Here is a 96,409-nt window from a genome sequence, read left to right on the forward strand (position 1 = left end):
CGCCGAGGCCGAGCGCGAGGCCGAGCGCGCCGCATCCGACGCGCGCGAGTCCCGCGCCGCCCGCGAGGCCCGCGCCGAGGCCGCGATCCAGGCCGAAACCGCCGCCCGCCTGCGCATCCACGAGGAACTGGAAGCCACGCCCGAGGCGCTGCTGGAATCCCTGGGCGAGGTCGAGGAAATCGCCCCCGAGGCGCTGGAGGACCAGATCGCCCGCTTGCGCCAGAGCCGCGACGCGCTGGGCGCGGTGAACCTGCGCGCCGACGAGGACAAGCGCGAGCTGGAGACCGAGCGCGACCGGCTGGCGACCGAGAAAGAGGATCTGACCGAGGCGATCCGCAAGCTGCGCCAGGGCATCGGCAGCCTGAACCGCGAGGGGCGCGAGCGGCTGCTGGCCGCCTTCGACACGGTGAACGCCAATTTCACCACGCTGTTCACGCATCTGTTCGGCGGCGGCGAGGCGCGGCTGGTGCTGGTCGAATCCGACGACCCGCTGGAGGCGGGGCTGGAGATCATGTGCCAGCCTCCGGGGAAAAAGCTCTCGACGCTCAGCCTTCTGTCGGGGGGCGAGCAGACGCTGACGGCGCTGGCGCTGATCTTTGCGGTCTTCCTGGCCAACCCCGCGCCGATCTGCGTGCTGGACGAGGTGGACGCGCCGCTGGACGACGCCAACGTCACCCGCTTCTGCGACCTGATGGACGAGATGACGCGGCGGACCGAGACCCGCTTTCTTGTGATCACGCACCATGCCGTCACCATGTCGCGCATGGACCGGCTGTTCGGCGTGACCATGGTGGAACAGGGCGTGAGCCAGCTGGTCAGCGTGGATCTGAAGCGCGCGGAGGCTCTGGTGGCCTGACGCGCAAAGCGGTAATCAGCGCGCGATTTCCGCAACGGAGAAGATGATGCGAACCCTGGTTCCTCTTGTGCTGGCGGCGCTGATCCAGGCGCCCGCGGCACAGGCGCAGGTCATGGGCGATCCCGAGGTGATTCGCCTGTTGATGACGGATTTCGGCCTGCCGGCCAAGCTGACCACCGACGGCGCCGGCGATCCGCTGATCGAAAGCCGCATCGACGGCACCAGCTTCCAGGTCTACTTCTACCAATGCGAAAAGACCTGCGGCGCGATCCAGTTCTCGGCCGGGTTCGACCTGGACGATTCGATGCCCGAGAGCATGGCGAACCGCTGGAACCGCGAGAAGCGTTTCGGCAAGGTCTGGCTGGACGAGACCGGCGATCCCTTCATCGAGATGGATATCGGGGTTGCAGGCGACGGCATCGGGCGCAAGAATTTCGACGACGCGCTGGATGCCTGGCGCATCGTGCTGAGCGATTTCCGCGACTTCATCGACTGGTAGGAGAAAAGCATGTCCATCGAGACGAAACTGGCAGAGCTGGGGATCACGCTGCCCGACGCGCCCGCGCCGGCGGCGAACTACGTGCCCTATGTGATGACGGGCAACCTGCTGTTCGTCTCGGGCCAGATCAGCCCGGCCAAGGGGCGGCTCGGCGCCGACCTGGCGGTCGAGGAAGGGGCCGAGGCGGCGCGCGGCTGCGGCCTGGCGCTGCTGGCGCAGGCGCGGGCGGCGCTGGGGTCGCTGGACCGGGTGGTGCGGGTGGTCAAGCTGACCGGCTTCGTCAACTCGACGCCCGAGTTCACCGACCAGCCCGAGGTGATCAACGGCTGCTCGAACCTGATGGTCGAGGTCTTCGGCGACAAGGGCCGCCATGCCCGCGCCGCCGTCTCGGCCCCGGCCCTGCCGCGCGGCGTCGCGGTCGAGGTCGAGGCGATCTTCGAGTTCGCCTGATGGGTCTTGACCCGGATTTCCTGCGCTTGCCCATCGCCCATCGCGGGCTGCACGGGCCGGGCGTGCCGGAAAACAGCATGGCGGCGTTTCGCGCCGCCATCGCTGCGGGCTACGGCATCGAATGCGACATCCAGCGCGCCGCGGACGGCACGGCGCTGGTGTTTCACGACGACGACCTGCCGCGGCTGACCGGGGCCGAGGGGCTGGTCAGCGCCCTGGGCATCGACGCGCTGTCCATGCTGCGCATCATGGGCACCGCCGAGCATATCCCGACGCTCTCGGAACTGCTGGCCGAGGTCGCGGGCCGGGTGCCGCTGCTGATCGAGATCAAGGACCAGAGCCTGCGCTCCTCGGCCGAGGTGGGCGCGTTGCAGGCCGAGGTGGCGCGGCTGCTTGCCGGCTATGACGGCCCGGTCGCGGTCATGTCCTTCAACCCCCATGCGGTCGCGGCCTTCCATGCCGCCGCGCCTGGGGTGACGGTGGGGCTGACCACCTGCGGCTATGAGGCCGAGGACTGGGACATGCTGGACGCCGAAACCCGCGCGCATCTGGCCGCCATCGCCGATTTCGACCGGGTGGGGGCCGGCTTCATCTCGCATGACCGCCGCGACCTGGCCAATCCGGCGGTGACGGCGCTGAAGGCGCGGGGGGTGCCGGTGCTGTGCTGGACCGTGCGCTCGGCCGCCGAAGAGGCCGAGGCGCGCCGCGTCGCCGACAACATCACATTCGAGCATTACCTGCCCGCCAAGCCCTGACAATCGCCGCGCCCGCGCCTATGTTGCCCCCATGAGCGAGCTTGCCGTTTCCGTCCTGCCTGCGATTTCCGGGATCGACGCCGCCCAATGGGACGGCTGCGGGGCGGGCGCCAACCCCTTCACCACCCATCGCTTCCTGTCGGCGCTGGAGCAATCGGGCTCGGTCGGCGAGGGGACGGGCTGGCACCCAAGCCACCTGGTCGCGCGGCTGGACGGGCAGGTCGCGGGCGTCGCGCCCTGCTATGTCAAGACCGACAGCCAGGGCGAATACATCTTTGACCACGGCTGGGCGCAGGCCTATGCGCGGGCCGGCGGGCGCTATTACCCCAAGCTGCAATGCGCCGTGCCCTTTACCCCTGTCACCGGGCCGCGGCTGATCGCGTCCAGCCCGGCGGTGCGGCGCGGGCTGCTGGCGGCCATGGCGCAATTCGCGCAGCAATCGGGCCTGTCCGGCGCCCATGTCACCTTCTGCACCGAGGCCGAGGCGAGGCTGGGCGAGGCGGCCGGCTTCCTGCCCCGCGCCAGCGAGCAGTTCCACTGGCTGAACCGGGGCTATGCCAGCTTCGACGACTTCCTGGCGCAGCTGTCCTCGCGCAAGCGCAAGGCGATCCGCAAGGAACGCGAGCGGGCGCAGGCTTTCGGCGGCAGCATCCGCAGCCTGACCGGGGACCAGATCCGGCCCGAGCATTGGGACGCCTTCTGGACCTTCTACCAGGATACCGGCGGGCGCAAATGGGGCCGGCCCTACCTGACCCGCGCCTTCTTCGACATCCTGCACCGGACAATGCGCGACGACTGCCTGCTGGTCCTGGCCCTGCGCGACGGCCGCCCCGTCGCCGGGGCGCTGAACCTGGTCGGCAGCGACGCGCTTTACGGCCGCTATTGGGGCTGCACCGAGGACCACCCGTTCCTGCATTTCGAACTGTGCTATCACCAGGCCATCGACTGGGCCATCGCCCATGGCCTGTCCCGCGTCGAGGCCGGTGCGCAGGGCGAACACAAGCTGATGCGCGGCTACATGCCCAGCCAGACCCATTCGCTGCATTGGGTCGCCGACCGCGGCTTTCACGACGCCATCGCCGATTACCTGGAACGCGAACGCGAGGCCGTGGACCAGGAAATGGCGATCCTGGCCGAGATGGGTCCGTTCCGCCGCGGCGAGGTCAGGGACGCTTGACCAGCCGGAACGCGGCCGAGGCGCCCCAGCCCGCCGCCACCGCGATCGCCAGCGACATGATGCCGTAGATGAACGGCTGCTCCAGCGCCAGGCGATAGAGCCAGCGTTCCAACCCGACCTTGCGCACCTCGATGGGCGCGCGGAAGGTGTCGATGACCCGGCCGTCGCGCAACAGGAAGATGCGGGTGCTGTAGACGCCCTCGACCAGGTTGGCGGGCAGGCGGACATCGGCGCGAAACAGCGTCTGCTCGGCCAGCCGCACGGCGCCGTCGTCCTGGCGGTAAAGGTCGGCCGCGCGCCGCAGGCGGATCAGCGCCTCGGTATAGGGCACGGCATCCTCGACCTCCATCGGCCCGGCAAAGGCGCGCATCGCCAGCGGGATCGAGATGCGGTGGCGCTGGTCCTCGGCCGTGGGCAGGATCAGGTGCAGGGGCCGCGTCGTCGCCACCACGTAGAAGCTGGGGGCCGCGCCGACGCTGACCCGGCCGGTATTGATCCAGATGCCCAGCCGGCGTTCCTTGTGGCGCACGGTCAGCGCCTGGGCCGGCCCCTCCAGCGTGACGATCACGTCCAGGGGCGCGCCCGCCGGGATCTGCGTCTCGCGCTTGATGGCGCCGTAGATGATGATCTCGGAACCGTCGAAGCTGGTGGTGATGTCCACGTCGTCCCGCGACAGCCCGGCGACGATCTGCTCGGGCGGGGGCTGCGGGGTGGCCGGCTGCGCATTCGCCGGCAGCGCCAGCAGGACCGGCGCCAGGGCGGCGAAAAGCGCGTGCCGGATCATGGCAGGATCCCCGGCGTGATCGAATAAAGCTCGTCCGGGCGCAGGAACAGGTCCAGCGCCAGCTTGCCGCAGACCCCCAGCACCAGAAGCGCCAGCAGGATGCGCAGCTGCTCGGCCCGCAGCCGGGCGCCCAGGTGGGTGCCGATCTGCGCCCCGGTCACGCCGCCGACGATCAGCAGCACCGCCAGCATCACGTCCACCGTATTCGACGAGACGGCATGCATCAGCGTGGTATAGGCCGACAGGAAGGTGATCTGGAACAGCGAGGTGCCGATGACCACCTTGGTCGGCATCCCCAGCAGGTAGATCATCGCCGGCACCATGATGAAGCCGCCGCCGACGCCCATGATCGCGCCCAGCACCCCCACGGCGGCGCCGACCAGCAGGACCGGGATCGCGCTGATGTAAAGCCCCGAGGCGCGGAACTTCATCTTCAGCGGCCATTTGTGGACCCAGCCGTGCTGGTGGCGGCGCATCGGCTTGATCGGCCCGCTGCGGCGTGCGCGGTGCAGCGCGCGCAGGCTTTCCTGCAGCATCATCGCGCCGATCAGGCCCAGGAAGACGACATAGCAAAGCTGCACCACCAGGTCGACCTGGCCCAGCCGCGACAGCATGTTGAAAAGCAGCACCCCCGCGGAGGAACCGACAAGGCCGCCCCCCAGCAAGACCCAGCCCATGCGGAAATCCACGCTCTTGCGCTTGACATGCGCCAGCACGCCGGAAAAGGACGAGGCGACGACCTGGTTGGCGCCGGTCGCCACCGCGATGGCCGGCGGAATGCCGATGAAGAACAAGAGCGGCGTGATCAGGAAGCCGCCGCCGACGCCGAACAGGCCCGACATCAGCCCGACGATGCCGCCCAGGCCGATCAGCACCAGCGCATTGACCGCCACTTCGGCGATGGGAAGATAGATCTGCATGTCCTGCCCGGCTTATTGCCTTGTCCCGATGCTGCCCCGGCAACAGCCCTGCGTCAAACGCTTCCGTGGCCCTTCCGGCGGGTTGTCGCAAGCCTGTGGCGCGGATAAAGCAGATGGGACGGGCAGATAACGGCAAGGGACGCGGGCGGCGTGGACAGCGGCCCGGCGCGGCCGCCGGACAGGGAAGACCATGCGCATTCTGATTACCAACGACGACGGCATCAACGCTCCGGGACTCGAGACGCTGGAGGCGATCGCAACCGAGGTCGCCGGTCCGGGCGGCGAGGTCTGGACCGTCGCCCCCGCCTTCGAGCAGTCGGGCGTCGCCCATTGCATCAGCTATGTCCACCCGACGCTGATTGCCGAGCTGGGCCCGCGCCGCTATGCCGCCGAGGGCACGCCGGCCGATTGCGTGCTGGCCGCCATCGCCGACGTGATGCGGGACAATCCCCCGGACCTGGTGCTGTCGGGCGTGAACCGCGGCAACAACTCGGGCGAGAACGTGATGTATTCCGGCACCGTGGGCGGCGCGATGGAGGCGGCGCTGCAGGGCCTGCCCGCCATCGCGCTGTCGCAATACATGGGCCAGCGCACCGCGGCGCTGGACGATCCGTTCCAGGCGGCCCGGATGCATGGGCCGCGGCTGATCCGGCAATTGCTGGATTACGGCGACTGGACCTCGGACCAGGATTTCCGGCTGTTCTACAACATCAACTTCCCGCCCTGCGACGCGGCCTCGGTCAAGGGCACGCGGGTCGCGCCCCAGGGCCGCCGCCAGGGCGTCCGCTTCGAGGTCGAGCCCTATCACGCCCCGAACGGGCGGCGGTTCCTGTGGGTGCTGGGCGGCTCGCAGACCGCGCAGGCCACGCCAGAGAGTGACGTGGACGCGAATATGCGCGACTATATCTCTCTGACGCCGATGCGGCCGGACCTGACCTGCCACAAGACCCTGGCCGAATTGCGCGGCGTGCTGGAGGAGGGCTGAACCTGGGCATGAGCGATGATCCCGAGACCGCCGAACGCAAGATGCGCTTCCTGTTCGCGCTGCGGCAGCGCGGGGTCACGGATCCGCGCGTTCTGGAGGCGATGGAGCGCATCGACCGCGGCGAGTTCGTGCGCGGCCATTTCGAGGATCGCGCCTATGACGACACGCCGCTGCCCATTCCCTGCGGCCAGACCATCAGCCAGCCCTCGGTCGTGGGGCTGATGACGCAGGCGCTGGAGGTCGGGCCGCGCGACAAGGTGCTGGAGATCGGCACCGGCTCGGGCTACCAGGCGGCGGTGCTGTCGCTCTTGTGCCGCCGGGTCTATACCATCGACCGCCACCGCCGGCTGGTGGCCGAGGCCGAGGCGCTGTTTCGCCACCTGGGCCTGCCCAACATCACAGCGCTGGTCGCCGACGGCTCGCGCGGGCTGCCCGAGCAGGCGCCCTTCGATCGCATCATGGTGACGGCGGCGGCCGAGGATCCGCCGGGCCCGCTCTTGGCGCAGTTGAAGATCGGCGGTATCATGGTGGTGCCGGTCGGGCAGTCGGATGCGGTCCAGACCCTGATCCGCGTGCGGCGCGGCGAAAGCGGCTTTGACTATGACGAATTGCGGCAGGTGCGCTTCGTGCCGCTGGTCGAGGGGTTGGGACAGACATGACCCCCGGCCGTCCAGAGTGAGGAACGGGCAGATGATCAAGATCAGGCAGTTGGCGATGCTCGCCGGCGCTGCGGTGGCGCTGGCGTCCTGCGGGCCGCAGGGTGGCCTGGATTTCAGCAATTTCGACCCCGACCTGCGGCGTTGGGGCCGGGGCGGGCTGGAAACCTCCGGGGCGGCGGCGCGGGCCCAGCCCCGTCCGGCGCCGGACCAGCGCGGCGTGATCTCCTATCCGGGCTACCAGGTCGCCATCGCGCGGCAGGGCGATACGGTGGCCACCATCGCCGCCCGGCTGGGGCTGAACGCGGCCGAACTGGCCAGGTACAACGCCATCGAGGCCAATACCGTGCTGAACCCCGGCGCGGTGGTCGCCCTGCCGCGCCGCGTTTCCGCCGGGGTGCCGGCGGCGGCGCCTGTCGTCTCGTCCACCGGGCAGGTCAGCGATCCCTTTGCCGGGCAGGGCGTGCGGCAGCCGAACGTGCCCCCGGCCGCGGGGGCGGCGGGGGCGGTGACGGCGCAGACCCTGCCGGCCGCCAGCCAGCCCCGCCAGCATGTCGTCGCCGCCGGCGAGACGGCCTGGTCCATCGCCCGCAAATACAATGTCTCGGTCAACGACCTGGCCCAGTGGAACGGGCTGACGCAGCAGATGACGCTGCGCACCGGCCAGCGCCTGCTGATCCCCGTCGCCGGGCAAAGCCGCCCCGCCACGGCGGTCGTCACCGCGCCCGGAACCGGAAGCCCGACGCCCCGGCCGCCATCCTCGGCCGAGCCCCTGCCGAACGAGCGCACGCAGCCCGCCGCCAGCGCAGTGAACAAGCCGGCCGGCCCCGACCTGGGCCAGACCCGCACCGCCGCCTCGGGCAGCGGCAAGTTCCGCATGCCCGCCAACGGCGCCATCATCCGCACCTACCAGAAGGGCAAGAACGACGGCATCGACATTTCCGCGGCACCCGGCAGCACGGTTGCGGCCGCCGGCAGCGGCACCGTCGCCGCCATCACCCGCGACACCGACCAGGTGCCGATCATCGTCGTGCGCCACGAAGGCAACCTGATGACCGTCTATGCCGGGCTCGAGGATGTCGCCGTGACCAAGGGCCAGTCCGTCAGCGCCGGCACCCCGCTGGGCAAGGCCCGCAGCCAGGGCGTCGTGCATTTCGAGGTGCGCAACGGCTTCGACAGCGTCGATCCCGAGAAATACCTGAACTAGGCCCGCCCCCGCGCCCTGCGGCGAGGCGCGGGGCGCATTCGTCCCTCAGGTCACGGCGGCGGGCCGGGCAAAGCGCGGGTCTTTCCAGCTTGCGCTTTTCAGCACCTCCTCCAGCACCTCGACCGCGCGCAGCACGTCGACATGGCGCAGGTAGAGCGGCGCAAAGCCGAAGCGCAGCGTCGAGGGCGCACGGAAATCGCCGATCACCCCGCGCGCGATCAGCGCCTGCATCACCGGCCAGGCGTGGTCGTGGCCGAAGGCGACCTGGCTGCCGCGGCGGGCGGGTTCGCGCGGGCTTTCCAGCGTTAGCCCCAGCCCGGCGCAGCGCGCCTCGACCAGCCGGATGAACAGATCGGTCAGGGCCAGGCTTTTCGCCCGCAAGGCGCCCATGTCCACCCCGTCCCAGATCGCCAGCGCGCCCTTGAGCGCCCGCATCGACAGGATCGGCTGGGTGCCGCATTGAAAGCGGCGGATGCCGGGGTCGCCCTCGTATCCCGTCTCGAAGGCGAAGGGCCGGGCATGGCCCCACCATCCGCTGAGCGGTTGGCGCGCCTGCCCCAGGTGCCGGTGCGCGACATAGACGAAGGCCGGCGAACCCGGCCCGCCGTTCAGGTATTTATAGGTGCAGCCGACGGCGAAATCCGCCCCCGCCGCGTCCAGTTCCACCGGCAGCGCCCCGGCCGAATGGCACAGATCCCAGACGGCGATGGCGCCGGCCGCCTGGATGCGCGCAGTCAGGGCCGCCATGTCGCGCAATTCGCCGGTCTTGTAGTTCACATGGTTGACCAGCACGGCGGCGACATCGGTATCCAGCAGATCCTCGATGGTGGCGCCGTCGACGCCCTCCAGCCGGAGCCGCGCGCCGGGCAGGGTCGAGGCGACGCCCTCGGCGATATAGAGGTCGGTCGGGAAGCTGCCGCTTTCCGCGACGATGGTGCGGCGCCCCGGCCGCAGCGCCATGGCGGCATGCAGCGCCTTGTAGATGTTGACCGAGGTGGTGTCCGCCACCACCACCTGCCCCGGCGCCGCGCCGACCAGCCGGCCGATGCGCTCGCCCAGTTCGACCGGCAGGTCGAACCAGCCGGCGCCATTCCAGCTGCGGATCAGCTGGCCGGCCCATTCGTCGCGGGCGGCGCGCAGCAGCTCTTCTTGCGCGGCGTGGGTCGGCACGCCCAGGGAATTGCCGTCCAGATAGACCTCGTCCGGGGACAGGATGAAGGCGTCGCGCAGGTGGCGCAGCGGGTCTTGCGCGTCCATCGCCTCGATCGTGGCACGGTCGGGAAGGGTCATGGCTCGTCCTTGTCGAATGGCTCCGGCGCCGGGCCGGTCGAGTTGCGGATGATCAGCTCATGCGGGCCCACGCGCTGCAATTCCTTCAGCGGCCGGCCCTCGAGCAGGCCGGCCAGGCAATCGGCCAGCGGCTCCCAGCTGTCGCGCAGCGGTGCCTTGGTCACGCTGAGCGCCGGGAAGAAGGCCGAGGCCCGCAGCGCCGGCAGGTGGTCGTCATGCGCCATGACCGAGACATCGCCGGGTATCCCCAGCCCCAGCGCCTCGAGCGCCTTGTAGACGCCCTTGGCGATATGGACATGGCTGCAGATGATCGCGGTCGGGGGCCGGTCGCCCTGGCGGAACATCTCGACGGTCGAGACCAGCCCCAGCGCCTCGGTCATCTCGCCGTGCCGGGTCAGCGCCGGGTCGAAGGCGATGCCGGCCTGCTCCAGCGCCCGGCGATAGCCGCGCAGCCGGGCCGAGGCGAAGCTCAGCCCCGGCCGGCCGTTGATCAGCGCGATGCGGCGATGGCCAAGCCCGGTCAGGTGGCTGGCCATCTGGTGCAGGATGCCTTCGTTCTCGATGTCGAAATAGGCGTGGTCGGGCGCCGGGCCGATGCGGCCATGCACCACGAAGGGGATGTCGTTGTCGCGCAGGAAGGCCGCGCGCGGGTCGTCGTCCGAGGGGCTGAACAGCACGAAACCGTCCAGAACCCCGTTGCCGATCAGGCGCTTGTAGACCTCGATGACCGGCTCTTGCGGGCGGGTGACATGCAGCACGAATTGCATGCCGCGCCCCGAGAATTGCGCCGAAAGCCCGGCGACGCCCTCCATGAACAGCCCGTCCTCGGCCAGGTTGGTCGATTGCGGCACCACCAGCGCCACCATGCCCGAACGCCCGGTCACCAGCTTGCGCGCCGAGATATTGGCCTGATAGTTCAGCGACCGCGCCACGGCCTTGACCCGTTTGCGCGTCGTCTCGTTCACATCGGAATGGTCGTTCAGCGCCCGGCTGGTCTGCGTGATCGACAGCCCGGCGGCCCGCGCGACATCCTTCAGCGTGGCCAATTCTCAGCTCCTCCTTGGGCCGCCTGCTTGCCCCGGAAATGTCTAGAGCATCCGCCCCGACCGGTCCATAGCCGCGATCCTGGCATGGCGCGCGGCAAGGCAAGGCCCTCGCCGGATCGGCCGCGCCTTGGGTCCAGCCCGGCGCGGCGCAGCCGGGCTGGCCGGCCCCATATCGTAGCGCATATCGCGAAAGGCGCGGCCCGGCGGAACCGGCCGCCAGGAATGCGGCGTTCTTCCGACCCAAAGGCCCCTGGGGCCTAGGACTTCGTCATGCCGCAAGCGCGTCGCATGGGGGCGCGGCGGTTCCGCCCGCCGCAGCCATGCGTGTCAATAACAGCCGATCTTGGCGATCCGGCCGTTCTCGCCGATCTCGAAATTCATCCGGTCGGCGCGGTAATCCATCGTCACCGCATCGCGCGGGCCGATGATGCGGGTGCCGGCGGGCAGGATCATCCTGTCCAGCACCGCGCGCGGCTGGCCGACCAGGCCCCGGAACGGCGCCGCGTTGCAGCTGTCGGCCTGCGGCGCCGGCGGCTGCGCCGGGGGCGGGGCCTCGGCACAGGCTGCCAGCGCGCAAAGCGGCACCAGCAGCAGGAAACGCCCGATCCTCCGCATCGTCAGCCGCAATCGATATTGTAGATATTGCCTGCCGCATCCAGCCGGAAGACGATGCGCAGCGGATCGTATTCCTGCGGCTCGATGCCGCGATATTCGACGACGCGATAATCGCGGGTCACGCCCAGGGTCGGGATGATGCTGCCGGGCTGGCCCAGGGCCGAGACATAGTTCTTGGCATGGCAGGCGTCGGGTTCGCGCGATTCCAGCCCGCTGACACCGGCCACCGGCACGGGCGGCAGCGGCGCGACGGCCGGAACCGGCTCGGGCGCCGGCGCATAGGCCGGGGCGCAGGCGGCCAGGGGGGCAAGGGCAAGAAGCGCGATCAGGGCTCGGGTCATCGGGCAATCATCCAGTAAGGGAATTTCTGGCGCGGCAGCATAAGGGCGCGGCGTCGGAATGAGAAGCGGCGCCTTGACGATTGCGGCGCGGCGTTGCCGCGAAACCGCGGGTGCGGCGGCCTATTCGGCCGCCTCGGCCAGTGCGTTCCGGCCGTTGCCGTAGCAGGACAGGAACATGGCCACCGCGCTGCGGTTCACCTTGCGCAGAAGCTCCTTGTCCACCGATTGCGGTCCCAGGAACAGGGCGCGGTCGTGGATCGTGACCCCGGCCAGCTCGATAAGCTGGTCGGCGGCCAGTTCCAGGTCGGGAATGCGCAATTCGCCGCGTTCGATGCAGCGCTCCAGATAGCCGATCAGCTGCTGGCGCAGCAGCGCCGGCCCCGACTCGTAATATTCCTGCGCGAGCGAGGGGAAGCGCTCGGCCTCGCCCACGCTGACCCGGAAGATCCGCAGCCCGAATTCCGAGATCATATGCGCCGAGATGATCTGGACGATGAAGGGCAGCACCTGCTCGACCGGCAGCTCGACCTCGATCAGGGCGCTGGCATCGGCCGCCTCGCGGGCAAGCTCGTTGCGGAAAACCTCCATGAACATGACGCGCTTGTCGGGAAAATAGCTGTAGAGCGTCGCCTTGGACACTGCTGCCTCGCGGGCGATGTCATCGACACTCGCCCCCTCGAAGCCGTCGCGCAGAAAAATGGTCCGGGCGCCCTCCAGCACCTGCAAGAATTTGCGACCACGCGTTACCGGAAGAGCCTTAGGCATCCGCTAGAACCCCCTCATTACTCCTTAACCTGCCCTGCGTGTCCCGCAGAACGGAACTCAGACACCGTAACGCCGACGCAAATCGAGCCTTCCCGTTCCATAAGGGCAAACCGGATTCGTTGCAAAGGTTCTGCGCGGTGAAGTACAATATGTCTAAAAGTTGTTTCCTGATTGGCCCAGCATCTCCGTTGGATCAATAGCGAATCGTCTTTGCCGGGGCGGCCTTGTGACGCGGATGGCAAAAACCTGAAGAAGCGGCGCATTTTGCCGACCCGCATCGCCCCGCGCCGGCCGGATGGGAAGGCCGCGGGCGCGAAAAAAATTCGCAGGCGCCACGCCCGCTTGGCATGATTCGCCTGCGCGGGGCTCCTGGATCGGCCACGGTCGCCGCCCCGGCCAGGCCGGCCGTCGGGCAGGGCAGGACGCCTGACCGGCCGGGAATGGGCCGACCGGCGCGCGCTTGCCTGCGGCGGTGCCGGCCTGTCGGTCCGGGCAGGCATCTGCCCTCCAGCTTGCCGGGCTAGCGGCGTTTTGTCGCAGGCCCGCGCCGTCATCCGCCGCCCCGCCGCGCCCTGTCGCGCCGCGCCTGCGCAACCAGATCCTTACGCAGCGCCTGCACGGCCTCGCCGCGGCCGAATTCGCGCGCGGCCGCCTGCCGGGCCAGCTCATAGCCGGGCAGGATCCGGGCCAGTTCTTCCTCGGCGGCCAGCAGCGCCCGGCTGCGTTCCCCGGCCAGCGCGTTGGTCAGCCGCGCCTCGGCCACGGAAAACGGCTGGTCCGCGCGATAGATCGCCTGAAGCTCGGTCTCCAGCTGGCCGATCCGATGGCGCGTCGCCTCGACATGGGCGCGAAAGGCGGCCAGGCGGCGCATCTCCATATCCGCCTTGAGCCGGGCGATCCGTTCCAGCCCGGCCAGCGCGTCGCGGTCCTGTCTCATGCTTCCTCCCTGCGGCGGGGGGCGCCGCCCCAGCCCTCGCGTGCCTTCTTGCGCATGGCCTCGGCAAAGCGGATCGCGGCGGCGACCGGGGCGAAATGCTCGGGCCTGATCTCGTGCCCGATCTCGACCGTGGCATGCAGCGCGCGGGCGCAGGGCGGATCCGACCAGATCGGCACCTGGTGTTCCTGCGCGCGCTCGCGGATGCGGCGGGCGACCTCGTCCACCCCTTTCGCCAGGCAGACCGGCGCCCGGCCGCTGCCGCGCTTCCATTCCAGCGCCACGGCGAAATGCGTCGGGTTGACGATGATCACATCGGCCTTTTCGACATCGGCCAGCATGGTGCTGAGCACGATGTCCACGCCCTTTTGCCGCCGCGCGGCCTTCAGGTGGGGGTCGCCCTCGTTCTCCTTGTGCTCGTCCTGCATCTCCTGGCGGGACATGCGGTGCCGCTTGAGGTATTCCCGGCGCTTCCAGATCAGGTCGATGACGGCGAAGACCGCGCCGATCCCCAGCGCCAGCAGCACCGCCCGGCGCAGGATCAGGCCCAGCCCCTCGACCCATTGCAGATCCTGCATGGCGCCCGAGGCCATCAGCCAGGACAGGAGCGAGGCGTAAAGGAACCAGCCGCCCACCCCGACCAGCAGCGCCTTTCCCAGCGAGATGGCAAAGGCGACCAGCCCGCTCTTGCCGAATTTCTGCGCGGCGTTCTTGACCGGGTTGATGCGCTTGAAATCGGGCAGCAGCTTCTTGGGCGTCAGCACGACCGAGTGCTGCGCCACCATGCCCAGCAGGATCGGCAAGGCGATGATCGCCACGCCGGCCAGGGTCGCCAGCCCCGCCTGTCCCGCAAGGGCGCGGGCCAGGTCGGTGACGGCGCGGCCCTCGCCGTCGGGCCAGGGCTCGCCGCCAAGCGCGCGCGCGGCCATGCCGATCCATGCCGGCGCGGCCCAGGCGCTGGCAAACAGCGCCGCGAACCAGAAGCCCAGATACATCAGCGCCGATTGCAGTTCGGCCGAGCGGGGGACGTCGCCTTCCTGCCGCGCCTTGCGCAGCTTGCTTTCCGAGGCGTCGAATTGCTTGTCGTCGCTGCTTTCCTGGCTCATCGCAGCAGCGTTCCCATCTTGCCGAGGACCGCATCGGCCCAGACCGACAGGATCGAGGGCGCCAGCACGACCAGCGCCAGCAAGGCCAGCAGGATCGCGCCGGGGGCGACGATGAAGACGACCGGCAGCGTGGGCATGACCTTGCTGATCATGCCCGACAGCACCTGGAACAGGAACCCGCCCAGGATGAAGGGCGCCGCCAGCAGCATGGCCAGGACGAAGCCCTGCCCGACAAGCGCGACGGCGCTGGACAGCACCTCGGAGACCTGCGGCCAGTCGCCCAAGGGCCGCAGCACCAGGCTTTCGCGCAACAGGTCGAAGGCGAGGATCGGAAAGCCCAGGGCCATCAGCAGGGCGAGGCCCGCCAGGTGCATCAGGTTGCCGATCGGATGCGGGGAATATTCGTTGGCGGCGCCGATCAGCTGCGACAGCGATGCGGTCGCGGCCATGGCCGTCGCCGCGATGTCCAGCGCCACCGCGAAGAGCCGCACCAGCCCGCCCAGCACCAGCCCGGTCAGGATCTCGGCCCCGGCCAGGGCGGCCAGGTGCAGCAGGCTGCCGATGTCCCCAAGGGACTGCGCGCCTTCCGCCAGCAGGGGCGTGACCGCCATGGCCAGCGCGGCGCGCACCCGCACCGGCAGGGCGCGTTCGGAAAAGACCGGCAGCATCGCGAAACAGGCCTGCACCCGGCAATAGGTCAGCATCAGCGTGGCCAGCATGGCCGCCAGGCGCGGATCGGCCAGGAATTGCGTCATGGCGCCACCGTGCCGCGCAGCCGGATCTGCGCGGCGGGGTCGATCTCGTCCAGCCCCAGCACCGGCGTCGCGATCCCGGCCGAGGACAGCATCATCCGCACCAGGCGCCTGCGGTGATCGGGCACCGCAAGCACCACCTCCAGTCCGGGGGACAGGCCGGCCAGGGTGGCCTGGACGGCCTCGGCCAGGCGTTTCTGGATCTGCGGGACGGCACTGGCCCCGGCCCTGGCGCCTTCGGCCTCGCCGCGGGCGATCTCGGCCTCCCATTGCGGATGCAGCTGCAGCAACCCCAGATAGCCGTCCTGATCCAGGAACTGTTCGGTGATCTGGCCGCGCAGGCGCTTGCGCACCTGTTCATAGACGGCCTCGGGCGAGGCGGCATTGCGCGATTCGTGAACCGCGTCGGTGATGAGAACCAGGTTGCGGATCGAGATGCGTTCCTCCAGCAGGCCGCGCAGCACGGCCAGCAGCATCTCGGGCGACACCTTGTCGGGCACCATGCTGTCGAAGAAGCGCTGGTTGACCTGGGCGCGATGCTCGTCCGAAATGCCGCACAGCTCGCGGATCATGCGCTGCATCGAGGACAGGGTCAGAAGCGCGGGCAGGTTGGTCTTGACCACCTCCATCAGATGCGTGGACAGAACCTCCATCGGGGTGACGACGGTGGCGCCGGCGATCGCCGCCTCGTCCTGCCATTCCGGGGCGATCCAGCGCGCGGCGCTGTCGTAGACGGGCTCGCGCACGCTTTCGCCCGCAAGCCCCTCGAGCGTGGATTCCGCACCCAAGGCCAGCACGCCCTGCGGCCGCAGGACGCCCTTGCCCCGCACCACGCCGTGCAGCCGGATGACATATTCGCCGTCCTGGAAGCCGGTGCCGTCGGTGATGCGGACATCGGGCAGGATCAGCCCGTAGGCGCGGGCGATATGCAGCCGCAGGTTGGTGATGCGCTGGCCCAGCCCGCGCGCCGGGTCCAGCGCGCTGACGATCAGCCCCGCACCGATCTCGACGCAGATCTCGTCGGTGTCCAGCACGTCGCCGATGCGGGTCGGTGCGGGCGCTGCGTTCCGGGGCTCGTCCGGCGCGGCCCTGGGGGCCGCCCTGTCCTGGCGGGCGCGGATGAACCAGGCCGTCGTGCCCAGCACCGCCGCCAGGCCGAAGAACACCAGCGTCGGCATGCCGGGCACCATGCCGATGACCAGCATCCCGACCGCGCTGATGAAGGGCATCTGCCAGTTGCTGAGGAATTGCTGCGACAGAAGGTCCGCCGTCGTCTCGGTCGCGCCGCCGCGCGACAGCAGCAGCGCCGCCGCCATCGAGGTGATCAGCGCCGGGATCTGGCTGACCAGCCCGTCGCCGATGGTCAGCTTGGAATAGGTGCTCATCGCCTCGCCCAGGGGCATGCCGTGCAAAAGCACGCCCGCGGCCAAGCCGACGAACAGGTTGATCAGCGTGATGACCAGGCCGGCGATGGCGTCGCCCTTGACGAATTTCGACGCGCCGTCGAGCGAGCCGAAGAAGCTGATCTCGCGCTGTTCGCGGGCGCGGCGGCGCTTGGCCTCGTCATGGTCGATGGCGCCCGAGTTCAGGTCGCCGTCGATGGCCAGCTGCTTGCCGGGCAGCGAATCCAGCGCGAAGCGGGCCGAGACCTCGGCCATGCGCCCCGACCCCTTGGTGATGACCATGAAGTTCACCACCGTGATCACGGCAAACACCGTCAGCCCGACCAGGAGCGAGCCGCCGGCGACGAATTCCGCAAAGGCCTGGATGACATGGCCCGCCGCGGCGGTGCCGTTCTGGCCATCGGTCAGGATCAGCCGCGTCGACGAGATGTTCAGCGACAGCCGGATCAGCAGCGAGACCAGCAGCAGGACCGGGAAAGCCTGGAAATCGGTGGGCTTTTCCACCAGCGAGGCCATCACCAGGATCAGCGTCGCGCTGGCGATGGACAGTGCGATCCCCAGGTCCAGCAGCCGCGCCGGCATGGGGATGACCATGGACAGCACGATCAGCAGCAGAACCCCGGTGATGATCAGCGGCCGCGCCGCCCAGCCGGTTGCGGATGTCTCGGCAAGGCTCATTCCTGGGCTCCCTGGGGGCTGGGGGGTCTGGCGGGTTCAAGCAGGCGCTCGATGCTCCAGGCCGGGCCGGCCAGCATGCCCGAGCGCCTGAGAAAGATCAGGACTTCGATCCGGTCCGCGGGCGAAAGCCGCATCAGCCTGTCGCCCATGTCGGCCGGCAGCGGCTCGCCGTAAAGCAGCCGGTCGGTCGCCTCGCGGATCAGGCCGTCGCGGGTCGGCGCCCCGTCCGGGCCGGGTCCGGCGGCAAGCGCCGCGGACAGGATCAGCACCGTGATCACGATGCCCTCTTCAGCTCGCGCAGCGCGTTCTCGACATCGCCGAACGAGGGGCGGACATGTTCGGGCGCGGATTGCCGGCCCACCTCGACGCAAAGGTTGGTCGCATGCTGGTGCAGCCCGGCGATCAGCACCGACTTGATCACGTCGTAGAAGGCCTGGTCCTGCCTAGTCACCGCCCCAAGCCGCTGGGCGAAGGGCGCGACGAGCCCATAGGCCAGGAACACGCCCAAGAAGGTGCCGACCAGGGCGCCGCCGATCATCTTGCCCAGCACCTCGGGCGGCTGGTCGATCGAGCTCATGGTCTTGATCACGCCCAGCACGGCGGCGACGATTCCCAGCGCCGGCAGGGCGTCGGCCATGTTCTGCAGCGCATGCGGCGCATGCATGGCTTCCTCGTTCATCAGCCCGATGCGCTGCGAAAGCATCTCCTCGACCTGATAGGGGTCGTCGTAGTTCAGGCTGGCCGAGCGCAGGGTGTCGGCGATCAGCGTCACCACATGCTCGTCGGCCAGGATCCGCGGATAGGCCTGGAAGATCGGCGAGGAGCCGGGGTTCTCGATATGCTCTTCCAGCTCGACCGGGCTGGCGCGGGCGATCCGCAGCAGCTGGAACAGCAGGCACAGCACGTCCTGCACGTCGGATTCGTGCCAGCGCGGCCCCTTGAGCGAGCGGCCGATGCCGCCCAGCGCCTGCTTGATCACCACCGTCTCGTTGGACAGCAGGAACGAGCCGATCGCCGCCCCGCCGATCATCATCATCTCGAAGGGCAGCGAATGCAGGATGACCCCCAGCTTTCCGCCGGCCAGGAGGTAGCCGCCGAAGACCATCGCGAAGGTCACGACAATGCCGATCATGCCGAACATCTGTTCACCTACTTCCCGGGGGCCCGAAGGGCGCCCATGTATGAGGTCAGGACCGCAGCATGGCCCGGCTCGACCGAGGCCATGATCCGTGCGCCGGTTTCCGGCTGGACGCGGGCAAGGATCTGCGCGGCGAAATCCGGCGGCAGGTTCGACAGGACCATGGCCGCCTGTTCCGGCTTCATCTGGTCGTAGACCGCGATCAGCCGTGCGATGTCCTCGGTCTGCGCCTGGCTTTGGCCCCGGTTGTTCTGGGCGATATGCTGCTTGAGCTTGCGCAGTTCGATAAGCCGCTCGGTCAGCCGCCTTTCGGCCGAGGCGATCTCGGCCTTGCGACGCTCGATGTCCTGCATGTAGCGGTCGATGCGCAAGGCGCGTTCGCGCAGCGTCTCGGCCAGGGCCACCGCTTCGGGGACATCGGTGCAGCCGGCCATCAGCTCGGACGGCACGGCATGGGCCGACAGGCGCGACAGCCCGTCCATCAGCATCGCCGCCTGGCCGGCCGCGGCCAGGATCATCACGCCGCCCAGGATCGACAGGACCGGCTTACGCATCGGCCACCGCCCCCTCGCGCCGCCGGCGGCGTTGCAGCCGGTTCGGCCGCTGCGGGCCGGGCTCGGCGAATTTCTGCTGGAGCATCCAGAAGGCGCGTTCCTGCTTGGCGCGCTCGATCTCGTCGGCAAGGGCCTGGGTGGCGGCGGTGGCCTCGGCCTTGGCCAGCAGGATGGATTTCTCCAGCCGGCCGATCTCGCTGGTCATGACGGCGATGGCGCCGCCCAGGCCGGTCTCCAGGTCGTTCAGCTTGCGCAGCCGGCGGGCCAGCATGAAGCAGAATCCCGACAGCCCGATGGTGAAGGTGATCAGAACGACCTGTAAAAGCTGCGCAATCGTCATTGGATCCTGAACTCCGTGATGAGGACATCGGTGAACGCCTCCTTGCCCAGGACGAAGACGGCACGCGTCGCCAGCTCGTCGCGGACGATGTCCAATATTCCGCGCTTTTCGAAAGCCGCGGGGTCTATGTCGGTGAGAAAGCCGTTGAAGCTGTCCAGCAGGCGCGGGATCAGGTGCTCGACCTCGGCGCGGCGGTTCTGGTCGGTCTCGATCTTGACCGTCATCACCAGGGTCCGCGCCCGCGGCCCGGCCAGCGTCAGCACGATCTGGGGAATGTCGACGAAAGCCACGGCCGGCGCGGCCACGGGCTGCACCTTTTCCTGCCTGGGCGCCAGAAGCGACATGGGCGACCAGAAGCCAAGCCAGGTCGAGGCGAAGCCCGCCCCGCCCAGGACAAGGGCCAGCCCCAGCGGCAGCAGGATGCGCTTAATCCCCCCGCCGGTTTTTTCTTCCGCGTTGATGTCGGCGACATCGGTCATGGTGATTCTCCGTCCGTCCGGGGACTGGATATCACCAGCGGGCTAACCAATTCTTAATCGCCCCCGTGCCATGAAGGTCGCGACAAGGATCACGGCGATTCGAAGGGGACGGTTTTGCTGAAGCTGCAGGACTACTGGCGCGAAAGAAGCGCAAGACAAAGGGCCGTGCTGGCGGCTGCCTTCCTGTTCACCTTTGCCGCCATTGCCGGGCTTTCCTGGCTGGCCAGCCGGCCCGGCATGGCGCTGCTGTATTCGGGGCTGGATTCGCAGCAATCCGGCGCCGTCATGACCGCGGTCGAGAAATCCGGCGTTCCCTATCAGATCCGGGGCGATTCGATCTGGGTCGCGGAAAGCCGGCGCGACGAATTGCGCATGATGCTGGCCGGCGAGGGGCTGCCCTCGGCCGGGGGCAAGGGCTATGAAATCCTGGACGGCATGTCGGGCTTCGGCACCACCTCGCAGATGTTCGACGCCGCCTATTGGCGCGCCAAGGAGGGCGAGCTGGCCCGCACCATCCTGGCCCTGCCGAACGTCAAGGCGGCGCGCGTGCACCTGGCGGTCCCGCAGGGCCGCGGCTATCGGCGCGAAGCCGAGGCGACCGCCTCGGTCACGCTGACGACCGACGGCACGCCGATCAACCGCAGCCAGGCCAAGGCGCTGAAGTTCCTGGTTTCCTCGGGCGTGCCGGGCATGTCGGCGGACCGGGTGGCGGTGATCGACGGCGAACGCGGCGTCATTTCCTCGGGCGAGGATTTCGCCGGCGAGGATCGCGAGGCCGAGATGAAGCGCAATGTCGAGCGCATCCTGGCCGCGCATGTCGGCCATGGCAACGCCATCGTCGAGCTGCACCTGGACGTGGTCAACGAATCCGAACTGCTGACCGAGCAGCGCTTCGACCCGCAGGAACGCGCCCTGATCTCGCAGGAAAGCGAGGAAAGCGCCGACGAAAGCAGCAATGCGCAGCAGGGCGCGGTCACGGCTGCCTCGAACCTGCCCGAGGGCCAGGAGAATGCCGGCGACCAAAGCCGCTCGTCGCGGTCGGAAACCCGCCAGCGCTCGAATTTCGAGGTCAGCAAGGTCACGCGCGAGGTGACGCGCCAGCCCGGCGCCACGCGGCGCCTGACCGTCGCCGTGCTGGTGAACGGCGTCGCCCGGACCGAGGCCAATGGCGAAACCGCATTGGTGCCGCGCGAAGAGGCCGAGCTTCAGGCGATTCGCGAACTCGTCGCCTCGGCCGTGGGCTTCGACGAGGGGCGGGGCGACGCGATCACCGTGAAATCGCTGGCCTTCGCCTCGCTGTCCGAGGCGGGCACCCTGGCCAGCACCGGCGGTTTCCTGTCCAGGCTGGACCTGAACGGGCTGATCCGCCTCGCGCTGGTCGGCTTTTTCGCGCTGGCGCTGGCGGCCTTCCTGCTGCGCCCGCTGCTTCGCTCGAGGCCCGCGGGCAATCCGGCGCCGGCCCTGCTGGACCGCTCGGAGCCGCCGGCGGCGCTGGCGGCCGCCAGGGCCGAGGGCGACCCCCTGCCGGCCCAGGCCAGCATCGTCCCCGAGATCGACTTCACGCCCATGGGGGCAGAGGATGGCGATCCGGTCGGGCGGCTCAAGGAACTGATGAAATCGCGCAAGGACGAAAGCCTGCAGATCCTGTCGGGCTGGATCGAGAAACGTGAGGATGCGCTATGAGACCTGCCGCGCTTCGGCTTGATTCGTTTTCCTCGGGCGCTGCGGATGCCGGGCAGCTGGCCGCCGCGATCGAGCGCGAGGAAGCCTTTCAATGCGGCTATGAAAAGGGCCTGGCCGAGGGACGAGAGGCCAGCCTGGATGCGCTGACCCAGGCGCTGGCCGAGTTTCGCCGCGACATGCAGATCGGCCAGGAAAAAGAGGCCGCGTTGCGCGCCGATCTCCGCAAGGCGCTGGCGCCGGTGCTGCACGCGCTGGTGGACCTGCTTGGCCCGCGCTCGCAAAGGGAGCGTCTGCGGCTTGCCCTGGCCGAGGAGGTGGCGCGCATCGTCGAGCATGCGCCGGACCGCGCGCTGGTGGTCCGTTGCCCGCAAGACCTGCACCCGGACCTGGCCGATTGCCTGGCCCGCGCGCAATTTCCCCAGGTTCGGATCGAGAACCTGCCGCCGGGCCGGGAGATGGTCGAGCTGGTTGCCGGTCAGGGCACGATCCTCTTTGACCCTGCCGCGGCCGGGGCCGAGCTGAAGGCCATCATCGACGACATCAAGACCGAGGACTGATCATGGACGATCTTGCCAGCCTTATCGCCACCGACCAGATCCAGGTGGAAATCACCATCCGGCTGGGCGGCACGCAACTGACCGTCGCCGAGCTATCGCGCCTGCGGCCGGACGACGTGCTGACCCTGGACCAGGACATGTCGGACGGCGTCGAGATCTGCGTCGGCGACAAGGTCATCGCGCGGGGGGAACTGGTCTCGGGCGATGAAACCGGCAACCGGCTTTGCGTCCGCATCCTTGGCCCGGCCAGCGCATCGTGATCCGGCTTGCCCTTGTCCTTGTTGCTGCGTTGCTGCCGCCGCAAGTTGCGGCGGCGCAGGATCTGCCGCTGATCGACGCGGCGGGCCTCGATGCGGTGGTCGGCGGCATCGGCCGGCATTCGATCACCCTTCTGGCGGTGATGACGGCGCTGTCGCTGGCGCCGGGGATCGCCATCATGGTGACCTGCTTTCCCTTTATCGTGACCGTGCTGTCGATCCTGCGCCAGTCGCTGGGATTGCAGCAATCGCCGCCGAACATGCTGATCGTCAGCCTGGCCATGTTCCTGACCTGGTTCGTGATGAGCCCGGTGCTGACCGAGGCCTGGGAGGTTGCGGGCGCCCCCCTGCGCGATGGCGCGATCAGCGTCGAACAGGCGTTCCAGCGCGGCATCGTGCCCTTCCGCGGCTTCATGGAGCATCGCACCGACCCCGAGATGCTGGCCACCCTGGCCGAGATCGCCCCCGATCCCCAGGCATCGCCCGACCGGCTGTCGGTGCTGATCCCCGCCTTCATGCTGAGCGAGATCCAGCGGGCGTTCGAGATCGGCTTCCTGGTCGCGCTGCCCTTTCTCATCATCGACCTTGTGGTTTCGGCCGTGCTGATGTCGATGGGCATGATGATGGTGCCGCCCGTCGTGGTGGCCCTGCCCTTCAAGCTGGCCTTCTTTGTCGTCGTGGACGGCTGGGGCATGATTGCGGCCGCGCTGGTGCGCAGCTATCAATAACAAACCGTTCGCCGGACGTTCCGGGCCAGCCTGGGGCCGGCGCATCCGCAAGGTCATGTCGTTCCGATATTTTCAGGAGCAGCGAATTTGAACATCCGACCGGAAACGGACAGCAGGCCAGGTGGGGGCAGGGCGATGCCCCGCCTGCTTGCGCTGATCCTGGCGCTTTTCGCGGCGGCGCCGGCCATGGCCCAGGCCCCCCTGCGGGTCGAGTTCGTGCAGGTCGAGAAGGCCGAACTGACCTTTGACGCCGCCCTGACCGGAACCGTCCATGCCAAGGACAGCGTCGATGTCGGCTTCCGGCTGGGCGGCCGCGTGATCGAGGTGCTGGTGCGCGAAGGCGATCGCGTCACCCAAGGCCAGCCGCTGGCCCGGACCGATCCGGTGCAGCAGGAACAGGCGTTGCGCGTGGCGCAGGCGGCGGTCGCCTCGGCCGAGGCGGCTGAGGCCCAGGCCCGCCAGGCGCTGCAGCGCGCCGATGCGATGCTGAAGCGCGGCGTCGGCACGCGCGCCGCGCTTGACGCGGCAAGCCAGGCCCTGTCGGCGGCCAGCGGCGGGCTCGCGCAGGCGCGCTCCGCCCTGGGCCAGGCGCAGCGCGCGCTGGAGGATACGGTGATCCGCGCCCCCGGCGACGCCATCGTCACCGCGCGCCGGGCCGAGCCGGGACAGATCGTCGGGGCGGCGCAGGCGGTGATCTCGCTGGCTTCGGCCACCGGGCGCGAGGCGGTGTTCCAAAGCCCGGACACGCCGCTGCTGCGCGGTGCGATCGGCGCGCCGGTGACGCTGACTGGGATCGATTTTCCCGACCTGCACATGACCGCGCAGGTGACGGAGATCGCGCCGCTGGTCGATCCCGCCACCGGCTCGGTCACGGTGCGGGCCGAGATCGAGAACGCCCCGCCGACCGCCAGCCTGCTGGGCGCGGCGGTGCGGGGCGCGGTGCATTTCCCCGCAGGCAGCGGCATCGCCGTGCCCTGGACGGCGCTGACCTCGGTGGAGGGCGAGCCGGCGGTCTGGCTGGTGGGGGATGACAATCGCGTCTCTCTGGCGCCGGCTCGGATCGAGCGTTTCGCCAACGGCACGGTGATCCTGGGCGCCGGGGTGGAACCGGGGCAGACCGTGGTCGGGGCCGGGTCGCAGATGCTGTATCCCGGCCGCGTGGTCGCGGATGCAGCGGTAGAGGGGGAATGATGCGCAAGGCCCTTATGTCCGCGCTGTTGGTCCTGGTCGCGCTTGCCGGCGTCGCGGCCGCTTTCTCGTGGCCCTGGCAGAAATCCGGCGAGGTGACCGCCCCGGCCCCGCGCCCGGTGGCCAGCATCCTGGTCAGCGACGCCCAGGCGGCCGGCCATTCCATCCCCGGCGTGATCGCCGCGCGGATCGAGGTCGCCCTGGGCTTCCAGACCCTTGGCCGCGTGACCGCGCGCAATGTCGATGTCGGCGATGTCGTCCGCCAGGGCGACGTACTGGCCACGCTCAATCCCGACGACCTGCAGGGCGATGTCCGCGCCGCCCAGGCCGCGGTCGAGGCGGCGCAGGTGGAACTGCGCACCGCCCAGGCCACGGCCGAACGCACGCGGTCGCTGGCCAGCCGCAACGTCGCCTCGACCGCGCAGCTGGAACAGGCCGAACGCGCGCTGGCCGCGGCGCAGGCCGCCGAGCAGCAGGCGCAATCCGAACTGATCCAGGCCCGCGACGCCGAGGGCTTCGCCGAGATGCGCGCCCCTTTCGCCGGGGTGATCAGCGCGGTTTTCGTGAATGCCGGAGCCGTGGTCAGCGCCGGCGAGCCGGTGCTGCGGCTGTCCACCCAGGACGGCATCGAAGCGGTGATCGACCTGCCGGACATCGTGCTGTCGCGCGTGGGACAGGGCGATCCCTATGAGGTCTGGACGGAAAACGACCCCGGACGCATCGTGCCGGCGACGGTCTCGCAGATCGAGCCGGTGGCGGATGCCGCGACCCGGACCCGACGCATCCACCTGGCGCTTGGCGAGGATGCCGATTTCCGCCTGGGCGCGCTGGTGCGGGCCCGTCCCGCCGGCGCCGCCGCCGCGCGGCTGGTCCTGCCCCAGGCCGCCATCCTTGAACGCGACGGCGCCCAGCATGTCTGGGTGGTCAGCCGCGACGGCGACCAGGGCACCGTCGCTCTGCGCCGGATCGAGACCCTGGGGCCGCCGATCGGCGGGCGCGTCACCGTCGCCTCGGGCCTGGCCCAAGGCGAGGAGGTGGTGATCCGCGGCATCCATTCCCTGGCCGAGGGCCAATCCGTGGGACAAGGCGTGACACCATGACCAGAGGCGGCTTCAACCTGTCCGACTGGGCGCTGCATCACCGTTCGCTGGTGTGGTTCCTGCTGATCGTCTCGATGGTGGCGGGCACGCTCGGTTATCTGCGCCTGGGCCGCGAGGAGGATCCGAACTTCACCATCAAGATCATGGTGATCAGCGCCTCGCTGCCCGGCGCGACCATCGAGGACACGCTGGAACAGGTCACCACCCGGATCGAGACCAAGCTCGAGGAACTCGACGAGCTGAAGTTCACCCGCTCGGTCACCATGCCGGGGCAGTCGGTGGTCTACCTGGAGCTGGACCCGACGATCCGCGGCCCGCAGGTGCCCGAGGTCTGGAAGCGCGTGCGCAGCATGATGTCGGACATCCGCCCGGAATTTCCGCAGGAGTTCCAGGGATTCCAGTTCAACGACGATTTCGGCGACGTCTTCGGCAATATCTATGCCTTCACCTCGGACGGCTTTACCCAGCGCGAGCTGCGCGACCGGGTCGAGGACATCCGCAAGCAGGTCCAGGCCCTGCCCATGGCGGGTAAGACCCTGCTGCTGGGCGTGCGCAAGGAACGGATCTTCCTGGAGTTTTCCTCGGCCCGGCTGGCGGCGATGGGGCTGAACCACAACCAGGTGGTGCAGACGCTGGCGCTGCAAAACGCCATCTCGCCCTCGGGCATCGTGCAGGCCGGCCCCGAGCAGGTGCTGGTGCGCGTCGGCGGCCAGTTCGACGACGCGGCCGCGATCGCGGCGGTGAACCTGCGGGTCGGCGACCGCTTCTTCAACATCGGCGACGTGGCCACTGTGCAGCGCGGCTACGAAGACCCGCCGAGCGCGCTGTTTCGCTATAACGGCAAGGAGGCGGTCGGCCTTCAGATCGGCATGCGCGAGGGCGGCAATATCCTGGAATTCGGCGAGCAGGTCGATGCGCTGATGGCCGAGGTGGCCCGCGGCCTGCCCATCGGCATCGAGATGGCCAAGTTCGCCGACCAGCCGCATGTGGTGAACGAGGCCGTGGGCCATTTCGTCCAGGCCCTGGCCGAGGCGGTGGCCATCGTGCTGCTGGTCAGCTTCGTCAGCCTGGGCCTGCGCGCCGGGCTGGTGGTGACGCTGACCATTCCCCTGGTGCTGGCGATCACCTTCATCGTGCTGGACATCTATGGCATCACGCTGCAGCGCATCTCGCTTGGCGCGCTGATCATCGCGCTGGGGCTTCTGGTCGACGACGCGATGATCGCCATCGAGACGATGATCTCGCGGCTCGAGGTGGGCGACAGCCTGGAACGCGCCGCCAGCCATGCCTGGAGCTCCATCGCCTTCCCGATGCTGACCGGCACGCTGGTCACGGTGGCGGGCTTCATCCCCATCGGGCTGAACAGCTCGGCGGCGGGCGAGTTCACCTTTTCGCTGTTCGTGGTGATCGCCGTCTCGCTGATCGTCAGCTGGATCGTCGCGGTGCTGTTCGCGCCGCTGCTGGGCGTCACCATGCTGCCCGCGACCATGGCGCATAAGTCCGAGCGGCCGACCTGGCTGCGCCGGCAGTTCCACGGCCTGCTCCTGTGGGGCATGCGCCACCAATGGCTGACCATCGCCATCACGCTGGCCGTGTTCGCGGTTTCGGTCGTGGGCATGCGCTTCGTCGAGCAGCAGTTCTTTCCGACCTCGGACCGGACCGAGATCATCGTGGACGTGACCGAGCGCGCCAATGCCTCGATCGCCAAGACCGACGCCGATATGGCCCGGATCGAGGCGATGCTGGCCGAGGAACCGGACGCGCAGTTCTGGACCACCTATGTCGGCCGGGGCGCGCCGCGCTTCATCCTGTCGATGGACGTGCCCACGCCCGGTCCCTACATGGGCCAGATCGTGATCCAGACCCCGGACCTGGCGGCGCGCGACCGGCTCAAGGCGCGGCTGGCCGAATTCGCCGGGCGCGAACTGGTCGGCACCGACATCTATGTCAAGAACCTCGAGATCGGGCCGCCGGTGGGCAAGCCGGTGCAATACCGCGTCTCGTCGCCCGACCCGGAACAGGCGCGCGACGCGGCGCGCGAACTGGCCGCGGTGCTGGCGACCGAGCCGCGGCTGCGCGACATCGCGCTGGACTGGAACGAACCCGCCCGCGTGGTGCGGCTGCAGGTGAACCAGGACCAGGCCCGCCGGCTGGGCCTGACCAACGAGGACATCTCGGGCGCGCTTTCGGGCACCTTCAACGGCCGGACGATCACCCAGCTGCGCGACGGCATCTTCCTGATCGACGTCGTGGCCCGCGGCTCGCAGGCGGATCGCGAATCGCTGGAATCGATCCAGAACCTGCAACTGGCGACGCCGACCGGGATGCCGATCCCGCTCGCCTCGCTGGCCAAGCTGGAATACGATACCGAGCAGCCGCTGATCATGCAGCGCGACGGATTGCCGACGGTGACGGTCAAGGCCGCCATCGCCAGCAAGGACCAGCCCGCCACGCTGGTCGAGGCGCTGGCCGAAAAGGTCGCACGCTTCCAGGCCGGCCTGCCGCCCGGCGTCAAGGTCGTCGTCGGCGGCACGGTCGAGACCTCGGCCGAAAGCCAGCAGCCCATCGCCGCGGTGGTGCCGATCATGCTGCTGATCATGGCGACGCTGGTCATGGTGCAGATGCAGGGCTTCCGGCTGTCGCTGATCGTCTTTGCCGCGGCTCCGCTGGGGCTGATCGGCGTGGTCGCGGCACTGTTGCCCTTTGGCGTGCCGATGGGCTTCGTCGCCATCCTGGGCATCCTGGCGCTGATCGGCATCCTGATCCGCAACTCGGTCATCCTGGTGCATGAGATCCAGGAGCTGATCGCCAAGGGGCACGCGAAATGGGACGCGGTCTTCGAGGCATCGGACAGCCGCGCCCGCCCGATCCTGCTGACGGCGGCGGCGGCCAGCCTGGCGCTGATCCCGATCTCGCGGCAGGTGTTCTGGGGGCCGATGGCCTTCGCGATGATGGGCGGCATCATCGCCGGCACGCTGGTCACGCTGATCTTCGTCCCGGCGCTTTACTGTGCCGTCTTCCGGGTCCGACCGCCCGAGGGCGACCCGATGCCCGACCCCGAGGACCGCGCCCGCGCCGCCGCGCAAGAATAAGGCGCGGTGCGGGCGGGAAGGGTTCCGCTGGCGCGATGCGGATTGTCGTCCCCGGCGGTGCCTGGACGTGAGGCCGGCGACAGCAGCCCATCTTCGCCCTGTGGTGTAGGGCGGGCGGATGCGCGGATGCCGCGCCGGGGCCGGATTGCGGAGGCCGGGTCAGAACCCGGCCGCGACGTGTGCCGCCGGGAAGGACGGTCGCCCATCGCCCGGATGTCGCGACAATGTCCCTGCCGGAATCCACCGGGCCAAGAGAAGCGGGAAGAGGTTCCCGCAGCCATGGCGGGATCCTGGCTTTGACCCTGCGACAACGGAACGTGGCTGCCGCTGCCCGCCTTGCTGTGCCGCCACGAAGGCCATCCGGCCGACGGGCCGAAGATCACGACCGCGGCGAAACCGCCTGGGCATTCGCGCCAACGGGAACGACTCCGCCCGGTCCTCGCCTTCGGCAGGCGGCGCCTAGTGGCTGACAAGACATCGGCCCCGCTCAGCCCTCGGGGTCGGCGGCGATCTCGGCGGCGAAGGCGGTGCCGAACCGCTCGAGCCGCGCCTCGTCCAGATAGCGCGACAGCTCGCGCGGCCGGTCCTCGGCGATGCGGCGCAGGGCGGAGTTGCTGACGGAGAGCGGCTTTTCGGTGCCGTCCTCGCCGCGCGCCAGCCGGGACTGCGCCTCGGCCAGCCGGTCGAACAGGTCGCCCGAGGCACGGCCAGCCAGCGCCCGGCGCGCGGGATGCATCGGCGCGACCTCGCCGGCGATGACGCGCAGGAATTCCTCGCCATAGCTTTCCAGCTTTTTCGCGCCGACGCCGTTCACCCGCGCCATCTCGTCCAGCGTCCGGGGCCGGGTCTGCGCCATCTCGATCAGCGTGCGGTCGGGGAAGATGACATAGGCCGGCACCCGCGCCGCCTCGGCCAGCGCGCGGCGCTTGGCCTTGAGCGCGGACAGCAGCGGCGCGTCCTCTTCGTCGACCGAGGCGCGGACCACCACGGCGGGGCGCGCGCGGGCCATGGCGTCGCGGCGCAGGGTGATGCGCGTCTCGCCGCGCAGCACGGGATGGGCGGCGGCGGTGATGGCAAGGCCGCCATGGCGCTCCGGGTCGGGGCGGATCAGGTCGTGGCCCAGCATCTGCCGGATCACCGCCTGCCATTGCGGCTTGGCCATGTCGCGCCCGACGCCAAAGGTCGGCAGCCGGTCATGGCCCCGGCTGCGGATGCGGTCGGTCATGGTGCCGGTCAGCACGTCGATGACATGGCCCGCGCCATAGGTCTGGCCGGTGCGCAGGATGGCCGACAGCACCTTCTGCGCCGCCTCGGTGGCGTCGAAGCATTCGGGCGGGTTGTCGCATATGTCGCAATTGCCGCAGGGCCCGGCCTCTTCGCCGAAATAGCGCAGCAGGGCGACGCGGCGGCAGCCCGTCGCCTCGGCCAGGCCCAAGAGCGCGTTCAGCCGGGCGTGGTCGGCGGCCTTGCGTTCGGGCGGGGCCAGCCCCTCGTCGATCTGGCCGCGGCGCAGGCGGATGTCGTCGGGACCGTAAAGCGTCAGCGTCTCGGCCGGGGCGCCGTCGCGGCCGCCGCGGCCGATTTCCTGGTAATAGGCCTCGATCGACTTCGGCAGGTCGGCATGGGCGACCCAGCGGATGTCGGGCTTGTCGATGCCCATGCCGAAGGCCACGGTCGCCACCACGATCAGCCCGTCCTCGCGCTGGAAGCGCATCTCGACCTCGCGGCGCTGGTCGGGCTCCATGCCGCCGTGATAGGCGACGGCGGCAAGGCCGGCCTCGTTCAGCGCGCCGGCCAGCGTCTCGGTCTTGGCGCGGGTGCCGCAATAGACGATGCCCGACTGGCCGCGGCGGGCGGCGGCGAAATCCAGGATCTGCCGGCGCGGCCCGTCCTTGGGCTGGAAGGCCAGGTGGATGTTCGGCCGGTCGAAGCCGCGCAGGAAGATCTGCGGCTGCGCGCCGTCGAACAGGCGCTTGACGATCTCGTCGCGCGTTTCCGCATCTGCGGTGGCGGTGAAGGCGGCCAGCGGCACGGACAGCGCCCGGCGCAACTCGCCCACGCGCAGGTAGTCGGGGCGGAAGTCATGGCCCCACTGGCTGACGCAATGCGCCTCGTCCACGGCGATGGCCTGCACGCCCGCGCGGCGCAGCATCGGGATGGTCGCGCCCGAGGCCAGCCGCTCGGGCGCCATGTAGAGCAGCCGCAGCTCGCGCGCGTTCAGCGCGCGCAGAACCTCGCTGTTTTCCTCGTCCGAATTGCCGCTGGTCAGGGCGGCGGCGGCGACGCCCGCCTCGGTCAGCGCCCGCACCTGGTCGCGCATCAGGGCGATCAGCGGCGAGATCACCACCGTCAGCCCGTCCCGCATCAGCGCCGGCAGCTGGTAGCACAGCGACTTGCCCCCGCCGGTCGGCATGATCGCCAGCACGTCGCGGCCCGCGGCCACGGCATCGACGATCTCTTCCTGCCCCGGCCGGAAGGCATCGAAGCCGAAGACCTGCCGCAGAAGGGGCGCGGCCGACATCAGAAGCCGTAGAACCAGGCCGCGTTATTGGCAAGCGCGCGCTGCAGGATGATGATGCCGATGAAGACCACCAGCGGCGCCAGGTCCAGCCCGCCGGTATTGGGCAGGATCGAGCGGACGGGGCCGTAGATCGGCTCCAGCAGGCGGTTGAGCCCGCTCCAGATCTGCCAGATCAGCGGCTGGCGCAGGTTCAGCACCTGGAAGTTGATCAGCCATGACATGATGATATGGGCGATCATCACGAACCAGACCACGTCGAGTATCAGCATCAAGGCTTCGTAGAGCGTGCCCATTCCATCCCCTTCCGGCTGTTCCCCGGACAGGTAAGGCAGGCATCCGCATTGCGCAAGCAGCAAGCATCGCCGCCGCAGCGTTCCGATTGACGCGCCGCCGGTCCAAGGCTAGCCCCGCAGCCGTCCCAAAGGGAGGCCGCCCATGTATCCCATGCTCCGCTTTGCCAAGGAGATGCTCAAGTTCCGCAGCAGTCCCCGGATCGGGGTGTTGGAGGCGCATGTCTCGACCCATCGCTGCTGGCCCTGGGATCTGGACCCCTGGATCGAGCTGAACAACGGCCGCACCCTGACGCTTTACGACCTGGGGCGCCTGCCGATGGCGGTCAGGACCGGGATCATCGACACCCTGCGGCAGAACCGCTGGGGCATCACCGTCGCCGGCAATACCGTGCGCTATCGCCGCCGGATCAGGGCCTTCGACCGCTTCACCATGGTCTCGCGCACGCTGGGCTGGGACGCGCGCTTCCTTTACATGGAGCAAAGCATGTGGCGGCGGGGCGAGTGCTGCAACCACATGCTGCTGCGCGGGGCGATCACCTCGGACCAGGGCATCGTCGCCCCGGCGCGGCTGATGCAGGCGGCCGGGCGCGACCCGGAAAGCCCGGAACTGCCGGGCTGGGTGCAGGCCTGGATCGCGGCGGATGCCGGGCGGCCCTGGCCGCCGGTGCTGCCGCCCATCCTGCCGGACGAGCGCAATCCAGACTTGCCAGCCTGAACCGGCTGGGGCCTTATGCGCGCGGGCTGCGGGACGGGCGGCAGCACCGGCGGGCAAGAGGGGCGCGGCATGGAACGCAAACGCATCTGGGGCTGGTGGTTCTTCGACTGGGCCAGCCAGCCCTTTGCGACGCTGCTGCTGACCTTCATCTTCCCGGTCTATTACGCCGAGGTCGCCCGCCAGCACTATGCCGCGCAGGGCATGACCCCCGAGGCGGCGGGGGCGGCGGCGCAGTCGCTCTGGGGCTACGGGCTGAGCATTTGCGGCGTCATCATCGCGCTCCTGGCGCCGGTGCTGGGCGCCATCGCCGACACCAGCGGGCGCCGGCTGGTCTGGGTCTGGATCTTTTCCGCCTTCTACATGGCGGGCTCCTGGGGGTTGTGGTTCCTGATGCCGGACCAGCCGAACCTGCACCTGGCCATCGTCTGCTTCGGCATCGGGCTGATCGGCATGGAGTTCGCCACCATCTTCACCAATGCCCTGCTGCCGGGGCTGGCGCCGCATGGCGAGATCGGCCGCATCTCGGGCTCGGGCTTCGCCTTCGGCTACCTGGGGGGCGTGATCGCGCTGGCGATGGTGCTGCTGCTTTTGGCCGAGAATGCGCAGACCGGGCGCACCATGCTGGGCATCGCGCCGGTCCTGGGGCTTGATCCGGCGCTGCGCGAGGGCACGCGGGCTGTGGGGCCCTTTACCGCGCTGTGGTATCTGGTCTTCATGATCCCCTTTGCGCTTTGGGTGCCCGAGACGCGGGGGCCGCGCCGCCCGCTGCGGCTGGGCGCGTCCATGGCAGAGTTGGGCCGGCTGCTGGCCAGCCTGCGGCACCGGCATTCGCTGGCGGCCTGGCTGGTGTCGTCCATGTTCTCGCGCGATGCGCTGAACGCGCTTTACGCCTTCGGCGGGGTCTATGCCGGCACGGTGCTGGGCTGGCCGGTGTTCCTGGCCGGGGTCTTCGGCGTGGTCAGCGCCATCTCGGCCGCCGTCATCAGCTGGATCGGCGGCCGCGCCGACCGGCGCTGGGGGCCCAAGCCGGTGATCGTCGCCTGCACGCTGGTCCTGATCGCGGTCTGCATCCTGATCACCGGCATGAGCCGCCAGCAGATCCTGGGCCTGCCGCTGGCCGAGGGCTCGCGCCTGCCCGATGTGCTGTTCTTCCTTTGCGGTGCGCTGATCGGCGGCGCGGGTGGCGCGCTGCAATCGGCCAGCCGCACCATGATGGTGCGCCACACCACGCCCCAGCGCGCCACCGAGGCCTTCGGCCTTTACGCGCTGTCGGGCAAGGCGACGGCTTTCCTGGCACCCTTGCTGATCGCCACGATGACGGATGTGACCGGAAGCCAACGGCTCGGCATCTCTCCGCTCATCGTGATGTTCCTTCTGGCGCTGGTTCTGCTAGGTTGGGTCAAAGCAAAAGGAGAGGCCGCGCAGTGATCCGCAAATTCCTGACCGCCGCCGTGCTGGCGCTGACCGGGCTTGGCCTGGTCCAGCCCGCCGGGGCCGACCCGCTGGCCCGCAACGTCTTCGGCGCCGTCCCCGGCCCGACCGGGGGCGCCCCGGTCTCGATCGGGTTCTATTCCAAGGGCTGCGTCTCGGGCGCCATGCAATTGCCGGAATCCGGCCCGACCTGGCAGGCCATGCGCCTGTCCCGGAACCGCAACTGGGGCCATCCCGAACTGGTCAGCTTCCTGATCGGCCTGTCGCAGGCCGCGCGTCAGGTCGGCTGGCAGGGGCTTTACATCGGCGACATGGGCCAGCCGCGCGGCGGGCCGATGACCTCGGGCCATGCCAGCCACCAGTCGGGGCTTGATGCCGACATCTGGATGCTGCCGCCGCAAAGCCTGCGCCTCAGCGCCGCGCAGCGCGAGAAGATCTCGTCGCAATCGGTGGTGAACAAGGCCGGCACCGCGCCCTCGGGCCTGTGGAGCGGCGGTCACATGGCGATCATGCGCGCCGCCGCCCGCGACCCGCGGGTCGAGCGCATCTTCGTCGATCCGGTCGCCAAGCTGGCGATGTGCCAGTCCGAGACCGGCGACCGCAGCTATCTGCGCAAGATCCGGCCGCTGGGTGGCCACGACTATCATTTCCACGTCCGCCTGGCCTGCCCGGCGGGCTCGGTCTGCCAGCAGCAGGACGTGCCGCCGCCCGGCGACGGCTGCGCCGAGGCCGCGGAATGGATCAAGAACCGCATCGACCCCAGCCGGATCAAGCCGGTGCCGCCCGATCCGAACTATCGCCATCCCCGCAGCTTCCGGCTAAGCGAGATGCCCCGTCAATGCCAGGTCGTCGCCACCGCCCGCTAAGGCGCGGCGGCACGGCCGGCGGCGCGGCAGGGCGGCCCCGCCGCCTGCCGGGCCTTGCGCTGGCGCTGCTGCTTGTCTCGGCCTCATCGGCCTGCGCGGCCGATCCCTCGCCTCCGCCCATGCCGAAGGTGGAATATGTCGCGACCTATGTCTGGCGGATGGAGGACGAGACATTCGGCGGCTTCTCGGGCATCGAGATCAGCGCCGACGGCAGCCGCTTCACCGCGTTGTCCGACCGCGCCACCATCCGCTGGGGCAGCGTCCAGCGCGATGCGCAGGGCCGCATCCGCGGGCTGGAGCTGGCCGGCCGCGCCCATCTGCGCGACAGCGCCGGCAAGCCGCTGAAACCCGGCTGGCAGGGCGACAGCGAGGGGCTGGCCATCGCCCCCGACGGCACGATCTGGATCAGCTTCGAGGGGCTGACCCGCGTCGCCCGCCACGACACGCCCGACAGCCCGGCCAAGCCCCTGCCCCGGCCGCCCGAGTTCAAGGCGATGCAGCGCAACTCCTCGCTGGAGGCGCTGGCGATCCTGCCCGACGGCACGCTGCTGACCCTGCCCGAGCGGTCGGGGGCGCTGACCCGGCCCTTTCCGGTCTGGCGCTGGCGGGAGGGCAAGTGGGACCAGCCCTTCGCGATCCCGCGCTCGGGCGACTGGCTGGCGGTCGGCGCCGACATCGGCCCGGACGGACGCTTCTACCTGCTGGAGCGCGACTTCAAGGGCCTCCTGGGCTTCCGCACCCGCGTCAGGCGCTTCGACCTGTCGGAAAGCGGCGTCTCGAACGAACGGGTGCTGCTGGAATCGCGGCCGCTGCAATATGACAATCTCGAGGGGATCTCGGTCTGGCATGACGGGCAGGGCATCCGCATCACCATGATCTCGGACGATAATTTCGGCTGGCTGCAACGCACCGAACTGGTCGAGTACCGGGTGGCGGAATGAGCCTTTCCGCCAGCATCGCCGCGCTGGACCGCGCCGTCGACAGCGCGCTGGCCGAGCGGCGAATCGTCGGCTGCGTGGTCCTGTTGGCCCAGGGCGGCCGGCTGGTCCATGCCCGCGCCGCCGGCCTGGCCGACCGCGAGGCCGGCCGGCCCATGCGGCAGGCGACCTGGCTGCGCTATGCCTCGGTCTCGAAGCCCTTCACCACCGTCGCGGCGCTGCGGCTGATGCAGGCGGGCCGGCTGTCGCCCGAGGACCGGGTGACGCGCTGGCTGCCGGATTTCGCCCCCGCCCTGCCCGACGGAACCCGCCCCGCGATTACCGTGGACCAGCTGATGTCGCATCTGGCGGGGCTGGACTACGGCTTCAACCAGCCGCCGGACGGCCCCTATGCCTGCGCCGGGGTCTCGGACGGGATCGGCGACAGCGGCATCTCGCTGGCCGAGAACCTGCGCCGCATCGCCTCGGTGCCGCTGGACCGGCCGCCGGGCACGCGCTGGCGCTATTCGCTGGCGACCGATGTGTTGGGCGCGGTGATCGAGGCCGCGGTCGACATGCCGCTGCCCGAGGCCATGGCCCGGCTGGTGACGGACCCCCTGGGCATCGAGGCCGGCTTCCAGGCCCCGGACGCCGTGGACTTGGCCGCGAACTACGCCGATGCCCGCCCCGAGCCGCAACGGATGTGCGGCCCGACCCGTGTCCGCAATCCGCTGCAACCCGAGCAAAGCTATGCCTACCTGCCCGAGCGCATCCGCGACCCCTCGGCCTATCCCTCGGGCGGCGGCGGCATGGCAGGGACGGCCGAGGCGGCGCTGGCGCTGCTGGAAACCCTGTGCGACGGCCCTTTCCTGGCCGAGAACCTGCGCGCCGAGGCCCGGCGCAACCGCATCCGCCAGCGCCATCCGCTGCGCGGTGCCGGATGGGGCCATGCCTGGGCGGGCGCGGTCGTCACCGACGCGGATGCGGCCGGCATCGGCTTGCCGCAGGGCAGCCTCGGCTGGGGCGGCATCTACGGCCACAGCTGGATCGTCGATCCCGCGCGCGGCCGCAGCCTGGTCGCGCTGACCAATACCGCGGTCGAGGGGATGAACGGCGCCTTTGCGGTGGAAATCGCCGCCGCGGCCGCGCTATAGACCAGCAAGCCCGTTGACAGAAGGGCCCGGCGGGCTTATGCGGCCTTGCCCCGACGGGGCCGAGTCTCCGCGACCTTGCCAAAACGGAAAACCAGACATGTCCCGTATCCTTCCCGGCGTCATCGCCATGGCCGCCGTCGTGGTGGCCTCGAACATCCTGGTCCAGCATCTGCTGGGCTCCTGGCTGACCTGGGGGGCGTTGACCTATCCGGTCGCCTTCCTCGTGACCGACATCATGAACCGGGTCTATGGCCCGGCCGCCGCGCGCAAGGTGGTCTATGCCGGCTTCGTGACCGGCGTGCTGTGCTCGGTCGTGGCCGCGGGGCTGGACAAGACCACGCTGCGCATCGCCATAGCCTCGGGCGCGGCCTTCCTTTCGGCGCAGCTGATGGACATCTCGGTCTTCAACCAGTTGCGAAAATACAACTGGTGGCTACCACCCCTGGCGGCCAGCGTCGCCGGTTCGATCCTCGACACTGCCGTTTTCTTCAGCATCGCCTTTGCCTCGCAGCTGACGCCGATCTTCCCGGCGGACGATGTTTCCTGGGCAAATGAACTGGTTCCGCTGCTGGGCCAGGGGCCCGTCCAGCCGCTGTGGGTTTCGCTGGCAGTGGCCGATTGCGGGGTGAAGCTTGCGCAGGCAGTCCTGGCGCTCGTGCCCTTCCGCATCGTCGTCGGAAATTTGATCCAGCGCCGCGCGCAAATTCATTGACTGTTAAAGGTTCTGTGGCAGGCTGGACCCCATAAGGCAACTTATTGAAAGGAGGTGGTCCAGTGTCGAGAGTGATATTGGAGAGAGGTGTCGGGACAGTCAGGGGGGCCGTGGCCTGAGGGCAGCCCCAAGGGTCGTAAACCCTGGCTGGGACGGTGGGCACCAACCCTAACCGGACCATCTCCGTGGATCTCGCGGGCCGTTCTCCAGGGGGGCGGCCCGTTCCATTTTCCGCTGCTTCGGCATTCGCGCATGCAGGGCATGCTTGGCGAAGCGTGAAAGGCAGTTCGGGTATTTATGGAACGAAGAAGCCGGGCCTGCGCTTCTTCGTTCCCCAAATACTCATGCGACAGTGCAGCCGAAGACCCGGCCCAGCTGAGGGCCGGGTCGTCAACGCAGGCTCAGAGACGTTCGATGGCCAGCGCGATGCCCTGGCCGCCGCCGATGCACATGGTGATCAGCCCCTTGCTGCCGCCGGTGCGCATCAGTTCATACATCGCCTTCACGGTGATGATGGCGCCGGTCGCGCCGACCGGGTGGCCCAGGGCGATGGCGCCGCCGTTCGGGTTCACCCTGGCGGGGTCGAGGCCGAGGCCCTTGTTCACCGCCAGCGCCTGGGCGGCAAAGGCCTCGTTCGATTCGATCACGTCGAAATCGCCGGCCTTCAGGCCGGTGCGCTTCAGCAGCGCCTCGACGGCCGGGACCGGGCCGATGCCCATGACCTCGGGGCGCACGCCGGCCACGGCATGGCCGAGGATGCGGAACAGCGGCTTGGCGCCCACCGCTTGCGCCGCTTCGGCCCGCGCCAGCACCAGCGCCCCCGCGCCGTCGTTGATGCCCGAGGCATTGCCGGCCGTTACCGTGCCGTCCTTCTGGAACACCGCCTTCAGCCCGGCCAGTTTCTCCAGGTCGGTCGCCTTCGGATGCTCGTCGGTGTCGAAGGCGACCACGCCCTTGCGGGTCTTGATCTCGATGGGGACGATCTGCTCCCTGAAGCGGCCCTCGGCGATGGCGGCGGCGGCGCGTTTCTGGCTTTCCAGCGCGAATTCGTCCTGCGCCTGGCGCGAGATGTCATGTTCGCGCGCGACGTTTTCCGCCGTCACCCCCATATGGCCGGTGCCCATCGGGCAGGTCAGCGCGCCGACCATCATGTCCAGCATCTGCACGTCGCCCATCTTGGCGCCGAAGCGCGCGGCGGGCACGGCATAGGGCGCGCGGCTCATCGATTCCGCGCCGCCCGCCACGGCGAAATCGGCGTCGCCCAGCATCAGCGCCTGCGTGGCCGAGACGATGGCCTGCGCCCCCGAGCCGCAGAGCCGGTTCACGTTCATCGCCGGCGTGCTGTCGGGCACCCCGGCCTCCAGCATCGCCACGCGCGACAGGTACATGTCGCGCGGCTCGGTGTTCAGCACATGGCCGAAGACCACGGTGCCGATGCGCTCGGGGCCGATGCCGGCGCGCTCGATCGCGGCGCGGGTCGCGGTCGCGGCCAGCTGGATCGGCGGCACGCCGGCCAGGCTGCCGCCGAAGGTGCCGATGGCGGTGCGCGCCCCGGACAGGATGACGATTTCATTGTCGGACATGATTCCCCCCGATTGCCGTTGGCATGATGTTACTGCTAGAGCCGCGATAGCACATCGAAAAGACCCGCCCCCTTGCGACCTTGCGGAAAGACGGCAGAATATGGCCATGACCCAGGATCCCCGCATCAGCCTGCGCCTGCATTTCGAATCCGGCCTGACCTTTGGCCGCGGCAAGGCCGACCTGCTGCAGGCCATCGACGACGAGGGCTCGATCTCGGCCGCCGGGCGGCGCATGGGGATGAGCTATCGCCGCGCCTGGTCGCTGGTCGAAGAGATGAATGCGCATTTTGCCGCACCCCTGGTGGACAGCAGCCGGGGCGGCGCCCATGGCGGCGGCGCCCAGCTGACCGAGCGCGGCCGGCAGGTGCTGGCCGACTACCGCGCGCTGGAGGTGCTGCTGCGTGACCAGGGCGCCGCAGAACTGGGGCGGCTGCGTGCGGGGCAGCGATCTGCTTCGGCGTAAATAACGGTTGCCAGCACGGGCAATGGCTGGTTATGTCCATCCAGACACAACGAATGGACCCGCCCGATGCGCCTGTCTTTCCTTGCCGCCGCCCTGATCGCGCTTGCGCCTGCCGCCCAGGCCGACGAGATCACCATCTTCGCTGCCGCCAGCCTCAAGGACGCGCTGGACGAGATCGCCGCCACCTGGCAGGAAAGCCATGGCGATACGGTGGTGATCTCCTATGCCGGCAGCTCGCAGCTTGCCAAGCAGATCCAGGAGGGCGCGCCGGCGGACCTGTTCATCTCGGCCTCGAGTTCGTGGATGGATGCGGTGCAGGAGTCGGGCGACATCGACCCGGCGACGCGCCGCGACCTGCTGGGCAATACGCTGGTGCTGGTCGGCACCGGCAAGCCGGCCGAGGCGCCCGTGACCGAACTGCCCAGCCTGCTGGGCGACGGCAAGCTGGCCATGGCGATGGTCGATTCCGTCCCCGCCGGGCAATATGGCAAGGAGGCGCTGACCTCGCTGGGCCTGTGGGATCAGGTCGAGGGCCAGGTGGCCCAAGCCGACAATGTCCGCGCCGCGCTGAAGCTGGTCGCCACCGGCGAGGCGCCGCTGGGCATCGTCTATGGCAGCGATGCCGTGGCCGAGCCGGGCGTGGGCGTGGTCGCGACCTTCCCGGTCGACAGCCATGAAAAGATCACCTATCCCGCCGCGGTGACGACGGGGGCCGATACGCCGCAGGCGGCGGCCTTTCTTGACAGCCTGTCGCAGGAACCGGCAAGGTCGGTCTTTGAATCGCAAGGCTTTACCGTCACGCAATGATCCCGACCGATTGGCTTGGCCCCCAGGAGTGGCAGGCCGTGCGGCTGTCCCTGCGGGTCGCCGCCGTCGCCACGCTGGCCGGCCTGCCGCCGGCCGTCGCCGTCGCCTGGCTACTGGCCCGGCGGCGCTTTCCGGGGCATGGGCTGCTGAGCGGCATCGTCCACCTGCCGCTGATCCTGCCGCCGGTCGTCACCGGCTACCTGCTGCTGGTCACGTTCGGCACGCAGGGGCCGGTGGGCAGCCTGCTGAAACCGCTGGGCATCGTCTTTGCCTTTCGCTGGACCGGCGCGGCGCTGGCCTGCGGCATCATGAGCTTTCCGCTGATGGTGCGCGCCATTCGCCTGGGATTCGAGGCGGTGGACCCCAAGCTTGAACAGGCGGCCGCCACGCTGGGCGCGCCGCGGGCCTGGATCTTCGTGACCGTGACGCTGCCGCTGATCCTGCCCGCGATCCTGGCCGGCGCCACGCTGGGCTTTGCCAAGGCGATGGGCGAGTTCGGCGCCACCATCACCTTCGTCTCGAACATTCCCGGCCAGACGCAGACGCTGCCCTCGGCCATCTATGCGCTGTTGCAGGTGCCCTCGGGCGATGCAGCGGCGCTGCGGCTGGTGCTGGTCTCGGTGGTGATCGCCATGGGGGCGGTGCTGGTGTCGGAATGGCTGGCCTGGCGCATGACCGCGCGCATGAATGGGCGCGCCGAGGGGCGGGCCTGATGCTGGAGGTCGCCTTTCGCCACGATTTTCCTGGGCTTGCGCTTGATGTCGCCTTCCAGGCACCGGGCGGGGTGACGGCGCTGTTCGGCCCCTCGGGCTGCGGCAAGAGCACGGCGATCAACGCCATCGCGGGACTGTTGCGCCCCGATCAGGGCCGCATCGCACTGGACGGGCGGGTGCTGTTCGACGGCAAGACCAACCTTTCGCCGCAGGCCCGGCGCATCGGCTGCGTGTTCCAGGACGCGCGGCTGTTCCCGCATATGACGGTGGCGGCGAACCTGCGCTACCCCTCGCGCTGGCGGCGCGGGGCGGCGCGGGACTTCGACCGCATCACCGGGATGCTGGCGCTGGAGCCCCTGCTGCATCGCCGCCCCGGCACGCTGTCGGGCGGCGAGCGCCAGCGCGTGGCCATCGGCCGCGCGCTGTTGTCGGACCCGGCGCTGCTGGTCATGGACGAGCCGCTGGCGGCGCTGGACGAGGCGCGCAAGGCCGAGATCATGCCCTGGCTGGAACGCCTGCGCGACGAGATCCGGCTGCCGATCCTCTATGTCAGCCATTCGGTGCCCGAGGTGCTGCGATTGGCGACGACGGTGGTGCTGATGCGGCAGGGGCGGGTGGTCCATTCCGGCCCGCTGGCCGCGATCCTGGCCGATCCCGAACTGGCCCCGCAGCTGGGCGCGCGCGAGGCGGGGGCGCTGATCCGCGCCACGGTCGAGGCGCGCGAACCCGACGGCATGGTCCGGGTCGCCACCGCCGGCGGGCCGATGCTGCTGCCCGGACTGGACCTGGCGCCGGGGCAGGCGCTGCGGCTGCGCATCCTGGCGCATGAGGTGATCCTGGCGCGCGAGGCGCCGCGGGGCCTGTCGGCGCTCAATCTGCTGCCGGTCACTGTGACCTGCGTCGAGGGCGGGCTGGTGCAACTGGCGCTGGGGCAGGGCGCGCAGCATGAGCGGATGCTTGCGCAGGTCACGCCGCGCTCGGTCAAGGCGCTGGAATTGCAGCCGGGAACCGCCTGCCACGCCATCGTGAAATCGGTTTCGGTCCTGCCCAGCTAGGACGGTCGAGCCTTTGTCATTTGCGCCTCGCCCCGGATTGCGCTTATCCTGCCCGCAAAAAACATGAGGGCAGTATGAACAGGTTTCTCAAGCTCGCCATCGTCGGGCTGGTGGCCTCTTGCGGAGGGGGCGGGAACTACAAGGCGCCGCGCAATCTGGAAAGCGCCTGCGCCATCGCGGCCGAACGGCCCGCCTACATGCGTGCGATGAAGGCGACCGAGCGGCGCTGGGGGGTGCCGGTGCATGTGCAGATGGCGACGATCCACCAGGAATCGAAATTCATCGGCAATGCCCGCACGCCGCATCAATATGCGCTGGGCATCATTCCGATCGGCCGGCAAAGCTCGGCCTATGGCTACAGCCAGGCGCTGGACAGCACCTGGGACGATTACCGCAAGCAGACCGGCAACCGCCGCGCCCGGCGCGACAATATCCGCGACGCCACCGATTTCATGGGCTGGTACATGAACGATTCGGCGCGGGTGCTGGGCATTTCCAAATGGGACGCCGCCTCGCAATACCTGGCCTATCACGAGGGCCGCTCGGGCTTTGCCAGGGGCTCGCACCACTCGAAGCCCTGGCTGATGGGCGTCGCCGGCAAGGTCCAGGCCCGGTCCGAGGCCTATCGCAGCCAGCTTGCCTCCTGCCGCTGACCCGGTTCGCCCGCCTATTGGCGGCGGGCGATCTCGTTCTGGATGGCGAAGGTCGAGGCGGGAAAGCTCATCCCGGTCTGCATGTCGCCCAGGATCACCGTGGTCCGCTTGCCGGTGTCGTCGGTCACCACCCATTGCCGCAGCTGGGTCGGATTGGCGGTAAAGACCATCTGGATATTGCCGTATTCGGGATGCTGCGGATCCTGCGCGGTGACGACGGTGGTGTTCTTCTTCTCGGCATAGCCGGTGACCATGCGCGCCCGGCTCAGGTCGATGTTGGGCGCCAGGATCAGCGACAGCGGCGTCTTGGACAGCGGGTATTGCTGCGGCGCACCGCGCGTCTTGCCGTCGAACACGGCGACGTTGCCGGCCGAGGCCATGACCAGCGTGCGGTCGCCCTTGTATTCGAAGCGCACCCGCTGCGGGCGCTGGATATAGACCACCCCGGTCGAGATCGAGCCGTCGGCATTCACCTGGGTGAAATCCGCCTTGGCGGTCTTGAGGCTGTTGAGATAGCGCGAGATCTCGTTCAGCGGGATCTTCTCGGCCAGGGCGGGAAAGGCCAGGGCCAGGCACAGGACGGGCGCAAGGGCGAGCGACTTCAGTTTCATGAGCGGAATGATACCGATTCTCCAATGACTTGCACATCACGTTCGCTGGATGCGCGGCGCCTCAACGCTGACGAAGGCGTGAGCGTTCCCTAAAGCCGCCGCCCGGTCAGCAGGCGCGGCATCGGCTCGAGGCTCAGCCCCGCCGCCTGGCGCATGAAGCCGCGCCGCAGGGGCGGGATGGCATCGACCAGGCCCATGCCGATCTCGCGTGCGGTGCGCAGCAGCGGATTGGCATTGGAAAACAGCGCGTTCACCCCGTCCATGCCAAGCGCCAGCGCCGTCGCATCGGGCCGGCGCCAGTCCTGATAGCGCGCCAGCACCAGATCGGCGCCGATGTCCTCGCCGCGGCGGCGGGCGGCGACCAGCACTTCGGCCAGCACCGCCACGTCGCGCAGGCCCAGGTTCAGCCCCTGCCCGGCGATGGGATGCACGCCATGCGCCGCATCGCCGACCAGCGCCCCCCGCGGGGCGATGTAGCGCTCGGCCAGGGTCAGGTTCAGCGGATAGGAAAAGCGCGGCCCGGCCAGCCGGATCTCGCCCAGGAAATCGCCGAAGCGCGGGCGCAGCACCGCCAGGAATTCGTCATCCGGCAGTTCCATGATCGCGCGGGCACTGGCCTCGGCCTCGGACCAGACGATCGAGCTGCGATTGCCCGGCAGCGGCAGGATCGCCAGCGGCCCGGTGGGCATGAAATACTGGTGCGCGGTGCCTTCGTGCGGCAGTTCGTGATCGACCGCCGCGACCAGTGCGATCTGGCCATAGTCATGGCCGATGCGCCGGATGCCGGCCCGCGCCGCCACGCCCGATTGCCGCCCGTCGGCGCCGACCAGCAGCCGGGCGCTGATGCTGCGGCCGTCCGACAGGGTGGCGCGGATCGCCGCGCCCTCGGCCTCTTGCCCGGTGACGGACAGGCCGGGCAGATGCGTGACCCGCCCCTGCATCGCGGCCAGAAGCGCGCGGTAAAGGAAGCGGTCCTCGAGCATGTAGCCCAGCCGGCCTTCCTCGAGCTCGGCGCCGTCGAAATGCAGGCCGAAGGGGCCAGCGCCTTCGCCCGGCGCGCCCTGTGTCGCCTCGACCTTGCGGATTTCCTGCGCGTTCGGCGCCAGCTCGGGCCACAGCCCCAGCGCGGCCAGCAGCCGCTGCGAGGCCAGCGCCAGCGCATAGGCGCGGCCGTCGAAGGCGGCGCCGGCGCGGGCATCGGCGGGGCGGGCGTCGGCCACCGCCACCGACAGGCCGGCATCGGCCAGGGCCAGGGCAAGGGCCGGGCCGTTCAGCCCGCCGCCCGCGATCAGGATGTCGAAATCGGTCCTCATGGGACGCAATATGACCGTCGGCCGGGCAATGTCCATGCGTCATGGCGGCCGCCAAGCGCATTGCGGGCCAGCCCGCGCCGGGATAGCCTGTGCATTATTTGGTATCTGGATTTGATCGGTCGGGGGAAGGGCATGGATTGGCTCAGGGCATCTGCGGCGGAACAGGGAAGGGCGATCCTGGCCGGGCTCATCAGCCCGGTCGAGCAGGCCGAGGCCTATCTGGACGCCGCGGCCCGCCATCCCTATGGCGACCGCATCTATGCCCGGCCGACCCCCGAGCGCGCGCGGGCCGAGGCCATTGCCGCCCATGACCGCGCCCGCGCCGGGCTGCGCCGCGGCTTGCTGGACGGGGTGGCGATCAGCTGGAAGGACAATATCGACAGCGCCGGCATCGCGACCGAGGCCGGCTCGCGCCTGCTGGAGGGCCGCGTGCCCCGGCAGGATGCCGCGATCCTGGCCGGGGCGACGCTGGACGGGCTGGTCTGCCTGGGCAAGACGCATATGACCGAGCTGGCCTTTTCCGGCCTGGGCGTGAACCCGCGCACGGCGACGCCGCCCAACAGCATCGACCAGGAACTGGCGCCGGGCGGCTCCAGCTCGGGCGCGGCGGTTTCGGTGGCGCTGGGGCTGGCGGCGGCTGCGGTGGGGTCGGACACCGGCGGCTCGATCCGGGTGCCGGCGGCCTGGAACGGGCTGGTGGGCTTCAAGCCGACCACGGGCGCAGTCAGCGGCGCCGGCATCGTGCCGCTGTGCCGCCGCTTCGACGTGGCCGGCCCCATCGCCCGCACGGTCGAGGATTGCGCCGAGCTTTTCGCCGTGCTGCGTGGCGAGCCCGCCCCCGACCTGGCCGATGCCAGCCCGCGCGGGCTGCGGCTGATGGTGCTGGACGGCGTGCCCTTCGACGAGGCGCGGCATGAGCCGGTCGCCGGCTTCGAGGATGCGGTGAACCGCCTGGCCCGCGCCGGCGCCCGCATTACCCATGCCGCGCCGCCCTGCGTGGCCGAGGCGATGGTGCTGGCGCCGCTGCTGTTCGCGCCCGAGGCCTATGGCATCTGGCGCGAGCAGATCGAGGCCGCGCCCGAGCTGATGCACCCGCCGATCCTGGAGCGCTTTCGCGGCGGCCAGTTCGTGCTGGCGGCCGATTACGTCGCCGCCTGGGAGGAGTTGGGCCGGCTGCGCGCCGATTGGGCGCGGCTGGTCGCCGGTTTCGACGCGGTGATCCTGCCCACGGCGCCGATCCTGCCGCCGCCGGTGGACCGGCTGCTGGCCGAGGAAGAGTTCTTTGCCCGCGAAAACCTGCTGACGCTGCGCAATACCCGCATCGCCAACCTGCTGGACCTGCCGGCGGTCAGCCTGCCGACCGGCCATCCGGCCTGCGGCATCACGCTGATGGGCCGCGCCGGCCAGGACCGCGCGCTGCTGGTGGCGGCCGCCGCGGCCGAGGCGGCGCTGCGCTGAGGCGTGGATTTTCCGGGAAAATCCGGCACGGACGGGCGCAATCTGGCGGTGAAACTCTGGACGCATGGGGGGATTGCCGGTAGTCTTGCGGCAAAACGGGGCGCAACGACCCCGACTGAGAGGCAGTCATGGCAATTCCCGAGCGGTTCTCGAACCTGCCGGATTACGCGTTTCCGCGCCTGCGGACGCTGCTTGCGGGCATCGACCCCGGCGGCGATCCCCTGATCCTGACCATTGGCGAGCCGCGCCATGCGCTGCCGGATTTCGTCGGCCCGGTCATGGCCGAAAGCATCGCCGATTTCGGCAAATACCCCTCGAACGAGGGCACGGCCGAGCTGCTGGCCGCGATCTCGGGCTGGCTTGCCCGCCGGCACGGGCTGGATGTCGCGCCCGAGCGGATCATGGCGCTGAACGGCACGCGCGAGGGGCTGTTCAATGCCGCCCTGGCGCTGGCGCCGGAACGCAAGAACGGCCAGCGGCCGGCGATCCTGGTGCCGAACCCGTTCTACCAGGTCTATGCCGTGGCCGCCGCCGCCGTGGGCGCCGAGCCGGTCTTCGTCCCCGCCACGGCAGAAACCGGCCACCTGCCGCGCTTTGCCGGCCTGCCGGCCGCGGTGCTGGACCGCGCCACCGTGGCATATCTGTGTTCGCCCGCCAATCCGCAGGGCAGCATTGCGTCCGAGGATTATCTCGAGGAACTGATCGCGCTGGCCGACCGGCACGATTTCCTGGTTTTTGCCGACGAGTGCTATTCCGAGATCTGGCGCGACGCGCCGCCGCCCGGCGCGCTGGCGGTGGCCACGCGCATGGGGCTGGCCGACCGGGTGGTGATGTTCAACTCGCTGTCGAAACGCTCGAACCTGCCGGGGCTGCGCTCGGGCTTTGCCGCCGGCGGACCCCAGCAGATCGCGCAGATGCGGCGGCTGCGCAGCTATGCCGGCGCGCCGCTGCCCCTGCCGGTGCAGCGCGTCAGCGCCATGGCCTGGGGCGAGGAGGACCATGTCGAGGCCAGCCGCGCGCTTTACCAGCAGAAATACCGCATCGCCGACCGGGTGCTGGGCAATGTGCCGGGCTACCAGCCGGTGCAGGGCGGCTTTTTCCTGTGGCTGCCGGTGCCCGAAAGCGTCGGCGACGGCGAGGATGCGGCGAAAAAGCTGTGGGCCGAGGCGGGCATCCAGGTGCTGCCCGGCGCCTATCTGGCCCGCGACACCGAGGCCGGCAATCCGGGCCGGAATTTCATCCGCGTAGCGCTGGTCGCGCCGGCGGAGCAGACCGAGGCGGCGCTGAACCGCCTGAAGAATTGTTTGTATCAAGGGGGTTGACGCATGGCGAGCTGGCAGGCGAAACACCGCGATCCGCTGTTTGACCAAAGCACGCAGGCGGCGCTGGAGCGGCGCGGCAAGGAACTGCTGGGCGCGGGGCTGGTCATCCTGGGCGTGCTGATCGCGATGATGCTGGTCAGCTATTCCCCCGACGATCCCAGCTTCATGTCGGCGACCGACCAGCCGGCGCAGAACTACCTGGGCCGCTTCGGCGCCTATGTCGCCTCGGCGCTGTTCATGATCACCGGCTACGGCACCTGGATCCTGGTGGTCGGCGCCGTGGTCTGGGGCCTGCGGCTGATGCTGCACCGGGGCGAGGAACGGCTGATGCGCGGCATCTTCCTGCCCATCGCCATGGTGCTGGTCTCGATCTATGCCACCTCGATGGCGCCGCCGCCGGACTGGACGCAAAGCTTCGGCCTGGGCGGGCATCTGGGCGACATGCTGATGGGCGGCATGCTGTCGGCCATGCCGATGAAGGCTTCGGTCGCGATCAAGCTGCTGGCGCTGCTGACCGCCGTCGGCACCGTCGCCTTCCTGGCCTTCGTGCTGGGCTTCGACCGCAAGGAGTTGACGACCATCGGCACCTTCCTGCGCGAGGGGCTGGCCACCGCCCGCGTCCTGGCGCTGCAGGCGATGGATCGCGGGGCGCGTCTGTCCTCGGGCGCGGCGCGCGGGCTCAAGACCCGCGCCGATGCCCGGCGCGAGCGCGCGGGCCACGCCGGTTCCGCCGCCCTGCCGCAAGCGCCCCGCGGCGGCCTGCCGGGCCTGCGTCCCGCGCCGGCCCCCCTGGCCGATGATCGCGACTTCGCGCCCGAGCCCGAGCTGATCGACCCCGAGACGCATTATGCCGAGGATGACGAGCCGCCCTCGAACGCCGCGGTCAGCGCCCGCATCACCGATGCGATCCGCAGCCGTTCCGAAGGCGCCCGTTCGGAAGGCGCCCGTTCGGAAGGCAAGGGGCTGCTGTCGGCGGTGACGGCGCGGCTGACCGGCGCCCGCGCCGCGCCCGCCCGGCACGAGCTGCCGCTGCGCGCCGGCGAGGACGAGGACGACGAGGATTTCGCCGAACCCGTCACCGCCGCGCCCTTCGGCGCCGAGACGCCCCGCGTGGTGGTGCCGCCCAAGAAGCCCGCCCCCTCGCGCCAGGCGCAATCCGAGGCGCAGCCGGCGCTGCGCTTCGACGATGCCGCCAGCCATTACGAGCATCCGCCGCTGTCGCTTCTGACCGCGCCGACCACAGTCGAGCGCCACCAGCTGTCGCAAGAGGCGCTGATGGAGAACGCCCGCATGCTGGAGGCGGTGCTGGACGATTACGGCGTCAAGGGCCAGATCACCGAGGTCCGCCCCGGCCCCGTGGTCACGCTTTACGAGCTGGAGCCCGCGCCGGGGCTGAAGGCCAGCCGGGTGATCGGGCTGGCCGACGACATCGCGCGGTCGATGTCGGCGCTGTCGGCGCGGGTCTCGACCGTGCCCGGCCGCTCGGTCATCGGCATCGAGCTGCCCAATGCCCGGCGCGAAAAGGTGGTCCTGCGCGAGATCCTGGCCTCCAAGGCTTACGGCGACGGCACCCAGCCGCTGCCCTTGGCGCTGGGCAAGGACATCGGCGGCGGGCCGGTGGTGGCCAACCTGGCCAAGATGCCACACCTGCTGATCGCCGGGACCACCGGCTCGGGCAAGTCGGTGGCGATCAACACCATGATCCTGTCGCTGCTCTACAAGCTCACGCCCGAGGAATGCCGGCTCATCATGATCGACCCCAAGATGCTGGAACTGTCGGTCTATGACGGCATCCCGCACCTGCTGTCCCCGGTCGTCACCGACCCCAAGAAGGCGGTCGTGGCGCTGAAATGGGTCGTGGGCGAGATGGAGGAACGCTATCGCCGCATGTCCAAGATGGGCGTGCGCAACATCGAGGGCTATAACGGCCGCGTCCGCGAGGCGCTGGACAAGGGCGAGATGTTCAAGCGCACCGTCCAGACCGGCTTCGACGAGGATACCGGCGAGCCGGTCTTCGAGACCGAGGAATTCCAGCCCGAGACCTTCCCCTATATCGTCGTCATCGTCGACGAGATGGCCGACCTGATGATGGTGGCCGGGAAAGAGATCGAGGCCTGCATCCAGCGCCTGGCGCAGATGGCGCGGGCATCCGGCATCCACCTGATCATGGCGACGCAGCGCCCCTCGGTCGATGTCATCACCGGCACGATCAAGGCGAACTTCCCGACCCGGATCAGCTTCCAGGTCACGTCCAAGATCGACAGCCGCACCATCCTGGGCGAGCAGGGCGCCGAGCAATTGCTGGGCCAGGGCGACATGCTCTACATGGCCGGCGGCTCGCGCATCACCCGCGTCCACGGGCCTTTCGTTTCCGACGAGGAGGTCGAGGAGGTGGTGAACCACCTGAAATCCTTTGGCCCGCCCAGCTACATGTCCGGCGTGGTCGAGGGCCCGGACGAGGAGCGCGCCGACAGCATCGACCAGGTGCTGGGCCTGTCCTCGGGCGAGGGCGGCGATGCCGAGCTTTACGACATGGCCGTCGCCATCGTGGCCAAGGACCGCAAATGCTCGACCTCCTACATCCAGCGCAAGCTGGCCATCGGCTACAACAAGGCCGCGCGGCTGGTCGAGCAGATGGAGGAACAGGGCGTCGTCACCCCGGCGAACCATGTCGGCAAGCGCGAGGTTCTGGTGCCCGAGGTATAGCCGGGCCGCGCATCGGGATCGGGATCGGGGCCGGGCCGTCGCGCCCGGCCTTTTTCATGCGCCGGCCTAGCCCGCCAGCCGGCCCAGGTGCAGCGCCAGCGCGTCGCGTGCGGCGGGGCGGATGACCGAGCCGTGGTTTTCATCGGGATGCGGGCGGTGGACCAGGTCGAGCCCTGGAAGGCCCGACAGCGGGGCCAGGATCGGCGGCACCGCCGCCCCCGAATTGGCGACCAGCAGCGGCACTGCCGGGTCCAGCCGCCCGCCCGCCGCCAGGATGCCGCCGCGAAAGGCGCGGGCCTCGCGCAGCGGCTCGCCGGCGTTCCACCAGGTCGAGGGGTCGGCGGCGGCATAGCGGGCGAACAGGCGCGGCCGGGTGAACAGCGCGTTCAGCACGAAGAGCCCGCCCAGCGAATGGCCGAACAGCGTCAGGTTGTCCGTATCCAGCGGCAGGCGCCGGCCGAGTTCGGGCAGAAGCTGCGCCGCGATCATCTCGAGCAGGGCGTCCTGCCCGCCGGTCGGGCGGTCGCCGGGACCGCGCTGCCCCTGCCTCGCCGGGACCGCCTGCTTGCCGGGCGAGGTCAGGTCGAACCAGCGGCGGGTGGGGTCGAAGCGGGTCTCGACCGGATAGCCGATGCCGACCAGCGCCACCGGCGCCTCGGGCGCCAGTTCCTCGCGCAGATGCCACAGGATCGGGAAGGTCGCATTGCCGTCCAGCGCCAGGATGGCGGAATAGCCGCCCGGCGGCGCCGCGACCGAGGGCAGGCCCAGGAAGATGCGCCAGGGCGTTTCGGCCGGGCCAAGGTCGAAATGGCTGGCGCGCGGATCGGCGATCTTCTCGGCCGGTTCCAGGCCGCGCTGCCGGCGTTCCTGCGCCCACGCCATGCTGCCGGCCATTGCGACCAGCGATGCCGCAAGGATGCTGCGCCGGGAAAGGGGGATCTGCATCGTCGCCTCCGGTCGGTCGGGGGGCTGGCGGGAAGCGGCTTGCCCTTGCCCGCACGGCCTAGCCGCCGCAGGCCGGACGTGCAAGCCCGGCGGCGCAGGCCCTGGATCAGCCCTCGTGCCCCATGATCGGCCGGGCCTGGGCCGCGCGGTCGGCGCCCGAGCCTTCGTCCACCGTCACCACCACCGACAGGCCCGGCTCCAGGTATTCCGCCATCTCTTGCCCAGGGTCGATCGCGATGCGCACCGGCAGGCGCTGCGCGACCTTGGTGAAGTTGCCGGTGGCGTTCGAGGCGGACAGCAGGCTGAACTCGGAGGCGGTGGCGGGCGAGAACGCCTCGACCCGGCCGGTGAAGGCGCGGTGGCGCATGGCGTCCACGGTGAACGTGGCGCGGTCGCCGATGCGGATGCCGTGCAGCTCGGTCTCGCGGAAATTGGCGATGACCCAGACTTCGGGGCCGACATGGCTGACCAGCGCCGTGCCCGCCGTGACATATTGGCCCAGCCGCACCCCGACCTGGCCCAGCCGCCCGTCCGAGGGCGCGCGGATCACCGTATTGTCCAGGTCGATCCGCGCCAGCTCCACCGCCGCGCGGGCCGAGGCGATCTCGGCGCGCTTGGCGGCCAGCCCGACCTCGGCGCCGGCGACGTTCTCGCGCGCCACCGCGATGGCGCTTTCGGCCTGGGTGACGGCCGCCTCGGCCTGGCGCAGCGACAGTTCGGACTGGTCGGCCGAGCTTTGTGCCGTCACGCCGCGCGATTGCAAGGCCTGCGCGCGGTCCCAGGTCGAGGCCGCCGTGTCCCGCGCCGCCTGCGCCGCGGAAAGCGCCGCCTGGGCCGATTGCAGGCTGGCCTGGGCGGAATGGACGCTTTGTTCCTGGATCTTCAGCGCCGCCTCGGCGCCTTCCAGCATGGCCTGGGCCTGGGCCAGCCTTTGGCGGTATTGCCGGTCGTCGATGCGGGCGATGACCTGGCCGCGGGCCACGGGCTGGAAGTCCTGCACCTCGACCGCCGCGACATAGCCCGACAGCTGCGGCGCGACGGTGGTCAGCTGGCCGCGGATATAGGCGTTCTCGGTCTGCGGATGCGCCGGGCGAAACGGCGGCAGGTGCCAGGCGTAAAGCACGATCAGCAGGCCGGCCAGGCCGGCGGCAAGCGCGATCAGGGTCGGGATCAGGTGGTTTCTGGTCATGTCTCGGGCTCGGGCTCGGGATGGGTCTGGGCATCGGCGGCAGGCGGCTTGCCCCGCGCCACCAGCCAGTCGCGGAACAGGTGCAGCAGCAGCGCGCAAAGCGCCGCCGCCGCCAGCAGGAAGGTCAGGAAATAGGCGTCGTTATAGGCCATGACATAGGCCTGGGCGCTGGCGTCCTGCGCGATCTGCGCCACCGCCTGCGCCTGGCGTTGCGCGGCATCGGCGATCTGCGGCGCCAGGGCCATGCTGCGCTGCGCGATCTCGGCCGCGGTCTGCGGATCGGTGGCGGTCAGCTCTTCGCGCAGCACTTGCAGGTGCAGGGCCTGGCGGTGGTTGATCAGGGTCGAGAACAGGCCCGAGCCCATGGCGCCGCCCAGCGATTGCGTGGACAGAAAGACGATGACGAAGGACAGGATGTAGTTCGGCCCGCGCGCCAAGGCCGAAAGCAGCCCGCGCATCATCGCCGGCGCCAGGAAGAACGAGCCGGCAAAGGCGATCATCGCCTGGCTCAGCATCATCTGCGCCGGCCGGGTGTCCATGGTGGCATGGCTGTCCATGAAGGCGCCGGCGGCGATCAGCACCAGCGCGATGATGTGGAACAGCGGCACACGCTCGGGCTTCATGAAGGGGATCAGCGCCAGCCCGCCCAGCACCGAGGCCACCGAGATCATCGCGAACAGCGGCACCAGCTGGTCCTGCGTCACGCCCAGCACCTGGAACATGCGCGGCGCGCCCGCGCTTTGCTCGGACAGCACCAGCCGAAAGATCAGCAGCGTCGCCGTCAGGTGCAGCATGGCGGGGCTGGCCAGCCAGCGGATGTCCAGCAGCGGCGCCTTGCGGTGCAGCTCGATCACCACGGCCAGGGTCAGCGCCACGATGGACAGCGCCAGCACCCAGCCCAGCCAGGCCACGTCGGTCCACCAATGGATCGAGCCCATGATGAAGCCGACCGTCAGCCCGCCGAAGCCGGTGGCGATCAGCAGCCAGCTGACCAGGTCCATGGCGGCGATCACCTTGACCCGCGGCGCCGAGGTCAGCGGCAGGGCATAGACCAGCCCCAGCGACACCGCCGCCAGCCCCAGGGCCATGTAATGCAGCCCGTCCCAGCCGTGGTCCCCCATCAGCGCGGGCGAGATCACCCGCGCCAGCATCGGCCCGGTCGCGACCATGGCCAGCACCATGGGCAGGCCCAGCCGCATCTTCCACTGGGGCGGCAGCGGCTCCAGCATATACATGAAGGCCAAGGTGGACAGCGGCGCCGAGGCCATGCCGGCCACGAATTGCACCGCCACCGCCGAGCGCAGGTCCGAGATGGCAAGGGCCGCCAGCGAAACCGCCAGATAGACCAGGATCGCCACCTCGGCAAAGCGGCGCAGGCCGAACTGGGTGCGGATCTTGATCAGCAACAGCGGCATCGAGGCCCGCGGGATCATGAAGGCCGCCATCAGCCAGGTCGCCTGGGTGGTGGTCGCGCCCAGGTCTCCGGCGATCTGCGGGATGTTGGTGCTGACGAAGCCCTGCGCCAGGCCCTGGGTCAGGCCGATGACGACCGAGGCGCCGATATAGCCCAGCGTGGCCGGCCAGGACATCGGCACGAAGGGGGGCGGCGCGCCCGCCGCGGCCGGGGCTGCGGGCGCAGGCGCCGCGGGGGCGGCCTGGGATCGGCTCATGCCTGCCGCAGCCTTTCGGCATTCCGCGCCATTTGCGCCAGCGTCCGGCGCGTCACCGCCAGATCCTCGGGCGCGATGCCCTGGGCCAGCGTGGCATCGACCTCGGCGCGAAAGCCCAGCACCGGCTCGATCCGCGCCGCCTCGGTCAGGTAGACGGCGTATTTGCGGCCGTCCTCGGGGATCGGGCGGCGCTCGGCCAGGCCCTGGTCCTCCAGCGCGTCCAGCAGGCGCTTCAGCGTGGGCGTCTCGATGCCCAGCATTGCGGCCAGCTGGGCCTGGCTTGCGCCCTCGTTGCGGCCGATGGTGGTCAGCAGCCGGGCGCGGGCAAAGGTCAGCCCGTATTGCTCGACGCGCTGCTCAAAGGCGGCGCGCAGGGTCCGGGTCAGTTCGATGAGCGATTCCACAAGCGTGAAGGGACGGTCTGGCATGGGTTTTCCCGCTGCTCCGCAAATTTCATTAGCAAGCTAATGAATCCGTCGCGGTTATGCAAGGGGGCGGCCCCGCCGCCGCCCCGCGCCGCCATGGTGGCGGGCGGGGCGGAGGGGGTCAGTAATCGCGTTCATAGAACAGGCCGACGGTGCTTTCGCCCTCGCTGTCCACGGACCCGCGCGCGGTCAGGGTCGGGGAGATGTCGAGGTTCAGGTTCAGCTTGGTCTTGCCGTCGCCGCCGACCTGCACGTCGGTATAGAGGTTCTCGGACAGGTATTTCCCCGCCCGGACCGAGACGTTGCCGTCGTCGTCCGTCGCCAGGTCCAGGTCATCGAGCCCGGTCGAGGCGCGCAGCCGCCCGACGATCCCCTCGCCGCCGCGCCCGGCCAGCGTCGCCACCGCGCTGGCCAGCTGCGCGGCCTGAAGCGCGCTGATATTGTCCAGCCCGCGGCCGAACAGCAGGTGCGACAGCACCTCTTCCTGCGGCATCTCGGGCGAGGATTCAAAGGTGATCTCGGGATCCTGCGCCTCGCCGTCGATGATGATGCGGGCGGTGATGTCGTCCTGCACCGTCTCGGCCACCAGCCGGATCACCGGGATCATGCTGCCCTGCAATTCGATCAGCCCCTCGGTCATGTCGAACCGCTTGCCCAGCAGGTCGACCCGGCCGCGGATCAGCTCCAGCTGGCCGATGGGGATGGGCTGGCGGGCATTGCCGGTCAGGCGCAGCTCGCCGCCCAGTTCCGCATCGACGCCGCGGCCGCGGATGAAGACCTGGGACGGGGCCGAGACCAGCAGGTCGAAGCGCGCCGGGTTGGCCGGCGGCGTCGCCGGCGGCGCGGCCATGCCGGCCTGGCGCGAGGCCTCGCTGGGATATTCCAGCAGCCCGGCCTTGGCGCGGGTCTGGCGCTGCGGCGGGCGTTCCGAACGGTGGATGATGTCCGGGATCGCCTTGGCGCCGCCCAGCCCGGTCGAGGGGATGCGCAGTTCCGTATGGCCCACGTCGATGCGGCCCGAGACCAGCGGCCCCTGTCCCACCGTGCCCGCGACATTGATCGCGCCGTTCACCAGCGTCTCGTAAAGGTTCGGGTCGCGCAGCACCACGTTGGACAGCTGCACGTCCAGGTTCATCTGCCGGTCGCCGACCAGGTTGACCGGGCCGCTGACGGTGATGAGGCCGCCGGCCTCGACCGCGCCGCGCAGGTCGACCGCGATGCGGCCGGCGTTGAAATCGGCATTGGCGTTCAGGCTGCCCACGGCCAGGCCGAAGCGTGGCTCGGCCAGCCGGCCGTTGGTCAGCGCCACCCGGCCGGACAGCGATTCCAGCCCCGGCCGCCCGTTCAGGCGCAAATCGAAGCTCAGCGGCCCCTCGACCGAGCGGGTGCGCAGGAAGGGGTTGGCGGCGGCGGCATTGCTGCTGCCGCTGACCGCGATGTCGGCGGTGGACAGGTCCGTCGCCGCCGAGCCCGTCACCCGCGCCTGGGTATTGCCCGGCCCCGAGGCGGTCAGGTTCACGTCATAGGCGCTGCCGGTGTTGCGGATGGTGCCGGCGACCGTCGCCGGGCCGGGAAAGCCCGGCACCACCAGGGCCAGGTCGTTCAGCCGGGCGTCGAGGTTCAGCCCCTCGGTCGGGCTGCCGTCGCCGGTGATGCTGAACTGGCCGTTGCCGGCGCGCAGCCGGCTGACGGTCAGGCTGCCGTCCGGGCGCTGCGCGGCGGCCAGGTCGAAGCTGGTCTCGCCCGCCAGCACCGCATCGGCCTGCGGGTTGCCGACGCCCAGCCCGCGGGCCGAGCCGTTGGCGGTGATCTGACGCCCGCCGCCCTGCTGGTCCACGACATGGCCCGAGGCGCTGACCGCGCCGCGGAAGCCGCGGCCCAGGAAGCGCAGGTCGTCGGCGCGCAAGCTCGCGGTCAAGTCGGTGGCGCCCTGGCCCACCCGGCCCTCGGCGCCCAGGTTCAGGCGCGGGTTCTCGACGGTCGCGGTCTCGATGGTGAACACGCCGTCGCGCTCGATCCCGTGCAGCGCCAGCCGGGTCTCGCCCACCAGCGCGCCGTCGACCTGCGCCTGGCCAAAGGACAGGTCGGTGCCGGTGCCGGTCACGTCCAGCCGCCGCGCGCCCGAGCCGTCGTCCTTGAAGCTGCCCTGCGCATTCAGCGCGCCGCGCCAGCCGCGGCCGAAGCTGGCCAGCGAGCGGATCTCGGCCCGGCCCTCCATGTCGGTGCCGCTGGGGGCGATGCGGCCTTGCGCCGTGGCCAGCATCTGCTGGTTGGTCAGCTCGAAATCATGCACGGTGATCTCGTCGCCGCGCTGCTCGGCCGAAAGCCGCAGGTCGGTCACGCCGGTCAGCGCCCCGTCCACGTCCTGCTGGCCCAGGCGCAGGTCGGTGCCGCGCCCGGTCAGCTCGATCCGGCGGGTGCCGTCCTGCTCCACCGCCGTCGCCTCGGCGGTCAGCCCGCCCGAGAGGCCGCGCCCCAGAACCGCCAGGTCGGGCATGGACAGGTTCAGCCGGGCATCCATCGCGCCTTCGGCGAAGCTGCCCCGGCCTTCGGCATCGATCTGCGGGTTGGTCAGGCGGAGGGTCTGCACCTCGAAGCCGCCCTGCGCCTCGGCGGCCTCGACCAGCAGGTCGGTTTCGCCCTTTAGCGCGCCGTCCAGCTCGGCGATGCCGGTGACAAGATCCTGCGCCTTGCCGGTCAGGGTCACGCGGCGCGCCCCCGCCGCGCCGGTGGCGCGAAGCTCGCTGCGGACCGAGCCCGACATGCCGGGGTCGGCGACCGACAGGTCCGGCATCTCGATGGTCGCGGTCAGGGTGCTGGAATAGCTGTCCAGCCGCCCCTGCGCCTCGGCCGTCAGGTTCCGCGCGTTCACCACCAGCTTGCGCAGGTTGATGCCCGAGGTGTCGCGCCGGGCGCTGAGTTCGATGCGCGACTGGCCCGCCAGCATGCGGTCGGCATGGTCCTGGCCGATGCGGATGTCGTTGCCCAGAACCTCTGCCTCGACGTCGAAGCCCTTTCCCAGCAGCGCGTAGCGGCCCTTGATATGGGCATCGGCGGTGCCGCCCAGCTCGCGCCCGGCCAGCGTCGAGAAGCGCGCGACATTGCGGTGCTGCGCGGTGATGTCGCCCGACAGCGTGATCCCGGTCCGCAGGCCGGAGACGGTGGTCTCGCCCTTGAAGCCGAAATCCTCGCCGTTGATGTTCATGCCCCAGAGCCGCAGCGCATTGCCGGGGGTGAAGGCAAAGTTCAGCCCGCCGTTCAGCACCCGGCCCAGGGCCTGCGCCAGGCCCGGATCGGTCGGCGCCAGGTCGTCCATGCCAAAGGCGATCCAGCCGCGCACCTCTTCCAGCGCCTGCTCGGCGGTCAGGGTGATGCGGCCGCGCCCGTCCAGCCGCAGCTCGGACAGGGCGATGTCGTCGCGGACGATGTCGCCCACCACGCCCTTCAGCACCCAGCCCGAGCCCTGCGCGGCGTCATAGTCCAGCCGCAAGCTGCCCGAGCGCACCGTGGTCGGCCGGTCGGCCCAGGGCAGCAGCACCGGCAGCTGCGCAGCCCCCGCATCCTGCCCCAGCAGCAGCGTCAGATGCGCGCTTTCCGGCGCGCCGCGGCTGGTGGTGGCCAGGTTGCCGTCCAGCCGCAGCGCCTCGGTCGCCAGCCGCAGCGAGGGGACGACCAGCCGGCCGTCCTGCCCGCGCCAGCCCTCGGCCAGAAGCTGCGACTGCGTGCCGAAGAAGGCGCGGTGCTGCGGCGGCACCAGCGCGGCCACGTCGCCGCCCAGCTCGGCGCGGAAGGCGGTGCCGGGGGCGCCGTCGCGCTCGGCCGCATCGACCGAGACGGTGCCGGTCACGCGCGGCTGGCCGTCGGTCGCCAGCTGGATATTGGCGGCGAAGTCCGACATGGGCCCCTCGCCGGTGATCTCGGCCCGCACGGCGGGGCGGTCGTGCAGCTTGACCGCATTCGCAAACAGCCCGTTGCGGTCCTCGTCCAGCCGCAGGTCCAGGCGCAGCACGCGGGTTTCGTTGGAAAAGCCCGTATCCAGCACGAATTCGCCGCGCGGCCCGTCCACGCGGTTGATGGTCAGCCTGGTCTCGCCCTCGCCGCCCGACAGGTTCATCGAGCCGTCGATCGAGATCACCGCCTCCTGTCCGATCACCGGCTGGCCCAGTTCCACCCGGTCGACGGCGATGCGGGCGATGTTCACCCCCACCGGCAGCTGCGGCAGGGAAAACTCCCGCGCCTCGGCCTGCGGCGCACTCTCGCCGGTGCCGGGCAGGCGCGGCAGGATGATGCGCTCGGCCGAAAGCTCGTTGATCTCGACCCGCCGCGCCAGCAGGGCCGAGCGGGTCCATTGCATGGCGCCGTTCTCCAGCGTGATCCAGACGCCGTCGTCGTCGGCGATGGTCATGCGGTCGAAGGTCGCGCGCGAGGACAGCGCGCCGCGGAAGCCCTCGATCACCACCTGCCGACCGGCGCCGGACAGCTTTTCCTCCAGGAAGCGGGTGATGAAGCCGCGGTCGTCCTCGACCTCCTGCGAGATCTCGGCGGCGCTGTCCTGCGCCAGCGCGGCCAGCGGGACGGCCAGCGCAAGGCCGAGGGCGACAACAAGACGATAAGCCAGATCACGCATCAGAACGCCTGCCCCAGACCGATATAGACCTGCACCCCGCCGTCGTCGCCATCGCCGCCGCCGACCGGAGCGGCGATGTCGAAGCGCAGCGGCCCGACCGGGGTGCGATAGCGGATGCCCGCGCCGGCCCCGGCCTGCCAGCCGCTGGCGCCGGACCAGCCGCTGTCCTCCCAGACCCGGCCGGCATCGGCGAACAGCGCCAGCCCGATGCGCTCGCGGACCTGGATGCGGGTCTCGGCGGTCAGGGTGACGATGGACATGCCGCCGGTGCGCACCGTGCCGCCGCTGTCGTCGGGGATCACCTCGACGCCCAGCGATTCATAGGAATGGCCGCGCACCGTGCCGCCGCCGCCGGACCAGAACAGGTAGTCGCGCGGGGTTTCCTGGATCTCGGGGCCGACCACGGTGCCCAGCCGCGCCCGGCCGGCCAGGGTGAAGCGGTCGTCGGTGCCGAAGCTGTAATAGACCCGTCCCTCGGCCAGCACCTGCGCGCCCGAGCCGGTTTCGTCCTGCAGGCCGACGAAGGGGGTGACGCCGCCCGACAGCCAATAGCCGCGCTTGGCGTCGGTCGGCTCGTCGCGCTTGTCCCAGATCACGCTGGTGGGCAGGGCGAACAGGCGGAAGTCGGTGCGGCCGCTGTCGTCGTCCACGCGCAGCGCCCGGTATTGCAGGGCGATGTCGGCCGTCAACTCGTCGCTGGGGATCCAGGTGAAGCCCAGGCCGAAGGTGCCAGACTTGAGGTCGTAATCCTCTTCCTGCAGGCTTTCGACCTTGGCCAGCACATAGCCGGTGGTGTCGGCGGTGATGGTGGCGGGCCGGTCGATGCGCAGCCCCAGGCTGTAGTCGCGCCCGGTATCGCCGCCGATGTCCGAGACGCTGGCGTCGACGCGCAGCCGCTCGCCGCCGCGGAACAGGTTGCGGTTGATCCAGTAGCCGGTCAGCGACAGCCCGTCGGTGTTGGAATATTCGAAGCCCGCACCCAGCCGGCGCAGCTTTTGTTCCGTGACCAGCAGGTCCACGTCCAGCGTGTTGCCGGGGCCGATCCCGTCCGCCTCGGTCAGGGTGATGGCCGAAAACACGCCCGAGCGGCGCAGGCGCTTCCTGACATCCTCGAGCTTCTCGGGGTCGAAGCGCTCGCCCTCGGGGAAGCCGGCGATCTTGCGCAGGCGGCGCGGGTCCATGCGCTGGTGGCCGCGGATGGTCAACTGGCCAAAGCGCAGCTCGGGGCCGGGCGCCAGGCGGATGCGGCTGTCCACCAGGTTGCTGGCGTGGTCGGCGACGATCTCGGTCTCGGCCACCTCGGCCTTGGCGTGGCCCACGTCGCGCCAGCCCGCCACGCCGGCGGTGGCGGCGTTCTTCATGTCGCCGGTTCGGGCGATCTCGCCGCGGCGATAGTCGCGCGGCAGCTCGGTCCCCGGCGCCACCGGCGCGATCTCGGCCCGGCTGTAGCGAAAGCGCGGGCCGGGCTGGACCGAGACCACCACCCGGCGCACCACCTGGGGCGCGTCCAGCGGGGCGATGCCGGCGGCCTCGACCCCGTCCAGGGTGATGTCGATGATGCCCGAGTAATAGCCCTGGTCGTAAAGCACCCCCAGGATGCGGGCGTAATCGCCGCGCGCGGCGGCCAGCATGTCCTGCCCCGTCACCCGCCCCTCGTCCTGGGCGCTGACCAGAAGCGAGGTCTGCCGGATCGCCGGCAGCAGGGCGTCGTCGCCGCCAGTCACCTGGAAATCCAGGTCGACGGGGGAATTGCCGTTGCCGTCCCCCCGGCCGAACCAGCCCGAAAACGGCGAGGACGACGGCGAAGACGAGGGCGAGCCCGAGGACTGCGCCCAGACCATGCCCGCGCCGGTTGCAAGCACGATTGCGGCAGCCGTTCCTGCCTTGATCCAGCTTTTCATTGCCTGTTTGCCCTGCTTCTGGCGGTTTTCCCGCAAGCATTGCAGGGCGCGTCAACAAAATCCAGCGCAGCTGCCCCTTTTGGGGCGATTTTCAGCGGATTGCGGCCAGACAGCCATGCAGCGCGGCCATGTCGTCGCGGATCACGCCGACCGGAACCGCCTGCGGAATCCGCGCCATCAGCGGGTCGGACAGGAAGGCGCGCTCGAATATTTCGAACCGATCGGTGCAGGAACGCGCGACGCTGCCGGCCAGGAACATCCCGTCCATCGGCATGAAACGAAAGGCAAGTTCGCGGCAGAGCAGTCCGAACAGGCGGGCATAAAGCGCCAGCGTCTTCTCGGCCTCGCCATCGCCCTGGGCCGCGGCGGCGACCACGGCCTCGGCCCGGCCCTGCGGCGCGCCCGTGCGCAGGGCGTGCAGCCGGGCAAGGCCGCGGCCGGCGAACAGTTCCTCGACCGAATCAATCGCCCTTGCGGCCGCACCCAGCGCCTCGGCCAGCGGTTCGGCCACGGAAAGCGGCAGGCGGGTGTGGCCCTCTTCGGCCTCGAGGCAGGCGATGCCGCCGCCCGGCAGCACCTTGACCGCGCAGACGTTGAAGCCGGTGCCGGCATTCACCACCAGCCGCTGCCCGTTCGACAGCGTGCCCTGCGGCGCAGCGCGCAGGAAGCCCGCGGCCTCGCCGTCCAGCGCCGGCGTGGCATAGCCCAGGGCGATCAGGTCGTTGATCAGCCGGGCGCGCGGCGCGCCGGACAGTGCGCAGAGCCGCGCCGTGGAAAAGCTCCAGTCGCGATTGGTCAGCCGCGCCTCGTCGCCCCAGACCGGGCCGGCGACGGCGACGCAGACTGCCTCGATCTGCGGGCTGCCCTGCTGGCCCAGGAAGGCCGTCACCACCTCGTCGAAGCTGGCATGCTCGTCGCCGCGAAACCGGGTGATGGTGTCGGCCGCAAGCGCGCCACCGCGTGCCAGCGCCATCCGCGCATTGGTCCCGCCCACATCCGCCAACAGGATCGCCATGCCTTCCCCCTTCTGCCGCGCAGCCCCTTGTCCGGGCCCTTCTAAGCCATCCCGCGCAGGGCTGCTAGCGCCAACATTCCGGCCGGGGCCGGCTTTGCCGCAAAGCCGCGGCGCGGGGCGCCTTGGGTTTGCAGCCAGGCGCGGGGAATGCTAAGGCCGCGCCAACCGAAAAAGGCGCGAGGGCCCCATGACCGATTACATCATCCGCGACATCGCCCTGGCCGAATATGGCCGCAAGGAACTGGACATCGCCGAGACCGAGATGCCCGGCCTGATGGCCCTGCGCGCCGAATATGGCGAGGCGAAGCCCCTGAAGGGCGCCCGCATCGCCGGCAGCCTGCACATGACCGTCCAGACTGCCGTGCTGATCGAGACGCTGGTGGCGCTGGGGGCCGAGGTGCGCTGGGCGTCGTGCAACATCTTCTCGACCCAGGACCACGCGGCGGCGGCCATCGCCAAGGCCGGCATCCCGGTCTTTGCCGTCAAGGGCGAGACGCTGCCGGAATACTGGTCCTATACCGACCAGATCTTCCAGTTCGCCGAAGGCACGGCGAACATGATCCTGGACGATGGCGGCGACGCGACCATGTATGTGCTGCTGGGCGCGCGGGTCGAGGCGGGCGAGACCGGGCTGATCGACGTGCCGGCCAGCGAAGAGGAAGAGGCGCTGTTCGCCCAGATCCGCAAGCGGCTGGCCGCCAGCCCCGGCTGGTTCACCCGCCAGCGCGACGCGATCCGCGGCGTCAGCGAGGAAACCACAACCGGCGTGCATCGGCTTTACGACCTGCACCGCAAGGGGCTCTTGCCCTTCCCGGCGATCAACGTGAACGACAGCGTCACCAAGTCGAAATTCGACAACAAGTATGGCTGCAAGGAATCGCTGGTCGACGGCATCCGCCGCGCCACCGACGTGATGATGGCCGGCAAGGTCGCCGTGGTCTGCGGCTATGGCGACGTGGGCAAGGGCTCGGCCGCCAGCCTGCGCGGCGCCGGCGCCCGCGTGAAAGTGACCGAGGTCGATCCGATCTGCGCGCTGCAGGCCGCGATGGACGGGTTCGAGGTGGTGCTGCTGGAGGACGTTGTCGCCAGCGCCGACATCTTCATCACCACCACCGGCAACAAGGACGTGATCCGCATCGAGCACATGCGCGAGATGAAGGACATGGCCATCGTCGGCAACATCGGCCATTTCGACAACGAGATCCAGGTCGCCGCGCTGAAAAACCACAAATGGACCAATATCAAGGACCAGGTAGACATGATCGAGATGCCCTCGGGCAATCGCATCATCCTGCTGTCCGAGGGGCGGCTCTTGAACCTGGGCAACGCCACCGGCCATCCCAGCTTCGTCATGTCGGCCAGCTTCACCAACCAGGTGCTGGCGCAGATCGAGCTGTGGGCCAAGGAGGGGGAATACCGGCCGGGCGTCTATATCCTGCCCAAGGCGCTGGACGAAAAGGTCGCCCGGCTGCATCTGGACAAGATCGGCGTCAAGCTGACCACCCTGTCGCAAGAGCAGGCCGCCTATATCGGCGTGACCCCCGAGGGTCCGTTCAAGTCCGAACATTACCGCTATTGAACGCGCGGGCGCGGTCCCGCCGGGGCCGCGCCGCATATCGTGGAGGAGGGGGCGCCAGATGTCCGACGATTGCCTGTTCTGCCGCATCGCGCGCGGCGAATTGCCCGCGCACCGGGTCCATGAGGACGAGCATATCCTGGCTTTCCTGGACCTGCATCCCATCCGTCCCGGCCATTGCCTGGTCATCCCCAAGCGGCATTATCCCTGGTTCGAGGATCTGCCCGAGGATCTAGCCACCCGCATCACCGGCTGCGCGCAGCGCCTGGCCCGGCAGATGAAGGCGCTTTACGCGGTCGAGCGGGTGGCGCTGTTCTATACCGGCATCCATGTCGCCCACGCCCATGCGCATGTCGTGCCGATGCACCATGTGCATGACGTGTCCTCGCAGGCCTATCTGAAGGACGGCATCGGCAGCTTCGCGGCCCCGCCGCAGCTGCCGGCCGACGAGGGCGCCCGCATCGCCCAGGCGCTGGCCCCGGCCTTCGACGGCTGAACGCGCGGTTTTGGTTGATATTTATTAGGCCGGCGCTAGGCTTTCCCCTGGGATGGACCAATCCGAAGGGGGACAGCGCATGAGCAAGCGCGACGATCTGATCGCCAAATACGCCGCCGACATGCAGGACAAGCTGGGCGTCGCGCCCGACATGGACCTGCTGGCCAAGGTGGTCATCGGCTGCGGGCCTTCGATCTACAACGCCGACGGGGAAACCGTGGCCGGATCGGACAAGGCCGAGCTGGAGCGCATCAGGACCAACTACCTGGTGAAAAAGCTGGGCCTGCCCGACGGCCCCGAGCTTTCCGCCGCCATCGACGAGGTGATCGCGAAATACGGCAGCTCCAACCGCAACAAGTATCGCGCGGTGGTCTATTACATGCTCTGCACGCATTTCGGCAAACAGGCGGCCTATGCCTGACGGCGGTGACGCAACGTCACGAAAGGTCGCGGCCGGGCGCTGAACCCCGGCCGGGCGCGGTCAATCCAGCATCCGCTTGATCGCTGCGACATGGGCGGCGTCGGCGGCGCAGGCATCGGCGGCCAGCGCCGCGGCCTCGTCCAGCAGCGCCTCGGGCGCGACCAGCCGGTCGACCAAGCCCCAGGCCAGCGCCTCGGCGGCCGGGATCTTCTGGCCGGCCATCAGGATCATCTTGGCCCGCGACGGCCCGACCAGCGCGCGCAGGCGCAAGGGGTCGCTGGGCTGGGGCAGGAAGCCCAGGCGCATGACCGGATAGAAGATCTTCGCCCCCGGCACCGCCAGCCGCAGGTCGCAGGCCAGCACCATGCCCAGGGCGCCGCCCGCCGCGGTGCCGTTCAGCGCGGCGATGGTCAGGCAGGGCATCGAGGCGACGCGGGACGACAGCCGCTCCCATTGCGGGGACAGGGCCAGCCCGGCGCGGGCCTCGTCCAGGTCGGCCCCGGCGGAAAACACCGGGCCCTCGCCGGTCAGGATCACGGCGCGCAGCGCGGGCTCGGCGGCCAGGGCGTCGAAAGCGGCGGTCAGCTCGGCCAGCATGGCGCCGGTCAGCGAATTGGCCTTGGCCGGGCGCGCGATGGTGATGCGGCCGATCCCGCCGACGATTTCCCTGGTGATCATCATTCCCTCCTTGGACCCGCGCGCTGGCTGTGGCAAAAGCCGGATCGGTGTTTCTTATGCAATTCTCGCCGAAAAGGTGTTATGAAATGAACCTGCGACTGACAAGCTCGGCCCTGGCGCTGGCCGCGATGGCTGCCCCGGCGCTTGCCGATGTGACTTCGGAACAGGTGTGGCAGTCCTGGGTCGATTATTACCAATCGCTCGGCTACAGCGTGACCGAGGGCAATCGCGACAAGGCCGACGACACGCTGACGCTCAGCGATGTCGTCATCAACGGGGGCATGCCCGAAAGCCAGGTCGACTTCAGCGTTGCCCGGATCACGCTGAGCGAAAGCGGCGACGGCACGGTCAGGACCGTCTTTGCCGACCAGATGACCGGCGAGGCGCATGGCACCGATCCCGACGGGCAAAGCTATAGCGTGCCCTTTACCCTGGATATTCCCGGCAACGTCATCGTCACCTCGGGCGCGCCCGAGGACATGACGCATGAATTCGATTATCCGACGATGGATTTCGCCCTGACCACGATCAAGAGCGGCGACAAGGAAACCCCGCTGCCGATCAAGGTGGGCGTGGCGGATTCGACCGGCACCTTCCATATCGTCGCCGGATCGCCGGCGAAATACGACTATGCGATGAAGTCGGGCCGGATCACCTTCAGCGGCGACGTGACCTCGGAAGAGGACGACAAGGTCAAGTTCGAGGGCAGCATCGACGGCGCCGAGACCTCGGGCGAGATGGCGGTGCCCGACGGCACGAAGATCGAAGAGGACATGAACGCCGCGCTGAAGGCCGGGCTTGCCATGGACGGCGTGCTGAAGGCCGGCGCCATGGCCGTCAGCTTCGACTTTGCCGGCACCGACGAGGACGGCCAGGAGACCAGCGGCGCAGGCAAATACGACGGCAAGGGCTTCGAGCTGAGCTTCGGCCTGTCGCAGGACGGCATGACCTACCAGGCGGGCTCGGATGCCGGCAGCTTCGAGCTGACCAGCAGCGACATGCCCTTCCCGATCAACTACGCCATCGAAAGCGGCAGCTTCGACATGCAGATGCCGGTGATGCAGTCGGAGCAGGCGCAGCCCTTCAAGTTCGCCTATTCGCTGGCCGGGCTGACGCTGGGCGATGCGATCTGGAACCTGTTCGACGCACAGGGCCAGCTGCCGCGCGACCCGGCCTCGCTGGACATCGACGTGACCGGGCAGATGAAGGTGACAAAGGACATCTTCGACCCGGCCAGCATGGCGCCCGCCTCGGACGAGGCCGAAGCCGAGGCCGACGGGACCGCGGACGGTGCCGAGGGCATGGAGGCGGCGGAGGCCGACCCGCAGCCCTTCGAGCCGGTCGAGGTCGCGATCAACCAGTTCGCGCTGAACGCGCTTGGCGCCAAGGTGAATGCCGAGGGCGCGCTGAAAGCCCCGGAAAGCGGCGACATGACCACCCCGGTGGGCGAGGTCCATGCCCGCTACGAGGGCGTGAACGGGCTGATCGACAAGCTGGGCGCCATGGGCCTGATCCCCGAGGACCAGATCATGGGCGTGCGGATGATGATGGCCATGTTCGCCAAGCCGGTCGCCGAGGGCGAGGACAAGCTGGAAACCAGGCTCGAGTTCAAGGAAGACGGCTCGATCTTTGCCAACGGCCAGCAGATCAAGTAACCCCTCCGGGGCGCGGCGCCCGGCGCCCTGACGGATCGCATCGCGGGGGCCGGGCGTTGGTGCCACGGCCCCCGTGTCCCATTCCAAGGTGAACCGCATGTCCGAATACCATCGACTCGAGGCTTTGGCGCAGCAGCTTCTGGCGGCGGCACGCAAGGCGGGTGCCGACCAGGCCGATGCCGTGGCGCTGGAGGCGGCCGCCGTCTCGGTCGATGTGCGCGCCGGGCACCTGGAACATGCCGAGCGCGCCGAGGGGGTCGAGATCGGGCTGCGCGTGCTGGTCGGCGGGCGGCAGGCCTGCGTCTCGGCCTCGGACCGCTCGGCCCGGACCATCGAGGAAATGGCCGCCCGCGCCGTCGCCATGGCGCGCGAGGCGCCGGTCGACGACACGCTCGGCCTGGCCGAGCCCGAGCAGCTGGCCCGCGACACCGACAGCGCCCGGCTGGATCTTTACGACCACGATGCCGAGCCCACGCCCGAGCATTTGCAGGATCTGGCCCTGCGCGCCGAGGCGGCGGCGCTGGCGGTCGAGGGCGTCTCGACGATCGAATCCGCCGGCGCCAGCCATTCGCAGCGCCACATGTGGCTGGCGGCGAGCAACGGTTTCTCGGCCGGCTACGGGCGCAGCGGCCACAGCCTGTCCGCCGTCGCCATCACCGGCGAGGGGCTGGGGATGGAGCGCGACTGGGCCGGCGAAAGCCGCGTCCACGCCACCGACCTGCCCGCGCCCGAAGAGATCGGCCGGCTTGCCGGAGAGCGCACCGTCGCCCGGCGCGGCGCGCGCAAGCCGCCCACCGGCGCCTTCCCGATCCTCTATGACGAGCGCGTCGCCTCGGGGCTGATCGGCCATCTGGTCGCGGCGGTGAACGGCGCCTCGGTGGCGCGCGGCGCCAGCTGGCTGCGCGATGCGCTGGGGGAACGGGTGCTGCCCAGGGGGTTCGACCTGCGCGAGGATCCGCACCGGCCGCGCTATGGCTCCTCGCGCCTGTTCGACGGCGAGGGGCTGGCGACCGCGCCGCGGCTGATCGTGGCCGACGGCGTCTTGCAGGGCTGGACGCTGGACCTGGCCACGGCGCGCAAGCTGGGCATGGACTCGACCGCCAATGCCATGCGCGGCGCGGGCAGCCCGCCCTCGCCCGGCGTGACCAACCTGGAGCTGACCGCGGGCGACAAAACGCGGGACGAGCTGATCCGCGAGATGGGGCGCGGGCTGGTCGTGACCTCGATGCTGGGCGCCTCGATCAACAGCACCACCGGGGATTATTCGCGCGGCGCCGGCGGCTTCTGGGTCGAGAACGGCGAGATCGCCTATGCCGTCAACGAATGCACCATCGCCGGCAACCTGCGCGACATGCTGCTGCGCCTGACCGCCGCCTGCGACCTGCCCGACTGGCGGGCGATGCGCGTGCCCAGCCTGTTGGTCGAAGGGATGACCGTTGCCGGCGAGTGACCTTGCGCTTCTGGAACAGGCCGCGCATGAGGCGGGCGAGATCGCGCTGCGCTATTGGCGGCGCGAGCCGCGGGTCTGGGACAAGGCCGGCGGCGCCGGCCCGGTGACCGAGGCCGACCTGGCCGTCAACGCGCATCTGGAGCGCCTGCTGCGCACGGCCCGTCCCGATTACGGCTGGCTGAGCGAGGAAAGCGCCGACGATCCGGCGCGGCTTGAGGCCGAGCATTGCTTCATCATCGACCCGATCGATGGCACCCGCGCCTTCATCGACGGGCAGGTGGGCTTTTCCCATGCGCTGGCGATCACCCGCGGCGACCGGGTGGTGGCGGGCGTGGTGCATCTGCCGGCGCAGCGCACGACCTATGCCGCCGCGGCCGACGGGCCGGCGCTGCGCGACGGCAAGCCCATCGCGCCTTCGGCGCAGGGGTTCGAGGGCGCGCGGGTGCTGACCGGCAAGCCGAGCCTCGACCCGGTGCATTGGCGCGGCGTGGCGCCGCCGGTCAAGCGCAGCTTCCGCCCCTCGCTGGCCTGGCGGCTGTGCCTGGTGGCGGACGGGCAGTTCGACGCCACGCTGTCCACCCGCCCGGCCTGGGAATGGGACGTGGCCGCCGGCAGCCTGATCGCTGCCCGCGCCGGCTGCGTGGCCAGCGACCTGTCCGGCGCGCCGATGCGCTTCAACGCGGCGCGGCCGCTGACCGACGGGCTGGTGGTGGCGCCGCCCGCCCTGCACGGCCAGATGATCGCGGCGATGACCCCGCGGATGGTCCTGCCGGGCGGTCCGCTTGATGCCTCGCCGCCTGCCGACTAAGAAGGGGAAAAGGCCGGAGCTGTTCTGGCCATGTCCCGCAGATGACAGGGCGCGAACATGAGCCGACTTCCCCCCGCGACCCGCGACCGGCTGGCCGACGAGATCACCTTTCACCCCGCCACGGCCGAGGCGCGGCTGCTGCGCGAGGCGCTGGGGCGTTTCGCCACCGGCGTGACCGTGGTGACGACCGCCGGGCCGCAGGGGCCGCTGGGCATGACGGTGAACAGCTTCTCCAGCGTCTCGCTGGAGCCGCCGCTGGTGCTGTGGTGCCCGGCCCGCGCCTCGGCCCGGCATGCGGCCTTTGCCGGGGCGGCGGCCTGGTCGGTGCATGTGCTGGGCTCGGAGCAGCTGGAGACCTGCCTGCGCTTTACCCGCGGCGGCCGCCAGTTCGAGGGGCTGGACACGGTGCCGACCCCCGAGGGCGTGCCGGTCATCCCCGGCGTCGCGGCGCGGTTCGACTGCGCCGCCCATGCCGTGCATGAGGCGGGGGACCATTCGGTGCTGATCGGGCGGGTGCTGCGCGTGACCGTGGCGGGGCCGGGCGATCATCCGCTGGTCTTCGCCGCCGGCCGCTTCGGCCAGTTCGAGCCCGACGATGGAGCCTAGCGGGGGGCTCTGCCCCCACGCCTTGCGCGCCCCTTGATGGGGCACGCAAGGCGTTCCCCCGGAGTATTTGGAAAACGGAGAAAGCCGGCTCAGCTGCCTTCCAGCGGCGGCAGCGGCTGCGAGAAGATGTCGTCCATGCGCGGCATCGGCGCGGTGCTGGTGCGGATCGACCGGCCCGGCCCGGAAAGCGTGGCGATCTGGCGGGCAAGCCGGGCGATGGCCTGGGATTGCGCGTGGGCGATGGCGGCGGGGCCTTGGTCGGCGAGCGGCACGGAGATGTCGAAGCCGCGCGCCTGGTTGGCGCCGCCCGCGCCCTCGTCGGCGACGAAATAGCGCCCGGACAGGCGATAGCTGCCGTCGGCCTGCGCCAGCGCCTTTTCGACTCGCACCTCCAGCCGGCGCCGGGGCGGTTCGGCCAGCGGCCAGGGCTCGGCGATCACCGTGGCGCCCGAGAGGTCCGAGATGCTGCGCGCCAGCGCCAGAGTGAAGGCGCGCTGCGGGTTGTCCGCCCAGAGCTGCCTGGTGTTCGAGCGCACGGCGCCGTCGCCGCTCTGCCAGCTGACCTCGTCGCCCGCGGCATATTCGGGCAGCGACACGTCCTTCAGCTCGGCCGTGCCCAGCCGGTCGGGCACCCGCTCGCCCGTCGTGGGCGGGTCGATCAGGTAGCGCGCGGTCTTTTCGCCGTTCGAGCAGGCGCCGAGCAGGGCGAGGCAGGCGGCGGAGGCAAGGATCAGGCGCATCTTATCGTCCCAGGATGAAGGCTTGCGGGTTGCGTTCGATTGTCCGCGCCAGGCTGCCGAAGGCGTTGGCGGCGCGGCGCATCTCGCGCATCAGGTTGATGGTCTCGTTGTTGAAGCTCGAGCGGTCGCCATAGGCGGCGATCACCGCATCGGCCCGCGCCGCCAGCGCCTCGAGCCGCGCCGAAAGCTGCGGCAGGCGTTTCGCCGCGTCCGAGACATCCTGCGCCGCCGTGCTGGCCGAGGCCAGCGCATCGTTCAGGCTGCCCGCGGCATTGCCGTCGCGCAGGTCGTTGAGCAGGCCCGATGCGGCCTTCAGCGTCTCGGACAGATCCCTGGGCAGCCGCTCGGCATCCTCGGTGCCCAGAAGCGCGCGCACGTCCCTGAGGATGCCCTCGGCCTCGGTGCCGATGGCGGCATAGTCCACCGCCTCGATCTTGACCGCGGCGGCGTCGATCTGGTCGACCATGGCCGGCACGTCGGCGGCGGCGAGCTTGACCGCCTCGGCCGCGGCCGCCGCCTCGTCCACCATGCGGCGCAGCTGGCCCACGGCGCCGGATTCGCGCAGCTCGGTGGTGACTTGCCGGATCTCGCCCGCGGCGGCCTGGGCATCCTCCAGCGTGCCGCGCAGGGCGCCGGGGATGGCGCGGGTGTCCTCGCTGCTGGCGATGGCGGTGACGCTGTTCATCATGTCGGTGACGGATTTCAGCGCCTCCTCGATCGGCAGGTTGCCGACGCGGGTCAGGAAGCCCTGCGCCGTCTCGGTGAAATCGGAGATTTCGCCGGGGACCGAGGGGATGAGCGGATAGGGATCGCCGGCGCGGTCCAGTTCGGCCGGCGCGGCATCGGGCAGCTCGACCAGCTCGACCTGCAGCGAGGTGCCGAAGAAGCCGGCGCTGGCCACCCGCGCCCGCAGGCCGGCCCGGACCTGGCCGGCCAGGAAATCCAGCGCCTGGTCGGGCGTAGTGTCGCCGCGCAGGCCCAGGCGGGCGGGGGTCAGGGCCAGCGTCACCTCTTGCTCGATATGCTCGCGCCCCTCGTCATCGGCGATCACGCGGGCGGCCAGGTCGGTGACGCGGCCGACGGTCAGGCCCATGAACTGCACATTGGCGCCGGTCTCCAGCCCCTTGACCGATTCGCCGATGCGCATGGTCAGCCGCAGCGCCTGCGCCTCGTCCGAGAACAGGTTGGTGCGCGCCGTCGCCTCGTCGGTCTGCAGGGTGAAGACATGGCCGTCCTCGACCGGCCGCCCGCCCGAGGTCAGGGTGGCGAATTCTGCACCCCCCTGCAGCACCGAGGCCAGCGAGTTCACGTTCAGCGACAGGCCCTGCGCCCCCAGCGACACCGAAAAGCCCGAGGTGTCCCAGAACACCGTGCTGGTGGTCAGCCGCGCGTCATGCGGCGCGGCGATGAAGACGTCGGCCAGCACGCTTTCGTCGTCCTCGGCCAGGCGCAGGTTCTGCATCTGCCCGACCGGCAGCCCGCGGAACATCACCGGCGCGCCCTCGGTCATGCCGCGCGAGCGTTCGGTCGCAAGCACGATCCAGGTGCCCTTTTCGCCGAAGCTGGTCAGCGGCGGCCGGTCGAGCCCCTGGAAGTGGGTCTGCGGCTCGTCCGGCTTGTCGTCCCAGAAACCCTCGACGAAGGCGCCGGTCAGCACCGTGTCCAGCCGCGAGATGCCCTGGGCCGAAACCTGGGGCCGCACGATCCAGAACTGCGATTCGCTGTCGATATAGGGGGCCAGATCCTTGTCCACGCGCATGTTCACCAGAACCTGTTGCAGATCCTCGGTGAAGCGCACCGATTCGACCTTGCCCACGGTGATCTCGCGGAATTTCAGCGCCGTCTCGCCCGGCGTGATCCCGGTCGCGTCCTTGAAGGCGACCGAGACCAGCGTGCCGCGCCCGGCGATCATGTTCCAGCCCACGCCCAGCGTCACGATCAGCGCCGCGATCGGCACCAGCCAGATCAGCGGCAGCCCGGCCCGCACGGCACGGGCGGCGGGCTTGCGGACGGGTTCGGCGGGTTTCAGGGGGGCGTCGCTGCGCTCGGGCGAGGGCCTGTCGGTCATTCATGGTCCTTGCGGCTGCGCAGCGGAAGGCCGCGCCAGATCAATCTCGGGTCGAAGCTTTGCGCGGAAAGCATGGTGAAGGCAACCGACAGCGCAAAGGACACCGCGGCAGGGCCGGGATGGATCGAGGCGACGAAGCCCAGCTGCACCAGCGCCGACAGGATCGCCACGACGAAGACGTCGATCATCGACCAGCGGCCGATGAACTCGACCACCTCGTAAAGCACCAGCCGCTTGTGCGCGGCCTCGACCGTCGCCGGCCGCCCCGCGACCGTCGCCAGCCAGGCGATGGCGACGAACTTGCCCACCGGCACCATGACCGAGGCGGCAAAGATCACCGCCGCGATGCCGTAGTTGCCGTAATGCATCAGCTCGACCACGCCGCCGAGAATGGTGGATTCGCTGTTGCCGCGCAGCCCGCCGAAGGTCGAGGTCTTGAGCATCGGGAACAGGTTCGCCGGGATGTAGAAGATGAGCCCCGCCGCCAGCCAGGCCCAGACTGCGTTCAGGCAGCGCCGGTCCGGCGGCACCAGCGCGCTGCCGCAGCGGCGGCAGATGGTCTCGGCCTCCGGCCAGGCCCGGCCGCAGCTGCGGCAGCCGACCAGCCCGGCGCGATGCGCGGTCAGCACCGGCGCGTCATGGGCGGGCGCGCTCATGCCCGCGGCTCCGGCACGATCTCGCGCCCGTCGGTGGCCATGCCGGCATCCTCGATGGCGTCCCAGATCGTCGCGGCGCTGGTAAAGGCGTTACTGGCGGCGTTGACCAGGATCAGCCCGCAAAAGGCCCAGAAGGCCGGGCCGAAGCTGATGTTGGCCAAGCCCCCCACCTTGACCAGCGCGATGGCGGTGCCGATGACGAAGATCTCGGCCATCGACCAGGGCCGCAGCGTCTCGGACAGGCGAAAGGCCGGCACGGCATGGGCAAAGGGCCGGCGTTTCCGCGCCAGCGGCAGCAGCGTATAGACCAGAAGCAGCGCCCGCAGCACCGGCAGCCCGACGATCATGCCCAGCACCGCCACGGTCAGGGGCATCAGGGCGCCGTGCGAAAAGGCCAGCGCCACGCCGAACAGCGAGGTTTCGTTGCCGAATCCCATGCGCGAGATTTCCAGGAACGGAAAGAACACCGCCCCCACCATCAGCACCAGCGAGGCAAAGGACAGCGCGATGATCCGGGTGAAGGCGCCGGCGCGCGGGCTGGCCAGCAGCGTGTTGCAGCGCAGGCAGCGCGCGGTCTCGCCCGGCTCCAGCTCGCGCTCGACATGCAGCGCGTCGCAGCGCGGACAGGCGGTCAGCCCGGCGCCGGTGGACAGGTCATATTCGCCTTCGGTCTGCATCGGCACAGAATATCCGCGCGCGGGGCCGGCGCAAGATGCCGCGGCTGGTCCGGTTAACCGGCCGTGCTGGCCGGCAGGGGCGCCGATATGCCCCGGCAACGCGGCGCCGCGGCAGGCGTCGCCCAAGGGAAATAGGCGGCATTTGAGCGGTTAACTGGTATTTGGTCGCGCGACGCTAGACCTTCCGGGCAGGCAACGAAAGGAATGGTTCATGGCCGGGAACGGTGGCGGCGCCCCGATCATCATCAAGAAGGTTCAGGGCGCGTGCGAAGCCGGGCATCACGGCGGCGCCTGGAAGGTCGCCTATGCCGATTTCGTCACGGCGATGATGGCCTTTTTCCTGCTCATGTGGCTGCTGAACGCCACCACCGAAAAGCAGCGGCAGGGCTTGGCGGAGTATTTCAACCCGACGCTGATCCATTCGACCCGCAGCGGCCAAGACGGCCCCTTCGGGGGCGAGGTGCAGGATGCCGAAACCGATTCGGGCAAGGGCGCCGGCGCCTCGCGCGACACGCTGGCCGCGCAGGCGCGCGAAGGCCGGGAATCGGGTTTCGAGGAGATGGCCCGCCATGTCCAGGACCAGCTGACCGGCAGCGGCGCGGAATCCATGCAAAAGGTCAACCTGTTGCGCCATGTCGTGACCCGCATGACGGACGAGGGGCTGGTGATCGAACTGACCGACCTGATGGACGAGCCGCTTTTCGTCGGCGACAGCGCCCAGCCCACCCCGGCGATGAAGGAACTGGCCGGCATTCTCGCGGGCGTCCTGGGGCGCATCAGGAACGAGGTGGCGCTGACCGGCCATGTCCGCGCCTATCCCGAGATGCTGATCCAGTCGCCGGTCTGGGCGCTCTCGGACGCCCGCGCCCATGCCCTGCGCAACCTGCTGGAGGGCTCGGGCTTCGACAGCGCGCGCATCCAGCGCGTCACCGCCTTCGCCGACCGGCGCAATCGGTCGGTGAACCCGATGGACCCCGACAACAACCGGATCGAAGTGATTTTACTGAGATGACCGGCCTGGGCAGGGCGCCGTTAGCGGCATGTTAACCCCCGGCCGGCAAACTTCACGCAGAACGACTCACACAGGGTAATATCAGAATGTCGATTTCATCTGCCCTCAGTGCCGGGGTGTCCGGGCTTGCCGCCAATTCCACGCGCCTGGCCAATATTTCCGACAATATCGCGAATTCCGGCACCTATGGCTACAAGCGGGTGGACACCAGTTTCGAAAGCATGGTGATCAACCAGGGACGCGGCGGGGGGCTTTATACGGCCGGCGGCGTCCGCGCCTCGACCAGCCGGCTGGTCGATCAGCGCGGCAACCTGGTTCCCACATCGCATCCGATGGACATCGCGATTTCGGGCCGGGGGATGTTGCCCGTGATCCACTCGGCATCCCTGGCCTCGGGACCGGGCACGCAGCGCGAACTGGTGATGACGACGACAGGGTCCTTCCGCACCGACGACGAAGGGTATCTTCGCACCAGCTCGGGCCTGGTGCTGATGGGCTGGCCGGCGAATGCCGACGGCACGATTTCCAGCCAGCCGCGCGATTCCGCGACCGGCCTGCAACCGATCCTGATCAATCCCAGCCAGACCGCGGCCGACCCGACGACGCGGATCAACCTGCGCGTGAACCTGCCCGCCGACGACGCGGTCGCCGGCGCGGCCGGCGACGCCTGGGACATGGAGGTCGAATATTTCGGCAACCTCGGCAATTCCGAAAGGATGACGGTCAGCTTCACGCCCGAGGTGACGGGCGCGGCCGGGACGCGCACGAACCGCTGGACGATGGAGATCCGCGATTCGGCCATCATCAACGATCCGGCCACCCCCGCCGACGAATCGCTGATCGGCGTCTACACGCTGGAATTCCAGGACGGCCAGCCCGGCGGCGGCACGCTTGCGGCAGTCACCACGGTGGCCGGCGGCGCCTATAGCGCGGCGACCGGGCTTCTTACCGTCCCCGGCGCGAACGGGCCGATGACCATCAACCTGGGGCGATATGGCGACAGCCAGGGCATCACCCAGCTCAGCACCAGCTTCTCGCCGGCCAATGTGACCAAGAACGGCTCGCCCGTCGGCAACCTGACGGCGCTCGAGATCGATGAAAGCGGCTATCTTCGCGCAACCTATGACACCGGCTTCACGCGGACCCTGTATCAGGTGCCGCTGGTGGATGTTCCCAATCCGAACGGTCTGATCGCAATGGACAACCAGACCTACAAGATTTCGCCTGAATCCGGCGCGTTCTACCTGTGGGACGCCGGTGACGGTCCGACCGGCGCAATCGCCGGCTATGCGCGCGAGGCATCGACGACCGATGTCGCGGCCGAGTTGACCGACCTGATCCAGACCCAGCGCGCCTATACCTCGAACGCCAAGGTCATCCAGACCGTCGATGAGATGCTGCAGGAAACCGCCAATCTCAAACGCTGACATTGACCGGGACGGCTTCCTGCCGTCCCGCGCTCGGAAACCGGAGCCTGCAAATGAGCCTTTCGTCCGCCATCTCCAATGCCGTTTCGGGCCTGACCGCGGCCTCGCGGGGCACGGAAATCGTGTCCTCCAACATCGCGAATGCGCTGACGCCGGGCTATGCGCGCAGGGAACTCGACCTGTCCTCGCGCCTGGCCGAGCTGGGCGGCGGCGTCAGCATCAACGGCGTTACCCGAATGGTCACGGCGGGGCTGATCGCCGACAATCGCCTGGCCCAGGCGGATGTCGGTTCGTCCCGGACCGTGACGACCTATCACGCCGCGATGGAGAAAGCCTTCGGCACGGGGACCGAGGCGTCCTCGCTGGTGCAAACCCTGACAGATTTCGAATCCGCCCTGGCCAGCGCGGCCGCAAGGCCCGACAGCGAGACGCGCCTGGCAGTAGTGCTGGATACGGCCACGGCCCTGGCAAAAAAGGTCAACGACATCTCCGCGACCATCCAGGCCGAGCGCAGCAAGGCGGAAAAGGCCATCGGAAATGACGTTGCGCGGCTGAATACGGCGCTTGAGCAAGTGGCGAAATTGAATGCGCAGATCGTCACCCTGTCGGCACAAGGCAAAGACGCTTCGTCGCAGTTGGATGCGCGCCAGACGCTCATAGACAGCGTATCGGATATCGTGCCTATCAAGGAAGTGCCGCGCGAAAATGGCCGGGTCGCCTTGTTCACCTCCGGTGGCGCCATTCTCTTGGACGGGACCGAGCCGGCCCGGATCGGTTTCAGCGCTGTCTCCAGCATCACCGCCGATATGTCCACGGCCAGCGGCGCGCTTTCCGGGCTGACACTGAACGGAAAGCCGCTCGGCGATATGCAGCACACCATGTTTAACGGCGGCAGCCTGGAGGCGAACTTTGCCATTCGCGACCAGATCGCCCCGGCCTATCAGCAGCAGATCGACGCTTTCGCACGCGATTTATACGACAGGCTGTCCGATCCTGCGATCGACCCCTCTCTGGCCCCAGGCGACCCAGGGCTGTTCACCGATTCCCAGGGCGCTTTCAGTTCGGCCGATGAAACCGGCTTCGCCGGCCGCATTGCCGTTGCCTGGGCGGTGAACCCCGAGACGGGCGGGCAACTGTGGCGGATTCGCGCCGGAATCAATGCGACCGGCCCCGGCAGTTCTGGCGAAAGCACGCTGCTTGACCGGCTCGGATCGGCCCTCTCGGCCTCGCGTTCGCCGGATTCGACCAGCTTGTCCGCCGTGCCGCGCAGTCTGCAGGGCCTTTCGGCGGACCTGACCTCGGCTGCGGCGACGAATCGCATCCGAACCGAAGCTGGCGCCATGCAAAGCAGCGCGCGCCAGTCCGGCCTCCAGGCGGCCCTTCTGGCTGAAGGGGTCGACAGCGACAAGGAAATGGAAGGCCTGCTCGCGCTGGAGCGTGCCTATGCCGCAAATGCCAAGGTCTTTCAGACCGCAAATGACATGCTGGATGCTATCCTGAGGCTGACATGACCCCTTTTCATTCCATCGGCGACCTTTCCCGTTCCTATCAACTCCGGCTTGGGCAGCAGGGGCTGAAAGCCAGGCTGGACCGGCTGACCCAAGAAATGATGATCGGAGTCAAATCGGATATTCCCAAAGCGCTGGCAGGCGATTTGTCAGGGATTTCGCATATCGAATCCCGGCTGAAGCTGCTGACCACGTTCCAGCAAAACACATCCGAGGCGCAAAACAGGCTAGCGGGCATGCAGGCCGCGCTTGGGCAGATCCAAGCCGTCGTAGACGACCTGGGGCCCAGCGTGCTGACCGAACGTAATATTCTGGAAGAGCAATACCTTAGGGCGCGCGCCGACAGCATCAAGCGGGATTTCCAGTCGATGTTCGAAACCCTGAACACCACCACCGCCGGGCAATATTTGTTTGGGGGCAACCGAACCGACAGTCCAGCGCTGGGCAGTTTTGAAACGATGCTCGCGGAACTGAATACCGCGGTTGCCGGTGCCACCACCGCGGCAACTATCGCAAGCCGCATCGACGCATGGTTTGACGCACCCCAGGGAACCGGGGGCTTTTCCGACACGGTCTATCAGGGGGACGATGACGGCAGCACCCGGTTTTCGATCTCGCCCGAACATCGGATCGACAGCAATCTGTCGGCCAATTCCGCGGAGCTGCGCGATACGCTCAAGGGAATGGCCGTGATGGCCTATGCGTCCGAAGCCGGGTCGGCAATCGACGATGCGACCTTGCGGGATCTCTTCTCCGAAGCGGGGGGCCGGCTGGCCAAGGCAACGCTCGGGTTGACCACCGCCCGCGCCGATCTGGGCCGACAGCAGGCGGCCGTTACCCAGGCGCAGGCCAGAAACTCGGCTGAAACGACGACGCTTTCCATTGCGCGTACGAACATGATCGGCGCCGACCCCGCCGAAGCCGTCACCGCCCTGGAAGAGACCGAAGCGAAGATTCAAAGCCTCTATGCCATCACGGTCCGGCTTTCCCGGCTCAGCCTCACGGATTACCTGTCATGAGGTTCTTATATCTTCTGCTGATTCTGTTCGGCCTTGCAGCTCCGGGCCTTGCTGCGCCGGTTCGGATCAAGGATCTGGCCAATATCGACGGCGTCCGCGGCAACGACCTGGTCGGTTATGGCCTTGTCGTCGGCCTGAACGGTTCGGGCGACAGCCTGCGAAACTCGCCTTTTACCGAAGAGATCATGGCCGGCTTGCTTGAGCGGCTGGGCGTCAATGTCACTGACGAAGCATTCCGTCCCAAGAACGTGGCGGCGGTGATCGTTACCGCCACCCTGCCGCCGTTCGCGCGCGCCGGTTCGCAGATCGATGTCAGCGTGGCCGCGATAGGCGATGCGAAAAGCCTGCTTGGCGGCACATTGGTCATGACGCCGCTGAACGCGGCAGACGGCGAGATATATGCCGTCGCGCAAGGCTCGGTCCTGGCAGGGGGGGCCGAGGCTTCCGGCGCGGCTGCCTCGGTCGTCCAGGGCGTGCCTACGACGGGCACTCTCCCCTCGGGCGCCAGGGTGGAGCGGGAAGTGGCCTTCGACTTCTCGCAAATGACGAACCTGCGCCTGGCGCTGAGAAACCCCGATTTCACCACCGCCGCCCGTGTCGAGGCCGCGATCAATCGCACGCTGGGACGTGGGCTGGCCGAACTGGTGGATTCGGGAACCATCGTGATCGACTCGACCGTTTTGGGTCGGGTCAACCCGGCGCGGCTGATGGGGCAGATCGAGAATATCACCGTCGAGCCCGAGACAGCGGCTCGCGTCGTCATTGACCACAAGTCCGGCACTATCGTCATGGGCGAGGATGTGCGCATCTCGCGGGTGGCGGTTTCCCAGGGCAACCTGACCCTGCGGGTGCGGGAAACCCCTGTCGTGTCGCAGCCGAACCCCTTCTCTCCGGGAGAAACCGTGGTTCTGCCCCGAACGCAGGCCGAAATCACCCAGGAGCCGGGGATCGGCTTTGCTGAAGTATCCGGCGAATCATCCTTGTCCGAGGTGGTTGCGGGGCTCAACGCATTGGGGATCAGGCCCCGCGACATGATCGACATACTGAAGGCGGTCCATGCCGCCGGGGCGCTGCACGCCGAATTCATCGTGAACTAAAACGGAACAGCCGCCCGTTGCGGGCGACTGCGCTACGGGCACTTGGCGATCCCTGTCCGCACCTGCAACTGGCCCAGTCAGCGGCGGCGGGCGGCGGTTCAGATGACCGGCGTGAAGCCCCCGGCCTGATGATCGTATTGCTCCAGCGTTCCCTCGGCGATGTCGTGCAAGACCCCGTGCAAGGACAGGTTCCCCGATTCCACAGCGGTTTTCACGAAGGGAAAGGTCATCAGGTTTTCAAGCGAAACGAGAACGGCTTGCCGCTCGAGTCCGCGGATCTGCTGTTCGGGCGGCAGCGTCGCCACGCGCTCGTATCCCGGACGCAGGATGTCCATCCAGCGGCCGACGAAGCTGGATTTCTCTTCAAGCTCGGGCGCATGGCCGGAACACATGGCATGGCATCCCTGAACGCCGCCGCAATTGGTATGCCCCACCACCACCACATGGGCGACCTTGAGCGTATTCACCGCATATTCGACCGCAGCCGAGGTGCCGTGCTGCTCGCCATCGGGGGCATAGGGCGGGACCAGGTTGGCGATGTTGCGGTGAATGAAGAATTCACCAGTATCCGCCCCGAAGATCGAGGTCACATGGACGCGCGAATCGCAACAGGCGATGACCATGGCGCGGGGATGCTGGCCGTCCTCGGCCAGACGGCGAAACCAGACGCGATTTTCGACAAAGGCTGTGGCGCGCCAGCCGTGGTAGCGCTGGACCAGATACAGCGGCAGTGGACGTGCTTCTTTCATTCCTATCCTCATCTACCGATCGCACGAGTGATAGCGGCTGGACCGATAAAGTTCGAGTGGTTTAGCGCGCGCCTCATAACCTTTTCTTGATGGATTGATGCCAGCTTGCGCCTCAGCGCGACAGGAAGCCCATATGGGAGCGGGAATGACGAAGATTGCAGTTCTCAGCATGGACGAGACGGTTCGGATCGACGTGCAAAGGCTTGAACAGATCGTTCGTGAACTGGGCGAGCCCGCGGCTGGCCAGATCATCGGCGCGGCACTGGAACAGCTTGCGCTGGCGCTGGGCCGCACGGTGGCCGCTTCGCGGCGGGGCGACCTGGGGGCCGTCGTTGCCAATGCCGACCAGCTTTCGCGGCTGGCCTGGCAGGTCGGGCTCGTCACTCTGGCGGGGGTCGCCATCGATGTCGGCGCTTGCGCGGAACGCCAGGACGAACCGGCGCTGGCCGCCACGACCTGCAGGCTTGAACGGATCGGCAACCGGTCGCTGACCGAGCTGTGGGATCCGCCGGAAATCTCTTGAACGAACGCGCCCTTGCAGCCCTTGGCCTGGGCGCTAGGGTGCCGCAAAGGACAGAAGGTCACGACCATGCCGATGATACCCCAGTTTGCCGATTCCGATGCCCCTTCGCTTCCGCTTTGGCTGGTCCGGCCGGGCGAGGCAGGGCCCGACCTGCCCTCCGACATCGACCCCCTGGCTGCGAATTGGGCCCGGGCGCAGGGCTTTGCGGCCAAGGCGGGGCAGGTCTGCCTGCTTCCCCTGCCGGATGGCGGGCTTGGCGGCGCACTGTTCGGCCTCGGTCCCCAGCCCACGGATCGCCCGGCACGGGACCGCTTTGCGCTGGCACGGGCGGCCGAGGCGCTGCCGGCCGGCAACTGGCGCCTGGCGAATCGGCCGCAGGGGTTCGATCTGGCCCTGGGCGCCCTGGGCTGGCTTTTCGCGCAGTATCGCTTTGACCGCTACAAGCGGGTCGAGGCGCCGGGCGCCCGGCTTGTCTGCCCCGAGGGGCTGGACCGCGACCGGCTGATCGCCATGGCCGCGGGCGAATACCTGGCGCGCGACCTGATCAACACCCCCGCCTCGGACATGGGTCCGGGCGAGCTGGAGCAGGCCGCGCGCGACCTGGCCGGGCGGCATGGCGCCGGGATCGAGGTGGTCTGCGGCGACGACCTCATCGCCCGCAACTTCCCGATGATCCACGCCGTCGGCCGGGCCGGGGCACAAGCGCCCCGGCTGATCGACATCCGCTTTCCGGGCGAAGGGCCGCGGCTGACGCTGGTCGGCAAGGGGGTCTGTTTCGACACCGGCGGGCTGGACATCAAGCCGGCCGCCTCAATGGCGCTGATGAAGAAGGACATGGGGGGCGCGGCCAATGTGCTGGGCCTGGCCGAGACCCTGGCCCGACTGGGCCTGCATCGCGACATGCGGCTGCGCATCCTGATCCCGGCGGTGGAAAACGCCATTTCCGCCAATGCCTTCCGCCCCGGCGACATCCTGACCAGCCGCAAGGGCCTGACGGTCGAGGTCAACAACACCGATGCCGAGGGCCGGCTGGTGCTGGCCGATGCGCTGGCCCTGGCGGCGGAGGAGGCGCCGGAGCTGCTGGTGTCGATGGCGACGCTGACCGGCGCCGCCCGCGTCGCGCTTGGCCCCGAACTGCCGCCCTTCTTCTGCGACGACGACGCGCTGGCGGCCGCGATCCAGGGCGCCGGCCGGGCCCATGGCGACCCGGTCTGGCGCCTGCCCTTCTGGGAACCCTATGAGGCGATGATCGAGCCGGCCATCGCCGATCTGGACAATGCGCCCTCGGGCGGGTTTGCCGGGGCGATCACCGCGGCGCTGTTCCTGCGCCGCTTTGCCGGCCAGGCGCGGGCCTATGCGCATTTCGACATCTATGGCTGGCAGCCCAGTGCCGCGCCCGGCCGGCCCAAGGGCGGCGCGGGCCAGGCCATGCGCGCCATCCTGCACGCCCTGCCGGAAATCCTGCGATGACCGCGCCCGCCGACCGCCGGCTGATCCCGGCGACCGAGCGGGTGGCGCTGGAATCCCTGCGCGGCATCCTGGAGCGTCCGGCCTATACGCCCGGCCAGCCGATGCGGCTGGCCGCGCCGCTGGCCGATCTGTGCCGCGCGCCCGGCGGCGTCCGCGACCGCCAGCTGAACTTCGGCGCCGACCTGGTGCAGCTGGAGCAGGCCGGGGGCTGGGCCTTCGTGCAGGCGGCGGCGGACGGCTATTGCGGCTGGGTCCGGGCCGAGGGGCTGAGCCGGCAGATGCCGGCCGTCACCCATCGCGTCACTGCCCCGGCCACCCATGTCTATGCCGAGCCGGACATGAAGACCCCCGAATCCATGCGGCTGTCGCTGGGCGCACGGCTGTCGGTCATCGCCATGCGGGACGGTTTCGCCCGGCTGGCGCAGGGCGGCTGGGTGCCGGCGCAGCATATCGCGGACCGGGCCGAGCGCGATCCTGCCGCGGTGGCCGAGCGTTTCCTGGGCACGCCCTATCTGTGGGGCGGCAACAGCCGCTGCGGCATCGACTGCTCGGGCCTGGCGCAGGCTGCGCTGGCGGCCTGCGCCGTGCCCTGTCCCGGCGACAGCGACCTGCAAGAGGCGGCCTTTCCCCCGGCCGACGGCCCGATCCGCCGCAACGACCTGCTGTTCTGGCCCGGCCATGTCGCCCTGGCGCTGGACGGCGAGCGGATGATCCATGCCACCGCCTTCGCCATGGCGGTAATCGTCGAGCCCATCGCCCAGGCCATCGCGCGCATCGACGCGGCCGGGCAGGGACCGTTCCGCGGCGCAAGGCGGCCCTCGCTTGCCGTGCAGGCGCCGTTCCCCTAGCCTTGGCCGCAAAGGAGGCGCGCATGGTTCATCTCTGGGTCCGCGCGGAAAGCCGCGCCAATGAACAGCGGGTCGGCATCACCCCCGCCGGCGTGGGCGAGTTGATTGCGCAGGGCTTCCGCGTCACGATCGAGGAAAGCCCGCATCGCATCCTGCCCATCGCCGGTTACGCCGCGGCCGGGGCCGAAATCGCGCCCGCGGCTTCCTGGCCCGGCGCCCCGGCCGAGGCCATCGTCTTTGGCCTCAAGGAACTGCCCGAGGATGGCACGCCCCTGGCGCATCGCCACATCATGTTCGGCCATGCCTACAAGGGCCAGCCGGCCGGGCTGGCGCTGCTGCGCCGGTTTCGCGACGGCGGCGGCGTGCTGTATGACCTGGAATACCTGACCGACGAGAGCGGCCGGCGGCTGGCGGCCTTCGGCTATTGGGCCGGTTTTGCCGGGGCCGCGGTCTCGCTGAAGGCCTGGGCGGCGCAGCGGCGCGGCAGCCTCTGCGGGCCGGTCGCCGCCTGGCCCTCGCAAGACACGATGCAGGACGAGCTGCGGGCCGAGCTGGACGCGACCGGCGCGCCGCGGCCGCATGCCATCGTCGTCGGCGCGCTGGGGCGGGTGGGCAGCGGCGCGTCGGACCTGCTGGCCCGCATGGGGGTGCGGGTCACGAAATGGGACATGGCCGAGACGGCCGGCGGCGGCCCCTTCCCCGAGATCCTGGCGCATGAGCTGTTCGTGAACTGCATCCTGGCCGGGCCGCAGACCCCGGTTCTGGTGCCGCCCGAGGCGGTCGGGCCCGGCCGGGCGCTGACGGTGATCGGCGATGTTGCCTGCGATCCCTCCAGCGATTTCAACCCGGTCAAGGTCTATGACCGCGCGACCGACTGGGACCGGCCGGCGATCCGCCTGGCCGAGCGCCCGCCGTTGGACGTGATGGCGATCGACAACCTGCCCTCGCTCTTGCCGCGCGAAAGCGCGCTGGATTATGCCGCGCAGCTGCTGCCGGTGCTGAAGCGCCTGGACCGCATCGACGAGGGGGCCTGGGGCAGGGCGGGGGCGCTGTTCCGGGACCATCTGGCCGCGCCTTGACCTCGGCCGGGAACGCAAGCGGCGGCCGGGACGTTGGGCCGCGAACCCCAGTCAGACGGATGCGACCATGATGACGCGACCCGCTGCCATTGCCGCCAGCCTTGTCCTGTGCCTTGCCGCCCCACCGGCGCTGGCCGAGTTGAACGACCGTCCCCCGAACGCCAGCGGGCAGAGCCCGGCCTTTCCCGGCCAGACCCGCGCCCCCGAGATCCGCGAGCAGATCCCGATCAGCCGGGTTCCGCTGATCCGGGGGCTCAGCGATCCCTGGGGCATGGCGCTTTTGCCCGATGGCGGCTTGCTGATCACCGAACGCACCGGCACGCTGCGGCTTTACCGCGACGGCCAGCTGTCCCAGCCCATCCAGGGCATGCCCGAGGTCGATGCCCGCGGCCAGGGCGGGCTTCTGGACGTGGCGGTGGCGCCGGATTTCGCCAGCACGCGGCAGGTCTGGTTCAGCTTTTCCGAGCCGCGCGGCAATGGCCGCAACGCCACCGCGGTCGGCACCGGGCGGCTGTCGGCCGACGGCACCGCGCTGGAAGAGATGCGGGTGATCTTCCGGCAGGAGCCGGCCTGGGCCTCGACCCTGCATTTCGGCTCGCGCCTGGTCTTCGACCGGCAGGGGCAGCTGTTCGTCACCACCGGCGAGCGCTCGCGCCCCGAGCCGCGGCAGCTGGCGCAGGATCTGGGCACGCATCTGGGCAAGGTGCTGCGCATCGACCCCGCCACCGGCGCCGCCGCGCCCGGCAATCCCTTCACCGAGGGGCAGGCCCGGCCCGAGATCTGGTCCTGGGGCCATCGCAACATCCAGGCGGCGGCGCTGGACGCGCAGGGCCGGCTCTGGACGGTCGAGCACGGCCCGCAGGGCGGCGACGAACTCAACCTGCCGCAGGCCGGGCGCAACTATGGCTGGCCGGTCATCACCTATGGCCAGGACTACAGCGGCGGCCCCATCGGCCAGGGCATCACCCAGCGCGAGGGGATGGAGCAGCCGGTCTATTACTGGGATCCGGTGATCGCGCCCAGCGGGATGGTGTTCTATCGCGGCGCCATGTTCCCGGAACTGGAAGGCGATGCGCTGATCGGCGGCCTGCAGGCCGGGGCGGTGGTGCGGCTGCGCATCGAGGGCGACCGCGTGAGCGGAGAGCAGCGCCTGCTGGAGGGCATCGGCCGCGTGCGCGACATCGAACTGGCGCCGGACGGGGCGCTGCTGATCCTGACCGATGGGGGCGAGCTGATCCGGCTGGCGCGCGGCTGAGGGCCGGGTGCGCCTTCGCGGGAGAAGGCCCGGTCGCCGCACTGTAGGGCAAGGTGCCGATTGCCGGTCCCGATCACGACGCTGGACCAAAAGCCTGGGATCGCCACCAAGACGGCAGCCACAATCGGCTGAGAACCGGGAACCTGCACTTGCCTCCGCAGGCTCTCGACTTCCGAACAGGATTGTCGACGATCTGGACCCTAGACCGGGCGCTGCAACGCGTCCTCGGCATCCTCGGGCGAGACGCCAAGCGCCTCCATCCCCGCTTCCAGGTAATCGGCCAGCTGCGGCTCGCCCATCAGGTAATCCTGGGTGGGGGTGCTGCGCTCGGTCTTGGCGGTCTCGATCGCCTCGTCCAGATCCTCTGGGCCGAAGGTGTCGCGGCCGATCCACATCACCGCGACTAGGCTGGCCTGCTCGTCCTCGTTCAGGCTGGCGATGAACTCGGCCAGTTCGGTCTGGGTGCCATGGCCCTTGCGATGCCCGCTATGCGCCCAGGGGTTCACGCCGCTTTCGTATTCGCGGGCGCGGATGATGACATGGGCGATCTTTTCGGGACTGATTTCCAGCATGGCGGCACCTCCGGGATCTGTCCATTTGTCGCCCCGACCGGCGCCGGGGTCAATCGGGATCGAAGCGGGCGCGATGATGGACCGCGCGCCGGCCATGGCCCCCCGAGCGGTCCGCGCGGGACGGCAGGCGCGGGCAAAAGCCCGGCGCGGCTGCAAGCGGGGGGCAGGGGGGCGGGCCAAGGTGCCGGGCATCGGCCGCGCCTGCGTCATCGGGTCGCGGCCGGGCGGGATCGCTCAGCGGCCGAAAAGCCGCTCGATGTCCGACAGCTTCAGCTCGATCCAGGTCGGGCGGCCGTGGTTGCACTGGCCGGATTTCGGCACCCGCTCCATCTCGCGCAAAAGCGCGTTCATCTCGTCCGCCGACATGCGCCGGCCCGAGCGGACCGAGCCGTGGCAGGCCATCGAGGACAGCACCGCATCGACCCACGCCCGCAGCCGTTCGGACGTGCCCTGGTCGGCCAGGTCGTCCAGGATGTCGCGGATCAGCCGCCGGGCGTCCAGGCGCTGGATCAGCGCCGGCACCTCGCGCACCGCGATGGCGCCGCCGCCGAAGGGCTCGATCACCAGTCCCAGCGCGGCCAGCTCATCGGCGATGGCAAGGATGCTTTGGGCGTCGGCTTCGGACAGCTCGACGATCTCGGGGATCAGCAGGGCCTGGCTGGCGATGCCGCTGGCATCAAGCTGCGCCTTCAGCCGCTCATAGACCAGGCGTTCATGCGCGGCATGCTGGTCGACGATGACGATGCCGTCGGCGGTCTGGGCGACGATCCAGTTCTCGTGCAGCTGCGCGCGGGCGGCGCCCAGCGGCGCCTCGGCCGCAGGCTCGGGCTGGGCTTCGGGTTCGGGCTCGACCCGCGCGGTCGGCGCCTCGGCAAAGCCCGGTGCCTGAAAGGCCAGGCTGGCGGCGATGGCCGGGCCCGAGGGGCGGGCGGGCGCGTAGCTGGCCTGATAGCGGCGCGGCTGCTCCGACTCGGGCCGCGCCACCCCCAGCGCCGCCGCGGCTACGGTGGACGAGGCGCGATGCCCCGCCCCCGCCAGCACATGGCGCAGCGCGCTGACCACCAGCCCGCGGGCGATGCCCGGTTCGCGAAAGCGGACCTCGGCCTTGGCGGGATGCACGTTCACGTCGACCTGGTGCGGATCGCAGGTCAGAAACAGCACCGCCGCCGGATACCGGCCCGAGGCCAGCACGTCCATATAGCCCGCCCGCAGCGCCCCGGTCAGCAGCTTGTCGCGCACCGGGCGGCCGTTGACGTAAAGATGCTGCGCCACCGCCGCGCCGCGCGAATAGGTCGGCAGGGCGGCAAAGCCGGTCAGGGTGATGCCGTCCCGCGTCGCGTCGATGGCAAGCGCATTGTCGATGAAGTCGCGGCCCATGACGCGGGCCAGCCGGGTCTGCAGGGCGCCGAACAGCTCGCCCTGCTCGGCATCGGCGCGAAACAGCACCCGGCCCTCTTCCTCGTCGGTCAGCGTGAAGCCGACATAGGGCTCGGCCATGGCCAGGCGGCGGATCGCCTCGGCCACGGCCTGGGTCTCGGCCCGGTCCGTGCGCAGGAATTTCAGCCGCGCCGGCGTGGCAAAGAACAGGTCGCGCAGCTCGACCACCGTGCCGCGATTGCCCGCCGCCGGCTTGACCGGACCGATGCGCCCGCCGGTGACGGCGATCTGTGCGCCGTCATGGCCGACGGCGCGGCTGGTGATCGACAGCCGGCCCACGGCGCCGAGGCTGGGCAGCGCCTCGCCGCGAAAGCCGAAGCTGCGGATGTCCAGAAGGTCGCTGCCGTCGATCTTGCTGGTCGCGTGCCGGGCCAGCGCCAGCGGCAGATCCTCGGCCGTCATGCCGCAGCCGTCGTCGCTGACGCGGATCAGCACCTTGCCGCCCTTGGCGATGGCCACGTCCACCCGCGTCGCGCCGGCATCGAGCGCGTTCTCGACCAGTTCCTTGACGGCCGAGGCCGGGCGCTCGACCACCTCGCCGGCGGCGATGCGGTTGGCCGCGGCCTCGTCCAATTGCCGGATGACGGGACGCATCTTGGGGGCATGGGTGTTCATGCCCCCAGATCTAGCATTTCCCGGCGCGGCGGGAAAGGATTCGTCAGTTGGTCGCGTCGATGCCTTCCGGCCGGCCGACCAGCACGAAGCGGATCTGGTCGGAATGCAGCAGGCGCTGCGCCACGCGCTGCACGTCCGCGGCCGTCACCGCCTCGATCTTGCCGTTGCGGGTGTTGACGTAATCCGCCGGCAGGCCGATCAGCTGCATCCCGGCCAGGATGCCGGCGATCTTGCCGTTGCCGTCGAAGCGCAGCGCATATTCGCCGGTCAGGTAGGTCTTGGCATCGGCCAGTTCCTTTTCCGTGACGCCGCCCTTGGCGAAACGGTCCCATTCCTGGCGGATCAGGCCGACCGCCTCGGCCACCTTGCCGTTCGCGCTGGCCATGCCGCCCTGCCAGGTCTCGCCATAGACGCCGTTGGCAAGGCCGGTGCTGACGCCATAGGTCAGCCCGCGCTTTTCGCGGATCTCGTCCATCAGGCGCGAGGAAAAGCCGCCGCCGCCCAGGATGTGATCGGCGACGAAGGCGGCAAAGTAATCCGGGTCGGACATGGGCAGGCCGGGCTGGGCAAAGCTGACCACGGTCTGCGGGCTGTCCCAGTCGATCACCGTCACCCCGCCGGTCAGTTGCAGCCGGGCCCTGTCCGGCAGCGGGGCCGAGCCCTGTTCGGGCAGCCCGCCCAGCACGGCGTCGATCAGCTTGCCCAGTTCCTCGGCGGTGATGTCGCCGGCCGCGGCCACCACCACGCGGTCGCGGGCCAGGATGCGGTCCTTGGCCGCGACCAGGTCGTCGCGGGTCAGCGCGGCGACGGATTCGCGCGTGCCGTTGATCGAGGTGGCATAGGGATGCTCGCCCCAGGCCAGCCGCGCCAGTTCCTTGCTGGCGATGGCGTTCGGGCTGGTCGCCTCGGACCGGATGACCGCCTGCAACTGCGCCCGCACCCGCTCGACCGCATCGGGGTCGAAGCGCGGCTCGGCCAGCGCCTGGCGCAGCAATTCGGCCGCCTTGTCGCGGTTCTCGGTCAGCATGCGGGCGTTGACGGTCAGCGCATCGTCGCCGACATCGAAGCGGTTCTGCGCGCCCAGCCCCTCGACCGCCTCGGCATATTGCACCGAGTCCATCTCGCCCGCGCCCTCCTCCAGCAGGGCGGTCATCAGGCTCATCTGGCCGCGCTTGCCCGGCGCGTCCAGGCTGGCGCCGCCCCGAAACATCAGCGACAGCGCGGTGAAGGGGATCGAGTGATCCTCGACCAGCCAGGCCTTGATGCCGCCGGGCGAGGTGATCTCCTGGATCTCGATGGCGCGCGCAGGCAGGCTGGCCAGGGCGACGAAGACAAGGGTGGCAAGGGCGCGGATCATTCGGCTTCTCCCGGATTGGCGGCTTCGGCAGCGACGGGTTTCGGCTCCTCGGGCGGCGGCAGCAGCCAGCCGGTGACGCTGGCCTTGCTTTCCAGCACCAGCCTGGCGGCGGCGCGGATGTCCTCGGTGGTGACGGCGGCCAGGAGGTCGGGCCAGTCGTTCACGTCCTCGATGGTCAGGCCGGTGGCCAGGCCCTGGCCATAGTCATAGGCCCGGCCATGCGCCGAATCCTGGGAATAGATGCGGGCGGCGCGGATCCGGGTCTTGACCCGTTCCAGCTGCGCGGGGTCGGGGCCCTCGGCCAGGAATTTCGCCAGCGCCGCGTCCAGCGCCGCCTCGGCCTCGGCATTCTCAACCCCCGGCGCCGGCACCATCGAGATGCCGAAGGTGGTCGGATCGACCGCGAACCCGTCGTAGGAGGCATTCACGTAAAGCGCCTTGCCGGTCAGTACCAGGTCGCGGGCCAGGACCGAGGTCTGGCTGGAACCCGCCAGCAGGTTGGCCAGCACGGTCAGCGCGGCCGCCTGCTGCTGCTCGCCCCGGTTGCGTTCGGGCGCGATCACGGTGCGGATCATCACCGGCTGGGCGACGCGGGGGTCGACCCGCTCCATCCGCCGGGGCGAGCGCTGGATCGGCTCTTGCGGGCGCGGCTGGCGGGCGGCGTCGGGCTTGGGCGGGACGGGGCCGTAATATTTCTCGGCCAGTTCGCGCACCTCTTCGGGGGTCACGTCGCCGGCGATGACCAGCACCGCGGCGTTCGGGGCGTAATGCGCATCATACCAGGCGATGGCATCCTCGCGCGTCAGCCCCTCCATCTCCTGCCGCCAGCCGATCACCGGGCGGCCATAGGGGTGGTTGTAGAACTGCACCGCGCTGCGCTCTTCCGAGAATTGCGCGCCGGGGTCGCTGTCGGTGCGCTGCGAGCGTTCCTCCAGCACCACCTGGCGCTCGGCCTGCCAGTCGTCCTCGCCGATCTTGAGATTGGCCATGCGGTCGGCCTCCATCTCCATGATCAGCGGCAGGCGGTCGCTGGCGATGCGCTGGAAATAGGTGGTGAAGTCGTAGCTGGTGAAGGCGTTGTCCATGCCGCCATTGGCGGTCACGGTCTTGCTGAGATCCCCCGGTCCCAGCTTGTCGGTGCCCTTGAACATCAGGTGTTCCAGGTAATGCGCGATGCCGGACTTGCCGGGCTGCTCGTCGGCCGAGCCGATGCGATACCACAGCATCTGCACCACGACCGGGGCGCGGTGATCCTCGATCACCACGGCTTCCAGGCCGTTTTCCAGGGTGAAATGGCTGATTCCCTTAGGCATTTCGGCCAGCGCGGGGGATGCGGCCAGCAGCAGCGCAAGGGGCGCAAGTCGGGTCAGGATGGTCATGGCAGGCTCCGGTTCGGGGTCGCGCCACGAACCTGCCCTTGCGCGGGGTCGCGCGCAAGCCTGCCGCCCCTCATCTCGGCGTGATCGGGGCGCGATCAGTCCTCGCGCAGGATCGGCACCCGGTCCACCACGCTGGGCCGGGCGGCGACGTCGCCGTTGCTCATGCCGCGGGGCGGCGCGGCGGGCAGCTGCACGCCGGTCGGGCGCCAGCGTTCCAGTTCCGACCAGCTGTCCAGCGTCATCGATTCATAGGCGCGGTAATAGACATTGGTCCGCGCCAGCACCTCGAGCGCGCGGCGGGAATGGCGGCTGCGCCAGGCCAGATCCTCTTGCGCGGTGGTCTGGCGGATCGCCGGGTCGCGGCCCAGGCGCGAGGCATGGGCGATCAGCGCGGCATCCGCGACGCCGACGCCCTGCGCGGCAAGCTGGCCCGGATTGCCGCCCAGCGCCGCCACGGCATCGGCATGGGGCGTCGGATCGGTGATGTTGCCACCCCCCGGCGTCGGCGGCGGCAGCACGTTCAGGTCGGCCGGCATCTGCAAGGGCTTGGTCGGCAGGATCGAGAATTCGTCCGGGCTGGTGCGGCCGGCGTTGGTGTTCATCAGACGCGGATCGCTGCTGCAAGCGGCCAGCAGCAGCGTGGTCATGGTCAGCGCGATCGCCCGCATCTTGCGTCCCTCTTGTTCGTCCGGCCCGTTCTTAGCGTGTATTCCCGGCCTCGTCACGGGTCTTGTCGTCCAGCGCCAGTTCCGCCTGCGCCTCGTCGCCGGCCAAGGGCCGTTCGCCGTTCGCGGGGCGGGGCTTGGGTGCCCGCGGCTTGGCCGGGGCGCGGCGCTTCTTCGGCTCGGGTTTGCGCTCGGGCGGCAGCAGCACCAGCCCCATCGCGCCCAGGAAGATGGCGATGTCGGCCACGTTGAAGCTGTAGGGGTTGCGCCAGCCCGGCAGCGACATGTTCAGGAAATCCGCGACCGCGCCATAGGTCAGCCGGTCCACGACATTGCCCAGCGCCCCGCCGATCAGCAGCCCGGCCGAGGCTTGCGCAAAGCGCGACGGCTTGGCCCGCCCGACCCAGATCCCGACCCACAGGCAGACGGCCAGCGCGATGGCGATCAGCACCCAGCGCATCACCTCGACATCGCTGGCGAACAGGCCGAAGTTCATGCCCTGGTTCCAGGCCATGCGCAGGTTCAGCCAGGGGTCGATCACGTCGATCTCGCGCAGCTGGTCCAGCCGCAGCACATGCACGACCAGGTATTTCAGCGCCTGGTCCAGCACAAAGACCAGCCCCGCCACCAGCGCCACGTTGCGCCCGACGCGCGGCGGCGGCTTCTTGCCGCGCCGCTTGCGGGCCGCCGGGCTTTTCCGCGGCTTGGGGGTCGCGGTCTCGGCCATCAGTGACGGAAATGCCGCTGGCCGGTAAAGACCATGGCCAGGCCCAGCCGGTCGGCGGCCTCGATCACCTCGGCGTCGCGCATCGAGCCGCCGGGCTGGATCACCGCCCGCGCGCCCGCCGCCGCCAGTGCCTCGACCCCGTCGGCGAAGGGGAAGAAGGCGTCCGAGGCGACCGAGGAGCCGATGGTCAGCGCCTGCGCCAGGCCCAGCGCCTCGGCCATGTCCTCGGACTTGCGCTTGCCGATGCGGGTCGAATCGACGCGGCTCATCTGGCCGGCGCCGATGCCGACGGTGGCCAGGTCGCGGGCATAGACGATGGCGTTCGATTTCACATGCTTGGCCACGGTCCAGGCGAACAGCAGGTCGGCCAGTTCCTGGTCGGTCGGCTGGCGCTTCGTCACCACCTTCAGGTCGGCGCGCAGGATGCGGCCGTTGTCGCGGCCCTGCACCAGGAAGCCGCCGGCGACCTGGCGGAAGGCCAGCCCAGGCGCCGCGGGGTCGGGCAGCCCGCCGGTGGTCAAGAGCCGCAGGTTCTTCTTGGCGGCGAAGATCTCTTTCGCCTCGTCGGTGGCGTCGGGGGCGATGACCACCTCGGTAAAGATCTCGGTGATCGCCTGCGCGGTTTCGCCGTCGAGCGTGGTGTTCAGCGCGATGATGCCGCCGAAGGCCGAGGTGCGGTCGCAGTCGAAGGCGCGCCGGTAGGCATCGACGGCGCTGTCGCCGCGGGCCACGCCGCAGGGGTTGGCGTGCTTGATGATCGCCACCGCCGGGCCCTGGGCCGGGTCGAACTCGGCCACCAGCTCGAAGGCGGCGTCGGTGTCGTTGATGTTGTTGTAGCTGAGTTCCTTGCCCTGCCATTGCCGCGCGGTGGCGACGCCCGGACGGTCCGAGCCGTCCTTGTAGAAGGCGGCGGACTGGTGCGGGTTCTCGCCATAGCGCAGGGTCTGCGCCAGCTGGCCCGAAAAGCTGCGCCGGCGCGGGGTTTCCTCGCCGATGGCCCCGGCCATCCAGGTCGAGACCGCGGCGTCATAGGCGGCCGTCCTGGCATAGGCGATCTGCGCCTGCCGCTGGCGAAAGGCCAGGCTGGTGCGGTCGTCGTTGGCGTCAAGCTCGGCCAGCACGGCGGCATAGTCCTCGACATCGACCACCACCGTCACGAAGGCGTGGTTCTTGGCGGCGGCGCGGATCATCGCCGGGCCGCCGATGTCGATGTTCTCGATGCAATCGTCATGGGCGGCGCCCTTGGCCACCGTCGCCTCGAACGGATAGAGGTTGACGACCAGCAGGTCGATCATGCCGATCCGGTGCGACCGGGCGGCGGCCATGTGTTCCTCGTTGTCGCGCAGCGCCAGCAGGCCGCCGTGGACCACCGGGTGCAGCGTCTTGACGCGGCCGTCCATCATCTCGGGAAAGCCGGTCACTTCGGCCACGTCCACCACGCTCAGCCCCGCCTCGCGCAGCGCCTTGGCGGTGCCGCCGGTGGACAGGATCTCGACGCCCCGCGCCGAAAGCGCCCGCGCGAAATCGACCAGCCCGGTCTTGTCGGAAACGGAAATCAGCGCGCGCTTCAGCGGAATGCGGTCGGTCATCGGTCGGAGGCCCCGTGCGGTGGATGGCGGATTTGGCCCGTCACCTACCCCCGGAACGCGCCAAGGTCCAGCCGATCTGGATCGCCCGGCCCAGCAGATGCGCGGAAATCACCATCTGCCGCGAGGGGCGCGGCTCGGCCATGGCGCGGTCGAGCAGGCAGGACGCCTCCAGCCGCAGCTGGCCCACGCCGTCATGGCTGAACAGCCATTCCTCGCCGCCCGGCAGGGTCAGGTGGATTTCCTGCCCCTGCTGGCGGGCCTGGACTTCGGGATGCAGGTGGAAGCGGATGTCGAAGGCCAGACCTTCCTCGGGGCGGACCTGGTCCAGCCGGGCCTGGGCGCTGGCGTCCAGCGCCGCCAGCGAATCCTCGCCGCGCAGGCCCATGCCGTCGGGATCGAGCCAAAGCTCGCGCAGATGCGTCAGCCCGTGGCTGGCCAGCCAGCCGTCATGGCCGGCCAGCAGATGCGCGGGTTCCGGCGAATGCGCCGGGCCGCAATCCGGGGCGGTCAGGTTGCCCAGCGCGTCGCAATCGCCGGCCCAGACAAGGTCGGGACGCTCGGTCAGGATGTCGGGCTCGCCCTCTTGCCGGTTCGGGTTCAGCCGCGACGAGGACAGGCCGGCCAGGCACAGCGCCGAATGGCAGGGCGTGGCGCGGCTGGCCCTGGCCCACAGCGGGCCGAAGCCGTCGCCGGGGCCGCAATTCACGATCAGCGGCTGGCGCGCCACGGTCAACTCGAAAGCCAGGGTCGAGGCATGGGCGCGGATCGCCGCCGGACCGCCGGGCGGCGGCGCGGCATCCAGGATCAGCGTGGTGCGGGCCCGCGCCATGCGGGCAAAGCCCATGGCGAGCCCGCTGACCGGCAGGGCCGGGCCTTCGGCCGCGCGCAGGCAGCGGTCGAGCCGTCCGGCCGCGCCGCGCCCGCCGCCGTGAAAGCTGGGCAGCGCGCCGTCGGCATGGCGCAGCGCCCGCAGGATCGGCGCGATCTCGGCGATGATGGCGCGCAGCTCGGGCGGGCATTCCAGCCCCACCTCTTCGGCGACCTCCTGCGCCCAGACCAGAAGCGCCATCGCCTCCAGCAGCGATTCGGGCGCGCGCGCCTCGGACAGGGTGGCGACGCCCATGGCGTCCGCCTCTTCGGCCAGGGCGATCAGCGCCGGCTGCGCCAGGGCCTGGCGGTCGCGCAGCGACATGGCGCCGATGGCGAGCCCCGCCAGCGCCTCGATCCGGCACAGCCCGTCGGTGCTGTCGAACCATTTGTCCCGCAGGTGGAGCAGGTGCTGGTCGAGGGCGCGGAAATAGGGCTCGGCCCCGTCGCGGTCCAGCCCCGGCAGGATCATCCCGGCATGGAAGATCCAGCGCAGCACCCGCCGCCCGGCGACCTGCGGCGCCCATTCCGGTGCCTCGGGCTGCGGCTGGCGATGCCGGCGCAGCCAGCGCAGCACATGGTCCTGGGCGATGGCGCGGGCGCGGGGCGTGCCCACGGCGGCAAGATCGTCGAGCCAGCCGAAGCCGGCCAGTTCGGCCGCGACGCTGGCGGGCAGGTCGGCGGCGAAGAAATCGCCCGACAGCGTGATGCCGCCCAGATGCAGGGTGCCCGCGGCGATCTGTTCGCCGCGGCCGGGATGGCCGATGGCCTTGGGTTCGGGGCGGCGCAGGAATCCCCTGGGCGCGACGGTGCTATCGGTCATGGGCAACGCATTCACTAGGACGGCGCAACCTTAGGTCCGCTCGGCGGATTTCCGCAAGCGCGCGATGAAGAACCCGTCCATGCCGCCGCGTTCCGGCCACAGGTCCGGGCGCAGCCGCAAGCCGCCCTGGGGCGTGATCCAGCCCGGCTCGATGCCGGGGGCGCGGGGCGGCTCGACCGCCAGGCCGGGATGGCGGGCCAGGGCGGCGGCCAGCTGCGCCTCGCCCTCGGCGGGCAGGAGCGAGCAGGTGGCATAGACCAGCCGTCCGCCGGGCTTGAGCAGCTCCAGCGCATGGTCGATCAGCCGCGCCTGCAAGCCGGTCAGTTCGGCCAGCCCCTCGCCGTCGCGGATGCGCGGCAGTTCGGGATGGCGGCGGATGGTGCCGGTGGCCGAGCAGGGCGCATCCAGCAGCACCGCGTCCAGGGCCGCGTCCGGCCGCCAGTCCAGCGCATCCGCCGCGACCAGCCGGGCGGAAAGCCGGCAGCGCGCCAGGTTCTCGGCCACGCGGGCCAGGCGCGGCTCGGAAATGTCCACCGCCGTCACCTCGGCCCCGGCGGCGGCGAGCTGCAGCGTCTTGCCGCCCGGCGCGGCGCAAAGATCGGCGATCGCCTCGCCCGGCTGGGGGTCGAGCACCCGCACCGCCAGCGCGGCGGCCGCGTCCTGCACCCACCAGTCGCCCTCGGCATAGCCGGGCAGGGCCGAGATCTGCGCGGCGGCAGGCAGCCGGTGCGAGCCGGTGGGCAGCGCCTCGCCGGGGCAATCCGCGCCCTTGGGGGTCAGGTCCAGGGCCGCGCCGGCCTCATGCGCGGCCTCGATGGCGCGGGCGGTATCCTCGCCCCAGGCGGCGACGATGGGCGCGCGCAGCCAGGGCGGCATCTTCTGCGGCGAAAGCCCGGCCCAGGCCGGGGCGGCGCCGGCGATCTTGCGCAGCACCGCGTTCACCATGCCGGCCGCCGCCTGTCCCTTTGGCCCCGAGGACCGTGCCAGCGCCACGGCGGCATTGACCGCGCCATGCGGCGCCTCGTCCAGGGCCAGCATCTCGACGGTGGCCAGCCGCAGGATGCGCATGATCTCGGGGCGCGGGCGGCGGGCCAGCAGCGGCGCCAGCAGCAGGTCGGCGCGGTCGGCGCGGCGCAGCACCTCGAGCGCGAGGCGGCGGG

The 96,409-nt window shown here is 69.8% G+C and carries 88 protein-coding genes and 1 pseudogene; 46 read left to right on the forward strand and 43 right to left on the reverse strand.

Going from position 1 to position 96,409, the window contains the following annotated elements; genetic code table 11:
- The 5 genes and pseudogenes from FE811_RS01595 to FE811_RS01615 all read left to right on the forward strand — a co-directional run.
- A pseudogene (locus FE811_RS01595) lies at positions 1-856 on the forward strand (chromosome segregation protein SMC); the annotation flags it as partial.
- Between the two features lie 43 nt (positions 857-899).
- On the forward strand, positions 900-1,355 hold the full coding sequence (locus FE811_RS01600) for a YbjN domain-containing protein (protein ID WP_255469575.1): 456 nt from the start codon (positions 900-902) through the stop codon (positions 1,353-1,355).
- A gap of 9 nt (positions 1,356-1,364) precedes the next feature.
- Positions 1,365-1,805 (forward strand): RidA family protein, encoded by a 441-nt coding sequence (locus FE811_RS01605; RefSeq protein ID WP_024842728.1) that lies wholly within the window; start codon positions 1,365-1,367, stop codon positions 1,803-1,805.
- Positions 1,805-2,560, forward strand: a complete 756-nt coding sequence (locus FE811_RS01610; protein WP_036751610.1) for a glycerophosphodiester phosphodiesterase family protein — start codon at positions 1,805-1,807, stop codon at positions 2,558-2,560. The genes FE811_RS01605 and FE811_RS01610 overlap by 1 nt, the downstream gene beginning before the upstream one ends.
- A 31-nt stretch (positions 2,561-2,591) precedes the next feature.
- Entirely contained in the window at positions 2,592-3,737 is a 1,146-nt protein-coding gene (locus tag FE811_RS01615; protein WP_036751608.1) for a GNAT family N-acetyltransferase, read from the forward strand.
- On the opposite strand, the gene FE811_RS01620 is transcribed toward FE811_RS01615, so the two are convergent.
- Both FE811_RS01620 and FE811_RS01625 read right to left on the reverse strand, forming a co-directional pair.
- Positions 3,724-4,521 (reverse strand): TIGR02186 family protein, encoded by a 798-nt coding sequence (locus FE811_RS01620; RefSeq protein ID WP_072461417.1) that lies wholly within the window; start codon positions 4,519-4,521, stop codon positions 3,724-3,726. The two genes, FE811_RS01615 and FE811_RS01620, sit on opposite strands and share 14 nt — an antisense overlap.
- Entirely contained in the window at positions 4,518-5,441 is a 924-nt protein-coding gene (locus FE811_RS01625; protein WP_036751604.1) for a sulfite exporter TauE/SafE family protein, read from the reverse strand. Before FE811_RS01625 ends, FE811_RS01620 begins: the two co-directional genes overlap by 4 nt.
- 190 nt (positions 5,442-5,631) lie before the next feature.
- Between FE811_RS01625 and surE the strand changes: the two genes are divergently transcribed.
- From surE to FE811_RS01640, 3 genes are read left to right on the forward strand one after another with little or no spacing between them, the layout of a single operon-like run.
- On the forward strand, positions 5,632-6,426 hold the full coding sequence (gene surE, locus FE811_RS01630; protein ID WP_036751602.1) for a 5'/3'-nucleotidase SurE: 795 nt from the start codon (positions 5,632-5,634) through the stop codon (positions 6,424-6,426).
- Between the two features lie 8 nt (positions 6,427-6,434).
- Positions 6,435-7,085, forward strand: coding sequence for a protein-L-isoaspartate(D-aspartate) O-methyltransferase (locus FE811_RS01635; protein ID WP_036751599.1), 651 nt, complete (start codon positions 6,435-6,437; stop codon positions 7,083-7,085).
- Positions 7,086-7,116: 31 nt separating this feature from the next.
- A complete protein-coding gene (locus tag FE811_RS01640; RefSeq protein ID WP_084196877.1) occupies positions 7,117-8,289 on the forward strand; it encodes a LysM peptidoglycan-binding domain-containing protein in 1,173 nt (390 codons plus the stop codon).
- Positions 8,290-8,334: 45 nt separating this feature from the next.
- On the opposite strand, the gene kynU is transcribed toward FE811_RS01640, so the two are convergent.
- The 14 genes from kynU to fliL all read right to left on the reverse strand — a co-directional run bounded on the left by kynU (position 8,335) and on the right by fliL (position 19,730).
- The gene (kynU, locus tag FE811_RS01645) at positions 8,335-9,579 is read right to left on the reverse strand and encodes a kynureninase (RefSeq protein WP_116223182.1); all 1,245 of its coding nucleotides are present in this window, start codon (positions 9,577-9,579) and stop codon (positions 8,335-8,337) included.
- Entirely contained in the window at positions 9,576-10,625 is a 1,050-nt protein-coding gene (locus FE811_RS01650; RefSeq protein ID WP_116223181.1) for a substrate-binding domain-containing protein, read from the reverse strand. The genes kynU and FE811_RS01650 overlap by 4 nt, the downstream gene beginning before the upstream one ends.
- Positions 10,626-10,952: 327 nt before the next feature.
- On the reverse strand, positions 10,953-11,240 hold the full coding sequence (locus tag FE811_RS01655; protein ID WP_083539021.1) for an I78 family peptidase inhibitor: 288 nt from the start codon (positions 11,238-11,240) through the stop codon (positions 10,953-10,955).
- Positions 11,241-11,242: 2 nt separating this feature from the next.
- On the reverse strand, positions 11,243-11,581 hold the full coding sequence (locus tag FE811_RS01660; RefSeq protein WP_024842717.1) for a hypothetical protein: 339 nt from the start codon (positions 11,579-11,581) through the stop codon (positions 11,243-11,245).
- A gap of 120 nt (positions 11,582-11,701) precedes the next feature.
- Positions 11,702-12,346: a TetR/AcrR family transcriptional regulator gene (locus FE811_RS01665; RefSeq protein WP_036751594.1), complete on the reverse strand. Its 645-nt coding sequence runs from the start codon at positions 12,344-12,346 to the stop codon at positions 11,702-11,704.
- Positions 12,347-12,896: 550 nt separating this feature from the next.
- The gene (locus FE811_RS01670; protein WP_116223180.1) at positions 12,897-13,283 is read right to left on the reverse strand and encodes a hypothetical protein; all 387 of its coding nucleotides are present in this window, start codon (positions 13,281-13,283) and stop codon (positions 12,897-12,899) included.
- The gene (gene flhB, locus FE811_RS01675) at positions 13,280-14,386 is read right to left on the reverse strand and encodes a flagellar type III secretion system protein FlhB (RefSeq protein ID WP_116223179.1); all 1,107 of its coding nucleotides are present in this window, start codon (positions 14,384-14,386) and stop codon (positions 13,280-13,282) included. Before flhB ends, FE811_RS01670 begins: the two co-directional genes overlap by 4 nt.
- Positions 14,383-15,141 carry a flagellar biosynthetic protein FliR gene (locus FE811_RS01680; RefSeq protein ID WP_116223178.1) on the reverse strand — a complete coding sequence of 253 codons (759 nt, stop codon included), beginning with the start codon at positions 15,139-15,141 and terminating at the stop codon, positions 14,383-14,385. Before FE811_RS01680 ends, flhB begins: the two co-directional genes overlap by 4 nt.
- The gene (locus tag FE811_RS01685; protein WP_140846486.1) at positions 15,138-17,219 is read right to left on the reverse strand and encodes a flagellar biosynthesis protein FlhA; all 2,082 of its coding nucleotides are present in this window, start codon (positions 17,217-17,219) and stop codon (positions 15,138-15,140) included. The genes FE811_RS01680 and FE811_RS01685 overlap by 4 nt, the downstream gene beginning before the upstream one ends.
- Positions 17,216-17,497, reverse strand: a complete 282-nt coding sequence (locus tag FE811_RS01690; RefSeq protein ID WP_116223176.1) for a hypothetical protein — start codon at positions 17,495-17,497, stop codon at positions 17,216-17,218. Before FE811_RS01690 ends, FE811_RS01685 begins: the two co-directional genes overlap by 4 nt.
- Positions 17,494-18,360, reverse strand: a complete 867-nt coding sequence (gene motA / locus FE811_RS01695; protein ID WP_116223175.1) for a flagellar motor stator protein MotA — start codon at positions 18,358-18,360, stop codon at positions 17,494-17,496. The genes FE811_RS01690 and motA overlap by 4 nt, the downstream gene beginning before the upstream one ends.
- An 8-nt stretch (positions 18,361-18,368) precedes the next feature.
- Positions 18,369-18,911, reverse strand: a complete 543-nt coding sequence (locus FE811_RS01700) for a MotE family protein (RefSeq protein ID WP_116223174.1) — start codon at positions 18,909-18,911, stop codon at positions 18,369-18,371.
- A complete protein-coding gene (locus tag FE811_RS01705; protein ID WP_036751577.1) occupies positions 18,904-19,251 on the reverse strand; it encodes a hypothetical protein in 348 nt (115 codons plus the stop codon). The genes FE811_RS01700 and FE811_RS01705 overlap by 8 nt, the downstream gene beginning before the upstream one ends.
- Positions 19,248-19,730, reverse strand: a complete 483-nt coding sequence (gene fliL / locus FE811_RS01710; protein ID WP_036751574.1) for a flagellar basal body-associated protein FliL — start codon at positions 19,728-19,730, stop codon at positions 19,248-19,250. Before fliL ends, FE811_RS01705 begins: the two co-directional genes overlap by 4 nt.
- Positions 19,731-19,844: 114 nt before the next feature.
- Here fliL and fliF point away from each other — a divergent pair, with 114 nt between their 5' ends.
- The 7 genes from fliF to FE811_RS01745 all read left to right on the forward strand — a co-directional run bounded on the left by fliF (position 19,845) and on the right by FE811_RS01745 (position 28,335).
- Entirely contained in the window at positions 19,845-21,413 is a 1,569-nt protein-coding gene (gene fliF / locus FE811_RS01715; RefSeq protein WP_116223173.1) for a flagellar basal-body MS-ring/collar protein FliF, read from the forward strand.
- Complete coding sequence (locus FE811_RS01720; protein WP_116223172.1) at positions 21,410-21,970, forward strand: hypothetical protein; 561 nt, start codon at positions 21,410-21,412, stop codon at positions 21,968-21,970. Before fliF ends, FE811_RS01720 begins: the two co-directional genes overlap by 4 nt.
- 2 nt (positions 21,971-21,972) lie before the next feature.
- Positions 21,973-22,230 (forward strand): FliM/FliN family flagellar motor C-terminal domain-containing protein, encoded by a 258-nt coding sequence (locus FE811_RS01725; protein ID WP_072461405.1) that lies wholly within the window; start codon positions 21,973-21,975, stop codon positions 22,228-22,230.
- Complete coding sequence (fliP, locus tag FE811_RS01730) at positions 22,227-22,955, forward strand: flagellar type III secretion system pore protein FliP (RefSeq protein ID WP_116223171.1); 729 nt, start codon at positions 22,227-22,229, stop codon at positions 22,953-22,955. The genes FE811_RS01725 and fliP overlap by 4 nt, the downstream gene beginning before the upstream one ends.
- A gap of 135 nt (positions 22,956-23,090) precedes the next feature.
- Positions 23,091-24,146, forward strand: coding sequence for an efflux RND transporter periplasmic adaptor subunit (locus tag FE811_RS01735; protein WP_116223170.1), 1,056 nt, complete (start codon positions 23,091-23,093; stop codon positions 24,144-24,146).
- A complete protein-coding gene (locus FE811_RS01740) occupies positions 24,146-25,243 on the forward strand; it encodes an efflux RND transporter periplasmic adaptor subunit (protein WP_244295376.1) in 1,098 nt (365 codons plus the stop codon). The genes FE811_RS01735 and FE811_RS01740 overlap by 1 nt, the downstream gene beginning before the upstream one ends.
- Positions 25,240-28,335 carry an efflux RND transporter permease subunit gene (locus FE811_RS01745; protein ID WP_116223168.1) on the forward strand — a complete coding sequence of 1,032 codons (3,096 nt, stop codon included), beginning with the start codon at positions 25,240-25,242 and terminating at the stop codon, positions 28,333-28,335. Before FE811_RS01740 ends, FE811_RS01745 begins: the two co-directional genes overlap by 4 nt.
- A gap of 487 nt (positions 28,336-28,822) precedes the next feature.
- On the opposite strand, the gene recQ is transcribed toward FE811_RS01745, so the two are convergent.
- Positions 28,823-30,856 (reverse strand): DNA helicase RecQ, encoded by a 2,034-nt coding sequence (recQ, locus tag FE811_RS01750; protein WP_072461401.1) that lies wholly within the window; start codon positions 30,854-30,856, stop codon positions 28,823-28,825.
- Positions 30,856-31,149, reverse strand: a complete 294-nt coding sequence (locus FE811_RS01755) for a YggT family protein (RefSeq protein WP_036751557.1) — start codon at positions 31,147-31,149, stop codon at positions 30,856-30,858. The genes recQ and FE811_RS01755 overlap by 1 nt, the downstream gene beginning before the upstream one ends.
- 142 nt (positions 31,150-31,291) lie before the next feature.
- On the opposite strand from FE811_RS01755, the gene FE811_RS01760 reads away from it, so the two are divergent.
- The 6 genes from FE811_RS01760 to FE811_RS01785 all read left to right on the forward strand — a co-directional run bounded on the left by FE811_RS01760 (position 31,292) and on the right by FE811_RS01785 (position 36,944).
- Positions 31,292-31,864: an acyl-CoA thioesterase gene (locus FE811_RS01760; protein ID WP_116223166.1), complete on the forward strand. Its 573-nt coding sequence runs from the start codon at positions 31,292-31,294 to the stop codon at positions 31,862-31,864.
- 69 nt (positions 31,865-31,933) lie between these two features.
- Positions 31,934-33,292 (forward strand): MFS transporter, encoded by a 1,359-nt coding sequence (locus tag FE811_RS01765; RefSeq protein ID WP_072461398.1) that lies wholly within the window; start codon positions 31,934-31,936, stop codon positions 33,290-33,292.
- Positions 33,289-34,161, forward strand: a complete 873-nt coding sequence (gene mepA / locus FE811_RS01770; protein WP_116223165.1) for a penicillin-insensitive murein endopeptidase — start codon at positions 33,289-33,291, stop codon at positions 34,159-34,161. Before FE811_RS01765 ends, mepA begins: the two co-directional genes overlap by 4 nt.
- Entirely contained in the window at positions 34,134-35,102 is a 969-nt protein-coding gene (locus FE811_RS01775) for an esterase-like activity of phytase family protein (protein WP_036751549.1), read from the forward strand. Before mepA ends, FE811_RS01775 begins: the two co-directional genes overlap by 28 nt.
- A complete protein-coding gene (locus FE811_RS01780) occupies positions 35,099-36,232 on the forward strand; it encodes a serine hydrolase (protein WP_116223164.1) in 1,134 nt (377 codons plus the stop codon). Before FE811_RS01775 ends, FE811_RS01780 begins: the two co-directional genes overlap by 4 nt.
- 97 nt (positions 36,233-36,329) lie before the next feature.
- Entirely contained in the window at positions 36,330-36,944 is a 615-nt protein-coding gene (locus tag FE811_RS01785; protein ID WP_036751545.1) for a queuosine precursor transporter, read from the forward strand.
- A 401-nt stretch (positions 36,945-37,345) separates the two neighbouring features.
- Here the strand turns inward: FE811_RS01785 and FE811_RS01790 are convergent, their stop codons facing one another.
- The gene (locus FE811_RS01790) at positions 37,346-38,527 is read right to left on the reverse strand and encodes an acetyl-CoA C-acyltransferase family protein (protein WP_116223163.1); all 1,182 of its coding nucleotides are present in this window, start codon (positions 38,525-38,527) and stop codon (positions 37,346-37,348) included.
- 106 nt (positions 38,528-38,633) lie between these two features.
- Between FE811_RS01790 and FE811_RS01795 the strand changes: the two genes are divergently transcribed.
- The 5 genes from FE811_RS01795 to FE811_RS01815 all read left to right on the forward strand — a co-directional run bounded on the left by FE811_RS01795 (position 38,634) and on the right by FE811_RS01815 (position 42,218).
- A complete protein-coding gene (locus FE811_RS01795; RefSeq protein WP_036751642.1) occupies positions 38,634-38,990 on the forward strand; it encodes a winged helix-turn-helix domain-containing protein in 357 nt (118 codons plus the stop codon).
- A gap of 66 nt (positions 38,991-39,056) precedes the next feature.
- Positions 39,057-39,797, forward strand: coding sequence for a molybdate ABC transporter substrate-binding protein (gene modA, locus FE811_RS01800; protein ID WP_116223162.1), 741 nt, complete (start codon positions 39,057-39,059; stop codon positions 39,795-39,797).
- Positions 39,794-40,510 (forward strand): molybdate ABC transporter permease subunit, encoded by a 717-nt coding sequence (gene modB, locus FE811_RS01805; RefSeq protein ID WP_036751541.1) that lies wholly within the window; start codon positions 39,794-39,796, stop codon positions 40,508-40,510. Before modA ends, modB begins: the two co-directional genes overlap by 4 nt.
- Positions 40,510-41,565, forward strand: coding sequence for a molybdenum ABC transporter ATP-binding protein (gene modC / locus FE811_RS01810; protein WP_116223295.1), 1,056 nt, complete (start codon positions 40,510-40,512; stop codon positions 41,563-41,565). Before modB ends, modC begins: the two co-directional genes overlap by 1 nt.
- Before the next feature lie 74 nt (positions 41,566-41,639).
- Positions 41,640-42,218 (forward strand): lytic transglycosylase, encoded by a 579-nt coding sequence (locus FE811_RS01815; RefSeq protein ID WP_116223161.1) that lies wholly within the window; start codon positions 41,640-41,642, stop codon positions 42,216-42,218.
- A gap of 14 nt (positions 42,219-42,232) precedes the next feature.
- Here FE811_RS01815 and FE811_RS01820 read toward each other — a convergent pair whose 3' ends face one another.
- Both FE811_RS01820 and FE811_RS01825 read right to left on the reverse strand, forming a co-directional pair.
- The gene (locus FE811_RS01820; RefSeq protein ID WP_036751537.1) at positions 42,233-42,829 is read right to left on the reverse strand and encodes an outer membrane lipoprotein carrier protein LolA; all 597 of its coding nucleotides are present in this window, start codon (positions 42,827-42,829) and stop codon (positions 42,233-42,235) included.
- Positions 42,830-42,918: 89 nt separating this feature from the next.
- Positions 42,919-44,142 (reverse strand): UbiH/UbiF/VisC/COQ6 family ubiquinone biosynthesis hydroxylase, encoded by a 1,224-nt coding sequence (locus FE811_RS01825; protein ID WP_370362657.1) that lies wholly within the window; start codon positions 44,140-44,142, stop codon positions 42,919-42,921.
- Positions 44,143-44,274: 132 nt separating this feature from the next.
- On the opposite strand from FE811_RS01825, the gene FE811_RS01830 reads away from it, so the two are divergent.
- The 3 genes from FE811_RS01830 (at position 44,275) to FE811_RS01840 (ending at position 49,628) form a co-directional block, all read left to right on the forward strand.
- Positions 44,275-45,600: an amidase gene (locus tag FE811_RS01830; protein WP_116223159.1), complete on the forward strand. Its 1,326-nt coding sequence runs from the start codon at positions 44,275-44,277 to the stop codon at positions 45,598-45,600.
- A 128-nt stretch (positions 45,601-45,728) separates the two neighbouring features.
- Entirely contained in the window at positions 45,729-46,922 is a 1,194-nt protein-coding gene (locus FE811_RS01835; RefSeq protein ID WP_116223158.1) for an aminotransferase class I/II-fold pyridoxal phosphate-dependent enzyme, read from the forward strand.
- A 3-nt stretch (positions 46,923-46,925) separates the two neighbouring features.
- Entirely contained in the window at positions 46,926-49,628 is a 2,703-nt protein-coding gene (locus FE811_RS01840) for a DNA translocase FtsK (RefSeq protein WP_116223157.1), read from the forward strand.
- A gap of 66 nt (positions 49,629-49,694) precedes the next feature.
- On the opposite strand, the gene FE811_RS01845 is transcribed toward FE811_RS01840, so the two are convergent.
- The 7 genes from FE811_RS01845 to FE811_RS01875 all read right to left on the reverse strand — a co-directional run bounded on the left by FE811_RS01845 (position 49,695) and on the right by FE811_RS01875 (position 61,400).
- A complete protein-coding gene (locus tag FE811_RS01845; RefSeq protein ID WP_116223156.1) occupies positions 49,695-50,573 on the reverse strand; it encodes an alpha/beta hydrolase in 879 nt (292 codons plus the stop codon).
- A gap of 106 nt (positions 50,574-50,679) precedes the next feature.
- Entirely contained in the window at positions 50,680-51,762 is a 1,083-nt protein-coding gene (locus tag FE811_RS01850; RefSeq protein ID WP_036751524.1) for an HlyD family secretion protein, read from the reverse strand.
- The gene (locus FE811_RS01855) at positions 51,759-53,432 is read right to left on the reverse strand and encodes an MFS transporter (RefSeq protein WP_036751522.1); all 1,674 of its coding nucleotides are present in this window, start codon (positions 53,430-53,432) and stop codon (positions 51,759-51,761) included. Before FE811_RS01855 ends, FE811_RS01850 begins: the two co-directional genes overlap by 4 nt.
- The gene (locus tag FE811_RS01860) at positions 53,429-53,860 is read right to left on the reverse strand and encodes a MarR family winged helix-turn-helix transcriptional regulator (RefSeq protein ID WP_036751520.1); all 432 of its coding nucleotides are present in this window, start codon (positions 53,858-53,860) and stop codon (positions 53,429-53,431) included. The genes FE811_RS01855 and FE811_RS01860 overlap by 4 nt, the downstream gene beginning before the upstream one ends.
- 118 nt (positions 53,861-53,978) lie before the next feature.
- Positions 53,979-58,484: a translocation/assembly module TamB domain-containing protein gene (locus FE811_RS01865; protein WP_116223155.1), complete on the reverse strand. Its 4,506-nt coding sequence runs from the start codon at positions 58,482-58,484 to the stop codon at positions 53,979-53,981.
- Complete coding sequence (locus FE811_RS01870; protein WP_036751640.1) at positions 58,484-60,385, reverse strand: autotransporter assembly complex family protein; 1,902 nt, start codon at positions 60,383-60,385, stop codon at positions 58,484-58,486. The genes FE811_RS01865 and FE811_RS01870 overlap by 1 nt, the downstream gene beginning before the upstream one ends.
- A gap of 91 nt (positions 60,386-60,476) precedes the next feature.
- Positions 60,477-61,400, reverse strand: coding sequence for a glucokinase (locus FE811_RS01875; protein ID WP_116223154.1), 924 nt, complete (start codon positions 61,398-61,400; stop codon positions 60,477-60,479).
- A 187-nt stretch (positions 61,401-61,587) separates the two neighbouring features.
- Here FE811_RS01875 and ahcY point away from each other — a divergent pair, with 187 nt between their 5' ends.
- The 3 genes from ahcY (at position 61,588) to FE811_RS01890 (ending at position 63,893) form a co-directional block, all read left to right on the forward strand.
- A complete protein-coding gene (gene ahcY / locus FE811_RS01880; RefSeq protein ID WP_036751514.1) occupies positions 61,588-62,979 on the forward strand; it encodes an adenosylhomocysteinase in 1,392 nt (463 codons plus the stop codon).
- Between the two features lie 58 nt (positions 62,980-63,037).
- Positions 63,038-63,472 (forward strand): HIT family protein, encoded by a 435-nt coding sequence (locus FE811_RS01885; protein WP_114536250.1) that lies wholly within the window; start codon positions 63,038-63,040, stop codon positions 63,470-63,472.
- A gap of 79 nt (positions 63,473-63,551) precedes the next feature.
- On the forward strand, positions 63,552-63,893 hold the full coding sequence (locus FE811_RS01890; protein ID WP_116223153.1) for a DUF2853 family protein: 342 nt from the start codon (positions 63,552-63,554) through the stop codon (positions 63,891-63,893).
- 60 nt (positions 63,894-63,953) lie between these two features.
- On the opposite strand, the gene FE811_RS01895 is transcribed toward FE811_RS01890, so the two are convergent.
- Positions 63,954-64,571, reverse strand: coding sequence for an enoyl-CoA hydratase/isomerase family protein (locus FE811_RS01895; RefSeq protein ID WP_166435618.1), 618 nt, complete (start codon positions 64,569-64,571; stop codon positions 63,954-63,956).
- A gap of 86 nt (positions 64,572-64,657) precedes the next feature.
- Between FE811_RS01895 and FE811_RS01900 the strand changes: the two genes are divergently transcribed.
- The 4 genes from FE811_RS01900 (at position 64,658) to FE811_RS01915 (ending at position 69,090) form a co-directional block, all read left to right on the forward strand.
- Complete coding sequence (locus FE811_RS01900; RefSeq protein WP_116223151.1) at positions 64,658-66,226, forward strand: DUF2125 domain-containing protein; 1,569 nt, start codon at positions 64,658-64,660, stop codon at positions 66,224-66,226.
- A gap of 97 nt (positions 66,227-66,323) precedes the next feature.
- Positions 66,324-67,676 carry a TldD/PmbA family protein gene (locus FE811_RS01905; protein ID WP_116223150.1) on the forward strand — a complete coding sequence of 451 codons (1,353 nt, stop codon included), beginning with the start codon at positions 66,324-66,326 and terminating at the stop codon, positions 67,674-67,676.
- Entirely contained in the window at positions 67,663-68,484 is an 822-nt protein-coding gene (locus FE811_RS01910) for a 3'(2'),5'-bisphosphate nucleotidase CysQ (RefSeq protein WP_116223149.1), read from the forward strand. Before FE811_RS01905 ends, FE811_RS01910 begins: the two co-directional genes overlap by 14 nt.
- 57 nt (positions 68,485-68,541) lie before the next feature.
- Positions 68,542-69,090 (forward strand): flavin reductase family protein, encoded by a 549-nt coding sequence (locus FE811_RS01915; RefSeq protein ID WP_036751503.1) that lies wholly within the window; start codon positions 68,542-68,544, stop codon positions 69,088-69,090.
- An 89-nt stretch (positions 69,091-69,179) separates the two neighbouring features.
- On the opposite strand, the gene FE811_RS01920 is transcribed toward FE811_RS01915, so the two are convergent.
- Genes FE811_RS01920 through FE811_RS01935 form a run of 4 tightly spaced genes read right to left on the reverse strand, consistent with a single transcriptional unit; the run spans position 69,180 to position 73,231 of the window.
- On the reverse strand, positions 69,180-69,830 hold the full coding sequence (locus FE811_RS01920) for a membrane integrity-associated transporter subunit PqiC (protein WP_036751501.1): 651 nt from the start codon (positions 69,828-69,830) through the stop codon (positions 69,180-69,182).
- Between the two features lies 1 nt (position 69,831).
- The gene (locus FE811_RS01925) at positions 69,832-71,898 is read right to left on the reverse strand and encodes an intermembrane transport protein PqiB (protein ID WP_116223148.1); all 2,067 of its coding nucleotides are present in this window, start codon (positions 71,896-71,898) and stop codon (positions 69,832-69,834) included.
- On the reverse strand, positions 71,895-72,554 hold the full coding sequence (locus FE811_RS01930) for a paraquat-inducible protein A (protein WP_036751499.1): 660 nt from the start codon (positions 72,552-72,554) through the stop codon (positions 71,895-71,897). Before FE811_RS01930 ends, FE811_RS01925 begins: the two co-directional genes overlap by 4 nt.
- Positions 72,551-73,231 (reverse strand): paraquat-inducible protein A, encoded by a 681-nt coding sequence (locus FE811_RS01935; protein ID WP_036751497.1) that lies wholly within the window; start codon positions 73,229-73,231, stop codon positions 72,551-72,553. The genes FE811_RS01930 and FE811_RS01935 overlap by 4 nt, the downstream gene beginning before the upstream one ends.
- Before the next feature lie 211 nt (positions 73,232-73,442).
- Here FE811_RS01935 and FE811_RS01940 point away from each other — a divergent pair, with 211 nt between their 5' ends.
- The 5 genes from FE811_RS01940 to FE811_RS01960 all read left to right on the forward strand — a co-directional run bounded on the left by FE811_RS01940 (position 73,443) and on the right by FE811_RS01960 (position 79,294).
- On the forward strand, positions 73,443-74,243 hold the full coding sequence (locus tag FE811_RS01940) for a flagellar motor protein MotB (protein ID WP_036751495.1): 801 nt from the start codon (positions 73,443-73,445) through the stop codon (positions 74,241-74,243).
- Positions 74,244-74,329: 86 nt separating this feature from the next.
- Positions 74,330-75,670: a flagellar hook protein FlgE gene (locus FE811_RS01945; protein ID WP_140846487.1), complete on the forward strand. Its 1,341-nt coding sequence runs from the start codon at positions 74,330-74,332 to the stop codon at positions 75,668-75,670.
- A 53-nt stretch (positions 75,671-75,723) separates the two neighbouring features.
- On the forward strand, positions 75,724-77,181 hold the full coding sequence (gene flgK, locus FE811_RS01950; RefSeq protein ID WP_116223146.1) for a flagellar hook-associated protein FlgK: 1,458 nt from the start codon (positions 75,724-75,726) through the stop codon (positions 77,179-77,181).
- Positions 77,178-78,197 (forward strand): flagellin, encoded by a 1,020-nt coding sequence (locus FE811_RS01955; RefSeq protein WP_116223145.1) that lies wholly within the window; start codon positions 77,178-77,180, stop codon positions 78,195-78,197. The genes flgK and FE811_RS01955 overlap by 4 nt, the downstream gene beginning before the upstream one ends.
- Positions 78,194-79,294 carry a flagellar basal body P-ring protein FlgI gene (locus FE811_RS01960; RefSeq protein ID WP_114536260.1) on the forward strand — a complete coding sequence of 367 codons (1,101 nt, stop codon included), beginning with the start codon at positions 78,194-78,196 and terminating at the stop codon, positions 79,292-79,294. Before FE811_RS01955 ends, FE811_RS01960 begins: the two co-directional genes overlap by 4 nt.
- Before the next feature lie 98 nt (positions 79,295-79,392).
- Here FE811_RS01960 and FE811_RS01965 read toward each other — a convergent pair whose 3' ends face one another.
- On the reverse strand, positions 79,393-80,043 hold the full coding sequence (locus FE811_RS01965; RefSeq protein WP_036751485.1) for a carbonic anhydrase: 651 nt from the start codon (positions 80,041-80,043) through the stop codon (positions 79,393-79,395).
- Positions 80,044-80,188: 145 nt separating this feature from the next.
- On the opposite strand from FE811_RS01965, the gene FE811_RS01970 reads away from it, so the two are divergent.
- From FE811_RS01970 to FE811_RS01990, 5 genes are all read left to right on the forward strand, one after another.
- On the forward strand, positions 80,189-80,566 hold the full coding sequence (locus FE811_RS01970) for a hypothetical protein (protein WP_166435617.1): 378 nt from the start codon (positions 80,189-80,191) through the stop codon (positions 80,564-80,566).
- A gap of 72 nt (positions 80,567-80,638) precedes the next feature.
- On the forward strand, positions 80,639-82,036 hold the full coding sequence (locus FE811_RS01975; RefSeq protein WP_114536262.1) for a M17 family metallopeptidase: 1,398 nt from the start codon (positions 80,639-80,641) through the stop codon (positions 82,034-82,036).
- Positions 82,033-82,884: a C40 family peptidase gene (locus FE811_RS01980; RefSeq protein WP_116223143.1), complete on the forward strand. Its 852-nt coding sequence runs from the start codon at positions 82,033-82,035 to the stop codon at positions 82,882-82,884. Before FE811_RS01975 ends, FE811_RS01980 begins: the two co-directional genes overlap by 4 nt.
- A gap of 23 nt (positions 82,885-82,907) precedes the next feature.
- Complete coding sequence (locus FE811_RS01985) at positions 82,908-83,963, forward strand: saccharopine dehydrogenase (protein WP_116223294.1); 1,056 nt, start codon at positions 82,908-82,910, stop codon at positions 83,961-83,963.
- A 67-nt stretch (positions 83,964-84,030) separates the two neighbouring features.
- Positions 84,031-85,218 carry a PQQ-dependent sugar dehydrogenase gene (locus FE811_RS01990; RefSeq protein WP_116223142.1) on the forward strand — a complete coding sequence of 396 codons (1,188 nt, stop codon included), beginning with the start codon at positions 84,031-84,033 and terminating at the stop codon, positions 85,216-85,218.
- Between the two features lie 200 nt (positions 85,219-85,418).
- Here FE811_RS01990 and FE811_RS01995 read toward each other — a convergent pair whose 3' ends face one another.
- The 9 genes from FE811_RS01995 to FE811_RS02035 form a co-directional block, all read right to left on the reverse strand.
- Entirely contained in the window at positions 85,419-85,790 is a 372-nt protein-coding gene (locus FE811_RS01995) for a DUF3775 domain-containing protein (RefSeq protein ID WP_116223141.1), read from the reverse strand.
- A gap of 234 nt (positions 85,791-86,024) precedes the next feature.
- Entirely contained in the window at positions 86,025-87,842 is a 1,818-nt protein-coding gene (gene mutL, locus FE811_RS02000; protein ID WP_116223140.1) for a DNA mismatch repair endonuclease MutL, read from the reverse strand.
- 43 nt (positions 87,843-87,885) lie between these two features.
- Positions 87,886-89,199, reverse strand: coding sequence for a pitrilysin family protein (locus FE811_RS02005; RefSeq protein WP_116223139.1), 1,314 nt, complete (start codon positions 89,197-89,199; stop codon positions 87,886-87,888).
- Positions 89,196-90,578, reverse strand: coding sequence for a pitrilysin family protein (locus FE811_RS02010; protein WP_116223138.1), 1,383 nt, complete (start codon positions 90,576-90,578; stop codon positions 89,196-89,198). The genes FE811_RS02005 and FE811_RS02010 overlap by 4 nt, the downstream gene beginning before the upstream one ends.
- Before the next feature lie 95 nt (positions 90,579-90,673).
- A complete protein-coding gene (locus FE811_RS02015) occupies positions 90,674-91,246 on the reverse strand; it encodes a DUF3035 domain-containing protein (protein WP_036751466.1) in 573 nt (190 codons plus the stop codon).
- 31 nt (positions 91,247-91,277) lie between these two features.
- Positions 91,278-91,970 carry a signal peptidase II gene (gene lspA / locus FE811_RS02020; RefSeq protein ID WP_072461359.1) on the reverse strand — a complete coding sequence of 231 codons (693 nt, stop codon included), beginning with the start codon at positions 91,968-91,970 and terminating at the stop codon, positions 91,278-91,280.
- A complete protein-coding gene (gene purH / locus FE811_RS02025) occupies positions 91,970-93,559 on the reverse strand; it encodes a bifunctional phosphoribosylaminoimidazolecarboxamide formyltransferase/IMP cyclohydrolase (RefSeq protein ID WP_116223137.1) in 1,590 nt (529 codons plus the stop codon). Before purH ends, lspA begins: the two co-directional genes overlap by 1 nt.
- Positions 93,560-93,599: 40 nt before the next feature.
- Positions 93,600-95,249 carry a heparinase II/III family protein gene (locus FE811_RS02030; RefSeq protein ID WP_072461356.1) on the reverse strand — a complete coding sequence of 550 codons (1,650 nt, stop codon included), beginning with the start codon at positions 95,247-95,249 and terminating at the stop codon, positions 93,600-93,602.
- Positions 95,250-95,279: 30 nt separating this feature from the next.
- Positions 95,280-96,409: RsmB/NOP family class I SAM-dependent RNA methyltransferase (locus tag FE811_RS02035; RefSeq protein ID WP_140846488.1), on the reverse strand; the 1,130-nt coding region annotated here is incomplete at its 5' end.

Source organism: Paracoccus sp. FO-3, from assembly GCF_006386455.1.
GTDB classification, from domain to species: domain Bacteria; phylum Pseudomonadota; class Alphaproteobacteria; order Rhodobacterales; family Rhodobacteraceae; genus Paracoccus; species Paracoccus versutus.

What these genes read in the sequence shown, in the direction of transcription:
- FE811_RS01600 (WP_255469575.1), top strand. Translation starts at nt 900, where the DNA reads ATGATGCGAACCCTGGTTCCTCTTGTGCTGGCGGCGCTGATCCAGGCG.
- FE811_RS01605 (WP_024842728.1), top strand. Translation starts at nt 1,365, where the DNA reads ATGTCCATCGAGACGAAACTGGCAGAGCTGGGGATCACGCTGCCCGAC.
- FE811_RS01610 (WP_036751610.1), top strand. Translation starts at nt 1,805, where the DNA reads ATGGGTCTTGACCCGGATTTCCTGCGCTTGCCCATCGCCCATCGCGGG.
- FE811_RS01615 (WP_036751608.1), top strand. Translation starts at nt 2,592, where the DNA reads ATGAGCGAGCTTGCCGTTTCCGTCCTGCCTGCGATTTCCGGGATCGAC.
- FE811_RS01620 (WP_072461417.1), bottom strand. Translation starts at nt 4,521, where the DNA reads ATGATCCGGCACGCGCTTTTCGCCGCCCTGGCGCCGGTCCTGCTGGCG.
- FE811_RS01625 (WP_036751604.1), bottom strand. Translation starts at nt 5,441, where the DNA reads ATGCAGATCTATCTTCCCATCGCCGAAGTGGCGGTCAATGCGCTGGTG.
- surE (WP_036751602.1), top strand. Translation starts at nt 5,632, where the DNA reads ATGCGCATTCTGATTACCAACGACGACGGCATCAACGCTCCGGGACTC.
- FE811_RS01635 (WP_036751599.1), top strand. Translation starts at nt 6,435, where the DNA reads ATGAGCGATGATCCCGAGACCGCCGAACGCAAGATGCGCTTCCTGTTC.
- FE811_RS01640 (WP_084196877.1), top strand. Translation starts at nt 7,117, where the DNA reads ATGATCAAGATCAGGCAGTTGGCGATGCTCGCCGGCGCTGCGGTGGCG.
- kynU (WP_116223182.1), bottom strand. Translation starts at nt 9,579, where the DNA reads ATGACCCTTCCCGACCGTGCCACGATCGAGGCGATGGACGCGCAAGAC.
- FE811_RS01655 (WP_083539021.1), bottom strand. Translation starts at nt 11,240, where the DNA reads ATGCGGAGGATCGGGCGTTTCCTGCTGCTGGTGCCGCTTTGCGCGCTG.
- FE811_RS01660 (WP_024842717.1), bottom strand. Translation starts at nt 11,581, where the DNA reads ATGACCCGAGCCCTGATCGCGCTTCTTGCCCTTGCCCCCCTGGCCGCC.
- FE811_RS01665 (WP_036751594.1), bottom strand. Translation starts at nt 12,346, where the DNA reads ATGCCTAAGGCTCTTCCGGTAACGCGTGGTCGCAAATTCTTGCAGGTG.
- FE811_RS01670 (WP_116223180.1), bottom strand. Translation starts at nt 13,283, where the DNA reads ATGAGACAGGACCGCGACGCGCTGGCCGGGCTGGAACGGATCGCCCGG.
- flhB (WP_116223179.1), bottom strand. Translation starts at nt 14,386, where the DNA reads ATGAGCCAGGAAAGCAGCGACGACAAGCAATTCGACGCCTCGGAAAGC.
- FE811_RS01680 (WP_116223178.1), bottom strand. Translation starts at nt 15,141, where the DNA reads ATGACGCAATTCCTGGCCGATCCGCGCCTGGCGGCCATGCTGGCCACG.
- FE811_RS01685 (WP_140846486.1), bottom strand. Translation starts at nt 17,219, where the DNA reads ATGAGCCTTGCCGAGACATCCGCAACCGGCTGGGCGGCGCGGCCGCTG.
- motA (WP_116223175.1), bottom strand. Translation starts at nt 18,360, where the DNA reads ATGTTCGGCATGATCGGCATTGTCGTGACCTTCGCGATGGTCTTCGGC.
- FE811_RS01700 (WP_116223174.1), bottom strand. Translation starts at nt 18,911, where the DNA reads ATGCGTAAGCCGGTCCTGTCGATCCTGGGCGGCGTGATGATCCTGGCC.
- FE811_RS01705 (WP_036751577.1), bottom strand. Translation starts at nt 19,251, where the DNA reads ATGACGATTGCGCAGCTTTTACAGGTCGTTCTGATCACCTTCACCATC.
- fliL (WP_036751574.1), bottom strand. Translation starts at nt 19,730, where the DNA reads ATGACCGATGTCGCCGACATCAACGCGGAAGAAAAAACCGGCGGGGGG.
- FE811_RS01720 (WP_116223172.1), top strand. Translation starts at nt 21,410, where the DNA reads ATGAGACCTGCCGCGCTTCGGCTTGATTCGTTTTCCTCGGGCGCTGCG.
- FE811_RS01725 (WP_072461405.1), top strand. Translation starts at nt 21,973, where the DNA reads ATGGACGATCTTGCCAGCCTTATCGCCACCGACCAGATCCAGGTGGAA.
- FE811_RS01735 (WP_116223170.1), top strand. Translation starts at nt 23,091, where the DNA reads ATGCCCCGCCTGCTTGCGCTGATCCTGGCGCTTTTCGCGGCGGCGCCG.
- FE811_RS01740 (WP_244295376.1), top strand. Translation starts at nt 24,146, where the DNA reads ATGCGCAAGGCCCTTATGTCCGCGCTGTTGGTCCTGGTCGCGCTTGCC.
- FE811_RS01745 (WP_116223168.1), top strand. Translation starts at nt 25,240, where the DNA reads ATGACCAGAGGCGGCTTCAACCTGTCCGACTGGGCGCTGCATCACCGT.
- recQ (WP_072461401.1), bottom strand. Translation starts at nt 30,856, where the DNA reads ATGTCGGCCGCGCCCCTTCTGCGGCAGGTCTTCGGCTTCGATGCCTTC.
- FE811_RS01755 (WP_036751557.1), bottom strand. Translation starts at nt 31,149, where the DNA reads ATGGGCACGCTCTACGAAGCCTTGATGCTGATACTCGACGTGGTCTGG.
- FE811_RS01760 (WP_116223166.1), top strand. Translation starts at nt 31,292, where the DNA reads ATGTATCCCATGCTCCGCTTTGCCAAGGAGATGCTCAAGTTCCGCAGC.
- FE811_RS01765 (WP_072461398.1), top strand. Translation starts at nt 31,934, where the DNA reads ATGGAACGCAAACGCATCTGGGGCTGGTGGTTCTTCGACTGGGCCAGC.
- FE811_RS01775 (WP_036751549.1), top strand. Translation starts at nt 34,134, where the DNA reads ATGCCAGGTCGTCGCCACCGCCCGCTAAGGCGCGGCGGCACGGCCGGC.
- FE811_RS01780 (WP_116223164.1), top strand. Translation starts at nt 35,099, where the DNA reads ATGAGCCTTTCCGCCAGCATCGCCGCGCTGGACCGCGCCGTCGACAGC.
- FE811_RS01785 (WP_036751545.1), top strand. Translation starts at nt 36,330, where the DNA reads ATGTCCCGTATCCTTCCCGGCGTCATCGCCATGGCCGCCGTCGTGGTG.
- FE811_RS01790 (WP_116223163.1), bottom strand. Translation starts at nt 38,527, where the DNA reads ATGTCCGACAATGAAATCGTCATCCTGTCCGGGGCGCGCACCGCCATC.
- FE811_RS01795 (WP_036751642.1), top strand. Translation starts at nt 38,634, where the DNA reads ATGACCCAGGATCCCCGCATCAGCCTGCGCCTGCATTTCGAATCCGGC.
- modA (WP_116223162.1), top strand. Translation starts at nt 39,057, where the DNA reads ATGCGCCTGTCTTTCCTTGCCGCCGCCCTGATCGCGCTTGCGCCTGCC.
- modB (WP_036751541.1), top strand. Translation starts at nt 39,794, where the DNA reads ATGATCCCGACCGATTGGCTTGGCCCCCAGGAGTGGCAGGCCGTGCGG.
- modC (WP_116223295.1), top strand. Translation starts at nt 40,510, where the DNA reads ATGCTGGAGGTCGCCTTTCGCCACGATTTTCCTGGGCTTGCGCTTGAT.
- FE811_RS01815 (WP_116223161.1), top strand. Translation starts at nt 41,640, where the DNA reads ATGAACAGGTTTCTCAAGCTCGCCATCGTCGGGCTGGTGGCCTCTTGC.
- FE811_RS01820 (WP_036751537.1), bottom strand. Translation starts at nt 42,829, where the DNA reads ATGAAACTGAAGTCGCTCGCCCTTGCGCCCGTCCTGTGCCTGGCCCTG.
- FE811_RS01825 (WP_370362657.1), bottom strand. Translation starts at nt 44,142, where the DNA reads ATGAGGACCGATTTCGACATCCTGATCGCGGGCGGCGGGCTGAACGGC.
- FE811_RS01830 (WP_116223159.1), top strand. Translation starts at nt 44,275, where the DNA reads ATGGATTGGCTCAGGGCATCTGCGGCGGAACAGGGAAGGGCGATCCTG.
- FE811_RS01835 (WP_116223158.1), top strand. Translation starts at nt 45,729, where the DNA reads ATGGCAATTCCCGAGCGGTTCTCGAACCTGCCGGATTACGCGTTTCCG.
- FE811_RS01840 (WP_116223157.1), top strand. Translation starts at nt 46,926, where the DNA reads ATGGCGAGCTGGCAGGCGAAACACCGCGATCCGCTGTTTGACCAAAGC.
- FE811_RS01845 (WP_116223156.1), bottom strand. Translation starts at nt 50,573, where the DNA reads ATGCAGATCCCCCTTTCCCGGCGCAGCATCCTTGCGGCATCGCTGGTC.
- FE811_RS01850 (WP_036751524.1), bottom strand. Translation starts at nt 51,762, where the DNA reads ATGACCAGAAACCACCTGATCCCGACCCTGATCGCGCTTGCCGCCGGC.
- FE811_RS01855 (WP_036751522.1), bottom strand. Translation starts at nt 53,432, where the DNA reads ATGAGCCGATCCCAGGCCGCCCCCGCGGCGCCTGCGCCCGCAGCCCCG.
- FE811_RS01860 (WP_036751520.1), bottom strand. Translation starts at nt 53,860, where the DNA reads ATGCCAGACCGTCCCTTCACGCTTGTGGAATCGCTCATCGAACTGACC.
- FE811_RS01865 (WP_116223155.1), bottom strand. Translation starts at nt 58,484, where the DNA reads ATGCGTGATCTGGCTTATCGTCTTGTTGTCGCCCTCGGCCTTGCGCTG.
- FE811_RS01870 (WP_036751640.1), bottom strand. Translation starts at nt 60,385, where the DNA reads ATGAAAAGCTGGATCAAGGCAGGAACGGCTGCCGCAATCGTGCTTGCA.
- FE811_RS01875 (WP_116223154.1), bottom strand. Translation starts at nt 61,400, where the DNA reads ATGGCGATCCTGTTGGCGGATGTGGGCGGGACCAATGCGCGGATGGCG.
- ahcY (WP_036751514.1), top strand. Translation starts at nt 61,588, where the DNA reads ATGACCGATTACATCATCCGCGACATCGCCCTGGCCGAATATGGCCGC.
- FE811_RS01885 (WP_114536250.1), top strand. Translation starts at nt 63,038, where the DNA reads ATGTCCGACGATTGCCTGTTCTGCCGCATCGCGCGCGGCGAATTGCCC.
- FE811_RS01890 (WP_116223153.1), top strand. Translation starts at nt 63,552, where the DNA reads ATGAGCAAGCGCGACGATCTGATCGCCAAATACGCCGCCGACATGCAG.
- FE811_RS01895 (WP_166435618.1), bottom strand. Translation starts at nt 64,571, where the DNA reads ATGATCACCAGGGAAATCGTCGGCGGGATCGGCCGCATCACCATCGCG.
- FE811_RS01900 (WP_116223151.1), top strand. Translation starts at nt 64,658, where the DNA reads ATGAACCTGCGACTGACAAGCTCGGCCCTGGCGCTGGCCGCGATGGCT.
- FE811_RS01905 (WP_116223150.1), top strand. Translation starts at nt 66,324, where the DNA reads ATGTCCGAATACCATCGACTCGAGGCTTTGGCGCAGCAGCTTCTGGCG.
- FE811_RS01915 (WP_036751503.1), top strand. Translation starts at nt 68,542, where the DNA reads ATGAGCCGACTTCCCCCCGCGACCCGCGACCGGCTGGCCGACGAGATC.
- FE811_RS01920 (WP_036751501.1), bottom strand. Translation starts at nt 69,830, where the DNA reads ATGCGCCTGATCCTTGCCTCCGCCGCCTGCCTCGCCCTGCTCGGCGCC.
- FE811_RS01925 (WP_116223148.1), bottom strand. Translation starts at nt 71,898, where the DNA reads ATGACCGACAGGCCCTCGCCCGAGCGCAGCGACGCCCCCCTGAAACCC.
- FE811_RS01930 (WP_036751499.1), bottom strand. Translation starts at nt 72,554, where the DNA reads ATGAGCGCGCCCGCCCATGACGCGCCGGTGCTGACCGCGCATCGCGCC.
- FE811_RS01935 (WP_036751497.1), bottom strand. Translation starts at nt 73,231, where the DNA reads ATGCAGACCGAAGGCGAATATGACCTGTCCACCGGCGCCGGGCTGACC.
- FE811_RS01940 (WP_036751495.1), top strand. Translation starts at nt 73,443, where the DNA reads ATGGCCGGGAACGGTGGCGGCGCCCCGATCATCATCAAGAAGGTTCAG.
- FE811_RS01945 (WP_140846487.1), top strand. Translation starts at nt 74,330, where the DNA reads ATGTCGATTTCATCTGCCCTCAGTGCCGGGGTGTCCGGGCTTGCCGCC.
- flgK (WP_116223146.1), top strand. Translation starts at nt 75,724, where the DNA reads ATGAGCCTTTCGTCCGCCATCTCCAATGCCGTTTCGGGCCTGACCGCG.
- FE811_RS01955 (WP_116223145.1), top strand. Translation starts at nt 77,178, where the DNA reads ATGACCCCTTTTCATTCCATCGGCGACCTTTCCCGTTCCTATCAACTC.
- FE811_RS01960 (WP_114536260.1), top strand. Translation starts at nt 78,194, where the DNA reads ATGAGGTTCTTATATCTTCTGCTGATTCTGTTCGGCCTTGCAGCTCCG.
- FE811_RS01965 (WP_036751485.1), bottom strand. Translation starts at nt 80,043, where the DNA reads ATGAAAGAAGCACGTCCACTGCCGCTGTATCTGGTCCAGCGCTACCAC.
- FE811_RS01970 (WP_166435617.1), top strand. Translation starts at nt 80,189, where the DNA reads ATGACGAAGATTGCAGTTCTCAGCATGGACGAGACGGTTCGGATCGAC.
- FE811_RS01975 (WP_114536262.1), top strand. Translation starts at nt 80,639, where the DNA reads ATGATACCCCAGTTTGCCGATTCCGATGCCCCTTCGCTTCCGCTTTGG.
- FE811_RS01980 (WP_116223143.1), top strand. Translation starts at nt 82,033, where the DNA reads ATGACCGCGCCCGCCGACCGCCGGCTGATCCCGGCGACCGAGCGGGTG.
- FE811_RS01985 (WP_116223294.1), top strand. Translation starts at nt 82,908, where the DNA reads ATGGTTCATCTCTGGGTCCGCGCGGAAAGCCGCGCCAATGAACAGCGG.
- FE811_RS01990 (WP_116223142.1), top strand. Translation starts at nt 84,031, where the DNA reads ATGATGACGCGACCCGCTGCCATTGCCGCCAGCCTTGTCCTGTGCCTT.
- FE811_RS01995 (WP_116223141.1), bottom strand. Translation starts at nt 85,790, where the DNA reads ATGCTGGAAATCAGTCCCGAAAAGATCGCCCATGTCATCATCCGCGCC.
- mutL (WP_116223140.1), bottom strand. Translation starts at nt 87,842, where the DNA reads ATGAACACCCATGCCCCCAAGATGCGTCCCGTCATCCGGCAATTGGAC.
- FE811_RS02005 (WP_116223139.1), bottom strand. Translation starts at nt 89,199, where the DNA reads ATGATCCGCGCCCTTGCCACCCTTGTCTTCGTCGCCCTGGCCAGCCTG.
- FE811_RS02010 (WP_116223138.1), bottom strand. Translation starts at nt 90,578, where the DNA reads ATGACCATCCTGACCCGACTTGCGCCCCTTGCGCTGCTGCTGGCCGCA.
- FE811_RS02015 (WP_036751466.1), bottom strand. Translation starts at nt 91,246, where the DNA reads ATGCGGGCGATCGCGCTGACCATGACCACGCTGCTGCTGGCCGCTTGC.
- lspA (WP_072461359.1), bottom strand. Translation starts at nt 91,970, where the DNA reads ATGGCCGAGACCGCGACCCCCAAGCCGCGGAAAAGCCCGGCGGCCCGC.
- purH (WP_116223137.1), bottom strand. Translation starts at nt 93,559, where the DNA reads ATGACCGACCGCATTCCGCTGAAGCGCGCGCTGATTTCCGTTTCCGAC.
- FE811_RS02030 (WP_072461356.1), bottom strand. Translation starts at nt 95,249, where the DNA reads ATGACCGATAGCACCGTCGCGCCCAGGGGATTCCTGCGCCGCCCCGAA.